The sequence below is a fragment of the Pseudomonas sp. NPDC098740 genome (assembly GCF_044760065.1).
Taxonomy (GTDB): domain Bacteria; phylum Pseudomonadota; class Gammaproteobacteria; order Pseudomonadales; family Pseudomonadaceae; genus Aquipseudomonas; species Aquipseudomonas rossensis.
The window spans coordinates 4,611-118,322 of the sequence record NZ_JBIWAM010000010.1 but is presented as its reverse complement, the minus strand read 5'-3'; the positions used below and the strand labels follow the sequence as shown (position 1 = coordinate 118,322).

Genomic DNA, 113,712 nt, shown 5'->3' with positions numbered 1-113,712 from the left:
TCGCATTTGGCGCAGACCACTTCGGTGCGGATCATGCCGTGGCTGACGTCACGGATCTCGACCATGGCGCTGTCACCAATCGGTGCATAAAAGCTCGGCCAGCCGCAGCCGGAGTCGAATTTGGTCTTGGAATCAAACAGCGGCTCGTTGCAGCAGATGCAGTGGTAAATGCCGTCGACCTTGCTGTCGTTGTATTTGCCGGAGAACGGCCGTTCGGTGCCTTTGAGGCGGCAAACGTTGTACTGCTCCGGATCGAGCATCGCCCGCCATTCTTCCAGGGTTTTTTCCAACTTTTCCATCATCACACCTCAGCAGTTGAAAAAGCCCGATCTGTACCTTTTCCACGGATCGGGCGGCACGTATGATTGCGCCTCGTCAAACGCCAGTCTGGCAGCCAGACCACGCGCATTCAAACGGATTTATGGGTGCTGCCTCTCAAGGCGCCAGGCCTGTGTGAATACGCAGGATTCCCAGCACGGTCGTTCATACGCCGCCTGGATCGTTCATTTTCAGGAACACATCGCCATGCAGGTCAGCAAATCGAACAAGCTCGCCAACGTCTGCTACGACATTCGCGGCCCAGTGCTCAAGCACGCCAAACGCCTGGAAGAGGAAGGCCATCGCATCCTCAAGCTGAACATCGGCAACCCGGCGCCTTTTGGTTTCGAAGCGCCGGATGAAATCCTTCAGGACGTCATCCGCAACCTGCCGACCGCCCAGGGTTACAGCGACTCCAAGGGCCTGTTCAGCGCCCGCAAGGCCGTGATGCAGTACTACCAGCAAAAGCAGGTAGAAGGCGTCGGCATTGAAGACATCTATTTGGGCAACGGCGTTTCCGAGCTGATCGTGATGTCGATGCAGGCCCTGCTCAACAACGGCGACGAAGTGCTGGTGCCGGCCCCGGACTACCCGCTGTGGACCGCCGCGGTGAGCCTGTCGGGCGGCAACCCGGTGCATTATCTGTGCGACGAGCAGGCCAACTGGTGGCCGGATCTGGCCGACATCAAGGCCAAGATCACTCCGAACACCAAAGCACTGGTGATCATCAACCCGAACAACCCGACCGGCGCGGTGTATTCGAAAGAAGTCCTGCTGGGCATGCTGGAACTGGCTCGTCAGCACAACCTGGTGGTTTTTTCCGACGAAATCTACGACAAGATTCTGTACGACGATGCCGTGCACATCTGCACGGCTTCCCTGGCGCCAGACCTGCTGTGCCTGACGTTCAACGGTCTGTCCAAGTCTTATCGCGTCGCGGGTTTCCGTTCCGGCTGGATCGCCATTTCAGGCCCTAAACACCACGCCCAGAGCTACATCGAAGGCATCGACATGCTGGCCAACATGCGCCTGTGTGCCAACGTGCCGAGCCAGCATGCGATCCAGACCGCGCTCGGTGGCTATCAGAGCATCAATGATCTGGTATTGCCCAACGGACGACTGTTGGAACAGCGCAATCGTACCTGGGAACTGCTCAACGACATTCCCGGCGTGAGCTGCGTCAAACCAATGGGCGCGCTGTATGCGTTCCCACGGATCGACCCGAAAGTCTGCCCGATCCATAACGACGAGAAATTCGTGCTCGACCTGCTGCTGTCGGAGAAGCTGCTGGTGGTGCAAGGCACCGCCTTCAACTGGCCATGGCCGGACCACTTCCGTGTGGTGACCCTGCCGCGCGTGGACGACCTGGACATGGCCATCGGACGTATCGGCAACTTCCTCAAGTCCTATCGCCAGTAACCTGCCTGTCACCGTGCGACGCTTGCGCAAGTCGCACGGTGATTGATTCAGCAACATTTTTTTGCGCCCTGCCGAACATCGCTTCTTCAATCGCTGACTGATGACTCGTTGAGTGCTCGCGTCTAACAACGGCGGGGCTTACGACGTTAATTGGCTGACAAACGCTTCCCGCATCGACGTCGGAAATGCCCTTCAAGCAGCTAGACTGTTGCCGTAGGACACAGTTTGAAATAGTCACCCGGTTGAATAGCCCGGGTCAGCACCTTATATACCCCGCAGTACGCTACATCTTTAGCATGAGGAGATTTCTACAACCATGATGCGCATCCTGCTGTTTTTGGCCACTAACCTGGCGGTCGTGCTGATTGCCAGCATCACCCTGAGCCTTTTCGGCTTCAACGGGTTCATGGCGGCCAACGGGGTTGATCTCAACCTCAATCAGCTGCTGATTTTCTGTGCGGTCTTTGGTTTCGCCGGTTCGCTGTTCTCGCTGTTCATCTCCAAGTGGATGGCGAAGATGAGCACCAGCACCCAAATCATCAGCCAGCCGCGCACACGTCACGAGCAATGGCTGCTGCAAACCGTCGAGCAATTGTCCCGGGAAGCCGGGATCAAGATGCCCGAAGTCGGTATTTTCCCGGCCTACGAGGCGAACGCCTTTGCCACCGGCTGGAACAAGAACGACGCGTTGGTCGCGGTCAGCCAAGGGCTGCTCGAGCGTTTCTCGCCAGATGAAGTGAAGGCCGTTCTGGCCCACGAAATCGGCCACGTAGCCAATGGCGACATGGTCACCCTGGCATTGGTCCAGGGCGTGGTGAACACCTTCGTGATGTTCTTCGCACGGATCATCGGCAACTTTGTCGACAAGGTGATCTTCAAGAACGAAGAAGGCCAGGGCATCGCCTACTACGTGGCAACCATCTTCGCCGAACTGGTTCTGGGCATTCTGGCCAGCGCCATCGTCATGTGGTTCTCGCGTAAACGCGAATTCCGTGCAGACGAAGCCGGTGCTCGCCTGGCCGGCACCGCCGCAATGATCGGCGCCCTGCAACGCCTGCGTGCGGAACAGGGGCTGCCGGTGCACATGCCGGACACCCTGACTGCTTTCGGCATCAACGGTGGCATCAAACAAGGGTTCGCCCGCATGTTCATGAGCCACCCGCCGCTGGAAGAGCGTATCGACGCACTGCGTCGTCGGGGCTGATAGCTCTGGGGTGATACAAAAAGGGGCGATCATCTGATCGCCCCTTTTTTGTGCCTTGCTGTTCCATCAACTCATCAAGCGATAAATCCGCTCTTCAAGCCGCGTAACACCGCTTTCCAGGAACTTCCAGCTTTCGCCCAGAACGTCCTGGTCCTCCAGAATCTTCAACTCCCACGAAACACCGAACAACCGTTGCACTTCGTCATCCAACACTGCAAAGGGCGGCCCCTCCATTTGCGCCTGGTCGTAATCCAGGGTAATCAGCAGCCCCAGCGAATCCTTCGGCACAATCCGCTTCAGATGCTCGGCGTATTGTTCCCGCATCTTCGGTGGCAAGGCGATCAACGCAGCGCGGTCGTACAGCGCGCTGCAATCAGCGACATCGCCGGCCGTCAACGCGAAGAAATCACCACACCAGATCTCGATCGAGCCCGCCCGATAGACAGTGAAGGGGCCTTGGTCGCTAACGTCCGGATCAAATTGATGCTCGTGGAAAAAGTCTTCCACCGCTTTTTCCGACAACTCGACGCCCAACACCTCATGACCGCATTTCGCCAGCCACAGCAGATCCAGGCTTTTCCCACATAGCGGCACCAGTACGCGCGCGCCCTCTTCCAGGCCCAGCTGCGGCCAGTACCGTTGCAGATATGGATTTACTTCCGGCAGGTGAAAGCCGATCTGATTCGACGTCCATCGCTTGTGCCAAAACTCCGGCTGCATAATTAATCCCGAAAATTCGATCAAAAGACCCTAAAACTTATATTAGATTTAGATCAATGATCTGACTGAAGATGATGCCATCTTACCCCTCAGGAGCTCATTCATGTTCCCCAGCCTGTACATATCCCATGGCTCGCCCATGTTGGCACTGGAACCGGGCGCCAGCGGGCCCGCCCTCGCTCGCCTGGTCGCAGAATTGCCGAAACCCAAAGCCATCGTAATTGTTTCTGCGCATTGGGAAAGCAATGAGTTGCTGGTCAGCGGCAATCCCCAGCCTGAAACCTGGCATGACTTTGGCGGATTTCCGCAGGCTTTGTTCGACGTGCAATACCCGGCGCCCGGCAATCCACAATTGGCCGCAGAGGTTGTCGAACTGCTGAAGAGCGATGGCCTGCCCGCACGCATCGACGCCGAACGGCCATTCGACCATGGTGTCTGGGTGCCCTTGTCATTGATGTATCCACAAGCCGACATCCCCGTGGTGCAAGTTTCGCTACCCACCCGCGGCGGCCCGGCCCTGCAGACCCGCGTCGGTCATGCCCTGGCCAGTCTGCGCGAACACGGCGTGCTGCTGATCGGTTCCGGGAGCATCACCCACAACCTGCGTGAACTGGACTGGCACGCAGGCTCGGAAAGCGTCGAACCCTGGGCCCAGGCATTTCGTGACTGGATGATCGAAAAACTCGCTGCCAACGACGAAACCGCGTTGCACGATTACCGTCAGCAAGCACCGAATGCCGTGCGCAACCATCCAAGTGATGAGCATTTGTTGCCTTTGTATTTTGCCCGCGGCGCCGGAGGACATTTCAGCGTGACCCACAAGGGATTCACCATGGGGGCCTTGGGCATGGACATTTACCGCTTCGGATAAGCTCGACCTGTGGCGGCCAGGCTCAGACCACATCAACCCCGACATGAATCGCGTCGTGCCGCCAAAACTCCAGATCACAATCAATCAACCGCTCATGCTGATCGTAATTGACCCGAGCGATGCGCAACCCCGGACTCCCCACCGACACCCGTAAAGCCGCCGCCGCATCCACCGACAACGCCGTCGGCACAATCTCGAAACGCACCCGCCCGTAGTGCAAATCGTAATGCCGCGCGTACAACTCGGTAATCGACTGATTCAAATCGAAATCCAGAATCCCCGGAAAAAACTGCGGATTCAAATAGTGCTCCACATACAACACCAGCCGCTCATCGATCCGCCGCGCCCGGCAAATCTGAATCACGCTCGACAACGCCGGCAACTGCAACCAGGCACAGACCGCCACCGACGCCGGCTGCAACCGCGCCGAAATCACCTCGGTGGACGGCACCCGCCCCTGTGCACTGACCATCGCGTGAAAGTGACTGCGCTGCATCAGGTTATAGGCCAGGCGCGGTGGCGACACGAACCAGCCACGGCGCTCCTCCCGATAAATCTGCCCCTGGGCTTCCAACTGCAACAACGCTTCACGCACGGTGATTCGCGTGGTACCGAACAACTCACTGAGTTTACGCTCGGCCGGCAGTTTGCTACCGGGCGCCAACAGGCCATGGTCAAGCTGTTCCTGCAGAACCTGCCCGATCGCTGTCACCGCTTTGGTTGTCTCGATGCGCATCAACGTTACCTATCTGGACTAGACCAGCACTGTTTCGGGGCGGAACCGCGAGTCAATCGGCTCCCTACAACTACCGGCAAGCCTAGGCACTGCTTATGACTGACAGATGACAAAGCCGCCGAACGGTTGATCCAGACACCTGCAATTTCATGGCCAAGTCCTTTCATATCAGCTCTTTAGCCATGGTCTACGCTTACCCGGAGCCTGAGCATTCCAGCGCTGAACATAGAGCTAGACCGGTCGTCGACATCAAAATGTCATCCAACCGGCCTAAATTGGCTCAGGTATTGCTGACCTAGACCAACACAACCGCAATCGCAGCGTTGAAAACGCCCAAAGGAGCTTCGGATGAAACAGCTTTTCCTGGCCTCACTGTTAGGCTCGACCATTGCCATGTGTACCGCCGCGATGGCGGCTGATAGCGATTTGAAAACCCTGGAAGCCGCGGCGAAAGCGGAAGGTGAGGTCAACAGCGTCGGCATGCCCGACAACTGGGCCAACTGGAAAGGCACCTGGGATGACCTGGCCAAGAACTACGGCCTGAAACACATCGACACCGACATGAGCTCGGCCCAGGAAATCGCCAAGTTCAAAGCTGAAAAAGACAACGCCACGGCTGACATCGGTGACGTCGGTGCAGCCTTTGGCCCGATCGCAGTTAAGCAAGATGTAGTGCAACCTTACAAACCCTCTACCTGGGATCAGATTCCAGATTGGGCCAAGGACAAGGACGGCAACTGGGCGCTGGCCTATACCGGCACCATCGCGTTTATCGTCAACAAGAAGCTGCTGCACGGTTCCGAAGCCCCGACCAAGTGGGCTGATCTGAAAACCGGTAAATACAAGGTTTCCATCGGTGACGTGAGCACCGCCGCCCAGGCCGCCAACGGTGTACTGGCCGCAGCACTGGCCAACGGTGGCGACGAAAAGAACCTGCAACCAGCGCTGTTGCTGTTCGCTGATATCGCCAAACAAGGACGCCTGTCCATGGCCAACCCGACCATCGCCACGATGGAAAAGGGTGAAATCGAAGTCGGCGTGGTCTGGGACTTCAACGGCCTGAGCTACAAGGCCAAGATGGCGAATCCGGATGATTACGTGGTGCTGATTCCATCCGATGGCTCGGTGATTTCCGGTTACACCACCATCATCAACAAATACGCGAAAAACCCGAACGCAGCCAAGCTGACCCGCGAATACATCTTCAGCGATGCCGGTCAGATCAACCTGGCGCGCGGCAACGCCCGTCCGATCCGCGCCGACCACGTCAAATTGCCGGATGACGTCAAGGCCCAACTGCTGCCTAACGAGCAGTACAAAAAGGTCACGCCGATCAAAGACGCGGATGCGTGGGAAAAGACTTCCAAGGCTTTGCCGCAGAAGTGGAACGAAGAAGTCATCGTCGAAATGAAGTGATGCGGTAGCCCGCCAATTGGAGGGCTAATGGAGATCCCTGTGGGAGCGAGCTTGCTCGCGATAGAGGTAGCGCAGTCAACATCTCTGTTGAAGGTCAGCCCGTCATCGCGAGCAAGCTCGCTCCCACAGTGGAGCGAGTAAATTGCGAATACCTGTTTTGCGGAGTTTTTGCCCCTATGAAGCACAACGTCATCCTTGTCGTGCTAGACGGCCTCAATTACGAGGTCGCCCGTCACGCCATGGGGCACCTGCAGGCTTACGTTGGCGCAGGACGCGCAGCGCTCTACAAACTGGAATGCGAATTGCCGGCGCTGTCCCGTCCGCTTTACGAGTGCATCCTGACCGGCGTCACGCCGATCGATAGCGGCATTGTTCACAACAATGTCTCGCGCCTGTCCAACCAGCGCAGCATCTATCACTACGCCAGCGATGCCGGCCTTGTAACCGCCGCCGCGGCCTATCACTGGGTCAGTGAGCTGTATAACCGTTCGCCGTTTATTGCCACGCGGGATCGTCACACCGACGACCCGGACCTGCCAATCCAGCACGGTCATTTCTACTGGAACGATCACTACCCGGACTCGCACCTGTTCGCCGACGCCGAAAACCTGCGCCTGCGTCATGCGCCGAACTTTTTACTGGTCCACCCCATGAATATCGACGACGCCGGGCACAAGCACGGTCTCGACACCCCGCAGTACCGCAACAGCGCCCGCTCGGCCGACATTATTCTGGCCGACTATCTGCACACCTGGCTCGACACCGGGTATCAGGTGCTGGTGACCGCCGACCATGGCATGAACAACGACCGCTCCCACAACGGCCTGCTGCCGGAAGAACGCGAAGTACCGCTGTTCGTCCTCGGCGACGCTTTCAGCTTCAATGCCAACGCCGCACCGAAACAGACTGAAATCTGCGGCACCGTCTGCGAACTGCTGGGTGTGGCCCACGACAAACCTGTGTGCCGGGAGCTGCTCAAGTGAACACCATGACGCGCGGAAAATGGCTCGCAGCCTTGTGCCTGGTGCCTTTCGCACTGTTCTTTATCGTGTTCCAGATCGCGCCGCTGTCCTGGGTGATGATCAATAGTCTGCAATCGGAAGAGTTCGGCTGGGGCATCGCCAACTTCACCAGGATCTTCAATTCGAAGTTCTATCTGCAGGCAATCCAGTTCAGCCTCGAAATCAGTTTCTGGTCCAGCGTGTTCGGGATCATCATCGCGGTGCTCGGCGCCTACTCCCTGCGCCGGGTCGACTCGAAGCTGCGCAACTTCGTCAACGCCTTCGCCAACATGACCAGCAACTTTGCCGGCGTGCCTTTGGCCTTCGCGTTCATCATTCTGCTGGGCTTCAATGGCAGCTTCACCATCATGCTCAAGCAGGCCGGAATCATTCAGGACTTCAACCTGTATTCGAAAACCGGGCTGATCATTCTCTACACCTACTTCCAGATCCCGCTCGGCGTGTTGCTGCTCTACCCGGCCTTTGATGCCCTGCGCGAAGACTGGCGTGAATCCGCCGCACTGCTCGGCGCCAATGGCTGGCAGTTCTGGCGGCACATCGGTTTGCCAGTGCTGACCCCGGCGCTGCTCGGGACGTTTGTGATCCTGCTGGCCAACGCCCTGGGCGCCTACGCCACGGTGTACGCCCTGACCACCGGCAACTTCAACGTGCTAACAATCCGCATCGCGGCGATGGTTTCCGGCGACATTTCCCTGGACCCGAACCTGGCCAGTGCCCTGGCTGTGGTGCTGGTGGCGCTGATGACCCTGGTGACCATCGTGCATCAGCTGTTGTTGAAGAGGAGCTACAATGTCTCGCGCTGAACTGGGCCCCGTCGGCATCTACCACCGGGTGGTGGTGTATTTGCTCTTTGCCATACTGTTGCTGCCATTGCTCGGGACGCTGATCTACTCGATCTCCAGCAGTTGGTCGGCGACCATTCTGCCCAGCGGCTTCACCGTTAAATGGTACGTGGAGCTGTGGAGCGATCCGCGGTTTCTCCATTCGTTCGGCCAATCGCTGCTGGTCTGCGTCGGCTCGCTGATTCTGTCGGTGGTGCTGATTCTGCCGTTGCTGTTTGTGGTGCATTACCACTTCCCGAAACTCGATGCGCTGATGAACATCCTGATCCTGCTGCCCTTCGCGGTGCCGCCGGTGGTGTCGTCGGTGGGTCTATTGCAGCTCTACGGTTCCGGGCCGTTCGCGATGGTCGGGACGCCGTGGATTCTGATCGGTTGCTACTTCACCGTGGCGCTACCGTTCATGTACCGGGCAATCACCAACAACTTGCAGGCGATCAACCTGCGCGACCTGATGGACTCCGCCCAGCTGCTCGGTGCCAGCACCTGGCAAGCGGCGTTCCTGGTGGTGCTGCCAAACTTGCGCAAAGGTTTGATGGTGGCGTTGCTGCTGTCGTTCTCGTTCCTGTTCGGTGAGTTCGTGTTCGCCAACATCCTCGTCGGGACCCGCTACGAAACCCTGCAGGTCTACCTCAACAACATGCGCAACAGCAGCGGCCACTTCACCAGTGCGCTGGTGATTTCCTATTTCTTCTTTGTGCTGGTTCTGACCTGGGCTGCCAATATTTTGAACAAGGACAAAAGCCAATGAGCTTCGTCAGCGTCCAACACCTACTGAAAAGCTACGCGGGCACCACGGTGTTCAGCGACATCAACTGTGAAATCCAGAAGGGTGAGTTCGTCACCCTCCTCGGCCCGTCCGGTTGCGGCAAATCCACACTGCTTCGCTGCATCGCCGGGCTGACCTCGGTGGATGGCGGCAAAATCCTGCTCGATGGCCAGGACCTCGTTCCGTTGAGCCCGCAGAAACGCGGGATCGGCATGGTGTTCCAGAGCTACGCGCTGTTTCCGAACATGACCGTCGAGCAGAACGTCGCCTTTGGTTTGCGCATGCAGAAGGTCAACGCCGACGAAAGCCACAAGCGTGTTGCCGAAGTACTGAAACTGGTGGAACTCAACGATTTCGCCGCGCGTTATCCGCATCAACTGTCCGGCGGACAATGCCAGCGAGTCGCCCTCGCCCGCTCGTTGGTGACCCGGCCACGTCTATTGTTGCTGGATGAACCGCTGTCGGCCCTCGATGCACGGATTCGCAAGCACTTGCGCGAACAGATCCGTCAGATCCAGCGTGAACTCGGCTTGACCACGATTTTCGTCACTCACGATCAGGAAGAAGCCCTGACCATGTCCGACCGGATTTTCTTGATGAATCAGGGAAAAATCGTACAGAGCGGCGACGCCCAGACCCTTTACACCGCACCCATCGATTTTTTTGCCGCAGGTTTCATCGGCAACTACAACCTGCTGGACGCCGACAGCGCCACAAAACTGCTGCAGCGACCGATTACCCACCGCATCGCGATTCGCCCGGAAGCAATCGAGCTGAGCCTGAACGGCGAACTCGACGCACAAATCCGCAGCCACAGCCTGTTGGGCAACGTGATTCGCTACCGGGTCGAAGCCCGGGGCGTGGAATTGGTGGTAGATGTGCTGAACCGCTCGGCGGCCGATCTGCATCCCGATGGTCAGCGTCTGGCGCTTTCCATCGATCCGACGGCCCTGTGTGAGGTAGCCTGATGACTTTGCTGATGTTGAAGAGAGAACTGCACTGATGGCCCTGGCAATTTTTGATTTGGACGAAACCCTGATCCACGGCGACTGCGCCACCCTCTGGAGCGAACAAATGGGTCGCTTGGGCTGGGTCGATCCCGAGTCGTTCATGCGTCAGAACAACGAACTGATGGACGCCTACAGCCACGGCAAACTACGGATGGAGGAGTACATGACCTTCAGTCTGGAGCCGATGATCGGGCGCACGCCGGAAGAGGTCGACCATTTGGTAGGGCCTTGGGTGGAAGACTTCATCGAGCCGATCATTTTCAGTGACGCCACCAAAGCCATTGCAGCCCATCGCAAGGCCGGCGACCGGATTTTGGTGATTTCGGCATCGGGCACGCACCTGGTGAGGCCGATTGCCGATCGCTTGGGCATCGACGAGATTCTCGGCATCGAGCTGGAAGTAACGCATGGGGTTTATAGCGGCAACACGGTGGGCACGCTGACCTACCGCGAAGGCAAGATCACGCGTTTGCTGGAGTGGCTGGATGCGGAAGAGGAAAACCTGGAAGGCGCGAGTTTCTACTCTGACTCACGTAATGATTTGCCGTTGCTGCTGAAAGTAGATTTCCCACACGTGGTAAACCCGGATCCGGTGTTGCTTGAACACGCAGAAAAAGCCGGCTGGCCGATCCATCTCTGGAAGTAACCGAAAATCAATGTGGGAGCGAGCCTGCTCGCGAAGAACGATAACGCGGTCTCACAGGTAGACCGCGTCGCCTGATTCGTCGGAACGCCGCCCGGAGCCGGCTCGCTCCCACAGGTTCGGTGTTCTCAGGTCAGGCTTTCGTCGATCACCAACACCAACTTCCCCGACACCTTATTAGTCGCCAACTCCGCAAACGCCGCTTCGGCGTCCTTGATCGGAAAGGTCTTGGCCAATTTCGGGCTTAAACGCCCTTCAGCAAACAACGGCCAGACATGCTGGCTCAGATCACTGAACAAATCCGCCTTGAACTGATCGTCGCGACTGCGCAAGGTCGAACCCAGTAATTGCACGCGCTTGGCCAGCACCTGCGCCAGATCCAGCTGCGCCTCACGTCCGCCCATCAGGCCGATCAGCACCCAACGGCCATCGAGCGCCATCAGTTTCAGATTCAGCGCGGCGTAGTTGCCGCCCACCGGGTCGAGAATCACATCGAACGGCCCCAGGTCACTCAAGCGGTCCAGATCCCCGTTGCGCACTACCCCGCCTTGCGCGCCCAGCGCTTCGCAGTAAGCCAAACGCTCGGCGGAACCGACGCTGACCCAGCACGGGTTACCAAACGCCTTGCACAGCTGAATGGCAGCTGAACCGATTCCACTTGCTCCGGCATGCAGGAGAACTTTCTCACCCGGCTTGAGCGCAGCCAATTGAAACAAATTCAGCCAAACGGTCGCATACACTTCCGGCAGCGCTGCTGCCTCAGCCAGAGACAAACCTTCGGGAACCGGCAACACATGCCGTCCGTCGACAACTACCTCCTCGGCCATCCCGCCCCCGGCCAGCAAGGCGCAGACCCGATCCCCAACCTGCCAGGACGAGCCCGGCCCCACCTCGCTGATCACCCCCGAACACTCAAGACCCAGTACCTGACTGGCTCCCGGCGGTGGCGGATAAAGACCCGCCTTCTGTAACAAATCGGCGCGATTGAGACCCGCAGCCGCCACTCGAATCCGAACTTGTCCTACATCGCATGTAGGACTGGGCTCTTCCACCCACGCCACTTGACCTTCAACGCCTTGCAATGCTTTCACAGTGCCTCCATAGTGAGTCTGGACTGAGCCCGTAGCTGTAGCGCCGGGCTTTCTTGCATTATGCGACCGGCCCTCGTGGTACCGGCGACTTCAAAGACGGCCTAATATGCGTGATCAATTGTCCCCGCGTCGAATCAGCATGAAGCATTTTTTCCCCAGCACCGCCCTAGCCCTATTCATTGGTATCGGTCTGTTGCCGATGTCGACCAATTCGTTTGCAGCCAATAGCTGGGACAAGCTTCAGCCTGATCGTGACGAAGTGATCGCCAGCCTGAACGTCGTCGAGTTGCTAAAGCGCCATCACTACAGCAAGCCGCCGCTCGATGACGCGCGCTCCGTGATCATCTATGACAGCTACCTCAAACTGCTGGACCCGTCGCGCAGCTACTTCATGGCCAGCGACATTGCCGAATTCGACAAGTGGAAAACCCAGTTTGACGACTTCCTCAAAAGCGGCGACCTGAATGCCGGGTTCACCATCTACAAGCGCTACCTGGACCGCGTCAAAGCGCGTCTGGACTTCGCCCTTGCCGAGTTGAACAAAGGCGTCGACAAGATCGACTTCACCGCCAAGGAAACCTTGCTGATCGATCGCAAGGACGCCCCTTGGCTCAAGTCCACCGCAGAACTCGACGACCTGTGGCGCAAACGCGTCAAGGACGAAGTGCTGCGGCAGAAGATCGCGGGCAAGGACTCCAAGCAGATTCAGGAAACCCTGACCAAGCGCTACAAGAATCAATTGGCGCGCCTGGACCAGACCCGTCCGGAAGATATCTTCCAGGCGTACATCAATACCTTCGCCATGTCCTACGACCCGCACACCAACTATCTGTCACCGGATAACGCGGAGAACTTCGACATCAACATGAGCCTGTCCCTCGAGGGCATTGGCGCCGTGTTGCAGAGCGACAACGACCAGGTGAAAGTCGTGCGTCTGGTGCCTGCCGGCCCGGCCGACAAGACCAAACAAGTCGCACCGGCCGACAAGATCATCGGCGTTGCCCAGGGCAACAAAGAAATGGTCGACGTGGTCGGCTGGCGCCTGGACGAAGTGGTCAAGTTGATCCGCGGGCCGAAAGGCACCGTGGTGCGCCTGGAAGTGATCCCGGCCAGCAATGCGCCTAACGACCAGACCAGCAAGATCGTCCCGATCACCCGCGAAGCGGTGAAGCTTGAAGACCAGGCGGTGAAGAAGTCGGTCCTCAACCTGAAACAGGACGGCAAGGACTACAAGCTCGGCGTCATCGAGATCCCGGCCTTCTACCTGGACTTCAAGGCTTTCCGTGCTGGCGATCCGGACTACAAGAGCACCACTCGCGACGTCAAGAAACTGCTGACCGAGTTGCAGAAAGACAAGGTCGACGGCGTAGTCATCGACCTTCGCAACAATGGCGGCGGTTCCCTGCAGGAAGCCACCGAGCTGACCAGTCTGTTCATCGACAAAGGTCCGACCGTTCTCGTGCGTAATGCCGATGGCCGGGTCGATGTGCTGGAAGATGAAAACCCGGGGGCCTTCTACAAAGGGCCGATGGCGTTGCTGGTCAACCGCTTGTCTGCCTCGGCTTCGGAAATTTTTGCCGGCGCCATGCAGGACTATCACCGCGCGTTGATCATCGGCGGCCAGACCTTCGGCAAAGGCACCGTGCAGACCATTCAGCCGCTGAACCATGGCGAACTGAAACTGACCCTGGCCAAGTTCTACCGGGTTTCCGGCCAGAGCACCCAGCATCAGGGCGTACTGCCGGACATCGATTACCCGTCGATCATCGACACCAAGGAAATCGGCGAAAGCGCACTGCCAGAAGCCATGCCGTGGGACACCATCCGTGCGGCCATCAAGCCTGCGGTCGACCCGTTCAAGCCTTACATCTCGCAGCTTAAATCCGAGCATGACGCACGCTCGGCCAAAGACGCCGAGTTTGTGTTTATCCGCGACAAGTTGGCCCTGGCCCAGAAGCTAATGGAAGAAAAAACCGTCAGCCTCAACGAAGTCGATCGTCGTAAGCAACACGCCGACATAGAAGCCAAGCAACTGGTCATGGAAAACATTCGTCGCAAGGCCAAGGGCGAAGAACCGCTCAAAGAGCTGAAGAAAGAAGACGAGGATGCTATTGCGGCCGAGCCGGACAAGACCAAACCGGAAGACGATGCCTACCTGAGCGAAACCGGGCGGATTCTGTTGGACTACCTGAAACTCAATACCACGGTAGCCAAGCACTAAGTTGTTACAAGCAAGATGATGGCAATTTAATGCTGACGCTCCCCGGAGCGTCATCATACAGTCATCATTCTGTCGTGAAATAAAGGACTGGGAGCCCCTCTTTATCCAAGAGAGTGCTCCCAGTCCTTTTTTATCGCCAGAGAAAGCCATGACCACCACAGAACAGCTGAGTGCCTTGAGTTCCATACTGGCTCAAAGCGGTTTGCACAGCTTGTTCCAGCCGATCATTTCCCTCTCTGAGCGACGTATTGTCGGTTACGAAGCCCTCAGTCGCGGCCCCTCCAACAGTCCGCTGCACTCCCCCCTCGCACTGTTCGCCGTCGCCCGTCAGGCCGGCCGCCTGAGCGAGCTGGAAATCGCTTGCCGTCAAAGCGCCTGCCGACGTTTCAACGAGCAGCAACTGCCCGGCAAACTGTTCCTCAACGTTTCCCCTGAATCCCTGCTCGAAGCCGCCCACCAACCCGGGCGCACCCTGCAACTGCTGCAGGATTTCGGCATATCGCCGAGTCAGGTGGTCATAGAACTGACTGAACAAACCCCGACCGACGATTTCGAGCTGCTGCAAACCGCGTTGCATCACTATCGAGCGATGGGATTTTCCATTGCTCTGGATGATCTGGGCGCAGGCTATTCGAGTTTGCGGCTGTGGTCTGAATTGCGTCCGGACTACGTGAAAATTGATCGACACTTCATCGACGGCATTCACCAGGACGCCCTCAAGCGCGAATTCGTCGGCTCGATCCTGCAAATCGCCAAGGCCTCGCGGGCACAAGTGATCGCAGAAGGTATCGAGCTGCCGGAAGAACTCGCGGTGCTGACCGAGATGGGCGTCGATCTGGTTCAGGGTTATCTGCTCTGCCGCCCCCAGGAACATCCACCTCGTGATGCCCGAGCCCTGATGCCCAAACGGGAAAGCACAGCGGTGGCGTTGAATGATGAAGTCAGCGACCTTAGCGCTTTGCTCAACGACCAACCGGCAGTGGGTCGCGATACACCGACCGCCACCGTCCTGGAAGCCTTTCGCCGCCAGGCCAACCTGAACTCCCTGGCGGTACTCGACGAGCAAGGTCAGCCCTGCGGCATCGTCCACCGGCATTCGCTCTCCGATGCACTGCTCAAGCCTTTTGCCACCGACCTGTTCGCCCGCAAGCCGATCAGCCGTTTAATGAGTGATGACTTCCTCGCCGTTGAGATGAGCCAGTCGCTGCAACAAGTGAGTCGCCTGATCACCAGCCGCGCGCGGCAGCGCATCGAAGAAGACTTCATCATCACCCTCAACGGCGGTTACCTGGGACTGGGCCGAGTGATCGACGTACTCAAACTGATTACCGAACTGAAGATCCAGCAAGCCCGTTACGCCAACCCGCTGACCCTGCTGCCGGGCAACGTGCCGATCCAGCAATGCCTGTCGCGACTGCTGCAACAGCAACGGGAGTCGGTGATCTGCTACGTCGACATCGACAGTTTCAAACCCTTCAACGACATCTACGGCTACGGCCGTGGGGACGAAGTCCTGCTGTGCCTGGCGCAATGCCTGAATGATCGCGTCGACCCTTCCCGCGACTTTGTCGGCCATATCGGCGGCGATGACTTCCTGCTGGTACTCGGCCCGGAAGACTGGCGCAAACGCTTGAACCAACTGCTGGACGACTTCCAGAGCCAATGCCGACGCTTTTATCGCAGCGAACACCTGGAAGCCGGCTGCTTCATCGCCCCAAACCGCCAGGGTGTGCGCCAGGAGTTTGAATTGCTGTCACTGTCGATCGGCGTGGTGCATTTACATCCACAGGCCTGTGGACAACTCGATGCAAGCCAGTTGGCGGAGATGGCATCGCAGGCCAAGCATCACGCGAAGAATGTGCCGGGGTATAGCGTGCATGTGATTGATAGTCTCGCGGTGCCTGGGAAAGAGGAGGCCTTGCTGGAAGGTCAACGCTGAGTTGTCTGACACCATCGCGAGCAAGCTCGCTCCCACATTGGATCTGCCTCGTTCACAAATCCCCTGTGGGAGCGAGCTTGCTCGCGATGGCGTCCGCTCATACAACACAGGTTTGGGTTATTGCCCATGACCACGAGCAGCCAACTCTTTCAGCTTGAGCTCAGCCAACGGATGCCCGGCCTTCGCAGCCATGCCCCACCAGCGCGCAGCTTCAACCGCATCCGGCGCCTTGCTCGGCGTCCCTGCCAGACTAATCACGCCCACCTGATACGCCGCTTTGCCATCCCCCGCCAACGCCGCCAGGCGCAACAATCGCACTCCTTCTTCGCGAGCGCCAAGGCCGACGCCGCGAAAGGTCAGGATGTGGCCATAGAAGCTCTGGGCGCCAACATCACCCAGGTTCGCCATGCGTGCGAACTGGCCTTCGAGCCAGCTCCAGCCACGCGGCTGACGCACAAACCACGACCAGTGAAACAGCCTACGCGCCAGCCAGTAACTGGCCTTCGCCTTGAGTCGTAGAAACACTCAGGCCTCTGCCGATTCGGGGTATTCGTACTCGAACACCCGCACCACTTCCGAGGCATGCCAGGATGCTGCGGCCACCCCATCGGACGGCCCGGAGAAACGCCCCAGACGTTCGACACATTCAAAGAATCCGGTGCGTGGCAGGCGACTGGCGCCCTGGCTGATCACCAGCGAACTGCGCAATGGCTGCTCGGCCTTGGCGTCCAGCGCGGCCAGATGTTCAAGGGCGGCGGTCAAGGTTTGCATGGCCGGTGTGGGCAGTTGCAAACGTTCAAGCAACGCCCGGTATGTCAGAAGATGACGCTGGCGGCGCGCCTGATCCAGTTCGCCCAGCAACCCGTCCCAATGTTGACGACTGATGCGTACGCTCACGATTCATCCCTCCACCCTGGCACCGTCAATTCCCAGGCCAGGCTGCGGCGAATCGCAGCATCGGGTAGACGCTCGCCACTTTCGATCAAGGCCAGATAAGACGGGCTGATGCCTACCGTGCGGGCCAACGCCTCGATGGCGATGCCCTTCCCTTCGCGCAAACTGCGTAGTTGATCCAGACCCGGAAGAATCTGGTCTGGTGTTGCTGCGTGACGCTCTGGGGCGACCCGCGGCGGTTGTTCATTGATGCCTGCTGCTTTTAGTAGAGCCTGATACTGAGCCCATGGCAGAACCGCATACTCGGGCTCTCCTTCGCGTGTAATTATCTGAATATCCATGACTACCCCGTAGGACAACAACACTTAGCGAGTCGGCACTTTTCCCTAGAAGTGTAATCCTAACAGCGGCCAAGGTCGCGGGGGTATCAATCTGTGGATGAGATTGAATCAGTTCAGTTTTTTTTCGGCCCCTGAAGTTGAAGTTGTTCCGGGGTATCGGGCAGGCGTTCGACCACCGCAAGCTTTTCCGGCAACTGACGCTTGCGCCAGGCGCGGAAGGCGTTGAGCTCATCGTCGAGAACTTTCATCAGCCAGGCCAGCACCGCGATGTCATCGAGCATGCCGAACACTGGAATGAAGTCCGGAATGGCATCCAGCGGACTGAGGAAGTACATCAGGCCTGCCACCACCGACATCAGCGCTTTGGGGCTGATGGCCCGATACTCACCGCGCCAGTAAGCCAGGCAGAGTGCCTGCAACAGGCGTAGATCATCCTTGAGCTTGCCCAGCCGGTTACCCTGGCTGGCACCTTTGCTGGCCACCGCGAAGAGCAAGGTCGGCAAACGTCCACGCGCGAGCAGGCGTCCGGCCAGAGGCAGGAAACGAGCGAAATTCCAAGGCGTTTTCATCATTCCTCCCACTGAAATGTTATCCACACAAATTGTGGATAACCTTGTGAACAGAGCTGCATTTCACGGCTGAAAGCCCCGTTTCATAAGGGCCTAACTCAGATCGGGCGTTTTTTACTCACATAAAAAAACCCAAGATTTCATTGACTTGGCGCTCTGGCGCGGCTAGCACGGGCGTCCTCAATGGCTATGACTCCAGCCTACAGCATCCGTTCGCTTTGTTTACCTTTGCTGAACGCCAGATGCAACAACGCCCCGCATAAGCGAGGCGTTGTTTTTAGAGCAGACGCTGATTACTTGGTAACGGCGTCTTGTTTTGCTGGATCCTTGATTGCCAGCAGTTCCAGATCGAATACCAGCACCGAGTTGGCTGGAATCGCCGGGCTTGGGCTTTGGGCGCCGTAAGCCAGTTCGCTAGGGATGTACAGTTTGTACTTCTCACCAACGTGCATCAGTTGCAGGCCTTCGACCCAACCCGGAATCACACCGCTGACCGGCAGATCGATCGGGCTGCCACGCTCGACGGAACTGTCGAAAACGGTGCCGTTGGTCAGGGTGCCGGTGTAGTGAACGGACACTACGTCGGTCGGCTTAGGCTGTGCGCCATCGGCTTTCTTGACCACCTCATACTGCAGGCCCGAAGCGGTGGTGGTTACACCGGCTTTCTTGGCGTTGTCTTCGAGGAATTTCTTGCCGGCAGCTGCCGACTCTTCGCTCATTTTGGCCATACGCTCTTCAGCACGCTTTTGCAGTGCTGCGAAGGCTTCGACCAGTTCGTCATCCTTCAGCTTCTGCTCTTTCTTGCCGACGGCATCTTCGATGCCTTGGGCTACGGCTTTGGAGTCCAGGTCATCCATGCCTTCCTGAGCCAGGCTCTTGCCCATGTTCAGGCCAATCCCGTAGGAAGCTTTTTGCGCCGGGGTTTTCAGCTCTACGCTGGTCTGCGAATCACAACCCGCAAGTACCAGGCTAACCAGGGCCACCGCCGCCGCCAACCGATGCTGTTTCATGCTATTTCCTTGTTCATGCGCCTAAAGGGCAATCGAATAAAGCCGCGAGCTTATCAGGCGGCCACGACCAATGGCTACCGGCATGAGAGCAGGAAACTTCTGATAAGTTCAGGTGTTTTAACGCATTTCGGGAATGGGCTGATGAAGCTTCTGTCATCTTGCGCCCACAGAAACCAATAGCAAAACCCCAGCATCTGGCGTAATGGCCACTTGCCGCACCTCAGGTACTGAGGCATAAGGGAGCTTCAAATCGACAAGGATGTTTATCTTGCGCCTCTTCTTTCGCTTGCTGGTTCTGTTCGCAGTCCTGCTGGGGCTGGGCCTCGCCGTGGTTCTGTACTACGTCGCCAACCCGAAACTGCCGGTCTGGCCCCCCGTGCAGCAAGTGCATTACCTGGAGCAATGGAGCGCCAGCGACCGCGAGATTTACTACTTCACGCCCCAGGGCACTCAGGTCAAGGGCTTGCGCTATGACTGGTTCAAGGCCCTCGAATTGCCGTTCTCGCAACAGCGATTCGCCGCTCCCGAATACCTCGCCCGCTTCGGTTTTCTGATCGACCCCAGCCAGAGACCCACGCCGAACAACCCCGGCAATCTGCCAGTGGGCTTTGCCCGCCATCAGAACCCTGGAAGCCAGGACGAGTTTCTGGACATCACCTGCGCTGCCTGCCACACCGGCGAACTGCGCTTTAACGGCCAGGCCGTGCGCATCGATGGCGGTTCGGCGCAGCACGTTCTGCCATCCAGCGTTCCTACGTTACACGGCGGCAGTTTCGGACAAGCGCTGGTAGCGAGTCTGACGTCGACTTACTACAACCCATGGAAATTCGAACGTTTCGCACGCAACGTATTGGGCCAGGACTACGAGGCCCGGCATCAACAACTGCGCAAAGACGTCAAAGTCTCTCTCGATATCTTCTTGAAGGTGGCCTGGAACGACACCCATCGCGGGCTCTATCCCACCGAAGAAGGCCCCGGCCGCACCGACGCTTTCGGGCGCATTGCCAACGCCAGTTTCGGCGATGCGATTTCCCCCGCCAACTACCGTGTAGCCAATGCTCCGGTCGACTATCCGCAACTGTGGGACATGTGGACCTTCGACTGGGTGCAGTGGAACGGTTCGGCGCAGCAACCGATGGCCCGCAACATCGGTGAGGCCTTGGGTGTGGGTGCGACGCTGAATTTCTTCGACGTTAACGGCCAACCGCTTAAAGGAGACGCACGTTATCCGTCCAGTGTCCGCTTGCGCGATCTGCACCTGATCGAACAAACCCTGCAGCGGCTCAAACCCCCAGCCTGGCCGGAGGAACTGCTGGGCGCCATCGACAAGACCCAGGCAGCAAAAGGTCGCGAATTATTCACCGAGAACTGCGCCGGCTGCCATGTACCTCGATCGGTCCAGAGCGACGGGCGCTGGGTGCAACATTTGAAAATGCTGCCCGTGGAGTTCATCGGCACAGACCCGGGCGCGGCCAATAACATCGCCGACCATCGCTTCGACCTCACAGCCTTGCAATGGGACCCGGCAGAGCTGGCGCAACTGGATGTTCAGTTGCAGCCGACGCCCACTGAATCGCTGGATTTGAGCAAGCTCTCATCGGCTAAAGGGTTGGCCTACGTCACCGCTTTCGTCGGAAACCGGGCCTTCCGTGAAGCAAACATTCCTACGGCCGAACGACCGGACATGGACGGCTTCGGCCTGCCGATTGGCGTGCGCGAATTGCGCGCCTACAAGGCTCGACCATTGGCGGGAGTCTGGGCCACCGCGCCATTTCTGCATAACGGTTCGGTGCCGAGCATTTATCAGCTGCTCTCGCCCCAGGATGAACGCACAACCACCTTCTACAAGGGCACGTTCGAGTACGACCCGAGTCACCTCGGCTATCGCACCGAGGCTTTCACCAATGGATTTTTGTTCGACACGCGCATCACCGGCAATCACAACAGCGGCCACGAATTCCGGGCAGGCAAGCGTGGCAACGGCGTCATCGGTCGCCTGCTGCAGCCAGAAGAGCGCTGGGCGCTGCTGGAGTATCTGAAAGTGCTGGGCGGCCCGCTGGAGGCACAATTGCCATGAGCAGACTCTGGATGCGTTTTGGCGCCTTTCTCGGCAAAACCCTGTTGTGGTCGTTGGGTCTTGGATTGCTCGGCTGGGCGCTGGCCACGGCCTGGTTCGCCTGGCAGCACAGCGGCCCGGTTTCGGCAGAAGAACTGATTCCTGATGGCGAATCAGCGATGACCCAAGACATCATCCAGACGGCCGTGCGCATCGTCGATCAGCACCGTGAAAGCACCCGCTACCTGCGCGACGCCCATGCCAAGGCCCATGGCTGCGTGAAGGCCGAGGTTCAGGTGCTGCCGGATCTGGCGGACGAACTGCGTCAGGGTGTGTTCAGCGAACCCGACAAAACCTGGCAAGCGACGATGCGGCTGTCCAACGGCAATGCCTACCCGCAATTCGACAGCATCCGCGACGCACGGGGCATGGCGATCAAGTTGCTCGATGTGCCCGGCAAACAACTGCTGAATGATCAGAAGAGTCGTGGCGAACAGGACTTCGTGATGTTCAGCCATCCGAATTTCTTCGTCAGCGATGTCGCCGAGTACCGTCAGAATGTAGCCGCACAGGCTGACGGCAAGAAGCTGATGGCGTTCTTTCCAGGTTGGGACCCACGGACCTGGCAGGTTCGCCATCTGTTTATCGCGCTGGCGACACTTTCACCCGCCCCGGAAAGCCCGGCCCAGACGACTTACTTTTCGGTTTCGCCCTACAAATTCGGCGAAGCCAATGCCAAGTTCCGCGTCATGCCCGATCCGGCAAGCTGCCCGACTTACACCCTGCCTGCGCAAAACCAGAAGTTGCCGAACTTCCTGCGCAATGCGCTGAACCAGCAACTGTCGACCGACCGGGTACCGGCCTGTTTCGTCCTGCAGATACAGCGCCAGGACCCGGCCAAGTACATGCCGATAGAAGACACGAGCATTGAGTGGCAGCAAAGCGATGCTCCTTTCGAGACCGTGGCGCGGATCAAAGTACCCGCCCAGGACTTCGATACGCCTACGCTGAACGTGCAATGCGATAACCAGTCGTTCAACCCGTGGTTTGGCCTTGAGGCTCATCGCCCCATTGGCGGCATCAACCGGTTGCGCAAAGCCGTGTATGAAGCGGTGAGCGATTACCGGCACAGCCGTAATGGTGAGTAATCACTGCATCGCCTCCGGATCGACGGCCACGACGGTATCGGGAACGCTAACCCTACCGGCCCGTGGCCAGACCTTACTCGTATAAAGGACACCCAAGACCCCGGCAGCCGCCACCCAATCGACGAACGCCCTCGGACTCCGGCTTGGCAAAACGTAATACCGCCCCATCGGGCGTGCACAGAAACAGGCGATGATGAGGCGCAACGGCAACCCGGCCAAGACCGACTCGCATGTCCGTGGGAGAGAAGAAGTTTTTATAAAGCTCGACGTCTGTGGAGGGCAGTCGGTTTACCGGGTCCGGATTCATCGAGTGGTAGAAACCGTGAACGCGGAATGTTTCCGGGAGCATTGGATTACCGTCGTGACCCTTTGGGAAGAGAGCCTCCCGATTGAACGTGGCGTAATCGCTTGCAACAGGGAGGGTGACGACAAAAACTTTCTGCGTTTTGTGCTTGAGAACGATGCCGACCTGCTGCTGTGTAGTCGATAACTTTTGCATTTTCGTATGAAGATACCGAGCAACTTCCCTGGCATCCTTGAGGATCGGCCCACAGACCGGCATCAGACCGATCGGCGGATTTTGCTCCAATATGTCCTTCCTCCAGCTGGCTTTCAGCTCGCCCCTTACCCTCCAAAGATTACCTGGTACCACCGTGACGACCTCACCGGCTGCCACAGCCAACAAAATCAGAATGCTGCCTGGCACTGCACCTTTTTCATACAAGCTCTCGAAGGATTGAAGTCTGCCATCGGGCTTTCTCCCAAGCTGGCGTGACAACTCCTGCTCGAACCCTGAGTCTTTTGAGGTGTAAGAGATCAGGCCGCCAATCACTTCCAGACACGTAACATCTGGAAAATTTTCGACGCCGGGTCATCACTTCGAAAAGGTCGGAAATCGAAAAGAACAGCTTTCGCTGGATCCACTGTACGTTGCTGTCCTCCAGACCTCTGACCTTGTCGGCATGGCGCGCTTCGAGGGTGTATCCGCCCGGAACCTCCAGCTCACCATTTGCACTCACGGTGCGAAATTGCATCGCACTTGACCACCCGTTTGCATTCGCACTGACCACCCATTTGCATTCCATTTGACCGGGCGTTTGCATTCGATCTGACCATCTAATTGCATTGGTTGTGACCAATGAAATCTATCCCTGCATCCTTCCTATATTGCTGACTCGCCAACCACATAAGCGGCTGGCGATCCCACCTTGCTGAATTGCGCCGGTTGAGCGCCCGATCGTACTGCCCCTGTGGGAGATATCGGTCGCCCTCGGCGAGCCCCGCGGGAGCCCAAAGCTTGTGGCAACCAGTCAGTGGGTTTCCAGGTTCATCAGACCACTACAACAGATGCCTTCCTTTGGCCGCGGCCTTTGTGGCGTCAATGACCAGAGTGGAGAAGCATCGTTCATTGGTGTGCCGCGGATAAGCGCTCAAGGTCGCTGGTATCAGGCAGGTCTCCGGCGATGGATTCAAGAATGTCGGTCACGGTTAACAGCCCGATCACCCCGTCACGCTCGTTGACCACGAAGGCGATGTGCGTGGACTCTTTGCGCAATTGCTCCAGTGCATTGAGAATCGTCAACCTCTCCGACAATCTGAGCGCAGGACGTACCAGTTCTTCAATCTGTGCCTGATTGCCTTCAAGCAATACGTTGAGCACATCCTTTTTCTGGACGAAGCCCAGTGCTTCGCTTACACGGCCGTTACGGGTGACGGGAAGCCTGGAATGAGGGGAGTTGATCAGTACGCCCTCAAGTTCGGTCCATGGACTGGTGAGTTTGATCTGATCAATCTCAGTGCCTGGGGTCATGATTGACCGAACGCTCCGTTCTGCAAGCCTGAGTACTCCGCTGATCATGACCCGCTCGCGTCGATCAAAAACAGGTTCCAGGCCATCGCTCCCGACCATATCAACGACTTCTTCACCCACCTCGTCCTGTTCCAGTTGTTTGCCTCCCAGCAAACGCAAAACAGCATGCGCCGTTCTGACTCGCATTGAGTGCTGGCCCTGCAAGGATTTCTTGCGACGTGCGCGGGCAATCTGGTTGAACAATTCGATGAGGATGGAGAAGCCAATGGCAGCGTAGAGATAGCCCTTTGGAATATGGAAGCCAAGACCCTCAGCCGTAAGACTGAAGCCAATCATCATCAAGAACCCCAGACATAGCATGATCACAGTGGGGTGTGAGTTGACGAAGTGGGTCAATGGCTTACTGGCGACAATCATGATACCGATGGAGAAGATAACAGCGATCATCATGATCGAGAGTTCATCAACCATCCCCACGGCGGTGATCACGGCATCCAGCGAGAAGACGGCGTCAAGCACCACAATCTGCAAGACGATCGGCCAGAACAGCGCATAGCTGACGTTGCCCGTACGTTGCGCTACATGCCCTTCGAGGCGCTCATGAAGCTCCATCGTCGCTTTGAACAGCAGGAACACACCGCCGAACAGCATGATCAGATCTCGGCCGGAGAACACATGATCAAATACCGTCACCAATGGCTTGGTCAGCGTTACCATCCACGAAATACCCGCAAGCAGGCCCAGCCGCATAAGAAGTGCAAGCGAAAGCCCGATGAGTCGTGCCCGGTCGCGTTGCTCGGGTGGCAATTTGTCGGCAAGAATTGCAATAAAAACAAGATTGTCTATTCCGAGGACTAGCTCCAACACGATCAGTGTCAGCAAACCAAGCCACGCGGTGGGGTCCGCAATCCATTCCATAGTTAGTTACTTGCTCTCAAGGGGGGGGGTAGATTTTTGTGAGTCGTTAACGATGTAGCACTAAGAGAAAATAGCCGCTAAACGAGCGTGTAGCTCCTTCGTTAGCTAAGCTCCGTCAGCGCTCTTCGAATTGTTCGAGTGCTCGAGCCAGGCTTGCATCTGATAGCTCCCCTAGATGGCTGCTCACTAATTTGCCGTCTGCACTGTAGAACAGGGTCGTTGGTAACGCCATCGAACCAACGATCTGGCCAAGTCGTCCGCCTCCGTCAAATAAAATGTTGTTCAGGCTTAGTTTTTGGCTGGAGAGAAACTTATTGACGATATCCGATCCTTCACCTTGGTTCACGAAGAGAAAGTTCACATCTGGACGCTGTTCCTGAGCTTTCTGCAGCACAGGCATTTCACGACGGCAGGGAGGGCACCAGGTGGCCCACAAGTTGATCACCAGTGGACGCCCTTGATAGTGCGTGAGTTGTACGGTCTCTCCAGTGGTCGTGCGCACAGGTATTTCCGGCAAACGCGTACCTTGCTCGTAAACGCTCAGCGATAGTGTCCCCAAGCCCCACAGGAGCATGCCGGCAACCACCGACGCAGCCAGTGGTCGACGCAGCGCTGCACTTCGCCAGCCCCAGATCAGAGCCCCAATCACCACCGCGATTGCACCCGGCAAGGCAAGGAAACCGCCGTCACGTACATCGATGATGCGCCAGAGGTCACTGCCATAGTGCTCTCGATAGACGAGAACGAAGCTCGCTCGGGCTATCAAAAGTCCCAGCATCAACAGCCAGAACAGCACCGAATCCAGGCGTTCCCCACCCTGTTTGGCCACTCGACGCCCAATCAGGGTGGCGACCAATAACGCGCTGATCAGCAACAGATGGCTCAGTGAAATTACAAAACTGCCAATATTGAATGTAAGCATCAACTACCTTCCTTAGCTTGGTTCCAACTCTGAAGAAACGCCTCGGCGTCAACCTGCCCAGTAATACGCTGACTACGACGCTCCTCTGCGTCCGGCCCGATCCATAAAAAGCTTGGAGGCCCCGGTACCTTATAGCGGCTCAACAACTCACGGCTATCAGCGTTGTCAGCGGTGACGTCCAGGCGCAGCAGGCGCACATCCTTCAATGCGTCCATTACCTGTGGTTGGCCAAACACTTCCTTTTCCATCACTCGGCAAGACACACACCAGTCGGCGTAGTAATCCAGCAGCACCCACTGCCCACTTGCCCTCGCCGAATCCAGCTCGTTTTGCAACTCAGTCGCAGACTTAATGGTGGAGAACGCATCATGTCCCGACGGTTGCGATGCAGCGCTGGTAGTGGTTGCTCTATATACCTTCAATGGTTGCCAGAGATCATCTGAGCCACCAGCAGCGCCGACGACAAGCAGACTACCCCAGACACCAAACACAACAGAAGCAATGCCGAACATGTGAGTCGTCCGGGCCGCTGGTTGGCGTTGATGCCAGACAGCATAAGCCAGGGCCAGCGACAACGTGCCCCACAGTCCGATCCAAATCGACTCATCCAATACTGGTCTCAGCATGTAGATCGCCGTTCCCAGAAACAGGAATCCGAAGGCGCCTTTTAGCAAGTTCATCCACGCCCCTGGTTTGGGCAGGAAGCGGTTGCCAACAGTGACGAGCAACAACAAGGGAAGACCAATGCCCAGGCCCATGGCGAACAGAATAAGACCACCGTGCAGTGCGTTACCGCTTTGCGCGATGTATAGCAGCGCGCCAGCGAGAGGGGCTGTCATGCACGGACCCACCAATAGTCCTGACAACGCGCCCAGGACTCCGGCGCCCACCAGGCTGCCACCATTTCGTTGGCGACTGGCATTTTCCAGGCGATCGCGCAGGAAGGCGGGCAACTGCAATTCGAAAAAACCAAACATCGGCAACGACAGCAGGATGAATACCGCAGCAAAACTACCCAGCACCCACGGTTGTTGCAGCAACGCCTGGAGGTTGGCGCCCAGCATGGCAGCAAGCACACCCATGGAGGCGTATACCAACGCCATGCAGAACACATAGCTACCAGCCAGGGCAAAACCGCGCCGCGGGCTCGCGCCACTGCCGACTACCAGTCCTGCAAGAATCGGCAGCATGGGAAGAGAGCAAGGGGCAAACGCCAGCAGCAAGCCCAGACCGAAGAAGATCAGCAGGCTCCAGCCAAGTGCTCGTTGCTGAAGACCACTGGCAAGTGCTTGATCGGGTGCTTCGGCAGGAGTGGTTGCCGACGGGCTACCGCCCAGGTCAACGACCACTGACTGCGGTGGATAGCACAAACCGGCATCGGCGCAGCCCTGCCAGCCCACCTTGATTTTACCGCTGGCCTCGGCTGGAAGCTTCAACTCCAGCCCCTGCCGATAGACTTGCTGGGTGCCGAAAAACTCATCGCTGTGAACTTCACCGTCAGGAAACGGCGGAGTATTTTCTTGGGCCAAACCATCGAATGTTAAACGTTGCTGATACAGGTAATACCCATCGGCGACTTGCCAGTAGAGTTGAGTTTCCCCTGAGGGAAGACGCTGAGAACTGAACGCAAATGCTTTTTCTGCGGGAAGAAACTCAGGTTTAACATCAAATAGACTGCCCCCTGCATGGGAGAATCCTGAAAACAACATCAACAACAGAGTAAACAAACGGCACATAAATAGGCTCTTTTTTGAGAACTGGCGAAGGGTAGCACAAGGTGATTAAGCTGAAATTAATAATAAAATTAGTATTAGTCTGTACCCGCACACTACGGCAGCACTTTATAAACTTGATGAGTGCCAACCGATGAAATCTATTTCAACTGTGACCACCAAGTATTACTTACTCGGCATGAGTCATTTTGCGACTTCCATCTGAAAAATAAGGACAGCGTCCGCCCCCCGCCTGCATTCCGACGTACTGCATCGGAATGAATAATCGGTTGTTACTTACTAACTTTGACGCGTTTGCGGATCAGCTTCATCACGGTCACGAAGAACACCGGAACAAACACGACCGCGAGCGTCGCGGTGATCATCCCTCCGATCACCCCGGTGCCAATAGCCTGCTGGCTCGCCGAGCTGGCACCGGTGGCTATTGCCAATGGCACCACGCCGAGGATAAATGCCAGAGAGGTCATGACAATAGGCCGCAGACGCAAGCGTGCGGCTTGCACCGTGGCGTCGATCAGGTCCTGGCCCTCGTCGTACAGGCGCTTGGCGAACTCGATGATCAGGATCGCATTTTTCGCCGACAGGCCGATGATGGTGACCAACCCAACCTTGAAGAACACGTCGTTGGGCATGTCGCGCAGGGTCACGGCCAGTACCGCGCCTAATACCCCCAACGGCACCACTAGCAATACCGAGGTTGGGATTGACCAACTCTCATACAACGCAGCCAGGCACAGGAACACAATCAACAGCGACAACCCCAATAGAAGTGGCGCCTGACTGCCCGACAAGCGCTCTTGCAACGACAACCCAGTCCACTCCTGACCCAACCCTGCCGGCCCTTGCGCCACCAGTCGTTCGATTTCAGCCATGGCTTCACCCGAGCTGTAACCAGGGGCCGGTTCACCGGAGATGCTGATGGCTGGATAGCCGTTGTAGCGCGTCAACTGTGTCGGACCCTGAGTCCATTTAGCCTGCACGAACGCTGCCAGCGGCACCATTTTGCCGGTATTGTTGCGCACATGCATTTGCAGCAAGTCACCCATCTGGCTGCGCTGATCGCCTACGGCCTGCACCACGACGCGTTGCATCCGTCCCTGGTTAGGGAAATCGTTGATGTAGGCCGATCCGACTGCAGTGGACAATACGCTGCCGATATCGGCAAACGAAACCCCCATGGCATTGGCTTGTCTGCGGTCAACGATCAGTTGCACTTGCGGCGCTTCGGCCAATGCACTTTCGCGCACGTTCATCAGGACCGGGCTTTTCTCTGCGGCCTCGAGCAACGCCATGCGTGCTTGCATCAAAGCTTTGTGGCCTAAACCGCCTCGGTCCTGCAAACGGAATTCAAAACCACTGGAGTTGCCCAGACCGTCCACTGGAGGAGGCAGTACGGAGTAAGCCACGGCGTCCTTGATTTGGCCAAAGGCGAGGCTGGCACGGTCGGCGATGGAGGCGGCAGAGTCGTCACTGCCGCGTTCTGACCAATCCTTGAGTGTGCTGAACGCCAACGCTGCATTCTGGCCGCTGCCGGAAAAACTGAAGCCCAGAATGATAGTGCTATCAGCAATCGCCGGTTCTGTGGCGTTGTGCGCCTCAATCTGTTCGACCACCTGTATCGTGCGATTTCTGCTCGCGCCAGGTGGCAGCTGGATGTCGGTGATGGTATAGCCCTGGTCCTCGACCGGCAGGAACGAGGTGGGCAGTCGATTGAAGCAGATCACCAGGCCGATCAGCAGCACACCATAGATCAGCAAATAACGACCACTACGTTTCAGCGCATAAACCACCCAGCCTTCATAACGTGTGGTCAATTGCTCAAAGCGTCTATTGAACCAGCCAAAGAAACCACCTTTAGCGTGGTGTTCGCCTTTGGGGATGGGTTTGAGCAAAGTGGCGCAGAGGGCTGGCGTCAGGGTCAGGGCGAGAAACGCGGAGAACAGAATGGAAGTGGCCATCGATAGCGAGAACTGCTGGTAGATCACTCCCACCGTGCCTGGCATGAATGCCATCGGGATAAATACCGCCACCAGCACCAGGGTAATGCCGACGATAGCCCCGGTAATCTGATGCATGGCCTTGCGTGTTGCCTCTATGGGCGACAGGCCTTCGTTGGCCATGATCCGCTCGACGTTCTCGACAACCACGATGGCATCGTCCACCAAAATGCCGATGGCCAGTACCATACCGAACATTGTCAGCACGTTGATCGAGAAACCCAGTGCCAACAAGGTGGCCAAAGTGCCCATCAGCGCCACCGGCACCACCAGGGTTGGAATCAGGGTATAGCGGATGTTTTGCAGGAACAGAAACATCACTGCGAACACCAGCACCATCGCTTCGACCAGGGTGTAAACCACTTTGGTGATCGATACTTTGACGAACGGAGACGTGTCGAATGGCAGCTGATATTCCACGCCGGACGGGAAGTAGCGCGACAGCTCATCCATTTTGGCCTTGATAAGGCCGGCGGTTTCCAAGGCGTTTGCCCCAGGTGCCAACTGTACGCTGATGGCCGTTGATGGCTTGCCATTGAGGCGGGTCGAAAACTGGTACTCCTGACTGCCAATTTCAACTCTCGCCACATCGCCGATGCGCACGGTGGAGCCGTCGGGACTGGCCTTGAGCACGATGTCGGCGAATTCTTCCGGGGTCGACAACTGGCCTTTCACCAGAATAGTCGCGGTGATTTCCTGGGTGGTGCGGGTCGGCAAATCGCCGATGGTGCCTGCCGAGACTTGGGCGTTCTGCTCGACAATGGCTGTATTGACGTCAGAGGGTGTGAGGTTGAATCCGATCAGCTTTTGCGGGTCGATCCAGATCCGCATCGCCCGTTCGGCACCATACAGTGAGGCCTTGCCCACGCCGTCCAGACGCTTGATCTCGTTCATCACGTTGCGCGCTAGGTAATCGCTGAGCGTCACGTTATCGAGCGAGCCATCATTGGAGGTCAGGGTGATCAACAGCAGGAAGCTGGTCGAGACTTTCTCCACCTGCAAGCCTTGTTGGATCACTGCTTGCGGCAGACGTGACTCAACCGCCTTGAGACGGTTCTGTACATCGACCTGAGCCATATCCGGATCGGTTCCGGGTTTGAAGGTGACGGTGATAGTGGCGCTGCCAAGACTGCTTTGCGATTCGAAATACAGCAGGTGACTGGTGCCGTTGAGTTCTTCCTCAATCAGGCTGACCACGCTTTCGTCGACGGTTTGCGCTGACGCACCTGGGTACGACGCCTGGATCTCGACTTTTGGCGGTGCGACGTTGGGGTATTGCGCCACGGGCAACTGCGGAATGGCCAACGCGCCGGCCAGCAGGATGAACAGGGCGACCACCCAGGCAAATACCGGGCGATCGATAAAGAACTGCGGCATAAAAAGCGTCCTGCTTACTGACCAGAAGCCTGGGCAAGTGGAATAGGGGTGTCGTCGATTTGCACTTTCTCGCCGGGTTTGGCGTGTTGCAGGCCTTCGGTGACGATGCGGTCGCCGGGCTTGAGGCCTGCGGTGACGATCCAGCGATCGTTTTGCACGGCGCTCAGTTCAACCGTTTGCTGGCCGACGCGCAGGTCCGCATCGAGCATCAGCACCTGAGCAACACCAGCGCTGTCACGTTGAATGGCCCGTTGTGGCACGCTGATTCCTTGCTGATTCACCGCTTGTTCCAGACGCACGCGCACGAAACTCCCCGGCAGTAAATCGAGGTCCGGGTTGGGAAATTCGCTGCGCAGGATGATCTGGCCGGTGCCCGGGTCGACGGTAATGTCGGTGAACAGCAGCTTGCCCGGCAGCGGATAGAGGCTACCGTCATCCTGAATCAATGTGGCTTTGGCCTGACCCTGACCCACTTCCTTTAACTGGCCGGAACGGAAGGCGCGGCGCAGGTCAATGAGTTCACGGGTCGATTGGGTGAGGTCGGCGTGAATCGGGTTCAGTTGCTGAATCAACGCCAGCGGTGTGGTTTCGCTCTGCCCGACCAGTGCCCCTTCCGTCACCAGCGCGCGACCGATGCGCCCGGAGATCGGCGCCGTGACCGTGGCGTAACCCAGATTGAGTTTCGCCCGTTCCACGGCGGCCTTGTTGGCGGCCACGTCGGCAGCGGTCTGTCGGACGCTGGCCCGGGCGTTGTCATAATCCTGGCCGCTGATGGCCTTGCCGTCGATCAACTGGGCGTAACGTAGTTCTTGCAAGCGCGCCTGGAGGGCATTGGCCTCTGCTTTGCGCAGGCCGGCCTGGGCAGTGTCCAGGTCGGCCTTAAACGGTGCCGGGTCGATGCGAAATAGCACGTCGCCTTTTTTTACGTCGCTGCCTTCGCGGAAAGTGCGCTCGAGCACCACGCCGGCGACACGGGCCCGCACTTCTGCGCTGCGCGGTGCTGCGATTCGCCCGCTGAGTTCGCTGCGGATCGATAATGCTTGGGTTTCGATGGTTTCAATGCGAACGGTTGCCAGTGATTCGGCTTCTTCTATAGGGGAAGGCTTGCCACAGGCTGCAAGTGCAAGTGAAACCGCAATCAGGCTGAGCTTTACTAACAAGTTCTTTGGCACGTAAACACCTCAATAATGCCCCCCGGCTCTACGGGCTATCACGCTGGCGCGTGATGAAGCTCTGTAACTGCTCGGATTGAGCAGTTTGCCTAAGCAACATCCATTCACCATGCACAGTAGATGCGGGGGCAGACGCCTTGAACACCTGACCTCACGAATGTTGCAGTACCCTGAATAACCTTTCAGACTCTGCGATCGCTGAACAATAGTTCACATAAGTGGCCGAGCGGCCGGGCGAAGTACCTGACATATGAAACGGCTTTCGAGGACACTCCAGTTTTCATAATTACAAAAATAGGAGTGATGATAGACTTCGTTAGACCACTACATACTGAGCGTCCAAGTTACCCCTCTGACTCTTCGCTCTTCATATTCTGCTCAGCAACAGGCTGTGTGTCCTCGCCCAGGCTTTTAGCCCGCTCTGCAATTCGTGCGTCTCGCATTTTTTCATATCGTTCTATAACACGATCACCTCCGCCCTCTGCTTGAGAGGCAATGGGCAGCATGAATAGGATGGCTAATGTAAAAACTCTAATAGCGGGCATGTATAAAACCTTAGTAAAAGTAGGCAGTGATATTACTGTTAGAAGAATATAGCGCATGCTGATTACTGCGTTTTTGCAGGCAATACTGTATGGATAAAATCCTTGCAGCGCCAACAGCCACTCTGTTGGCATCTTACAGGTCCCGCCTTAGTTATTGCCCATCAAAGAAGTCAACTAGCAGTGGTTTGACCAATGTTGGGCACTCCTCCATCAGCCAATGACCACAGCCAGGCAGCACATGCCCTTGTACGTTCGTGGCGTACTTATTCATCTGATCAATTTGAGTCTGACCAAGACTGCCTCGCCCGTCACCCGCCACTGCCAGTAGCGGCATAGTCAGTTTGCTTTGAGCCAACAGTTCTTTGTTCTGCAGCACAGATTGCGGAAGCGCGCGATAGTATTCGAATGCAGCATGCAGGGTGTGAGGCTTCGAATACGATTTAGCGTAAAGTCCAAGCAATTCATCAGTAAACACCTCCTGCTTCTCAGCATGTTTCTTGATGAAATGAGAGAAAAAGACCTTTTCCTTTCCCGAAATTAAAGTTTCGGGTAATGCTCCATCCGCTGAAAAGAAGCTAAAGTGCCAAGCTGTTGACTCACCTTGCGGGGTAAACGCCGGAAAGGTGTATATCAGTTCGTCCGGAATGACCGACTCAAGATAGGCGACCTTGGCAATATCTTTTTGATGCTGCACCAGCATCGGATAAGTTGCCCAAATACCAATATCATGAGCCACTAAATTAAATGGCGCATCTGGACTAAAGCGTTTGGCAAAAGCGTATATGTATGGAGACACCTCTTGCCCGGTATACGAGGTCTTGAGTGGTTCGGACAACCCTAGACCAGGAAGATCCACAGCGATGACTCTGTGTTTTTTTGCCAGTTCAGGCATGAGTTGATGCCACTCATACCATGATTGCCCGAAGCCGTGCACCATCAGCATTAAAGGCCCGCTGCCACCCGCAACATAGTGCATTTTCAGGCCGTTGACTTCTTCGAAGCCTCTTTCGAATCCTGCCGGAACAGGGAACTCTTCAGTCGCCAGCACGGTAAAAGAACACATCACACCGCAGGCTGCAATCACAATACCCGTTATAAATTTATTCATAAGTCCCACTTTTACGAAATACAAAAGAGACGGACTGTTTTCTCTCCATATCTCTGTTTATAAAAATCTAGCGGCTTTAGTCTTTTAGACAGTCAAGCTGCAAACCCACCATCAATGCTCAGGCTAGCGCCAGTAATAAATCCGGCTTCCGGCCCAGCAAGGTACGCAACGAAACTGGCAATTTCTTCATCTTTTCCGTATCGGCCTAGCGCCATTAACTGTTTCAGTTGGCTGGCTGCCTCACCGTCGGCAGGATTCATATCGGTATCGACCGGTCCAGGCTGCACGTTGTTGACAGTAATGCAACGTGGCCCCAAGTCTCGCGCCAGACCTTTGGTAAAACCAACGAGCGACGCTTTAGTCATTGCATACACGGCACCGCCGGCAACAGGAATTCGGTCGGCATTGATGCTGCCCATATTAATAATGCGGCCACCCGTACTCATGTGACGTATGGCTTCTTGACTGGCAATAACCACACCTCTTACGTTGACAGCCAATGCAAGGTCAATTTCCGCCAATGTCAGTTCTTCCAGTGATCCCCATGGGAGAATACCCGCATTGTTTACCAAGATATCCAGTCTGCCAAAATGCTCTACCGCTTGGCGCACAGCTTGCTGTAATGCTTCAGGATCAGCACTGTCAGCACGAATAGCGATAACATTGCCTCCTGCGATGGTAATCTCGTCTACTAGTGTTTTAGCTTCGTCTGGCGAGGAACGATAAGTGAATGCAACGGCTGCGCCTTCGCGAGCCAGACGTTTAACAATGGCAGCCCCGATACCTCGGGAACCACCTTGTACAAATGCAACTTTTCCTTGAAAATTTTTCGTGATATTCATTTATGCTAAATCTCAGTAGGGTTTTACAAGATAAGCTTACGCGTAGCAGCTTTTAATAATTAAGCATGCAGAAGTTCAGCGCTACTCAACGATGTTTAAAGTACATTTCCATCCAGTTGAATTAGTCTATGCTATTCACAGGATACGATTAAGTCCCTAAAATTCAATTCTCTAGGTCCTGCGCGGAATCAATTGGCATGGTTAAGAACCAATTTGTTGAGATTCGGAATTTCGTCACAGTTGCCCAGACAGGCAGCTTCACCTCGGCCGCCCAGGCTTTGGGAATGACCGGCTCGGCTTTGAGCAAAAGCATCATGCGACTGGAGACACGCTTGGGAACCAAGCTGTTGCACAGGACTACCAGGCGAGTGAGCTTGACCAATGATGGTGATTCCTACCTCACCGATTGCCAGAACGCCATGGCCATCCTCGACGAGGCTGAAAATCGATTGGGCAGTGAGCAGCAGTTACCTGCCGGTCGTGTACGCATTGAATTGCCCACAGCATTTGGACGCAGGTATATCCTGCCCACCCTGATAGAACTGTCGACACGGTACGAACAGCTAGAGCTATCAGTCACCTTCAGCGATCAGACCGTTGATTTGATGGGCAATGGAATTGATTTGGCGGTGCGTGTGGGACCACTCGATAACAATGTTGATCTGGTCGCTCGCCGATTAGGCGAGCAGCGCCGAGTTATCTGCGGCTCGCCATCTTATCTCGCGCGCCGCGGTGCGCCACTGGTAGCTAAGGACCTCTCACAACACGACTGTGTCATAGGATGGCCTTTAGGCCAACGGACTAGCTGGTTACTCAAAAACGGGGAGGGAATGACTGAAGCTTATGAAATCCCCGTTCGTCATGAGATAGGGGATTGCGAAGCAATTTTAGCTGCAACTCTGGCGGGTTGCGGTTTGGCTCAGGTACCTACATGGTTGGTGGAGGAGCACCTACGATCAGGCGCGCTTGTTTCTGTGCTCGCCGATCAAGCAGGAGACGATATGCCCATTCACGCTATTTGGATCAAAACCCCCTACATTCAGCCGAAGATGCGCGTGATCATTGAAGAGTTACTCCTTTTGGCGCAGACACCAGGCAGTAGATTTCGAGCAGACCAGCACAAAAAATGCAGCCGTTAAATTGACAGTCTGCCCATTGATACTTAGTTGTACTGCGTCTATAAGACTTCTGGCCATTTCTTTTGTTAATCAGACAATGTTCTTCTTTGCTGCGGCGACTCCCCAATGGAAATTAAGGATTAAACTATGTCATTCGTAAAGAGCCTTGAAGGGAAAGTTGCAATTGTACAAGGCGGCTCTCGTGGCATTGGCGCTGCCATTGTCAGGCGCCTGGCCCGTGAAGGTGCAGCGGTTGCCTTTACATATGCCTCATCTGCAGCTCGAGCTGATGCACTGGTCGCGGAAGTTACGGCAAGCGGCGGCAAATCCCTTGCCATTTGTGCTGATAGCGCTGATGTCGCTGCGCTGCAGCAGGCGGTGCGCCAGGCAGCAGAGCATTTCGGCAAGCTGGATATCTTGGTAAACAACGCTGGTGTGCTGAGTTGGGCACCCACCGAGGAGTTTCCACTGGATGAGTTGGACCGAACCTTTGCAATCAATATTCGCGGCGTCTTTGTCGCTTCCCAGGAAGCGGCGCGCCATATGAATGATGGTGGTCGCATCATCAATATCGGTAGCACCAACGCAGAGCGGGTTCCTGTCGCCGGCGGAGCGGTGTACGCCATGAGCAAGTCGGCGCTTGTTGGGTTAGTCAAGGGCATGGCTCGCGATCTAGGCCCACGTCGTATTACGGTCAACAATGTTCAACCTGGTCCTATCGACACCGAAATGAACCCAGCTGATGGCGAATTTGCCGATCAGCTGAAAGCACTGATGGCGCTTGATCGATATGGTAAAGATGATGAAATCGCGGCCTTTGTTGCTTACCTTGCAGGGCCGGAAGCCGGGTATATTACCGGAGCAAGTTTGACCATTGACGGTGGCTTTTCGGCTTGAGCCGGGCCTACTTCTGAGCGGCCAACGCCCTGTTGCGCTATAGCAAGATTTTCCTCAAGAGGATTAGAACCTTCTGGATGGTCTGAATTAGACCCGAATTTCCCAAGCAGATAACCCGGCCGCTTCAAAGACGACCTGTCGAACAGGCGGCTGGGTTTATATGCTCTAGGCGCTATCCTGTCTAAGGGCATTTCCCGCATCACCTCTCCTACATTCGTCAGTAAATGTCAACGAACCATCCAAAGGTTCGACAGAGCGGACAGCGTCACCAACTGCGCAGTATTCATTGCCTTCAAGGCACAATCGACTGGGAGTCGCTGGTCATGGGCGCAGTCAATACGATGCCAACCCCGAGTTCTTCGATTGCGTCCAGGTGCGTTACGATGAGTTCGAGATCCTCCAAGAGGCAGGGCTTTGGCTTTTTTCGTTGCAGCCTAGCTTCGTAAACGGCTCATACTCAAGAGCTGACTACCTGACCGACCGTTTTTAAAGCTGATTCTGGCTATAAGAACAACTCCACCGGTGGGAAATGCTCGGATCTCCCTTCAAGAATACAGTCCCATCCCCAGGTCCTGAGAGCCGAATCACGATTGAAATCTTTGACAAGTTCGGCCGGTATATCGTCAAGATCAGGTCTCAACTCAAACTGAGGCGTCATTGCATATTCAACGTCCATACCCATGTGCCCGTGAATTAGTCTTTGCATTATTTTGACCCGCTGGGAACATCCCAACCATTTCCCTCTTCTCTTCTCATTCTGATAGACCATTAAATTTAAATAGGCTGACGCGTGAACATAGTCGCTGCCGGTCATCCAAACTCTCCGATGTGGCATGACGCCAAGCGATAAGATGTGTTCAACGACCCAGTCCAAGAGCGGAAGTGCGACTTTGCGAGCCTGAAGTTCAATTCCAATCATCAAAAGTACGTTGTGTAGCGTGTGCGCTACTTTAACCGCTGTGAGGTTACGCTTCTGTTCGGTCACTTCAAGTACCAAACAAATCAGGCAGGCCAGACAATCGAGGCTGGCGCGTCGTTCAAGCTTGTCCAGCAACCGTTGTGTAATAGCTTCACGATTCGAGTAAGCAGATAATCCCGAAAACCCTGAAGAAAATATCACCGCCTGTACATCGACGCTGAGTTTCCTCATATAGCGGTCGGTATCGATATGCTTCTGATCCGTAGGCAGCATAATTTCCCAAAGTGGATGTTCGAGTTCACGTGTCGAACCCGGTGCAAGCAACTCAACCCGTTTTAGGGTTTTTGACTTGGGAGTGTTTATGTTTTTCTGGTACCGAGACCACTTGCTTCGATAATGACGGATCGTACTGTTGCTGTTTTTCTGAAATGACTCTGCCTCGAAGTGACGCTCCAGTGCGTACGCAGAAGTGAGATTTGTACGTTGCTTTAGTCCTTCATACCAAGCGCACTCGAAGCTATCTCGATGTGTTCATGCATGACGCAGCTTGTCCTGTGTACTGCGCCGCTTATTGAGCATTCAAATATCCGCGGTGCCCAGTACTACGCCACGCAAGGAGAGGAGCCGGTATGAAACCCGTTTTGAACACTACCCAAGGCCTGCTGACGCTTGGATTGACCGGTATGGCAACAGCGTATTAGCGCCAACTCGAGGAGCCCACGCTTCTCAAACAGCCTTTCGATATGAGGCTCGGTTTGATGATGGAAGCAGAGACATGTCAACGCGAGACCAGAAAGGTCGAACGACTGCTTAAGGCGGCCAAGTTTCGCGAGTCGGAAGCCACCCCGGAGAATATCGAGTTCAAAGCCACGCGTGGCCTCGATCGCAGTACAGTCATGACTGTTAGGTGAATGCGAGTGATTGAGACGGCGACAGAACATCATCATCACCGGCGCGACCGGTACTGGGAAGACCTGGCTAGCATGTGCCTTTGGAAACCAGGCCTGTCGGCTCGGGTCACACACGGTTTATCGCACGGCAACGAAGCTGTTCGAAGAGATATCGTTGTCGTACGCGGACCACACATTCAACTTAAGGGCGAGTCGATGCGAAAGGTCAAAAGTCGTAAGCGGAGTTCCTCCTGATATCGGTGTCGGCTAGCTAGGAGGCATGACAGGGAGTGGCTGAGTGGTCAGAGGCAATGCACTGGTCAAGTCGAATGCAAACGCTTGATCAGAGTAACCGTCCGAACTACACCGCCTTGCATCTCAGACCTTAATCTCCTTTAACCACTGATTGACGCGCTCCCATTCAAAAACCGTTGGATCGAAGGTACTGCCATGCCACTCCAACATGTCTTCATGCTCGGGGTGGCTGGGGTCTGCCATCGCTTCAAGGAAGTCGGCATAACCCGGCCCACCACCCACGTCTTCCGGCGGGCAAGCATTGGCACCGCCGACACAATACGGCACCTGAGGACAGGCGATACCGGGCAGCACTTTTTCGACTTTGATCCGGTGATCCCAGCCCTCGCCAAAGTCATAGAGGTAGCGAAACGTCTTTTTCCCGTACAACGCTTTGATCAGGGTCTTTCGGGCCTCCGGGTTCACGGGTGGGCCCCACCCATCGGGGTCGGGAATGCCGTAATTCTCACCGGCAATTTCAAACTCATGCATATGCCCTCCCTCCCAGGGGAGCCTACAGAATTCGGAGAAAATCGTACGCTAAGGTTTTCCAACCTGCCGTAGCGGCCTGAATTTCCTGTCTTTCAGGTTGCTGGCTTTGCCGCCAGACGTGGCTTGTTCATTTTGGGTGTGGGCCTGATAAAGCATAGCGACTTGCCTCTTCCATCAAGTCATCGCACATAGGATTCGCCTTGAGAACGTGCGCAGCTGGGTCGATTATCGACAAGCCAAGCGACGTCTCTTCTGTGGCGGATGTCCAAACTTCTCCCATAGGCCCGACAATTTGGCTTTCACCTCTGAATGTCGCCTCTGCGCCTGCATACATTTCCACACCGGTACGATTTGCACAGATTAGCGGAGTGGCGTTTTCCATTGCGCGAATGCGCGCAAGCTGGGTTGTCCAAGGTCCACCATAGTTGGCTGGACAACACAATAACTGCGCACCTTGGCGCACCAACAGGCGAGCGGCTTCTGGCATCCAAAGGTCAAAACAAGTAAGAACGCCAAAACGGCAGATTCCGTCATCGAAACACGCTAATGAATCGCCTGGGGTGAAGAGGGGCTTTTCTATGCGTGACAGGTGGCACTTGCGTTGTTTTCCCAGCCAGCGCCCTCGCGATACGACAATCGCCGTGTTGTAGATGTAATCGCCGTCACGCTCAGCGATGCCAGCAATTAGCGTTGCATTCTTGTCTGCCGATAGTTGCAGTAAGAACTGCGCCGTTGGCCCATCGAGCGCCGATTCAGCATGAAGAAACAATGCCTCACGCGAGTCGTGAAAATAACCGATGGTACAAAGCTCGGGCATGACTAAGAGATCAAATCGCGCCAAGTCTACAATATCGCGAATCTTCCTAAAATTTGCTGCTGGATCGCCAAATGAAACGGGATACTGCAAAAAAGCGGTCAGCATGAAGTTGTCCAACCATTATGGAGGTTTTCTGGGCCCGGGCTTATCTTCCCTTGGGCGGCGTCAAGTTGAACTATACCCTTGCGGGATGTCAGGCAGGCCACCCGCGCCGCGTCAGAGTAGGGCCGCTTTTTGCATTTCCTGACGCCTCGGCGTCAACCTCTATGGCCTCAACCTGACAGGCCGCACGCTTAGCGTACGATTTTGTCCGTTTTCTCTATCGCCCCCTCCCAGCCCATCACGGTCTGGATCACCGTGTGCAATTTGCCCAAGGTGATGTTTTCCAGCACCGCTACGCGACGCCAGATGGCGGGTTTGATCCACTTCAATTCAATGTGCAAGATCAGCACACGGTCAGTGGCAGGGCTGGGTAAACGAGCGATTTTGGACATTGATCAAGCAGCCTCGCGGTCTTCGAATGAGGTAAGAGAAACATTCCAGGGCAGCAGTTCGTCAATCCGATTGATCGGGTGCTCGGCAATGCGTTCCAGTACATGTGTCATATAGGCTTGCGGGTTCAGGTCGTTGAGTTTGGCCGAACCCACCAGGCTGTAAATCGCAGCCGCTCGTTCTCCGCCGGCATCGGAACCGGCAAACAGGTAGTTTTTGCGGCCCAGCGCGACGGCGCGCAGCGCCCGTTCGGCGGCGTTGTTGTCGATTTCGATTCGGCCGTCATCGCAGTAGCGCGTTAAAAGCCTGCCACCGGTTGAGGGCATAGAGGATTGCACCGCCCAATGTCGATTTTTTCGACAGTTGAGCCAGCGTTTGGTTAAGCCACGTGTGCAGGTGCTCCAGCAGTGGAATTGCCCGACTTTGCCGAACCGATTTTCTATGATCTGGCGGCTATCCGCGGATCTCGCTTTCGATGGCATACAGGGCCGCAATCCGTTGCAGCACCTAGTCAGCAAGTGGGTGAAGCCTGGTCTTTGTAGACATCGTAAAACTTGCGGCGGGCGTGAGCCCAGCAGGCGGCTTCCTGAATGGTGCCTGTCGCATACAGCTGAGCAAAACCGGCGTAGCCGTCAGCCTGCAAGATCCCGCTGAAGCCCTTGAGATGAGCACGGGGATGTTGCCCCTTGCGATCCGGCGAGTAGGCAAACCATACAGCCGCCGGCGTCGTGTAACCGGCAGGTCGGTCGTCCCGCACGTATGTCCATAGGCGAGCCGTTTTGGTTTTGCCGTTGCCCGGCGCAAGTACACCAATCGGCGTGTCGTTGGCATGGACTTTATGGCCGCTCATGACATGACGCTCAAGGGCGTTGATCAGCGGCCTGAGCAATTGATTGCTCTGGCCGACCCAGTCGGCCAGAGTTGAGCGCTCCAGATCCACGCCCTCACGGGCGTAGATCTCGGATTGTCGATACAGTGGCAAATGGTCAACAAACTTGGAGACCAGCACGTGGGCCAGTAGCCCAGGGCCTGCAAGGCCTCGGGCTATCGGGCGATTCGGCGCCGGTACCTGAGCGATGTGCTCGCAGCAGCGGCAAACCCACTTGGGGCGAACATGGCGGATCACGTTGAAGCGCGCAGGGACATACTCCAGCACCTCAGACACATCCTCCCCCAAATGGCGAAGTTTCCCACCGCAACCAGAACATTGTGATTCGGGCTGATGGACGTGAATTTCGCGAGGCAGGTGTTCAGGTAATGGCTTGCGCCGAGAGACAGGGCGAGGTGGCGGTTCGGTTGGCGGTGTCAGTTCAGTCTGGCTGACTTGCAACTCTTCAAGACTCAGTTGCAGTTGATCGATCATCGCGTCCAGTTGCTCGGAGCTGCGACCGAACTGCGTACGTCGCAGCTTGGCGATCATCATTTCCAAGCGCTTAATCTCTGCCCGCTGGGCAGAGACCAGAGCCTTCAAGGCTTGAAGATCGTTAGGCAGGGTGTCGGTCGCGAGCGTCATGACCGAATGTTACTTGGGATTTTTTCAGCGTGGCAAGTCAGACCGCGAGGACGGGTGCTGTACGAATTGGCCTGCGCCAATCAATGCCTTCCAACAGCATCGACAACTGCGCAGCCGTCAGCGTCACGCTGCCGCTGGTTGCTTGCGGCCAGACGAAGCGCCCTTGCTCCAACCGTTTGCAAAACAGGCACAACCCGTCGCCATCCCACCACAGCAATTTGATCCGGTCACCGCGCCGTCCGCGAAAGGCGAAAATCTGACCGGAGAACGGATCGGCTTCAAGCTGAGTCTGCACCAGTACAGCTAAACCGTCGAAGCCACGGCGCATGTCCGTGACACCAGCGGCGATCCAGATACGTTTCCCAGCGGGAGGAGCAATCATCGCAGCAACTGCTGCACGATGAGTTGCAGGGTTTGCGGGTCAGGCGTGCCAGTGATGCGCTTGGCTTTTCCCGCCTCAACAATGATCACGGAATGACACTCTGGCGGTGACTGAATGACTTGCGGTAAATCTATTGGCGCCTCGATCACCTGGACAGGCAAAAGCGTTGCACTCTGACTGGCCGGGCCGAAGAAGCCCTCTTGATATTGCTGCCGCCAGCGAAAGACCAGGTTGGCATTGACGTCATGTTCGCGAGCGATCAACGACACGGAGGCGCCAGACTGGAACGTGGCTTCGACAACTTTGCGTTTGAACTCTGGCGGGAAGTTGGGGCGGCACCGGGTCGATGGGCTGGGGCAATGATATCCAAGATAGTGTCAACTAAAAAATGATGGACACTATTTTTGCTGATTTTGGAGGCTCTCAGGAGTGGGTACTGGCCGGACGGTTACTGATCAGATGCTATGCAACCGATTGTTTTAACTAGCTTAACTGTGCTTATTTGAGGCTGCTCGCCAGAATTGACACCCTGAGTTTGGACCTTATAGTGCGTTACCGCCCTCCTGGATACCGTCCGGAGGCGACATCTACCAGCACCGAGTATCGGTAGTGGAGGACGGAACAACACCTTCAGGAGGGGTGGATTTCATGATTACAGTCTCTCGGTAGGCGATGAACTTACTCCATGACGGTATTTGTCATGGAAAACGCTGCCCATTGTCCGAAAGCTGCGTGCCTGGCAGGCACTACATAGTTATATCCACGGCACGCAGTGAAGGACTTCACCAAACCCCAGACAGCAAAAAGCCCGCATTAAGCGGGCTTTCTGTGGTGACCTGGCGTTCAGCGTTCCAGGTGACCGAATATGGCGCAGCGGACGGGACTCGAACCCGCGACCCCCGGCGTGACAGGCCGGTATTCTAACCGACTGAACTACCGCTGCGCGTAACATTGAAAGTAGTGGTGGGTGATGACGGGATCGAACCGCCGACATTCTGCTTGTAAGGCAGACGCTCTCCCAGCTGAGCTAATCACCCTTTACCTTCGTTGCGGGGCGCATTGTGCCACAGATTTTCATAAAGTGTTGATTTAATTGAATAATTTTTCAAAAAATCTGAAAACCTATAAAACGACGCGACCTGCAGGAACAACTTACAAACTTTGGACAGAAAAAAACCCGCGTTAAGCGGGCTTTTCCATGGTGACCTGGCGTTCAGCGTTCCAGATAACCGAATATGGCGCAGCGGACGGGACTCGAACCCGCGACCCCCGGCGTGACAGGCCGGTATTCTAACCGACTGAACTACCGCTGCGCGTAACACTGGAAGCGAATGGTGGGTGATGACGGGATCGAACCGCCGACATTCTGCTTGTAAGGCAGACGCTCTCCCAGCTGAGCTAATCACCCTTCACTTTCGGTGTGGCGCGCATTCTACGGAGCGACCACATCTCTGGCAAGCACTTTTTTAATTAATTTTTTCAGGCCTTCCAAAGGCTTAGAGAAGGGTTGGCCTATGGCGCCGCGAAGAGAATAATGCCCCCCTTTGTATAAAGGAGAGACTCGCCCCATGTGGTTCAAAAACCTGCTTATCTATCGCCTGACCCAAGATCTGCCTTTTGATGCCGAGGCGTTGGAAACTGCACTGGCCACCAAACTGGCGCGTTCATGTGCAAGCCAGGAGTTGACCACCTACGGTTTCGTCGCGCCATTCGGCAAGGGCGAAGATGCTCCGCTGGTGCACATCAGCGGCGACTTCCTGCTGATCGCCGCGCGTAAAGAAGAGCGCATTCTGCCGGGCAGCGTCGTGCGTGACGCGGTGAAGGAAAAGGTCGAAGAGATCGAAGCCGAACAAATGCGCAAGGTCTACAAAAAGGAACGCGATCAGATCAAGGATGAAATCATCCAGGCCTTCCTGCCGCGCGCCTTTATTCGTCGTTCGTCGACTTTCGCTGCCATCGCGCCTAAACAGGGCCTGATCCTGGTCAACTCCGCCAGCCCGAAACGTGCCGAAGACCTGTTGTCCACCCTGCGTGAAGTCATCGGCACGCTACCGGTACGCCCGCTGACCGTGAAGATGTCCCCTACCGCGACCATGACTGAATGGGTCACCACCCAGAAAGCTGCGGACGATTTCTTCGTGCTGGACGAGTGCGAGCTGCGTGATACCCACGAAGACGGCGGCATCGTGCGTTGCAAGCGCCAGGACCTGACCAGCGAAGAAATCCAGTTGCACCTGAGCACCGGCAAAGTGGTCACTCAGCTGTCGCTGGCCTGGCAAGACAAGCTGTCTTTCGTGCTTGACGACAAGATGGTGGTCAAGCGCCTGAAGTTCGAAGACCTGCTGCAAGACCAGGCGGAACAGGACGGTGGCGAAGAAGCCCTCGGCCAACTGGACGCCAGCTTCACCCTGATGATGCTGACCTTCGGCGACTTCCTGCCGGCGCTGGTTGAAGCGCTGGGCGGTGAAGAGACTCCGCAGGGGATCTAAAGCCTTGTGATCTCTACTGTGGGAGAGCTTGCTCGCGATAGCGGACTGTCAGTCAACATCTTCGTTGAATGTAAGTCCCACATCGCGAGCAAGCTCGCTCCCACATTGGTTTTTGGGGTGCTACTTAATAATAAGGATCAGGCCATACGTGCACTCGCTGCATTGAGTCGCCTTGTCGGCAACACCTTCGCTTACGGGGTACTGATTTTCGCCGTCGTGGATCGGGAAACAGCGGCCCAGCAGGCTGTCGACTGATCCGAAAACTTGATCCCTGGGTTAATGATGGGCACTCTATTGTGCAACGCGAGGACGACCTCGCGGCTCGATCGAGTCATTAATCTGGGGACGACCCCGTCAATCGATGGAGGTCTCTCATGTCCTGGATCATTCTGTTTTTCGCCGGCCTGTTCGAAGTTGGCTGGGCTGTCGGCCTGAAATACACCGATGGCTTCAGCCGCCCTCTCCCCACCGCATTGACCGTTGCCGCCATGGCCATCAGCCTTGGCTTGCTGGGCCTTGCCATGAAGGAATTGCCGCTGGGCACGGCCTACGCGATCTGGACGGGTGTCGGTGCGGTCGGGACGGTAATTGCCGGGATCATTCTGTTTGGTGAATCCATGGCGCTGTTCAGACTCGCCAGTGTGGCGCTGATCATTTCCGGGCTGGTCGGACTGAAGATCAGCGCCTGACTGTTTGCAGCCATTACGAAAAAGCCCGCCCCCCTTTCGATACAGACAGGGGAGCGGGCTTTTTCAATGGTTTGTATCAACGGATCAACTTTCGGCCAGCGCCCTGCGTTCACGCGCGACCGGGGCCTTTTCCGCATGCTCAAGCTGCATGCAGCGCTCCAGGAACAGGAACATGTAGTCGTAGCTCTTGCAGACGGCCTGACGCAATTCCACTTGCAGGGATTTACTTGGGTTCATACCCGCCAGCGTGCAGATGATTTCCAGGGCTTCCCACGGATGGGCATCGTCGTACTGGGCATGCATCTTCAACCACTTCATGGCCCGCTTGCGATCTTCCTCGGGGAATGATGCCGCGTAGACGCCACTGGAACAGACCAGCGCCGACCACTCCCCGGTCGCACCTTCAATGGCGTAGTTGGTGGCGGCAATGGCAACGATCAGCGAATCCGACGAACTGGTGTGCCAGCACCAGTGGCTCAAGGCGTGAAGCTCAGGGGCAACCTGTTGCGCTTGCAGATCTTCCAGGCTGACACCGTGAGCACGGCTCCAGTGCACCCAGTAATCGGCATGGTTCAATTCGACGCGTATGTTACGCATCAGCCAGCGACGCGCCATGTCTTCACCTGGATGGCGGGCAAAGCGAGTCTTGGTCAGGTTCTGTGCCATATATAACGCGAACTGTTCGACTACCGGCCAGCCACCAATCAGGTACTGGCGCATGGTCTTTGCACTGAGTTTGTTATCACGCAGACGCTGATACAGTTCGTGTTCGACAACCCGGCGTTTGCTCTCGCTGCAATCCTGGATCAGGCGTTGAGCCCACGCGGGATAACTTGCAGCTTCCATGAGTGGTCCGGTTCGGTTGAATGTGTCGATCACTGTCGAGCTCCTTTTGATTGTGATTATAAGGATCAGCAAGAGATTTCAACGGAACGTGCCAGGCGCCTTGAACAACAAAGGCTGAGGCCTGGCTGGACGACTTTGTAAACTGTCGCAGGTAAACAAATGCGGGCGTTCAATAACATACCCTTGAGCGTAATCCACCCCGATCTCCAGCAATGCCTGCTCGATCTGGGGTGTTTCAACAAACTCGGCAATCGTACGCTTACCCATAACATGACCGATGTGGTTGATCACTTCGACCATGGCGCGGTTAATCGGGTCGTCCAGCATATCCTTTACGAAACTCCCGTCGATCTTCAAGAAGTCTACAGGTAAATGTTTCAAGTATGCGAATGAGGACATTCCGGCGCAAAAGTCATCCAGTGAAAAGTGGCAACCTAAACCTTTGAGTTCATTAATAAATCTGATTGCACTTCCGAGATTGGAAATAGCACTGGTTTCAGTGATTTCAAAACAAATCATTTCAGGCGGTATGGAGTAAGTAACAAACTGTTCACGCAGGAAGTGCAGAAACGCCTCATCTCCGATAGTTGTGCCTGACAGATTAATCGCACACATGGCCAATGGTCCTTTGTGCTGCTCGGCTATGCATTGGGCAATAATTTTGAAAACGTTCTGTACAACCCAGCGATCAAGGGACGTCATCAGACCATAACGCTCAGCAGCCGGAATAAAACTGTCGGGCAAAATCATGCGTCCGGCTTCGTCATGCAGGCGCAACAGAATTTCGATATGTCCATCGCCCTTCTCGATATGACCAAGGGGCGCGATTTCCTGGGCGTACAGACAGAAGCGGTCTTCTTCCAGCGCCATGTGCAAACGCTGTACCCAAGCCATCTCGCCGAAGCGCAGGGACAGTTCCGAATCGTCGGCGTGATAGACCTGAACCCGATTGCGGCCCTTTTCCTTGGCCATGTAGCAGGCCATGTCGGCAGCGCGCAGCGAGGCTTCGAGAGTGGTCGGATTCTGAGCGATGTGAACCAGCCCGATGCTCACAGTAGTCACGAATGGTCGGCCTTTCCAGACGAAGTGCAGGTTCTGCACGGTCTGACGCAGGCCTTCGGCGATTTTCTCGGCGGCTTCCGGGGCGCAGTTCTCCAGCAGGATGCCAAACTCGTCGCCACCCAGGCGGGCCAGGGTATCGCCTTCGCGCAAACCGGATTGCAGCAACGCACAGATATGCCGAAGCAGCTCGTCACCCGCCGCGTGGCCGCAGGTATCGTTGACCAGTTTGAACTGATCCAGATCGAGGAACATCAAGGCATGGCGCCCCGACTGCCGCGCCAGGATGTGCAGCGCCTGCTCCAGGCGATATTCGAACTCTCGGCGGTTGGCGAGCCCAGTCAAGGCGTCATGGGTCGCCTGCCAGGACAGATTGGCAATGTACTGTCGCTCCTGGGTCATGTCGTGCAGCACCAGCACCGTGCCGCTGACCTTGCCGGCGTTGCGGATCGGCGCACCGACCAGGGTGACCGAAACCGTGCTGCCATCCAGGCGCTGGATCAGTTTTGAGTGTTCGCTGCCACCGCTCAGCTGTCCGCTCAAAATGTGCTCGATCAACGTGAAGCCATCGGCCTGAGCGTTCTCGTCCAGCAGATTGAACAGCGCCGCCAGCGGCAAACCCGTCGCCTGCTCGGCCTTCCAGTGAGTCAACGCCTCGGCGGCCGGGTTCATGTAGGCGATTGCGCCTTCGACATTCGTGGTGATCACGCCATCGCCAATCGATTGCAGGGTGATCTGCGCCCGATCCTTCTCCAACTGCAGGGCCTCGGCGAACGCATTGCGGTGCTTGAGCAGTTTGTGGGTGCGCATCAAGGCCAGCGCAATCAAGCCCAGGGCGGTGGCGAGGTTGGTCACCAGCAGCAGCCGCAGGATCACCCGTGAACCTTCGCCCAAGGCATCGCTGAAGGCTTTCGCCGCCGGTGTCACACCATCGTTGATGGCGAATATCTGGTCTTTCCAGCGCTTGATGTCAACCTCGGCGGCCTGATTGACAGGAATGTGCTGATGCATTTCCTTCGCAACGTCATCGAGTTGCACCAGGTACGCGTCGCCCACCGTCCAAAGGTCGATAGCTTTTTCGAGGTAACTGAAATGCCGGAAATTGAGGTAAAGCCAGATCACACTGGAGACGTCATCCGGGTGGTTACCTCCCTTGAGGATCGCCACCCGTGCCGCTTCGATATCAGGTGGCCGATGATCCAGCGCCACACGCAACTCGTGGCCCCCCTGCGGTACGGCAATGGCGTACTGATATTTGAGGAAAATCGTCTCGTCGCGGCTGTCGGCGTAGAGATTGAGGTAATAGATGGCGTCTTTTTGGCCTTTGGACCACAGGCTTTCACCGGCAACGTAGCCGCGAACCGCCGACAGAACATACAGGCTGACACCGCCCAGCAAGGCTTGAAACAACACGACGGCAATAAATGGCCAGACGATGCCCAACAACCGTGGCGTTCCGAGAGTCCGCGCTTGATTCATGAGGTCCCTTGTTTTGGCACTGCCAGATCATCATCCAACGTGATCGCTACAGCTAGACTAGGGTGCGTTCTTGATCCCGGCAAGCGAGTAGCCGCTCCCGCTGTGGGGAAGTGTCTATAAGTCGCTGTTTTTTTGGAGCGCAGCAGACAAACAAAGGAAGGCGCATCTACTCACTTCAAAACGGGCATCGTCGGAAAAAGAGGCTGTGCGCATTGGCTAGTGCTGCTGCAAATGCCCATAAAGCTTGGCGTACAACCCCCCATCAGCAATCAATTGCTGATGGTCGCCATCCTCGGCAATTTGTCCGCCATCAAACACCAGCACCCGATCAGCCTGCTTCACCGCGGACAACCGGTGCGCAATGATCAGCGTGGTGCGGTTACTCAAGAACCGCGCCAACGCCTGGTGCAGGTTGTATTCGGTGGCGGCATCCAGTGCCGAGGTGGCTTCGTCGAGGATCACCACCTTGGGCTCGGCCAGGACCATCCGCGCAATCGCCAGGCGTTGACGCTGCCCGCCGGATAACCGCACGCCGGAACGTCCGACGATGCTGTCCAGGCCGTTGGGCAACTCACTCACCGTGTGGTGCAACTGAGCAATCTCCAAAGCCTGCCAGCAGGCTTCGTCGCTGCGTTCGCGGCCCATGGTCAGGTTGGCGCGGATGGTGTCGTTGAACAGCGCCGGATGTTGCAGGACCACGGCGACATTTTCCCGCACGGTTTCCAGGCCGATCTCTTGCTGGGTCGAGCCGCCGAAGCGGATCGTCCCGGCGAGCGGCGTGTACAGGCCCAGCAGCAACTGCACCAAGGTACTTTTGCCACCACCGCTGGCGCCGACAATCGCGACCTTTTCGCCGGGGGCGATCGACAGGTTCATCTGGTTCAACACCAGCTCGTCGCCGTAACCGAAACTCAATCCCTGGACTTCGATGCCCACGGTTTCGCGACCGTTGAACGGGTCCACACCGCCCGGGTACTCAGGCTCATCGGCCCGGGCCAGCAACTCGTTGATCCGCGACAGCGCGCCGCCGGCCGCGTAATAGGCGTACTGCAGATTCAGCAGCTGTTCCACCGGACCGATCATGAACCACAGATAGCTGAACACCGCGAGCATCTGGCCGATGGACAGGTCGGAAAACAGCACGGTGAGCATCGCCGCCGCACGGAAAATATCGATGCCGAACTGGAACAGCAAGCCGCTGGCACGGTTCGAGGCATCGGTTTTCCACTGCGAGTTCACCGCGTAATCGCGCACTTCCCGGGCGCGCCGACCCAGGCGCCCAAGGAAAAAGCCCTGACGGTTGCCGGCCCGCACTTCCTGAATCGAGTCGAGGGTTTCGGTCAGCGCCTGGGTAAAGCGCGAGGTGCTGTCGTTCTCGAGTTTCTTCAGGTGCTTGACCCGTTTGCCCAACTGCACCGTGGCATAGATCACCAACGGGTTGAACAGCAGGATCAGCAACGCCAGTTTCCAGTGCATCCACATCAGGATGGAGGCGGTGCCGACCAGGGTCAGCATGGCCACAAGGAAACGACTGAGGGTTTCGCCAACGAATTTGTCCAGCGTGTCCAGGTCGGTCACCAGGTGGGTGGTGACCGTGCCGCTGCCCAGGCTTTCGTACTCACCCAGCGAGATGCGCTTAAGCCGTTCGATCAGCCGCACGCGAATGCGGTACACGATGTCCTTGGCCAGCGCCGCGAACAACTTCGCCTGCACCACGTTGAACAGCAATGCAGCGCAACGCAGTCCCAGCGTCACCAGCAGCATCAGGCCGATGTAGCCCGCCGCTTTCTGCCAGCCTTGCGGCAACGCGTGGTTCATGATTTTCAACGCGGAATCGCCATGACCCAGCAGCACTTCGTCCACCAGCAACGGCAGGAGCAAGGGAATTGGCACGCTACACAGGGTTGCCAACACTGCCACACCGTTGGCGATCCACAGGGATTTCTTGTGATGCAGCGCCAGGCGACGGATTTCTGCCCAGCTCAGACGGTCGACACGTGAAGGAGCTGGCGCGTCGTCGGGCAGATCATGCACAGGCAGCGCGCTCCAGCCAGCGGCCGAGCAACGGAGACAATACGCTGAGCGGCTGATAGCCATTGGTCAACAGCGCCAATTGACCATTACGCTCAGCCAGCAAGGTAGGGAAACCGGCAATGCCCAGGTCCTGCACCCAGGTGAAATCGGCCGCCGTCGCGGCGTGCTGATCGGCACGGTCGAACGCGGCGGCGAACTCGATGCGCGGCAGACCGGCCTGCTCCGCCAGCTCCACCAGAACACTGGCGTGAGTGACGTCGCGCCCTTCGGCGTAAAACGCGTGCTGAATCAGCCCGAGCAGTTTCCACGCGCAATCCGGCGCCAGGCTGCGCGCAGTGACTAGCGCCCGACAGGCAGGTTCGGTGTCGTAGACAAAGCCATCAGGCAACGCCCCTTCGATTTTGAACGGCTGGCCGGTGGCCTGGGTGACCGCCTGCCAATGTTCAAGAATGTAGCGCCGGGTGGTCGGCTCCAGCGCGGAGCCGCTGCCGGTACGCAAACCGCCCACCACTAGGTGCACGTCCACCCCTGCTGCTTGCGCCTGCTCGACCAGCGCGTTGGCCACCGGCGCGAAGCCCCAGCACCAGGAACACATCGGGTCCATCAAATAGAGCAGGCGTTGCGCAGACATGGTTCAAGCCTCGGAAGGAGTTTGCTTGTAGTTGTAGCCGATCGGGTGAGGCAGGTTAAGAGCCTTGGCCAGTTCGATCTGCTTTTGCCGGTCGATGGCACTGCGACGGGTCTTCTCGCTCAGCTTATCCCAGCAATGCGGGCAACTGATGCCGGCCACGTAGTGCTCGGATGTGCGGTCTTCGACGCTGATCGGTGTACGACAGGCATGACATTGATCGTAGTCGCCTTCGCTGAGGTCGTGACGAACGGTCACGCGGTTATCGAACACGAAGCAGTCGCCCTGCCATTTGGTTTCTTCCTGCGGCACCTCTTCGAGGTACTTCAGAATGCCGCCCTTGAGGTGATAGACCTCGTCGAAGCCTTGGCTGAGCATATAGCTCGACGCCTTTTCACAACGAATGCCGCCGGTGCAGAACATCGCGACTTTCTTGTGCACGGCAGGGTCGAAATGGGCTTTGATGTAGTCGGGGAATTCGCGAAAACTGGTGGTCTTCGGGTCGATGGCGCCTTCGAAGGTGCCGATCGAGACTTCGTAGTCGTTGCGAGTGTCGATCAACAACACTTCCGGATCGCTGATCAACGCGTTCCAGTTCTCTGGATCGACGTAGGTGCCGACCTTCTTGTTCGGGTCCACGCCTTCGACGCCGAGGGTAACGATTTCTTTCTTGAGTTTGACTTTGGTGCGATAGAACGGCTGGTCGTCGCAGTACGACTCTTTGTGGTCGATGTCGTCCATACGCGGGTCGTTCTTGAGCCAGGCCATCAGCCCGTCAATGCCTTCGCGGCTGCCGGACACGGTGCCGTTGATGCCTTCTTCGGCGATCAACAGCGTGCCTTTGATGCCGTTGTCGACCATCGCTTGCAGCAGTGGCTCGCGCAGGGTGACGTAATCTTCCAGGGTGACGAACTTATACAGTGCCGCCACGACAATCTGTTGTGTCATGGGTGATTCTCCAGGTGGCTACCCTCGTAAGGGGTGAACCGGATGCGAAAAAAAAACGCGCCGGGTGAGCGGCGCGTTGCGGATTCTAGCAAAAAACCGATGCTTAATGCTTGCTGCCGCCAGCACAGGTCGGCGAGGCCGGAGCCGCGTCGATCTGTGCCCATTCCTCTGGCGTGTAGGTATGCAGCGCCAACGCATGGAACTCGCCCATCAGCTCGCCGAGCGTGCCGTAGACTTTCTGGTGACGCTTGACGCGGTTGAGCCCTTCGAACTGCTGGCTGACCACCACGGCCTTGAAGTGGGTCTGCAACCCACGGCTGTGCATGTGGCTTTCATCCAGCACTTGCAGATGCTGCGGCTGCAACAGGCCCAGCGTCGATTCGATGCGTTGTTGCATGGTCATACCGAACTCCGCTTAAGGCTTTTTCTTGGCTGGAGCAGCGGCGCCTTTAGGCTCCAGCTCGGCCGTCATGTCAGCCAGCAGTTTGTTGACCACAGGCACGGCGCTTTCCAGCTTGGCTTGAGTCATCTGGGCCGATTGCTGAGTCAGCTGCGGCATTTTTTCCAGGACTTTCTTGCCCAGTGGCGATTTGTAGAACGCGACCAGGTCTTTCAGCTCGGATTCGCTGAAGTTGGTGGTGTAGAGCTTGACCATGTCCGGCTTCAGCTTGTTCCAGCCAATGGCTTGGTCCAGAGCGGCGTTGGCTTTGGCCTGGTACGTTTCCAGCAGGGCTTTTTTCGACTCGGGAGCTTTGGTCTGTTCAAAGCGCTGAGCGAACATTTGCTGCACTTGCATGTACACCGGAGTGCCCAATTTGTCAGCGTGCGCCAGGGTCAGGAAAGCCTCGGCACTGGCGTTGTGGCTGGCGGTATCGGCAAAAACAGGGCCGCTGGCGCAAACCAGTGCAACCGCGGTACAGATGGCACGAAGACGAGTCATCGAGTTTCCTTTTCTAGCAGGCGAGGTAAAACCCCAAGGGCGTCCATTCTGCGCCTAAAAAAGTGTGTCACTCAACCCCAAGCCTTATCGGGCCTGATTTAGAGGGGTTGAACGGTCAAATTCCAGACTGATGGAACCACGGTTGGCGATCACGGCCTAAACTGCGCTATCAGACCTACAGGAGTGTGCATGATGAGCCGTATCGAAACCGACAGCCTTGGCCAGGTGGAAGTCCCGGATGAAGCCTACTGGGGCGCTCAGACGCAACGCTCGCTGATTAACTTCGCGATCGGCAACGAACGCATGCCGCTGGCGGTGCTGCATGCCCTGGCGCTGATCAAGAAAGCCGCGGCGCGGGTCAATGACCGCAACGGTGACCTGCCCGCCGACATCGCCCGGCTGATCGAACAGGCCGCCGACGAAGTGCTCGACGGCAGCCACGACGACCAGTTCCCGCTGGTGGTCTGGCAGACCGGCAGCGGCACCCAGAGCAACATGAACGTCAACGAAGTGATCGCCGGTCGGGCCAACGAACTGGCCGGTAATGCTCGCGGCGGCAAGTCGCCGGTTCACCCTAACGATCACGTCAACCGCTCCCAGAGCTCCAACGACTGCTTCCCGACCGCCATGCACATCGCCGCCGCCCAGGCGGTGCAACAGCAGTTGCTGCCGGCGATCAGCGAATTGTCGGGCGGATTGGCCGAGCTGTCCGCGCGGCATATGAAACTGGTCAAGACCGGCCGCACCCACATGATGGACGCGACGCCGATCACCTTCGGTCAGGAACTGTCGGCGTTCATCGCGCAACTGGATTACGCCGAGCGGGCGATCCGCAGCGCGCTGCCAGCCGTCTGTGAACTGGCCCAGGGCGGCACCGCGGTCGGCACCGGGCTGAACTCGCCCCACGGTTTTGGCGAAGCCATCGCTGCCGAGCTGGCCGCCCTCTCCGGCCTGCCGTTCGTCACCGCACCCAACAAATTCGCCGCCCTGGCTGGCCATGAGCCGCTGACCACGCTGTCCGGCGCGCTGAAAACCCTCGCCGTGACCCTGATGAAAATCGCCAACGACCTGCGCCTGCTGGGCTCCGGGCCGCGAGCAGGCTTCGCCGAAGTCAAACTGCCGGCCAACGAACCGGGCAGCTCGATCATGCCGGGCAAGGTCAATCCGACTCAGTGCGAAGCGCTATCGATGCTGGCTTGTCAGGTATTGGGCAACGACGTCGCCATCGGGTTTGCCGCGAGCCAGGGGCACCTGCAACTGAACGTGTTCAAACCGGTGATCATCCACAACCTACTGCAATCGATCCGCCTGCTCGGCGATGGCTGCAGCAACTTCCAGCAGCATTGCATCGCCGGCCTGGAACCGGATGCAGAGAAAATGGCTGAGCATCTGGAGCGTGGGTTGATGTTGGTGACAGCGCTGAATCCGCACATTGGTTATGACAAATCGGCGGAAATCGCCAAAAAGGCTTACGCAGAAGGGCTGACGTTACGAGAAGCGGCGTTGCAGCTAGGTTACCTGACGGATGAAGAGTTTGATGCGTGGGTAAGGCCTGAGAATATGCTTGAGGCCGGTGCCAAGGGTTAAGATTTTCGGCGCCTGACACTCCGTCATCGCGGGCAAGCCACGCTCCCACAGGTTATGTGTTGATCCCGGATATTGTGATCGACACAAAACCTGTGGGAGCGTGGCTTGCCCGCGAAGAACGATGACGCGGTTTAACCTGCGCCCATCCGAACCCGCCGTGCCTTGAGCCCGGCAATCAGCGAAGGCCCCAACGCCACCAGCGCCGACCCCAGCACCACCAGCACCGCCCCGCCATAACCCAGACCATTGATTGTCTCGGCGTGCACATAGTCCGGCCATAACCACGCCGCCACGGCCACCGCAGCGAACGTCACCAACGGCGTAATCGCCAACGTCGCACTGACCCGCGACGCCTCCCAATGGGCCAGAGCCTCAGCAAACGCGCCATAGGCGATCAGGGTGTTCATGCAGCACGCCAGCAGCAGCCAGCCTTGCAGCGGACTCAGTTGCAGCGCTTCCAGCGGATGCACCCACGGCGTCAACAACAGCGCGCAGAACAGGTAGATCACCATCATCACCTGCAGCGAATTCCACACCGTGAGCAATTGCTTCTGGCCCAAGGCGTAGAACGTCCAGACCGTGGACGCCAACAACACCAACAGCACGCCGGCGGTGTAATCGGTCAGCGAGGTCAGCAACTCGGCCAGCCGCTGATTGAAAAACAGGGCAAAGCCGATCAACAGCACCAGCAGGCCAATCCCCTGCCCCACGCTGAACCGTTCCTTGAACACAAACAGACTGGCGATCAGCAACATGATCGGGCCCATCTGCACCACCAGTTGCGCGGTGCCGGGGCTAAGCAGGTTCAGGCCCATCAGGTACAGCACGTAGTTACCCACCAGGCCGAGCACCGCCATCAACACCAACCAGCCTCCGCGCGGCCCCAGCACCTTGCGGCTCGGCAGGCGTTTGGTGGCCGCCAGATAAATGAACAGGCACCCGCCGGATACGATCAGGCGAAACCAGGTCACCGTCACCGGGTCCATCACCAGCAGCACTTGCTTGAGTTTGATCGGCAGGATTCCCCACAGCAGCGCGGTCACCAAGGCCAGGAACAGACCGTAAACCCAGCGACCCGATGAAATGTGCATGGCGAACCCCGAAACCAAGTGGCGAGAACGGTCATTCTAGGCTTAGACCTGTTCGGCACACAGGAACAGTTGGGCGTTGACCGCGAATGAAACTGTGCAGGTCGCACCATTAAATTGGCGCTATGCCGTCGATCGGTTGGCCAGGCGTTGCAAGTGGTTCATGCATAAGCTCATGGGATTCGCCAACAGGAACATTCCTCAGGAGATCGCCATGTACGGCAAGCGCGCCCAGGACAATGCCCCCGCCACGCACTTTCGCTGCGACCGGGTGTGTCGTGTGAATGGGGATTTGTATTTCAGCACCCGGGAAAACACCCTTGAGGGGCCGTTTGAAAATCCGGAGAAGTTGGCGCGGGAGGTACAGGCTTACATCGAGCGGATGCTGCTTTTGCGGATGAGCCTGTAGGCCGCGGTGCTTCCATTCGCGAGCAGGCTCGCTCCCACATTAGATCTATGACATCAGATCCCTGTGGGAGCGAGCTTGCTCGCGAAAGCGGTTAATCAGCCAACACAAATCGCCCAGACTTAACGCACCGCTTCAAACAACCCGGTCGCACCCATCCCGCCACCCACACACATGGTGACGATGCCGTAACGCACGTTGCGGCGCTGCAATTCACGCACGAGATGCCCGACCTGACGCGAACCGGTCATGCCGAACGGATGGCCGATGGAAATCGAACCGCCGTTGACGTTGTACTTGTCGTTATCGATCTCCAGCCGATTGCGGCTGTACAGGCATTGCGAGGCGAACGCTTCGTTGAGTTCCCACAGATCAATGTCGGCAATCTGCAAACCCTTGGCCTTGAGCAACTTCGGCACTGAAAACACCGGACCGATACCCATTTCATCCGGCTCGCAACCGGCCACGGTGAAACCACGGAAGAACGCCTTGGGCTTCAACCCCAGTTCCAGTGCCTTTTCCAGGCTCATTACCAGCGTCATCGACGCGCCATCGGACAGCTGCGAAGAATTGCCCGCCGTCACCGAACCATCTTCGGCAAACACCGGTTTCAACCCCGCCAGGCTTTCCAGGGTGGTACCCGGGCGGTTGCAGTCATCGTGATCGACGATGCCGTCAAGGATCTGCACCTGACCGGTGGCCTTGTCTTCAACGCGATACTTCACCGCCATCGGCACGATTTCATCGTCAAACAACCCGGCGGCCTGAGCCTGAGCGGTACGTTGCTGACTTTGCAGTGCGTACAGATCCTGTTCTTCGCGGCTGACGTTGTAACGACGAGCGACGATTTCGGCCGTCTGGCCCATCGGAAAATAGATACCGGGCACCTGCTCTTTGAGCAGCGGATTGATCAGGTTGTCGGTGTTGATGCTTTTCATGGTCAGACTGATGGACTCGACGCCACCGGCGACGATGATGTCGCTGCAACCCGAGGCGATCTGGTTGGCCGCGATGGCGATCGCCTGCAAGCCCGACGAGCAAAAACGGTTGAGGGTCATGCCGGCAGTGCCGGTGCCCAGGCGCGACAGCACAGCGATGTTGCGACCGATGTTGAAGCCCTGGCCACCTTCGTTGGAACCGGCACCGACGATGCAGTCCTCGACGCTGGCCGGATCGATGCCCGAGCGCGCCAGCAGTGCATTGACGCAATGGGCCGCCATGTCGTCCGGGCGGGTCTGGTTAAACTTGCCGCGAAAGGATTTGGCCAGGCCGGTCCGCACGCTGTCGACGATCACCACTTCACGCATGGCATACCTCATTGTTGTTGTCGGTTGAGAGTGGACCGAGCATAAGTCCACTGCATTACCGACCGCGACAATCATTCACCCCGCGTATGCGTAACCATCGCTCACTTCTTGTGCTGCTTCACTTTCCTGTTGTGTTTGTCGGACTTTTCGAAAGCCTGTTCCAGCGCCAGATTGATGGTGCGCAGGACTTTGACCCGCGCCCAGCGCTTGTCATTGGCTTCCACCAGCGTCCAGGCCGATATCTCCGTGCTGGTGCGATCAACCATGTCACCGACCGCCGCCCGGTAGGCGTCCCATTTATCACGATTGCGCCAGTCATCTTCGGTGATCTTGAAACGCTTGAAGGGGATCTGTTCGCGTTCCTGGAAACGCTCCAGCTGGGTCTCCTTGTCGATGGCCAGCCAAAACTTGACCACGATCACCCCGGCATCGGCGATCTGCTCTTCGAAATCGTTGATTTCACCGTAGGCGCGTAACCAGTCCGCCGGGCTGCAAAAGCCTTCGATGCGCTCCACCAGCACCCGGCCATACCAGGACCGGTCGAACACGGTAAATTTTCCCCGCGCCGGAATATGTCGCCAGAAACGCCAAAGATACGGATGCGCCCGTTCCTCCTCGGTGGGCGCGGCGATCGGCACGATGCTGTATAGACGTGGGTCCAGCGCTGCGGCAACCCGCCGGATCGCCCCGCCCTTGCCCGCTGCGTCGTTGCCTTCGAACACCGCCACCAGAGCGTGCCGGCGCATGCGTTTGTCGCGCATCAGTCCGGAAAACCGAGCCTGCTCGGTGATCAACTGCTCTTCGTAATCGTCCTTGTCCAGGCGCAGGGTCATGTCGAGGCTATCGAGCAGGTTCAACTGATCGACGCTGCTGCCCAAGGGTGCGGCGCTGACCTTGACGGGGTGAATCCTGGGCCGATTCAGAGCGCTTTGCAGGCCTTCGAGCAAAATCTTGCCCACCGCCAGGCTTCGGTAGCGTGCATCCATGCCTTCGATCACATGCCATGGCGCGTAGTCGCGGCTGGTGCGGCGCAGCACACGTTCGCCGTACTTCACGAACTTGTCGTAGGTCTGGGATTGTTGCCAGTCCAGCGGGCTGATGCGCCAGCTGTGCAGCGGGTCGTCCGTCAAGGACTTGAGCCGTGCTTTCATTTGTTTCTTGGAGAGGTGGAACCAGAACTTGAAGATCAGCGCGCCTTCGTCGCACAACATCTTTTCCAGTCGCTCCGCCGCGTTGATGCCTTGATCGAGCCTAGGATCCTTGAACAAGCCATGAACCCGGCCTTGCAGCATCTGGCTGTACCAGTTGCCGAAGAAAATCCCCATGCGGCCCTTCGCCGGGAGCATCCGCCAGTAGCGCCAGGCCGGTGGCCGCGCCAGCTCTTCGTCGGTCTGCTGGTCGAAGGTGCGGACCTCGATCGAGCGCGGGTCCATCCATTCATTGAGCAACTTGACCGTCTCGCCCTTGCCCGCCCCTTCGATGCCGTTGATCAGAATGATCACCGGAAAACGGCTCTGCTGCCGAAGTTCGAACTGCGCTTCGAGCAGGGCTTCACGCAGGGCCGGCACTTCGGCCTCATAGGTTTCTTTGTCGATGGCGTGACCGATTTCGGCGGATTCGAACATGGATGGCTCCCTTTCCAGATTGAGCAAGACTAACGGAAGTTCAAGGTTTGCGGTGATGCAAAAATGGCCAAAAGATCGCAGCCTGCGGCAGCTCCTACGCGGGATTGGCGTACACCCGTAGGAGCTGCCGCAGGCTGCGATCTTTTGCGGTCACCACCATTTTGTACAAGCACGCCATCCTGAGGCTTGCCATGGATCAAGCACCGTCCCGGCGATCGGCTAGAATGGCCGCCTTGCCGTTGCCGAGCCTGCCATGAAACCTGTATTGCCCCACGCCCAGCTCGACTGGGACGACCAAGGGCTCCCGCGTTCGCGGGTGTTCGATGATGTGTATTTTTCCGATCTGTCGGGGCTGGACGAAACCCGCTACGTGTTCCTCGAACAGAACGCTTTGCGTGAACGCTTTGCCGCGTTGCCGGCCGGCGGTCGACTGGTGATTGGCGAAACCGGTTTCGGCACCGGGCTGAATTTCCTTTGCGCCTGGCAGTTGTTCGAGCAGCACGCGGTGGCCGGGGCGCGGCTGCATTTTGTCAGTGTCGAAAAGTACCCGCTGAGCCTGCCCGATCTGCAGCGTGCCTTGGCCTTGTGGCCGGAGCTCAAGCGGTTTGCCGATCAACTGCTGACGCAATACATCGCAATCCACCCAGGCTTCCAGCGCCTGGTGCTGGACAACGGCCGCGTGACCCTGACCCTGCTGATCGGCGATGCGCTGGAGCAATTGCCGCAACTGGACGCGCAGATTGACGCCTGGTTTCTCGACGGTTTTGCCCCGGCGAAAAACCCTGACATGTGGACCGCCGAGCTGTTCGCCGAACTGGCACGTCTGGCGGCCCCCGGCTCGACCATCAGCACTTTCACCAGCACCGGTTGGGTGCGCCGCCTGCTGAACGCGGCAGGTTTCAAGATGAAACGCACGCCCGGCATCGGCCACAAATGGGAGATTTTGCGGGGCGTGTTCCTCGGCTGGCCTGAGGAAGCCCCGGTGCCCACCCTGGCTAAACCGTGGTTTGCACGTCCGACGCCACTGACCGGCGAACGTCGTGCCATGGTGATCGGCGCCGGCCTGGCCGGTTGCGCCACGGCCGCCAGTCTCGCGGCGCGGGGTTGGCAAGTCAGTCTGCTGGAGCGTCACGATGCGCTGGCGCAAGAAGCCTCGGGCAATCCACAGGGCGTGCTGTACCTCAAGCTTTCGGCCCATGGCACCGCGTTGTCGCAGTTGATTGTCAGTGGTTTCGGTCACACCCGACGCTTGCTTGAACATCTGCAACGGGGCGTCGACTGGGACGATTGCGGGGTCTTGCAACTGGCCTTCAACGCCAAGGAAGCGGAGCGTCAGGCGCAATTGGCCGCAGCCTTTCCGCCAGACCTGGTGCACTTGCTCGATCAACCGCAAGCCCAGATTCAGGCCGGGATCGCCCTGGATCACGGCGGATTATTCTTTCCGGAAGGCGGCTGGGTTCATCCGCCGGCGTTGTGCCATTGGCAGGCATCTTCGGCGAACATCCTGTGGCTGCCCCATCGCGATGTACTGGAACTGCGCAAGGTTGATGATCAGTGGCAGGCCTGGGACGGTGATGATTTGCTGGCCAGTGCCCCCGTGGTGATCCTGGCCGGCGCCGCCGAGATCAAGCGTTTTCCACACAGCGCCGAGCTGCCCCTCAAACGCATTCGTGGCCAGATCACCCGACTGGCGCAAACACCTGAAAGCCAGAGCCTGGCCACCGTCGTCTGCGCCGAAGGCTATGTGGCGCCGGCTCGACTGGGCGAACACACCCTCGGCGCCAGCTTCGACTTCAAGAGCGATGACCTGACCCCGACCCTCGCCGAACACCTCGGCAACCTCGCCTTGCTCGAGGAAATCTCCCCCGACCTGGCCATGCGACTGCATGCTCAGGAACTGGACCCGCTGCAGCTTGAAGGACGCGCCGCGTTCCGCTGCACCAGTCCGGACTACCTGCCGATCGTTGGCCCGTTGGCCGAGCAAGCAGCGTTCGCCGACGCCTACGCCGTACTGAGCAAGGACGCCCGACAAGTGCCGGACATTCCCTGCCCCTGGCTTGAGGGTTTTTACGTCAACAGCGGCCACGGTTCTCGCGGCCTGATCACCGCGCCACTGTCGGGTGAGCTGCTTGCAGCATGGATCGAAAACGAACCGCTGCCCCTGCCCAGAACGGTCGCCGAGGCCTGCCATCCCAACCGTTTCGCCGTGCGCCAGTTGATCCGCGGAAAAGTCTGACGGCGCGCCTTATAACTTATCGGTCTAAAACTCCGGGGATTCAGCCGGGTCAGTTTCTGAGTACCTGCCGTTTTTGGCGCGGTATCGATTGACCCTCCCCAACGGAAAAACCGGTAAGGAATTTATGTGCGGATTAGCTGGCGAGTTACGTTTTGATCATCAACCTGCAGACCTTGCAGCCATTGAGCGAATCACCCATCACCTAGCCCCTCGCGGCCCTGACGCATGGGGCTTTCATGCCCAAGGGCCGATTGCCCTGGGCCATCGTCGCCTGAAAATCATGGACCTGTCGGACGGCTCGGCGCAGCCGATGGTTGACAACCAGCTGGGCTTATCCCTGGCCTTCAACGGCGCGATCTACAACTTCCCTGAACTGCGCACTGAGCTTGAAAGCCTCGGTTATGCCTTCTATTCCGGTGGTGACACCGAAGTGCTGCTCAAGGGTTATCACGCCTGGGGCGAAGCGCTGTTACCCAAGCTCAACGGCATGTTCGCCTTCGCCATTTGGGAGCGCGACGCTAAACGCCTGTTCATCGCCCGCGACCGTCTCGGCGTGAAGCCGCTGTACCTGTCGCGCACCGGCCAGCGCCTGCGCTTTGCCTCGGCACTGCCGGCGTTGCTCAAGGGCGGCGACATCAACCCGATCCTCGATCCGGTGGCGCTCAATCATTATCTGAATTTCCACGCCGTGGTCCCGGCGCCGCGCACCTTGCTGGCCGGCATCGAAAAACTGCCACCGGCGACCTGGATGCGCATCGAAGCGGATGGCACCACCGAACAGAAAACCTGGTGGACCCTGCCCTACGGCCCACACGCCGACGAGATGAATCTGACACTCGAAGACTGGCGCGACCGTGTACTCGACAGCACCCGTGACGCGGTGGCGATCCGTCAACGGGCGGCGGTCGACGTCGGTGTTCTGCTTTCGGGCGGTGTCGATTCGAGCATGCTGGTCGGTCTGTTGCGTGAAGTCGGTGTTGAAAACCTGTCGACCTTCTCCATCGGTTTCCAGGATGCCGGCGGCGAGCGCGGCGACGAGTTCCAGTATTCGGACCTGATCGCCAAGCACTACGGCACGCAGCATCACCAACTGCGCATTGACGAAAAAGAGATCATCGAGCAATTGCCCGCAGCGTTCCGCGCCATGAGCGAACCGATGGTCAGCCATGACTGCATTGCTTTCTATCTGCTGTCCCGTGAAGTGGCCAAGCATTGCAAAGTGGTGCAAAGCGGCCAGGGTGCAGACGAACTGTTCGCCGGTTATCACTGGTACCCACAAGTCGACGGCGCTGAAGATCCGTACGCAGCCTATCGCGATGCGTTTTTCGACCGCAGCTACGACGACTACGCCGCCACCGTGCAGCCGAAATGGCTGACAGCGAATGACGCCGCTGGCGACTTCGTGAAGGAACATTTCGCACAGCCCGGTGCCGATGCAGCGGTGGACAAAGCCCTGCGTCTGGACAGCACGATCATGCTCGTGGACGACCCGGTCAAACGCGTCGACAACATGACCATGGCCTGGGGTCTGGAAGCGCGCACACCATTTCTCGACTATCGCCTGGTGGAACTGTCGGCGCGCGTGCCGGGCAAATTCAAACTGCCGGATGGCGGCAAGCAAGTCTTGAAAGAAGCGGCGCGGCTGGTGATTCCGAGTGAAGTGATCGATCGCAAGAAAGGTTACTTCCCGGTACCGGGCCTGAAGCATTTGCAGGGCGATACGCTGAACTGGGTGCGCGAACTGCTGCTCGATCCGAGTCAGGATCGCGGCCTGTTCAAACCGGAGATGCTCGACCGCCTGCTGACCGATCCGCAAGGTCAATTGACCCCGTTGCGCGGTTCCAAACTGTGGCAATTGGCGGCCCTGAACCTGTGGCTCAGTGAACAAGGAATCTGATCGATGAAACCCCACGCCACGGCCTACAGCCAACGCTTGTTGCGCGGTCAGACGCCCTCTTACGAACGCTTGCAGGCCCGCCTGGCCGAAGACGGCAGTGAATTGGGCGCCGCACCGATCGCCGTGCATTGCGGTTGGGGCCGGTTGCTGATCGGCCATACCTTCCCGGATGCGGCGAGCCTGGCCCAAGAGTTGCTCAACGAGCACACCGGTGAACGCGACATCGCCCTGTACGTGGCTGCCCCCCAGCAAGTACTGGGGCTGGAGCCGGCCCAGTTGTTTCTCGATCCGTCCGACACCCTGCGCCTGTGGTTCAGTGATTACCGTCAGTCGACTCGGGTGTTTCGCGGCTTTCGCATCCGCAGGGCCCAGGGCGACGCGGACTGGCAGGCGATCAATCAGCTGTATCAGTTGCGCGGCATGCTGCCGATCGACGCGAGTCTGCTGACCCCGCGTCATCAGGGTGGGCCCGTCTATTGGCTGGCCGAAGATGAGGACAGCGGCGCGATCATCGGCAGCGTCATGGGCCTCAACCATCACAAGGCGTTCAACGATCCGGAAAATGGCAGCAGCCTGTGGTGCCTGGCGGTCGATCCGCAATGTTCACGACCGGGTGTCGGTGAAGTGTTGGTGCGGCATTTGATCGAGCACTTCATGAGCCGTGGGCTGAGTTACCTGGACCTGTCAGTGCTGCACGACAACCGGCAGGCGAAAAGTCTTTACGCCAAGCTGGGGTTTCGCAACCTGTCGACCTTCGCGATCAAGCGCAAAAACTGCATCAATCAGCCGTTGTTTCTGGGCCCGGGTCCCGAAGCCGAATTCAATCCTTATGCACGGATCATCGTCGAGGAAGCTCACCGTCGCGGCATCGAAGTGCAAGTCGATGACGCCGATGCCGGCCTGTTCACCTTGATCCACGGCGGTCGCCGCGTACGTTGCCGTGAATCACTCAGCGATCTGACAAGCGCCATCAGCATGACGTTGTGCCAGGACAAAAGCCTGACGCACAAAGTGCTCAAGGCCGCCGGCCTGAACCTGCCATCGCAGCAACTGGCCGGCAACGCCGATGACAATCTGGCGTTTCTCGACGAGCACGAACGGGGGGTGGTCAAACCGCTGGATGGCGAACAAGGCCATGGCGTCGCGGTGGATTTACGGACCATCGAAGAGGTCCAGCAAGCCATCGAATCCGCCCGCCAGTTCGACAGTCGAGTGCTGCTGGAGAGCTTCCACGAAGGCCTCGACTTGCGGATTCTGGTGATCGGTTTTGAGGTGGTCGCCGCGGCCATTCGCCGACCGGCAGAAGTGGTGGGCGATGGTCAGCATTCCATCGGTGCGCTGATCGAAGCGCAGAGCCGGCGTCGTCAGGCGGCCACCAGCGGTGAAAGCAAAATCCCGCTGGATCATGAGACCGAGCGCACCTTGCACGCGGCGGGTTTTGACTACAGCAGCATTCTGCCGGCGGGCGAGCATCTGTTCGTACGGCGTACGGCGAACCTTCATACCGGCGGGGTTCTTGAGGATGTGACGGCGATCCTGCATCCGACGTTGGTGGATGCGGCGGTGCGTGCGGCGCGGGCGCTGGATATTCCGATGGTCGGACTCGACCTGATAGTGCCCGCCGCCGATCAACCGGAATACGTATTTATCGAAGCCAATGAGCGTGCCGGGTTGGCCAACCATGAGCCGCAGCCGACGGCCGAGCGGTTTGTGGATTTGTTGTTTCCGCATAGTCAGCCGGCGGCCTGACATTGATGTGTTGCCTGTCTGGGCCCCATCGCGAGCAAGCTCGCTCCCACATTTGACCGCACTCCACTGTGGGAGCGGGCTTGCTCGCGAAGGCGGCCTGACAGGCACCACAGATTCTTTCCCTTCATCGAAACCATCGATGGCCTCAACTCATCAGGAGTTTCCATGACCAGCAAAATTCCCGAACCGGACCTGAACTACCTGCAAAAAGTCCTGCTGGAAATGCTCGCCATTCCCAGCCCGACCGGGTTCACCGACACCATCGTGCGTTATGTCGCCGAACGGCTTGAAGAGCTGGGCATTCCCTTTGAGATGACCCGCCGCGGCACTATCCGCGCCACCCTCAAGGGCAAGAAGAACAGTCCCGACCGCGCGGTCTCCGCTCACCTCGACACCATCGGCGCGGCGGTTCGCGCGATCAAGGACAACGGCCGTCTGACCCTGGCGCCTGTCGGCTGCTGGTCCAGCCGTTTTGCCGAGGGCAGCCGAGTCAGCCTGTTTACCGACAACGGCGTGATCCGTGGCAGCGTGCTGCCGCTGATGGCTTCCGGGCATGCGTTCAATACCGCCGTGGATGAAATGCCGATCAGTTGGGATCACATCGAGCTGCGCCTGGACGCCTATTGCGCTACGCGTGCCGATTGCGACTCGCTGGGCATCAGCGTCGGTGATTTTGTCGCCTTCGACCCTTTACCGGAATTCACCGAAAGCGGCCACATCAGCGCCCGTCATCTCGACGACAAGGCCGGCGTTGCCGCATTGCTGGCGGCGCTGAAAGCGATCGTCGACAGCGGCGAAGAGCTGATGATCGACTGTCATCCGCTGTTCACCATTACCGAGGAAACCGGCAGTGGCGCCGCGGCGGCGTTACCGTGGGACGTCAGCGAATTCGTCGGCATCGACATTGCCCCGGTCGCGCCGGGTCAGCATTCCAGCGAACACGCGGTGAGCGTGGCAATGCAGGATTCCGGCGGACCTTACGACTATCACCTGTCGCGGCATCTGCTGCGCCTGGCCAGTGACAACGAGTTGCCTGTGCGTCGCGACCTGTTCCGCTACTACTTCAGTGATGCCCATTCGGCGGTCACTGCCGGGCATGACATTCGCACCGCCCTGCTCGCCTTCGGCTGCGACGCCACTCACGGCTACGAACGCACTCACATCGATAGCCTCGCCGCCCTCAGCCGCCTGCTCGGCGCCTATATTCTGAGTCCGCCGGTGTTTGCCAGCGATGCACAACCTGCCAAGGGGTCGCTGGACCGGTTCAGTCATCAGATCGAACATGACACACAGATGGAAAGCGATACGCGGGTGCCGTCGGTGGATAGTCTGGTGGGGCAGCGGTCGGATAACTAAAGCGAACGCAAAACCGTAGGAGCTGCCGCAGGCTGCGATCTTTTGATCTTCTGGCGTCAGTTGCATCGCTGAAAATCAAAAGATCAAACGATCAAAAGATCAAAAGATCAAAAGATCGCAGCCTGCGGCAGCTCCTACTGGTCCTGTGCGTTCAACCGCCGTAGCATCGCGCCATTGTTTAGCCGAGGTGCCTATGCTGATCCCCCACGACCAACTTGAAGTCGACACCCTCACCCGCCTGATCGAGGATTTCGTAACCCGTGACGGTACGGACAACGGTGATGACACACCGCTGGAAACTCGTGTTCTGCGGGTTCGCCAGGCATTGACCAAGGGCCAGGCGCTGATTGTCTTCGATCCGGACAGTGAGCAATGCCAGTTGATGCTCAAGCATGATGTGCCCAAGCACCTGTTCGACTGAGGTCTTCAGCGCCCTTTGTTTTTTGCCCGTTTGGCCTGGATGCGGTCGTAGACCTCCGCCCGGTGCACGCTGACGTTCTGCGGCGCTTCGACACCGAAGCGCACAGTGTTGCCGTTGACCGCGACAATGCGCACGGAAATGTCGTCACCGATGGAAATCAATTCGCCCACAACGCGACTGAGTACAAGCATGACATTCATCCTTCAGGGTTATCGGACCCTGAAGATGCCTCGCGTGCAGCAGCTCTTCAATGCGCTGACAGACAATCAGTCCCACCCTACAGCGCAGCACGAACGCTTCCTAAGGAAACGTCTGACAAATCCATTGATTGAAGGACCGATCCTTCAGGAAGCGGAGAATCGCGGGCCGAAAAGGATGACGCTGGCCCCGATCACACACAGCGCCACACCGATCCAGTCCGAGCCCAGCGGACGAATCCGCTCGACCACCGCCAGCCAGCCGATCGAGGCGATGATGTAGATACCACCGTAAGCGGCGTAGGCGCGACCGGCATAGGTCGCTTCGATGCGGGTCAGCAGCAGCGCAAACAAGGTCAGACTGAGCAGAGCCGGCACGACCCACCAGGCGCTTTTACCCTGGCGCAGCCACATCCAGAAGGCGAAACAGCCGGCGATTTCAAACAGCGCGGCGAGGAAAAACCACAGGTAATTGAGCATGCAAACGTCTCACGAGGATGACCGATGGCGGCCACCCTAACGACGGTGTTGTGCACAGGGCAAGCTCAACCTGCGGTTTGTTTGGCCTTGGCGCGCATTTTGTCGGCCATGACGGTCATTTCGCCGTAAAGCAGTTGTGGGTTCTTCTGCTTGAGCGCCCAGGCCATGCGGCCCTGTTCGTGAGGCAGGATCATGAATTCGCCGGCGGCAACGTGTTGATAAATGTAGTCAGCAATGTCGGCCGCGGTGATCGGCGAGCTTTCCAGCAACTTGCCGACCTGGGCTTTCATCGCCGGCGTCGGGCCACGGAAGGAGTCCAGCAGGTTGGTCTGGAAGAACGACGGGCAGACGACATGCACGCCCACTTCCTGCTGCGCCAGTTCGATCAGCAGGCTTTCGGACAACGCCACCACGCCAGCCTTGGCCACGTTGTAGTTGCTCATGGCCGGGCCTTGCATCAGGGCGGCCATCGACGCGATGTTGATGATCTTGCCTTTGCTTTTTTCCAGCAGCGGCAGGAAGGCCTTGCAGCCCTTGACCACGCCCATCAGGTTGATCGCGATCTGCCAGTCCCAGTCTTCCAGGGACAGTTCACTGAAGAACCCGCCCGAGGCAACGCCGGCGTTGTTGACGATGACATCGATGCCACCGAGTTTCTCGTCGCAGGCTTGGGCGAAAGCGGTCAGCTGGCTGTAATCGCGCACGTCGCAACGCTGGATAAAACCGTCGCCGCCGGCGTCGCGAACCAATTTCAGGGTTTCCTGCAGGCCGGGTTCGCTGACATCCGACAAGGCCAGCTGCCAGCCTTCACGCGCCCAGCGCAGCGCGATTTCGCGACCTAAGCCCGAGCCCGCGCCAGTGATCATCATGCGATTTTGCATAGCAAACAGCCTTGTTGTTCCGGGGAAGATGCGTCGAGTGTAGCGAAGGACAATGCCCGACCCACGCTCCATCAGATTGCTGAATGGCCCGAGCAAACCGTGGCAGCGCCTGAACCAACTAGACTCATTAAAAACGAAATAAGCCTTTCTTCGAAAAACATTAAAAAAACTTGGAATTTTCTTTCATGAGCGACAGTCGGATTTTGTAAGCAGCCTGGTTTTATAGCATCCCGGCTGACAGTTAAACGCCAGGTATTCCAGAACACTTCCAACAAGGAAATAGACATGGGCACAATTCTTATCGTAATCCTGATCCTCTTGCTGATTGGTGGTTTACCAGTGTTCCCGCACTCCAGAAGTTGGGGTTATGGCCCGTCGGGTATCATCGGCGTCGTGTTGGTGGTGCTGTTGATCCTGCTATTGCTCGGCAAGATATAAAGGTTTAACCGGCAAAAAAAAGAGGCCCTTTTCAAGGGCCTCTTTTTTTATTGCATCAAGACTTAGTCCGGCTTGCCGTCAACCACACCGGCGGTATTGTCGATCAGGCTCTTGGTCGCCGTTTGCAGGAACGCTTCGAGCTTGAGCTTCAGCTCAGCGGTACGCGGTGCATTCGGAACGATCTCGGCGTGTGGTGTCGCGCCCAGTTCGTACTGGTACATCTTCGGCGCCATTTCCTTTTCCTTCGGCAGCACCAGAATCTGATCAGCCGTGATGATGGCGGTGGTCTGCTCGCTACCCGACGGCTTGATCACGCCAAAACCAGTGTCGCCTTCAGGCAGGTTGAGCAAATCGCGGCCCCAGCACTGATGACGCACTTCGCCACCAATACGGCCCATGATGGTCGGCACGATGTCGATCTGCGTGCCCACGGTATGGTCTCGCTCGCCGAACTTTTCCTGGATGCCCGGTGCGATCATCAGCATCGGCACGTTGAATCGGCCCAGGTCCATTTCTGTGATCTGACGCTCGTTGCCAAAACCGTGGTCGCCGACGATCACAAACAGGGTTTCCTTGAAATACGGCTCCTTGCGGGCCTTTTCAAAGAACTGGCCCAGCGCCCAGTCCGCATAGCGCATGGCGGTCAAATGCTCGTTCAGGCTACCGCGATCGGTCACGCGCTCAACCGGCAATGGGGTCGGCAAGGCGTAAGGAGTGTGGTTGGACAGGGTTTGCAGCAGCGCATAGAACGGCTTGCCGTTTTCCCGAGCCTTGAGCTCTACCAGACCACGGTCGAACATGTCCTGGTCGGACACGCCCCAGGTCGGATCGGAAAACACCGGGTTCACGAAGTCGTTCCGACCAATGAAGTTGGTCATGCCCTGGTTGCTGAAGAAACCCGACTGGTTATCCCAGGCGAAGTCGCCGTTGTAGACGTACACGTCGTCATAGTCACGGGCACTGAGCAATTGCGGCAGGCCGGACAACTTGTGGCTGCCTTCCGGCGTCTGCATCAGGTATTCGAAACCTGGCAGGTTCGGGAAGCACGCCATGGTGGCGAACATACCCTGGTGGGTATGGGTGCCGTTGGAGAAGAAGCGGTCGAACATCAGGCCTTCCTTCGACAGTTTGTCGAGGTACGGCGTGATGTTGCCCGGTGCGCCCAAGGCGCCCACCGAGTGACCGGCCATGCTTTCCATCAGGATCACGACGACGTTCTTGATCGGCAGGGTCTTGTCGGCCGGCGGCGTGTAATCGCGACGTACGGCTGCGGTTTCGGTGTCCACCAGTTTGTCGTCCGCCATCACCAGCATGTCACGCACGATTTTCTGCGCTTCAGGCTGTGGCAGAGTGGCCTTCCAGATGTTGTCGCGATCTTCTGACATCCGGTTTTTGGCCGCTTCGACCAGCGACAGGGTGCCATTGAGGCCCAACTGGTTGGCGAAGTTCGAGTCGGTGGTGTAGACGTCACCCCAACGCATCGGCGGGCCTTGACGCAGCGTGCCACGAGCAGCGACCACGCAGACCAGCAAGCAAACCACGAACACCGCGATGCGCGAATACCACGGGGCGATCTGGCGGGTGCCAATGCTGCCGCCGCTGAACGGGCCGCGAGGACGGGTAGCGCGGTCGGCGCCCTTGAACGCCAGGGTCAGGATCAAGGTGCCCACGGCCCAGGCCAGCAGGTAGCGAACCACCGGGAAACCGTACCAGAGCATGCTCATCACGGTTTTCGGGTCTTCTTTCACATACTGGAAGACCAGGCCGTTGAGGCGCTGGTGAAACTCGCGGTAGAAGTCCATCTCCATCAGGCCGAGGAACAGCGCGATGCTTGTCGCAATGGTCAGCCAGAAACGGAAGAATGCGCGGGCGGCCATGGCGCGTGCACTGAACAGCGCCAGCAGCAATGGAATGCTGAGGTAGACCACCAGGCGCAGGTCGAAACGCAGACCGTTGGCGAACGCTTCGAGAAAGGTCGAGGCCGGGGTGTCGAGGATCATCTCGCGGTTGTAAACCAGCAGCGCAACGCGCAGCAGGCTGAACATGACCATCATGACCAGGGCACACAGCAGCGTGTAGGCCAGATGCGATTTGACGGTCGGTTGCAGCAGGCGACTAGAAGCTCGCTGCTGATTCAGGGCGTCCGGGATTGCCATGTCGTTTTAGGACCCATTGGAAGTTTAAGTTTCAAAAATACAGCTGCGCCTTGCCCTCTGTTGGCCAGTTCTCGGCCCCGGGGCTTGCGGGGTGCGCAAATGTTGCACGATCAACCGCCGCATTGCCATTGATTACTGCCCGGATGTTGGCGCGGGCGAATTGTCTTGGAGGCTTTGTGAAAATTTCGTGCAACGCGATATCCGGAAACAAAATAGTGGGTTCGGTCTGGGCACTTTGATTGGGTGTATATCCGTTGCTGCGGTGATGGCGACTTATGGTTTCGCTTTTACAGCGAGTCACTTGGAAATACGGAATGCCGCCCAACCCCAAGTAACCAAGGGCTCCTGCCCCGCCATTCGGTGCCTCGCTTAGGCTCGGCATGCCGTAACGAAGGCATTGCTCCGGGGGCCCGCCGCCATCGGCCCTCCATGGCCGGGGGCGGCTACCGCGGCATCCTTGCCGCGGTGCCCCCTGCGCAACGCCTGCGTTCGGCCTCTGGGAAAAGGGCAGTAGATCAAAATCAAAAGCCACAGCCACAGCCACAGCCACAGCAAGATCAAAAGATCGCAGCCTCGTTTCACTCGACAGCTCCTACCGGGGGGGGTGTACGCACGCTCCTCACCACTCAACAGGCCGAGCGTTAGCTCGCCTGCAGCTTTTGATCTTGATGCACCGCCCCCACGAGAGGCCGAGTGGAGGTTCTGCGCAGTGGGCAACCCGGCATGGACGCCGGGTTAGCCGCCCCCGGCCATGGATGGCCGATGGCGGCGTGCCCACGGAGCAGGACCGGAGCGAGGGCATGCCGAGCCTAGGCGAGGCACCGAACGAAAGGGGCAAGAGCCCTTGGTTACTTGGGGCTCTTCCAAGTGACTCGCTGTAAAAGCGAAACCGCCAGCAGCCGTAACCGCAAAAACGGATATACACCCCGACTTTGGCAAAAGAGCAGCGCGCTTACTTCTCAGCACGTGCCTTCAGGGCTTTCAACGTATTAAACGGAGCATCCACCACAAACTTGTTAGCAACCATCGACGGAATGCTACCGCCCGGCTCGGTATGCACCTGATAGGTCACTTCAATCTGATCGCCCTTGGGCACGAACTTCCAGAAACCGTCGACCTTGGTCACCCGCACAAAGCCTTTTTCTTCAGGAATGTACTTCGGCACACCTTCAAGTTTGCGAGTCAGACTGCCATCGGCGCCTTCGGTGGTGGTGACATGCAACACCGAATCACGCGCGGTAACCGGCCAAGGCGTATTGAACTGGGTGTAGGTCCAGCTCTGATCACCTTCGTGCTTAAGCAATTTTTGGGTCTTGCACTCGTGAATCCAGGCGCAGGCCCCCGGCACGTCTTCCTGCAATGCGCGCAGTTTGGCCACGGTGGTCTTCATCAGCGTGACACCACGGTAGGCCTTGTAATCGGAGCCGGCCACCTCGCTCAAGGAGATCTTGATGCCGTCCTGTTCCTTGGCGACTTTCCAGTCTTCGGCCTGAGCAGCCGTGGTGGCGAGCATTACCGTCAAACCACACAGCACAGCCATACGTTGCAGCGAACCCATAGTCTTATTCCTTATTGTTGAAGATCCGTTCGTTGAACACATCACGCCGCCGTCATTTGCTCCCACCAACCCAGCAATTTGATCGCTTCGTCACTGCTGCTTCCGCAGACTTCGATGTCGGCTTCGAACGCCGAACACACTGCAGGACGTTCCGGCTTGCCGAAAATGCCGCACAGGTTATCGACAGAGAGTTGTACACAACGTTCTCCGGCGGGCTTGCCATTGGGCATGCCGGGAATCGGTGAACTGATGGAAGGGGCAATGCAACAGGCGCCACATCCTTCACGGCATTTCATGACGACGAGCTCCTCGCGACGGGCGATGTGTTAAAGGACGTGGCACAGAGTAACCGCTAAAACGCTTGTTTAAAATTACCTGGACCCGGGTTTTTCGCTCAAACGAGCGTGACTGACCAGTCTAAGAAATTATCGTTTGAACTCGAATTCCAGGGCTGCGCCTTCGACTTCATGACGCTCTTCGTTGCGCAGTTGCAACTGCATTTCGTTGCTGATCAGCCTCCCGTTGAGCTGAAACGGACCAGCCTTGTCACCAAACATTTGCGGCAATAGTGCATCGTGCCGTGGCAACGGTACCGTACCGATCGGTTTCAGCTCCTCGGCCATGTCTTGGGGCAGGCTCAAATCCAGGTCGGCCGAAGGAAGCTTGGTTTTCGCGATCTCACTGGCGGGTTTGGATTTGGATGCAATCGGCGGTCGCTTTTTCACCTTGGCCGCTTTCTTTTTGACCGGCGCGGCTTTCTTGACCGGTGCTGGTTTTTTCGAAGTGGCGCTGGCTGCCGGTTTTTCTTGAACGGAAGCCGCTAATACACCTTCGGCCTGGAAGGTCATCAGCAGGCAGATCGATAGCCAGACGGCGGGAAAAATCGGCTTCATGGACCCAACGATACAAACGGCAGGAGCCATATGCTCGCCTGTTGCACGCGACATGACAAGCTCGGGCAGGAATATCCTGCCCGCCCCCTCAAAAGCCGCCGACCATCTCCTGACAGAGCTGGGTGGCGAGCATGCCCAGGGTCATCAATGCACGTTCGGCTTCACGGTTCCAGGGTGTGCCGCAGTTCAGCCGAATGCAGTGGTTGAACTGCTCGGTGTTACTGAAAATCAGCCCCGGCGCGATGCTGATGCCCTGTTGCAACGCACGAACGTGCAGCTCCTGCGTGTTAACCCGCCCCGGCAGGCTGACCCACAGAATGAAGCCGCCGGTCGGCCGGGTCATCTGCGTGCCTTCCGGGAAGTATTGCTGCACCGCCAGCTGGAAAGCGCTGAGGTTCTTGCGGTACTCCTGACGGATGTAGCGCAAATGCCGGTCGTAACCACCGTTCTCCAGGTACGCCGCAATGCCCATCTGCGTGACGCTGCAGGCCGAATGGGTGCTGAAGGTCTGCAAACGCTGGATTTCCTGCTGGTACTTGCCGGCAATCATCCAGCCGATCCGCACGCCCGGCGACAGGGTTTTGGAGAAGCTTGAGCAATAGATCACCCGATCCAGCCGATCGTAGGCTTTGAGTGATTTGGTACGACCCTGCTCGAACATCAGTTCGCCGTAGATATCGTCTTCGACAATCTGGATATCGAAATCCGAGGCCAGGCGCAGTAGTTGCTTCTGCCGCTCTTCGGGCATGGTGCCGCCCAATGGATTGCTCAGACGAGTGGTCAGCACCAGCGCCTTGATCGACCATTGGTTGGCCGCCAGCTGCAAAGCTTCAAGGCTCATACCGGTGGCCGGATCGCTCGGAATCTCGATGACCTTGAGGCCCAGCAGGTCGGCCAGTTGCAGCAAACCGTAGTAGGTCGGCGACTCGGCGGCGATCAGGTCGCCCGGGCGGGTCAGCACTCGCAGCGACATCTGCAACGCATCAACGCAGCCGTGGGTGATCACCACTTCCGACGGATCAACCACCACGCCGGCATCGCGCATGCGGATCGCCACTTGTCGGCGCAACGGTTCGAAACCCGGGCTGAACATGTAGCTGAACGCCCGCGGGCTATGGAAACGGGTGACTTTGGCCAGTTGCTGATGCAGCGCCCGCACCGGCAGATAATCAACGCTCGGTACGGCTGCACCCAAGGGAAACACACCCTCGCGGCGGGATTCGACCAGAACTTGTTGGATGATGCTGCTGCGAGTGACCAGACCTGGACGCTCGACCCGGGCGATGTCCGGTGTCGGCGCGGTCAGGGCCGGGGTCTGGTGCACGTAATAACCGGACTGTGGCCGGGCGCGGATCAGCCCCTGATCCTCGAGGTTGGCGTAAGCCTGCAACACCGTCGCATGGCTGACGTTGAGCTGCGAGCTCATCTTGCGCACCGAAGGCACGCGCTCCCCCGGTTGATAGACGCCACGGCGGATGTCTTCGGCCAGTTGTTGAGCAATACGTTGGTAGAGCAAGAGATTGGTCATGACGCAGCACTCGATTTCACGGGCATTTTATTCTTGTGTGAAACAATACCGGAACAGTTTAGAAGTGTACTGGGACAGTTGCCACAATAGTCGACCGTACAGTGCAGTGTCAGCAAAAACTGTACTGTTTTGTGCGTTGATTAGCAGGCGTAAAAAAACCCGGCACTGACGGGCAGGCCGGGTTGTAGGAGCTTTCGAGTGAAACGAGGCTGCGATCTTTCCAGGCCCACTTGAGTATCAAGAGCAAGATCAAAAGATCGCAGGCTCCGCCAGCTCCTACCGGGCAGCGCCGAGCTGGCCTTTTTCGTCAGAGAACACAATTTCTACCCGACGGTTCTGTGCACGTCCCCGTTCGGAGGCGTTCACGTCGACCGGATATTCATCACCGTAGCCTTCGACCTGAATACGTTTATCGTCGATGCCCAAATCCATCAGCACGTCCGCCACCGATTGCGCACGGTCACGGGACAGCTTGAGGTTTTCCTGCTTGCCGCCGGTACTGTCGGCGTAGCCTTCGATGCGCACCACGCGCTTGGGGTTGAGCTGCAGGAACTGCACGATCTTCAACACCACGCGGTTCGCCGAGTTTTTCAACTCCGCTTCGCCCGTGTCGAACAGCACGTCGCCCAAGGTCATCACCAGGCCGCGGTCGGTCTGGGTGGTCGCCAACGCGACAATCTGTTCTTCGAGCCACTTGCCCTGCTGCTGCACGCTGAGCAGTTTGGATTCGCGCAGGGCCAGCTGCAGGCGCTGACGCTCCAGTTCGAGCTTCGCCGCACGTTCTTCGTTGAGCACCTGATTGGTGTGTTCGCGCGCGATTTCGCTATAGCGCTCACTCAGGTAAGCGTAATGCAGCACGTCCGATCCACTGCCCCAATAGCTGGACAGACGATCGGCACGGGCCAGCGACTCACCGGCGCGAATCACGTCCTTGGGCGCGATTCGCAGCACGTTGGAATCTTCCTTGACCTTCTGGAAGTCAGTACTGGCCTGCTGCAACGCGGCCTCGCTGTGCTGACCGGCACAACCATAGAGGCTGGCGCAGCCTGCCAGGATCAAACCGCCCAGGGCTTTGGTCTTGAGGCTCATTGGGCATCTCCCAGTTGCTTGCGCAGGCGAGTGATGCGGGTATTGAGCACGTTCAACTGCTCCTCGCTCTTGAGGGTCAGAACCCGGGCTTCGGCCAGACGCGCGTCCAGCTCGGCCTGCTCGGCCCGCATGCGCGCGTTCTTGAAGGATTGGTCGTTCATGCTGCCCTTGGCGCGGTTGAACTTGTCTTCGGCCAGTTTCATTTCCGGCACGTCGGCGGCGGTGGCGCCTACTGCCTTGGCCTGTTCGAGTGCCTGTTCGGTCAGGCGCATTTGTTCATTCGGCGCCGGATCGGCTGCACAACCCGCCAGAGCCAGAACGGCCAGGGCAGCGAAAAGAGGTCGAATACTCACTAAAAATCCCTACTGTTTTGGGGTACTGACAGGTTGTTGCTGCGGTTGTGAGAGCTGCGCCTTCCAGCGCTCGATATTGCGTTGCAGCACGGCTTCCGTCAGTCCGGACGCGGGCAATTCTGTCATCTTTTTGGCCAGCTGTCCGCGCAACCACGGATCGTTGCAGGCGGAGTTGTGGGAAACCGCGAGGAACAGACCGGGTTTGTCGATCGGTTGTGGACGGGCGATCAGGTCGTTGGCCAGGTTAAGTGTCTGCGCAGCCGCCATGCCCGAGTAGCGTCCGGCAAGGACAAATCCCACCTCGCCCAGCAGCAATTTCTGAAAGGCCTGGGTCAGGTTAGGCGTACGGGCGAGGGTCAATTGCTGCTCGGCGAACACGCCAAATGCCGGGGTCATACGAGACTTTTCCGACAACGCGCCGGGATGTCCATGAAGGTCCTGCGCTTCGTTGTAGACCAGCGTCGAGTCTTTGCGGGTCCAGACCAGGTAATCGTTTTCCAGTAACGGCGGATGAATGTAATCCAGGGATTCCAGTTCACTGACCGTCAATGACGCATCCGCCAGCATGTCCATTCGCCCACTGCGCACTTCGTCCAGGGCCTGAGAGCGTTTGCCGGCGTAAAGCAGTTCGACCTTGATCCCCATCTCCCCCGCCACTTGCTGCAACAGGTCAGCACTGGCGCCGATCAGGTGCTTGGGGTTCTGCGGGTCTTGCCACAGGTACGGCGGCGCGTCCGGGCTGCCGGTCACCACCAGGCGTTCGCACTTGCCCGCGGCGACTGACAGCGCCGGCAACACCGTCAGCCCCATTAGCAAAGACCAGCCGTAAACGCGGCGCAGATCCATGGCGACACTCTCCCACTCAAATCCGGAACAAAAAAAAGCCCGACCAAAAGGTCGGGCTCTTTATAAGTCAGGCCGCTGGATTAGACCAGCTTCTCGAACTCAGGGATGGCTTCGAACAAGTCCGCCACCAGGCCGTAATCGGCCACCTGGAAGATCGGCGCTTCTTCGTCCTTGTTGATCGCAACGATCACTTTGGAGTCTTTCATGCCGGCCAGGTGCTGGATCGCGCCGGAGATACCGACGGCGATGTACAGCTGTGGAGCAACGATCTTGCCGGTCTGACCGACCTGCATGTCGTTGGGTACGAAACCTGCGTCGACCGCGGCGCGGGAAGCACCGACGGCAGCGCCCAGCTTGTCAGCCAGGGCGTACAGGTGTTTGAAGTTGTCGCCGTTCTGCATGCCGCGACCGCCGGAAACGACGATCTTGGCAGCGGTCAGTTCCGGACGATCGGACTTGGCCAGTTCTTCACCGACGAAGCTGGAAATACCAGCATCGTGAGCAGCCGCAACGGCTTCAACAGCCGCCGAACCACCTTCAGCCGCCACCGGGTCGAAACCGGTAGCACGCACGGTGATCACTTTGACCGCAGCGTTCGATTGAACGGTTGCGATGGCGTTACCGGCGTAGATCGGGCGCTTGAAAGTGTCGGCGCTTTCGACCGAGATGATCTCGGAGATCTGGTCAACGTCCAGCTGAGCGGCAACGCGCGGCAGAATGTTTTTGCCGTTGGAAGTGGCAGCAGCCAGGATGTGGCTGTAGCCCTTGCCCAACTCGGCCACCAGAGGAGCAACGTTTTCCGGCAGTTGGTGAGTGTAGGCGGCGTTATCGGCCACCAGCACTTTAGCCACGCCAGCGATTTTGGCAGCAGCTTCAGCCACGGCGCCAGCGCCCTGACCTGCAACCAGAACGTGGATGTCACCACCGATTTTAACGGCGGCAGCCACGGTGTTCAACGTGGCCGGGGCCAGCACTTTGTTGTCGTGTTCAGCGATTACCAAGATAGTCATGATTAGATTACCTTCGCTTCGTTTTTCAGTTTCTCGACCAGTTCAGCCACCGACTTGACCTTGATACCCGCGCTGCGTGCAGCCGGCGCTTCGACTTTCACGGTCTTGTTGGTGGAGGCGGTGGAAACGCCCAAAGCGTCCGGAGTCAGCACTTCGAGAGGCTTCTTCTTGGCTTTCATGATGTTTGGCAGGGACGCGTAGCGCGGCTCGTTCAAACGCAGGTCGGTGGTGACGATGGCCGGCAGTTTCAGGGAAACTGTCTGCGCGCCGCCGTCGACTTCGCGAGTCACGGCAACGGTGTCGCCGCTGATTTCGACTTTGGACGCGAACGTACCCTGACCGTAGCCGCTCAATGCCGCGAGCATCTGGCCAGTCTGGTTGTTGTCGCTGTCGATGGCTTGTTTGCCAAGGATCACCAGCTGAGGCTGTTCCTTGTCGACAACAGCCTTGAGCAGCTTGGCAACGGCCAGCGAAGTCAGGTCTTCAGCGGATTCGACGAGGATGGCGCGGTCGGCACCCAGAGCCAGCGCGGTGCGCAGTTGCTCTTGAGCGGTGGACGGGCCGATGGAGACGACGACGATTTCAGTCGCAACACCTTTCTCTTTCAGGCGTACGGCTTCTTCCACTGCGATTTCGCAGAACGGGTTCATCGACATCTTGACGTTGGCGAGGTCGACGCCGGAATTGTCCGCCTTGACGCGAACCTTGACGTTGTAATCCACAACGCGTTTGACAGCTACAAGAACCTTCATGGATTCCTCGTTACTCTCCGGTGAAAAGAAAGTCGCCTAGGCGAACCTGGCGGTTTGATGCTCATCGGCGCAAGGGCACCTCTAAAAACGCTGGCCGGTGTAAAGGTGAACCCTGCTCACGAGGTGAATGACCGTTCGTCAGTGGTGACTGACGAGTCATTCATTATCGCGGCGTGTAAACTGCGCGCCAGAACCTGCGCTACGCATCACCTTGTACTGCCATCGCCCTGTCTTTAGAGGTGCTCTTGAAACCAACAGTCAGCCTACGGCGAGCGCAAAACCGACCGTATCTTGACCGGAACGCCTATTCCGGTCAATACGGCAAAATGGCCAGTCATAAGCCGCGTGACTTTGATTTCTCTGGCTTTGAGCCGATTCAAACAAACGTTTGTATTGGACGCTAGGAGTGGTGTAGATATAATGCGCCACCTTAGAGAGAAAGGTGGCTCATCGATTGTCCTCTTCCTGCATTGCGCAGGGATTCATGGATGCGACACCAAACCTCCAATTAGAAAAAAAACTGTTGAGCCTTGAGTAGGAGATAACCTGTGGAACGCGAATACATGGAATTCGACGTGGTCATCGTCGGTGCCGGCCCCGCTGGTCTTTCCGCCGCCTGCCGCTTGAAGCAGAAGGCCTCTGAAGCCGGTAAGGAAATCAGCGTCTGCGTGGTCGAAAAAGGCTCCGAAGTCGGTGCTCACATCCTGTCCGGTGCCGTGTTCGAACCACGCGCCCTGAACGAATTGTTCCCGGACTGGAAAGAACTCGGCGCACCGCTGAATACGCCGGTCACCCGCGATGACATCTTCGTTCTCAAGAACGCTGACAGCGCGCAGAAGATTCCTGACCTCTTTGTGCCCAAGACCATGCACAACGAAGGCAACTACATCATCTCCCTGGGTAACCTGTGCCGCTGGCTGGCCCAACAGGCCGAGAACCTGGGCGTGGAAATCTACCCCGGGTTCGCCGCTCAGGAAGCGCTGTTCGACGAGAACGGCGTGGTTCGCGGGATCATCACCGGCGATCTGGGCGTTGACCGCGAAGGTCATCCGAAAGAAGGCCTGTACACCCTAGGCATGGAACTGCGTGGCAAGTACACGCTGTTCGCCGAAGGTTGCCGCGGCCACATCGGCAAGCAACTGATCAAGCGCTTCAACCTCGACAGCGATGCCGACGCCCAGCACTACGGCATCGGCCTGAAAGAAATCTGGGAAATCGACCCGGCCAAGCATCAACCAGGCCTGGTGGTCCACACCGCCGGTTGGCCGCTGGATATCATGGGCACCGAGAACACCGGTGGCTCGTTCCTCTATCACCTGGAAAACAACCAGGTCGTAGTCGGTCTGATAGTCGACCTGTCTTACAGCAACACTTACCTGTCGCCGTTCGACGAGTTTCAGCGCCTCAAGCATCATCCGGTACTCAAGCAGTACCTGGAAGGCGGCAAGCGCATCAGCTACGGCGCTCGCGCCATCAGCAAAGGCGGCCTGAACTCGCTGCCGAAAATGGTCTTCAAGGGCGGCGCGCTGATCGGTTGCGACCTCGGCACCCTGAACTTCGCCAAGATCAAAGGCAGCCACACCGCGATGAAGTCCGGCATGCTCGCCGCTGAATCCGTAGCCGAAGCGCTGTTCGCTGAAAAGGACGGCACCGAAGAGCTGACCACTTACGTCGACGCGTTCAAGAAGAGCTGGCTCTACGACGAACTGTTCGCCAGCCGCAACTTCGGCCCGGCGATCCACAAGTTCGGCGCCATCGTCGGCGGCGGTTTCAACTGGCTCGACCAGAACATCTTCGGCGGCAAACTGCCGTTCACCTTGCACGACACCAAGCCGGATTACGCTTGCCTCAAGCTTGCGGCCGACTGCAAGAAGATCGACTACCCGAAACCGGACGGCAAGATCAGCTTCGACAAGCTCAGCTCAGTGTTCATCTCGGGTACCAACCATGAAGAAGAGCAGCCGTGCCACCTGAAGCTGACCGATCCGAGCATCCCGATCGCCAAGAACCTGCCGCTCTACGATGAGCCTGCCCAGCGTTACTGCCCGGCCGGCGTGTACGAAGTGGTGACCATGGAAGACGGTGAGAAGCGCTTCCAGATCAACGCCCAGAACTGCGTTCACTGCAAGACCTGCGACATCAAGGACCCTGCACAGAACATCACCTGGGTGGCGCCGGAAGGCTCTGGCGGCCCGACTTACCCGAACATGTAAGTCGAATGCCTGAACATCAAGGCTCCCGAACGGGGCCTTTTTGTTGTCTGTGATTCAAGCCACACCACAAACCAATGTGGGAGCGAGCTTGGTCCGGGCGGCGTTCCGACGATGGCGGCTTACTATTCAACATTGATGTCGACTGATACACCGCAATCGCGAGCAAGCTCGCTCCCACAGGGGGATCAGCGGTGTGTCAGGCAGCGCGCTCATCCCCCGGATTACGCTCAAAGTAGCGCTTGTACTCGCGACTGAACTGCGACGTACTCTGATACCCGACCCGATGCGCCACCTGCGCCACGCCCAATCCCTCGCCCAGCAACAACTGCTGGGCCTTGAGCAAGCGCAAACGCTTCAAATACTGCACTGGCGACAACAACGTGCTGCGTTTGAAATGCTCATGAAAGGTCGACGCACTCATGTTCGCGCAACTGGCCAGGGTTTCGACGTTCAGCGGCTCGGTGTAATGCGCATGCAGATGGCTGAGCGACGCCGCGATCCGGGCGAATTGCCCCTGTTGCTCGACCAGCGCCCGCAGCACATCGGCTTGCGGCCCGCGCAAGGCGACGAACAACAACTCGCGCAATCGCGCCTGCCCCATAACCTGGCATTCCAGCGGATCGTGCAGGCAACGCAGCAGCCGTTCAACACAACCACGCATCGCATCGTCGAGCACCGCCGAGGTCATGGACTCTGGCGTTTGCGCCGCAATACTACGCCCCGGCGCCAGCCCCATGGCCAAGACCAACTCACCAAGCAACACCCGGTCAATGGCGATGGAAACGCCCAGCATCGGGCCATCGGGGGCTGAAAACGTCTCGCATTCGAACGGCACCGGCAATGCCTGAATCAAATAATTCCCGGCGCCGTACTCCAGCGTACGCGGCCCCAGATACGCCAACTTGCTGCCCTGGGCGATGATGACCAGACTCGGCTCGTAAATCTGCGGGCCGCGAGCCACATCACAACTGGCCCGCAAAACCTGCACTCCCGGCAACGCCGTGGGAGCGAAACCATCGCGATTAGTCAAAGGCTGAATCAGCGAAACCAGCGTGGCATTGGCATCGAGATGACGGGTCAACAACATGAGGGCTCTTCACAAAAAAGTCGCGAAAATAGGGATGAAAGCATCATCGCAGGTCTGATGGCCAATGCGACCCATTGGAGGCTGATGCCGGAGGATTAGGCATGACACCCGGAGGAATCGCCATGGCCGGTGGCCGGTGCGGCGCCCAGAATGCGTCACCTCACCCGTCACAGCTTTTGCGAGGTTCATCATGTACACCGCCATCGGATACGCCGCCCAATCGGCTACCACTCCCCTCGCCCCCGTGAAATTCGAGCGCCGCAGCCCACGTGCTGACGACGTTGCGATCGATATTCTCTACTGCGGCGTCTGCCATTCCGACATCCATCAGGCACGCAACGAGTGGGGCATTGCCGTTTACCCCCTGATGCCCGGCCACGAGATCGTAGGCAAAGTTACCGCCATCGGTGCGAATGTCACCAAGCACAAAGTCGGCGATCTGGTCGGCGTCGGCTGCATGGTTGATTCGTGCCGCAGCTGCGAAGCCTGCCAGGCGAACCTCGAGCAATACTGCCTCGAAGGTCCGACCATGACCTATGCCACCCCGGACCGCATCGATGGCAGCAACACCATGGGCGGCTATTCCGACAGCATCGTGGTCAGCGAGCACTTCGTGGTGCGCATCCCCGAGAAACTCGACCCGGCCAGCGCCGCGCCGATTCTCTGTGCCGGCATCACCACCTATTCGCCGCTCAAGCACTACGGCGTGAAGGCGGGCGACAAGGTCGGGATTCTCGGCATGGGCGGCCTCGGCCACATGGGCATCAAGTTCGCCAAGGCGATGGGCGCGGAAGTGACGCTGTTCACCCGCTCGGCAAGCAAGGCTGAAGAAGGTCGTCGCCAAGGTGCGGACCACGTGATCGTGTCCACCGATGCCGAACAGATGAAGGCCGCCGCAGGACATTTCGACTTCCTGCTGGACACCATTCCGGTGCAGCACGACCTCAATCCCTACCTCGATACGTTGCGTTTCGACGGCGTGCACATTCTGGTGGGCTTGATCGAACCGGTCGATCCACCGGTCCACGCCGGCAAACTGGTGATGAGCCGTCGCGTATTGGCCGGCTCGCTGATCGGCGGCATCGCCGAAACCCAGGAAGTGCTGGATTTCTGCGCCGAGCACAACATTACCTGCGACATTGAAATGCTCGACATCCGCCAGATCAACGAGGCTTACTCCCGCATGATCGCGGGTGACGTGAAGTACCGCTTCGTCATCGATATGGCGACTCTGAAAGTCTAATCAGACTTTCGCGCCAAGCTCCGCCGAAAGCCGAGCCGTGACCCCTTTGATCAGGGGAATCAGCTCGGCCATTTTCTCCAGCGGCATATACGGCACGGTGCTGGCGATGCTGATGCCGGCAACGATGCGCTTGCTGGCATCACGGATCGGCGCCGCCACACAGCGGATCGACGGTTCGTTATCTTCCAGATCGAACGCATAACCGCCCGCCACATACTCGACCATGCGCTGCTGAAACTGCTCCCAGGACTGCTCCGGGTGCTGCGGCCAGAACTGATTTTTCCCACCCGCCGGCAAGCTGACTTCGTACAGCCGCTGCCATTCTTCCTGCGTGTCATCGAGCATCAACGCCTTGCCGATCCCGGTACGCGCCAACGGCATGCGATGACCCACCCGCGAACGCATTTCCGGGCCATTGCGCCCCGGATTCTTGTGCAGGTACAGCACCTCGTCGCCTTCACGAATCGCCAGGTGAATGGTGTCACCCGTCAACGCCGACAACTCATCCAGATACGGCCCGGCCAATGTGACCAGCGGCAATTCTTCACGCGCCTGGAAGCCCAGCTCGATCAACTTCGGCCCCAACAGATAACCGACTTGCGGCAACACACGCAGATAACGCTCGTCCACCAGGCAACTGGCCAGACGATGCGTTGTGCTGCGTGTCGTGCCGATCAGCCGGGCGATCTCCTTGAGATCGCGGGCACCACTGGCCACGGCCTGAACCACACCCAATCCACGAAGCAGTGTCTGGGTGCCGGTCGGTGCGGCGTCCTTGGCGATTTTGGGGGCGTCTTCCTGCATATCCAGCCTTTACCGTTGAGCGAGTGAACGGGCGGCATTATGGTCGCCCGAATGCCGCAACTACAACTTGATACGCTCGACTTTGCCGACCAGCAATATGTAGGAAAGCGCACCAATCAACGCCAGAACCGAGATATAGGTGATCGCGGGAGCGAACGAATCACCGGTGGCGAGGAAACCGATGACGATCGGCGTGGTAATCGCCGACAGGTTGCCGATGAAGTTGAACACCCCACCGGTCAACCCGAGCAATCGCGCCGGGGCCAACGTTGACACCAGCGACCAGGTGATCGACGCCAACCCGTTACCGAAGAACGCCAACGCGAGGAAGGCAATCACCAGCGGTGTCGACTCAACGAAGTTGGCGCCGATGATCGAAGTGGAAATCAGCAGGCCGCCAATGATCGGCAACTTGCGGGCGAAACCCACGGTGTAGCCGCGGCGGATCAACCAGTCGGAGAAGAACCCCGAACAGAGCACACCGACGAAGGCGGCAAGAAACGGCAGCGACGCCAACAGGCCGGACTTGATGAAGTCCATACCGCGATATTTCACCAGGTAGGTCGGGAACCACGTCAGAAAAAACCACAACGTCGAGTTGAGGCAGAACTGGCCGAGGTAGATACCCCATAACTTACGTTTGGTCAGAACGATGCCGAGGTCGATCCAGCTGAATTTGGCTTTGACTTTGGCTTGTTCAGCCTGGATATCCACCAGCCCGCCACCTTCGCGGATCAGCTCGATTTCGGCGTCATTGGCGCCTTTGAAATCCCGTGGTTCGCGATACACCGCGTACCAGATGACCGCCCAGAGAATACCCACCGCACCGGTGCTGACAAACACCATGTGCCAACCATATTGATGCTGCAGCCAGGCCAATACCGGCGTCAGGAACGCAAGACCGACGAATTGCCCGGAGGTATAGAAACCAATGGCCGTGGCGCGTTCGCGCTCGGGGAACCAGGTAGTGACCACACGACTGTTGATCGGGTACGCCGGGGCTTCCAGCGCACCGACTGCCATGCGCAATACGAACAGTGCAATGAAGCTGGCGGCGAAGCCGAGCATCACCGTGGCGATCGACCATAGCAGCAGCGCGACGCTGTAAAGAATCCGCGGTGGAACCCGATCCACCAGCCAGCCGCCGGGGATTTGCATGGCAGCGTAGGTCCAGCCGAATGCCGAGAAAATCAGCCCGACGTGGATCGGGTCGATGCCCAGTTCGCTGGTGAGTGCCGGGGCGGCGATGGACAGGTTGCTGCGGTCCAGGTAGTTGATCACCACGGTGATAAACAGCAGCACCATGATGAAAAAACGCTTGCGACTGGGCGTCACCAACGACGCCTGCCCGGTGAGGGTTTGCGGTTGCATGGGGAATGCCTCTTCTTATGTTTATTGAGGTCGATGTAAAGGCTTGCACTGAACCCTTGTGGGAGCGAGCTTGCTCGCGATTGCGGTCGTTCATTCAACATTGATGTCGACTGACACACCGCTATCGCGAGCAAGCTCGCTCCCACAGTTGAACTGTGTTGGGTCAGAGAGAACTCACCACTCAGCAAAACTGCCATCGGCATGGCGCCAGATCGGGTTGCGCCAGCGGTGGCCGACGGCCGCGCGTTCGATCACGTATTCCTCGTTGATCTCGATCCCCAGGCCCGGGCCATTCGGGATCTTCACGAAGCCTTTGTCGTAGTCGAACACCCGCGGATCCTTGACGTAATCCAGCAGATCATTGCTCTCGTTGTAGTGGATGCCCAGGCTCTGTTCCTGGATGAACGCGTTGTAGCAAACCGCGTCCAGTTGCAAACACGCCGCCAACGCAATCGGCCCCAGTGGGCAATGCAGCGCCAGCGCCACGTCGTAGGCTTCGGCCATGTTGGCGATCTTGCGGGTTTCGGTGATGCCGCCGGCGTGAGACGCATCCGGCTGAATGATGTCGACATAACCTTCGCTGAGCACACGCTTGAAATCCCAGCGTGAGAACAGCCGCTCACCGAGGGCGATCGGGGTGCTGGTCAGCGGCGCCAATTCTTTCAGCGCTTCGTAGTTTTCGCTGAGTACCGGCTCTTCGATGAACATCAGCTTGTACGGATCAAGCTCCTTCATCAGCACCTTGGCCATGGGCTTGTGCACCCGGCCATGGAAGTCCACGCCGATGCCGACGTTCGGCCCCACCGCATCGCGCACGGCCGCGACGTTGGCCAGGGCCAGGTCGACTTTCTCGAAGGAGTCGAGGAATTGCAGCTCTTCAGTGCCATTCATTTTCACCGCAGTGAAACCACGTTCGACGGCCTCTTTCGCGGCCCGAGCGGTGTCCGCCGGGCGGTCGCCGCCGATCCACGAATAAACGCGAATCTTGTCCCGCACCTGACCACCGAGCAGGTCGCTAACCGACACACCCAGGGCTTTACCCTTGATGTCCCACAACGCCTGGTCGATACCGGCCAACGCGCTCATGTGGATCGCGCCACCCCGGTAGAAACCGCCGCGGTACAGCACGGTCCAGATGTCTTCGATGTTGCGTGGGTCTTTGCCGATCAGGTAGTCGGACAATTCTTCAACGGCAGCGGCAACCGTGTGCGCGCGACCTTCGACCACGGGCTCGCCCCAGCCGGTCACGCCCTCGTCGGTTTCGACCTTGAGGAAGCACCAGCGCGGCGGAACGATGAAGGTGGTCAGTTTGGTGATTTTCATCTCGTGCTCTCTTTTTATAAATGCAGCTCTTATAGATGTAGCGCGCTCGGCGCCAAAAAGTCTTAACGCAGAGCGTTCCATGCAGCGACATATGCCTTGGCGTTTACTGCCACTTCCTCTGGTGTCATGCCCGGCTTGAACAACCCCGAACCGAGGCCGAAACCTTTGACGCCAGCGTCGATAAACACCTGCATGTTGTCCGGCGTGATCCCGCCGACCGGCGCCAGAATCGTTCCCGCAGGCAGCACCGCGAGCCAGGCTTTGACGACTGCCGGGCCCATCTGCTCAGCCGGGAACATCTTCAGTACGTCCGCCCCTTCGGCCAGTGCGGCGAAGGCTTCAGTCGGCGTCGCCACACCCGGCGACAGGAACAACCCCGCCGCTTTCGCTGCGCGCAACACCTTGGCATCGCTGTGCGGCATGACGATCACCTGACCGCCTGCCGCTTTCACTTGCTCGACCTGCTCCGGCGTCAGCACCGTGCCCGCGCCGATCAGGCAATCGGCAGGCAAGGTACTGCGCAGGATGCGGATACTTTCGTACGGCTCAAGGGAATTGAGCGGCACCTCGATGACGCGAAATCCAGCGGCGTAAAGGACTTCGCCGATGGCGGCCGCTTCTTGCGGGCGCAGGCCACGCAGGATCGCGATCAGACCGTTTTGCGCCAATGCTTGCTTGAGCATGTCAGACCTCCAGTCAGGTTTAACGGGATGGATTGGGTGTGATCAGTCCGGCGGCAACCGCCAACTGCCACAAGCCGCGTTCGGTGGCCTGTTCGGCCAGGGTCACCCGGGCAAATCCGCAGGCGTCGAGCGCCCGGCTGTAGCGGGCACAGAGTTGGCCATTACCGATGAGGATGATCGAAGGCAGATGAACGCTGTTGCGTCGGCGTCGCTGAACACTCGCCAACGCTGACAGTTCATGGCCGATCAACAGACCGGACAAGTAATCCGGTTGAGCGGTGGCGCTGAGTTCGCCCGTCAACCCGAGGCTGCGGGCACTGAACACTGTCGACAACGGCCCGATCTCGCCATCCGCCGACAGGGCAACCTGCACACCACGATCAAAGGCTTGGCCATCGAAGGACGCGCCCTTTTGCTGAGTGCGCCCGAGAATGCTGTGCTCGCTGAGCACGGCGAAGACTTCGCCGGTCATGAAGGTATCGAACTGCACGATGCAGCCGTCGGCCACCTCCACCCACTTCGAATGACTGCCCGGCAGGCCGATCAACAGATCACCACCCGCCTCGGCCGGTAGATTCTGCAGCACACCAAGCACCTGGGTTTCTTCGCCGCGCATCACGTTTGGCAAACGAGACCGCTGAATCACGCCCGGCACGATGTGCACATCGACACCGCGAAGACTGCGAACCGTTTGTAGGGAGATTCCGAGATTGGCGACGTTCGCCGGCGTATCGCGGTAAGCCGCTTCACGCCAGCCTTGTGCACTGCCGACCATGCCGCAAGCAATCACCGGCAAATCGGGCTGCGCGTCGAGCCAGTCACCGCAGGCCTCATCGAAGGCCAGTTCAAAACCGTCGGCACATTCCTGACCCGCGATCATTCGCGGCGTCCTGGGCAGCTGCATGATCCCCGACGACAGCGAACGCTGTTCGAGCACCTGGCCACCCGCGGCGAGTTTGTAAGCACGTAATGAGGTTGTCCCCCAATCGAGCGCGATCAATTGCGCCAGCATCGCTTCACCTGTTTTGTTTATAGGCAGTGAGTGAGCTGGACTATAGGCCTTCCGGAGCACAAATCTCAATATGTAATTTCGAATCCCATATTTTGGGATATTTCTTTCTAGCCTCTCCTTCAGGTTTGGATGGACCACTGACTTTGCGACCATCCTCCGCGCCGTTTTGCATTCAGTACTTAGCGATCTCTCGTAACAAATCTTTCGTAGGAACCTGCATCTCTTCCGAAAAATAGGTTTTGTAAGAATAGGCATTGATTCTAACTTTGCAGGTAATTGACGCCTGCTCGGCCAATAGCGAACTAAGAGCTTCGCTTTTCATCACAGCATCGTTTGTCGAACTCTTGACTTCACTAAATATTAAATCAGCCTTAAACACCTGTTCACCACCCTGCTGAACAGTTTCAATAAACCCCTCCCCGTATTGGTGGATGCGGTGAGCCACTGAAAAATCAGTATCACCGTCCAAGGAGCAAATTAATGTCTGACTTATCTTTGATTTAAACAAATTCACCACATCTACATTTGACGTAAAGCCAACTTGATATATACGTTTGTCTTGATAGCGCTCGACGCTGACGTACTCCAATTTAGCAATGAGCTTACCATGATTCATTGCGCATGAAGCGCACAGCATGAACATTAAACACAGGAGCAATCTAGGCACATTTTTTTCCTTTGAAGTGTTCAACTATCGACTCCATTAAAATATCCCTGGCCGACTTACCGCATTCAAGCACGGCGATGTAAATCGCCCACGCGTCGGCATGATTAACATCAACACGACCGTTCATATTTGGACCGGATGCCATATTCCACTGCTCACCAAAATCGGCCACAAGGTCGGAAAAATTCCAATCCTTGGCATCTGCTCTCACGTTGACCCAGTACTCTGCCTTTGGTTTGGGTTCTTGCTGATAGATACTCGAGATCCCATAGACAATTTTTCCTTCACCCACAGGATCAAGCGTGACTAAAACCGGAATTCTATACCCTCGATTACTTAACACTGCTGATAGGTGAGCACCATTCCATCCACCCAGGCTGTGACCCACTATATATATACAGGCGTTGTTAGATCCGGCGTCTTGGCCAGAACATTGGCCTGAAGCCCTTCATCAGTTAAAAATCGTTATAACTAAGATGATGCGCCTCATAGGTATCAGCAAGGCCTTCAATTTCCATATTTTTAATGAAGATTTTGCGAGCTTCCACGACGTTATTATTGGGCCCCGTCAGATAGTAACTTTCCTTGTCACCGGCCCCACCGACAAAAAATACAACGATGTTCTTGGGGGTAACTGACGCTTGTTTAACAGTACCATCCGTTTTACACGTCAAGTCATGAGTCACCACCAGCTTCTGACATCCCTTCAATGCAGGATTTTCGGCTCCCATTTCCTGCTACTCCACGAACAATTTAATGGTTTCGGGGACATGCGAACTTACCATATGGGTAAAGCCCGCTTCATTCGTGATGCCATGCTCCACACGTCCGTCTCCGCGTTGAATGCGGGTTTTCCACTCAAGTCAAAGCTCCTTGCTTCTGAGCCACAGCAGACATGCAGCGCCAGCCAGCCCTGATGTTCCTGGATAAACGAGTTCGGATCGAACGTGCGAAGGGGTACGACGCGGTACTCTTCAAGACCGCGACTGCGCGTCATCAACTCGGCGTCCAGACGCGAAACGAAGGCCCGAATCGCCTTACCACCCGTGTGGTTGAGGGTGCAAAGAATATCCACCGATTGGCGATGGAGGTCGTCAGTCGAGCCAAGTTTTTTGACCAGACCATACAAACGCATATTCGCCCGGTCCGCTCATCGCCCGTCACTCATTGATGCGGCGAAGGCTCCACGGGCGTGGAGATAAAGTGCCAAAGGCATTGCAGGTGTCGTCCGTGAGCGCGCAAAAGGCGCACAGAAAGCCGGACTAGAGCGGTGGCGACAACTGATTCAGCAGCCCATTGCCATCAGTGATCACCGCCCCTCGGCAAACTCCCGCAACACTGCCCCATCCATCCGATACCGCACCCACTCTTCCTGCGGCTGCGCACCCAACGACTTGTAGAACTCGATCGCCGGTTTGTTCCAGTCCAGCACGCTCCACTCAAAGCGACCGCAATCATTGGCGCAGGCGATTTTCGCCAGATGACGCAGCAAGGTTTTGCCTGCGCCGCCGCCACGTTGTTCGGGGGTGATGTAGAGGTCTTCGAGGTACAGGCAGTTGCTGCCGAGCCACGTGGAATAACTGAAGAAGAACACCGCAAAGCCGATTGGCGAGCCATCGCGCAGGCAGATCAGCCCGTGGGCGGTGGCGCCTTCGCTGAACAGGCTGCGCTCGATGTCGGCGACGCTGGCGATGACTTGGTGGCGGGCACGTTCGTAGTCGGCCAGTTCAGTGATGAACCCGAGGATTTGCGGTGCATCGCTCGGGGTCGCCGGGCGGATCTCGATCGTCATGGACGTGCCTTCGTCAAAAGTTGAAAACGCCATACTAAGTCGGCGCGCGGCGCTCGTCACACTGGAAATTCAAAGCTGATCCATGGAGCATGTCGCTACAAAAGACGTTTTCACTTAACAGGATGTTTATGAACACTGATGCTTTCGCGCCACTGCAACTCCTCGCTGTGCAACTGCTGCCCCACGCGCTGGAGCCGTCGGAAGATGGCGCTCACGATCTGTCGCACTTGCAGCGGGTCTGGCACAACGTGCGTACGCTTCACGCTGAAGAAGGTGGCGATCTTGAGGTGCTGCTCGCAGCGGTGCTTTTGCATGATTGCGTGGCGGTAGAAAAGAACTCACCGCTGCGTTCTCAGGCGTCGCGACTGGCCGCCGAGAAGGCATCAAAAGTGTTGGCGGACATGGTCTGGCCAGACGCAAAAGTCAGCGCTGTTGCCCACGCCATCGAAGCGCACAGTTTTTCCGCCAACATCGCGCCGACCACGCTCGAAGCGAAAATCATGCAGGACGCCGACCGCCTCGACTCTCTTGGCATGCTCGGTGTGGCGCGCACCTTTTACATCGCCGGGCGTATGGGTAGCGCGTTGTACGACCCGCAAGACCCTGAGGCGAAGGCACGGGAATACGATGACAAACGTTTTTGCCTCGACCATTTCCAGACCAAACTGCTGCACCTGGCGGATGGATTCCAGACAACCACCGGCCAGCGTCTGGCACAGACTCGCCACGAACGGTTGAAGGGTTTCATGGAGCTGTTCAAAGAAGAAATAGGCGTCTGCTAAACGTATTACTCCGGCCAACACTAACCCTGAAATCAATAACCTCAGACCTAACATCGACGCCTTGCGTGATAGATAGATGAAGCTCTCTTCTATCGGGTCAAGGAACCGCGTCATGTCTAGCGCAACACCCCCAGTCTCCAGCAGGTTGTTCGGCCTGTTTTGCCTGGCCAGCTTTTTGCTGTCGCTGTCCTACGGCTCCACATTTTTGTTGTCGCTTTTGATCGGTTCACGCGGTGGCAACGAACACGACGCCGGCAGTGTGATTTCGGCGGCGATGCTGAGCACGTTTGCGGCGGTGATTGTCTCCGGGCACTTGTCTGATTTACTCGGTGCGACACGGTCGATTGCGCTGTTCGGCGTCTTGCTGGTGGCCGCCAGCCTGGGCTTCGCCCTGACACCAGGTTTCGGCAATCTGCTGTTGTTTTTCGGACTCTTGCTGGGGCTGGGTTGGGGCGTGTTCTACACCCTCGGGCCGATCATCGTGGCGAGTCTGGTAACGCCTGCCCAACGGGCAAAATACTTTGCGCTGTTGTCGGGCAGCATGATGACCGGGATCGGCAGCGGTCCCTTGTTAGGCCGAGCTGCCAGTGCCCTCGGGTATCCGATCACAGCGGCGTTTTACCTCGCGGCGCTGGCCAGCCTGATCGGTGTATTGCTGTTCTGGAGGTTGGGTTTGCAGCTGAAAAAAGCGCCCGCCCACTCGGCAGCGGTGTCACGAATTTCATGGCGGGCAGCGGCGCAAGTGCTGTCGTCCAAAGCGGTGTTCCCGATCATCATGGTTGGCCTCGGTGGTTGCGTGTTCGGCGGTCTGTCGAGTTTTCAAACCAGCTACGCGGCGACGCGTTCACTCGACTATTCACTGTTCTTTCTCGGCTTCATGAGCGCAGCGATCAGCAGCCGAATGCTGATCGCCGGTTTCGTGGTCAAGCGCGATCCATTCTGGGCGGCCTGCCTGCTGTCGGGCTTGATGATGGGCTCGATCCTGTTGTTCGGGTTTGTCGTCGACGACGGGTTCAGCTACGTGCTGGCGGCAGTGATGCTCGGGGTCGGTTACGGGCTGACCTATTCAGTGATCAATGGCCTGGCGGCCAACGAGGCGCCGAACGGCACCACCGCGCAATCCTTGCTGCTGTTCAGCCTGTCCTACTTTATCGGCGTGTTTGGTTTTCCGTTACTGGCCGGGAAAATCATCGTCGAACAGGGGATGGCGACGCTGTTGCTCACGGTATTGGCGGTTGCTGTACTGAATTGGCTGATCAGCGTCGGCCGGCTGGTCTGGCGCCGAGCCGTTACCAGCAAAACGTTGCAGCAGGCCTAGACCGTTCGTCGTTCATCAGGCACCAATCCAAATCGGGGGCGGACCAACGTCAAGTAAGGACTCTAATTAAATGGACCTATCCACATCCATGAAGAGGTAACCATGAACGCCGATAAAAACCTTGAGAAAGAAGTCCTGACCCGTCTGCTGCATGCCCATCCAAGCGGCTTGGGCAGAGAGGTCCTGGACAATTACCGGGGGGAGAGAGTCGTGGCCAGCACCCTCGCCACGCTGCAGGATCGTGGATTGATCCAGCATGGTCATGTGATCTGCAACGAGGCCGGTGAGCACTCGTTGAACTTGCCGATCAAACTCAGTGCCGCAGGCGTTGAGGCGGCGCGCAAGCTGGACGTTTAGAAAGACGAATCAGGTCGCAGTCGTGCGCGGCTGCGACCGGGTAAGGTCAGGATTGATGGTGAATCTTATGGCCCCATCGCCGGAACGCCGCCCGGAGCAAGCTCGCTCCCACAGGGGATTTGTGTCGTTCACAGATTCAGTGTGGGGGCGAGCTTGCTCGCGATAGCGGCCGATCAGGCACCGAAAGTCTTGCTGACTAACGCATCCACCTCAGCAGTCCCCGGCGAAGTCGCCGGCCCCCATCGAGTCACCGCCAACGCCGCCGCCGCATTAGCCCGCCGCGCCGCGTCAACCGGTACCAACCCTTGCGCCAACCCGGCCACAAACACCCCTGCATGGGCATCCCCCGCGCCGTTGCTGTCCACCGCCTCAACCTTGAAACCCGGCACATGCTGGCGGTTTCCACGCTGGCTGATCCAGCACCCTTGCGGGCCGTCACGAACCACCATCAACACGTCGGCCGGCAGATGATCGGCCAACCGGTTCAACGCCTCGGCAATGTCCGGCGCACCGGTAAATTTCAACGCCTCGACACTGTTGCTGGTCCACAGATCGATGCGCGTCAGCAAGGCTTGCATCAACGGCTCATCCGGCGAATCCACCAGCGGGCCCGGATCGAACACCACGTTGATCCCTCTTGGCAAATCCAGCACCCAATTCACCAGCGCCTGTGCTTTGCCGCCATGCAGCAGGCTGTAGCCGCTGACGTAGACATAGTCTCCCGCCTCGGCCGGCACGCTGGCCAAATCCTCGGCCGTCAGCTCACCTTCGGCACCGATATAGGAAATGAAACTGCGCTCGGCCGAGGCTTCGGTTAACGCGACGCACAATCCCGTATCCCGTTCGGCGCGGTGAGTGATGCCGATCCGAATGCCTTCAGCCTTCATCGCCTCACGGGCAAGATCACCGAAACGGCCGGTGCCGTGGCGGCCGAGGTAAACCACCGGCAAACCATTGCGCTGGGCGGCAGCCATCACATTGAAGCCACCGCCAGCCTCGAAACTGGCGGATTGCGCCAGCACATCGCCGCCCGAATTCGGCAGTTTATTCACGGCCATGACCAGGTCGATCATGACCTGGCCGGTGTGCAGCAATCTAGGCATGAGCGCTCTCGGTCAACGCGGCGCGGCGATCCTTGGCGCCACCGAGTACAAAATAAATGCCACCCGCCACCAGGAACGTCACGATCCAGCCGAGGCCGTTATGGCCCAGCCAGGAGTCGGACAGGAAGCCGCGGAACCACACGGTTTGTTCGGTCGTACCGATGGTGGTGAAGCTGAAGCCCAACACGATCGCCACCGCCCACGCACCAAAGGCGCGCCACTCGATACCGCCGCTGTACCAGTAAGCGCTACTCGGGCTGACGTCCAGCAGGTCTTTGGGACTGTAGTAATGACGATGAATCAGGTCGACGACGAAGATCCCGACCCACGCGGTGATCGGCACGGCCAGCAGCGAAATGAAGGTAATGAACGGGCCGTAGAAACTGTCGGCGATCAGCATGAAATAGATCGAACCGGCGAAGATCGCGACGATATCCACCACCACCGCGTAGACGCGTTTGACCTTCAAACCGAGTGTCAGCGTGGTCAATCCGGCGGAATACACCGACAGGTTGTTCGACAGCAGCAACCCGCCGAACGCGGTAATCAGGTACGGCACGGCCATCCAGGTCGGCAGCATGTCGCGGATCGCGATGATCGGGTCGGTGGCGGAGGCCAGGTCATTGTTGCCCACCGACAGCAGGCCGCCGAGGGTGATCAGCAGCACCAGCGGAATCCCCGCACCGAAGGCCGCTGATGCCACCAGGCGCACGGCTTTGACGCTGCGGTGCTGATAGCGCGACATGTCGGCACCGGCGTTGGCCCAACCGATCCCGGTGCCGGCGGCCATGGTGCCGACGCCGATGATCATTGCACTCAGCGGTGCAGGCGTGGCATTGAACACCGCGCTCCAGTCGATGGTGGCGCAGAGGAAACCGCCGACCAGAATATTCAGCGCGCCGAACACGTAGGTTGCCCACTTCTGGATGACCAGCAAGGTGGCGTGACCGAGACCCGACACCGACAGGGTCAGCAGCACGAAAATCGCAATGAAGATCAACGTCAGCACGGGTGCGCTTTTGGCTTCCGCCGGCGAGCCGAACAGGATCGAGCACAGCGACAACAACACGAACGCGGCGGTGGTGGTGTTGACGGTTTCCCAGCCCAGACGCGACATCAGCGAGACCAGGGTCGGACCGATGTTGCCGCGTACACCGAAAATCGCTCGCGACAACGTCAGGCTCGGAGCGCGACCACGGCGACCGGCAATGGAGATGATCCCGACCACCGCGAAGGAGCCGGCAGCACCCAGGATCGCGACGATGATCGCCTGCCAGATCGCCAAGCCGCGAAAGGCTACAAGGGTCGCGCCCAGCGGCAGGCCGAGGATGGAGATGTTGGCAGCAAACCAGACCCAGAACAGTTGCAGCGGATGACCGTTGCACTCCGCTTCCGGCACGGGCTCGATGCCTCGGGTTTCCAGTTGCCCGGCGCTTTGCCCGGCGTTTGATGAACTCATGTGATGCTCCTGTTGCCTTTGTTGTGGTTGTGGGCAATTGCGGAAGTCGACATAACATCCCGGCGGTCCTGGCCGTGTTTGTGCGATCCATTGCGGTGGAAAATTCAAGTAGGCGGCGCGCCTATCGCGAGCAAGCTCGCTCCCACAGGTACGGCGTGTACCTGAAGATTTGCACTATCCCTTGTGGGAGCGAGCTTGCTCGCGATGGCGTCAGTGCTGTCAACGCAAGGCGAGGAGCCCTTGCACCAACGGTTCCAACTCCAGCGAATTAACGGTTTTGACCTTGTCGATCATCGCCTCCGGCCAACTCTCAAGGCCCAGGCAGGCCCCGAGCATGGCGCCGAGAATCGCCGCGATGGTGTCGGTGTCGCCGCCAAGGCTCGCGGCCATGCACAGCGCTTCGAACGCGTTCATTTCACCAATGGCCACTTGCTGGGCCAGGGCAAACGAGACCACCACCGATTCCTGCGAAGCCACCGACGTGCCGATCACGTCGTACATCAAATCCGCCAGCAATGCCTTGTCGCTGTCGACACTGATGGTCCGCGCCCAGCTGATGCGCGAGGCGATGCGTCCGCCAGCCACCCAGTAACCGTGGCTTTCAGCTTGTTGAGCGATTTGCTGGCCGAGGTTCAACGCCTCGCCCAGGTCCATGCCGTTGATACCGGCCGAGACCACCGCCGCCACCGCCGCCGCGCTGGAAATGCCCAGCGTGGTGTTGTGGGTGACCTGGCAAGCCTGCACGACAGCGTTGATGAATCGCTCAGGGTTGGCGACATCCGCCGCAATCCCCACTGGCGTGATGCGCATCGCCGCGCCATTGGTGGTGCCATAGCGCCCCGCTTCTTCCGGCGAGTGGCCGGCGAGGATCATTTCGATGGCACGTTTGGTCGAAGGGCCAAGCAGGTCTTGCGAGCCCTTGGCCTGCATCGCGGCTTCCCATTCGATCAACCGTTGGGCGAGCACCGACGGTTCGATCCGGCCCTCGCCTTCAACCAGCAATTGGCCGACCAGAATCGCCTGTTCGGTGTCATCGGTGATCGAGCCTTTGAGCATGTTGGCTGCGATCGGTTGATCGGGGCCTGCGTCTTCCAGGTCAGTGATTTCGCCGAAGCGCGCCTTGATCTCGGCACGGCTCAGGGATTGAGTCGGCATGCCCAGCGCATCGCCCAGGGCCAGTCCGTAGAACGCGCCCAATGCATGATTGAGCGCGGTCATTTTGTCTCTCCAAATTGCAGGTGCAGGCGAAAATGCACCGGGTCGAGCAAGCTTTCGACCTGCTCCATGAATCGGTTTTGCCGGTCGTAGGTGGTGCGCAAGGCCTTGAGGAAAACCGTGCCTTCCGGACGGCCGAGCAATTCGGCGTCTTCGGCGTTCAACGGTTCGGCGCCGATCCATTGATCGCCGCACTCGCCGATATAGCCGTAAGCGGCCAGGGTGATGGTCAGGGAGTTGTCGATAAGGCCGACCCGCGGCAGGCTTTCCAGGCCTCCGGTGGCGGGCATCAATGAGCGTTCAAGGGAGACCAGCTTGCCTTCGTTGGAACGGCGGCGACGGTCGAGGGTGATGAATTGGTCGGTGCCGAAACGCGGCAGCAGGTCAGGACGGGTGACCGCCTCCAGCCGCAGCACTTCGGTATTGATCAGTGCCCCGCTATCGGCCAGAGCCTGGGCCCAGCCGCTGCGTTGATCGAGCACCACACCGTCAAAGGTGACGATGGAGCCCACCCCGCTTTGCGTCGCGATGTAGTTGCGCCGTTTCAACTCAGCCAAGGCTTCGCGCAGCGTGCCGCGGCTGACTTTGAATTCTTGAGCCAATTGATGCTCGCCCGGCAAAAGAAAGCCGTCCTCCATGAGGCCGCTTTCGATGCGTCGGATGAGTTCATCGACCACCCGTTGTTTCTTGTCAAATCGTACCTGTCTAATCATGTACAACGTGATACCCGAAACGGGTTATAGCGAGCAAGGAATATTTAAGGGAGGTGACAGAAGGGAGCGGGACCAAAAGATCCCCTGTGGGAACGAGCCTGCTCGCGAAAGCGCCGACACAGCCAACATCTATGTATCAGACACACTGCTTTCGCGAGCAGGCTCGCTCCCACAGATAATGGGTGTCAGCGTTGTTTGAGGCGGTCGCTTCCTGGTTACCGCCGATGGCCATGGTGTTGCGCCCGTAGGTGGTGTAATTCAGCAGCCAGCCGAAAAACAGGAAGCAGACGATGGTGATCAGGATCGGCACTGGCACACCCAACAACTGGCAATTACCGAAGACGAAGAACTGTTCTTGCGACACGCCCACCGCTTTGCCGTTGGCGAAGATGTAAGCCAGGCCGCGAACGATCTGCATGGTCGCCAGCGTGGTAATCAACGCATTGACCCGCAGCTTGGCGATCACGATGCCGTTGATCAAGCCGACGATCAGCCCCATGAACAGCGCCGCCACCACACCGAGAAACACACTGTCGGTGTCGCGCATCACCACCGCTGCGACCACGCCGGCGCAGGCAATCACCGAACCCACCGACAAATCGAAATGCCCGGACGCCAGGCAGTACAACATGCTGCAAGCGGCAATCCCCGTCGTCGAAATCGCCAGGCCCAGGCCGCGCATGTTCGGCGTCCAGGCGAGCGATTTGAACGAACCCGCTTTGTGACCTACGGTTAGCCGCGACAGATCAAGCAGTCAAATAGCATCTGCGCAACTAAAGTCCGCTATCGACAGGTATAAGCATGAACATGGATGCGTCTACGCAATACCCGATTGTTTTGGTCCACGGTCTTTTTGGCTTCGATAAAATTGCCGGTTATCCCTACTTCTTCGAGATCAAGGAAGCTCTGGAACACGCTGGGGCCAAGGTGTTTGCCGTTAACATTCCAGCCGTTAACGGAAACGAGGAGCGCGGTAAAAAACTGCTCGAACACGTCAACCGTATTTTGCAGGAAACGGGAGCCGCCAAGGTCAACCTGATCGGCCACAGCCAAGGTCCATTGGCTGCTCGTTACGTAGCGGCGTTACACCCCGAAAAGGTCGCATCAGTCACTTCTGTCAGCTGCCCCAATCATGGCTCCGAGATTGCCGACCAATTGCATAAGGCGCTGACGCCTGGTGAATTGCCCGAAGCGCTCGTTTTAGCTCTGTTCAAAGCAGTTGGCACCTTCATTTCGTTGATCAGCGGCCATCCGGAAAACCCTCAGGACGCTCAAGCGGCTTTCGAATCCCTGACCAGCGCAGGATTGGCCGCTTTCAATCTCAAGTACCCGCAAGGGATACCGAAACATTGGGGTGGGGAAGGCAACGAAATTGAAAACGGCGTGTATTACTACTCTTGGAGCGGGATCGTACAAAACTTTCAAAGCCTGCAACCCCTCGATCCGTCCCACTTGAACTGTATCGTGCTGTCGAAGCTATTTTACAAAGAGAAAAACGCCAACGACGGGCTGGTCGGTCAATACAGTTCGCACCTGGGGAAAGTAATTCGCTCGGATTACCCGATGGACCATTTTGACGCAGTCAATCAGATTGCAGGGATCGACAGCTGGAATGTGAACCCGCTCAAGCTCTACCTTGACCATGCCGCTCGGCTCAAGAGCAAGGGTTTGTAAGCCCAATGACAGCGGCCCGCTTAATAGCGGGCCGTTTTCCAGAACACAGCAACTCAGCGAGTTAAGGCTCAAGCCCGATGGGGAAGAACTCGCCACCACTCCACACGCCCAACCAGCGCTGCCCGTCGATTTCACGGGTCACGGCCAATTCCACCAGTTGGTAAAACACGTTGCGGTGGATCAAGGCTTCTAGGTTGGTGCGCACATGCACGTAGGGCGCAGGTTCCTGCGTGACCGGGTCGATCACCACGCGCATGGGGTGTTCGGTGCCGGCCTCGGCGGTCTCGTCAACATTGGTGGTGAAGCGCAAGATCTGGGTTTCACCTTCGCCTTCGACATCCACGGCAATCGCCACGAAGGGCGCATCGTCGACCTTGATGCCAACCTTCTCGACCGGGGTAATGAGGAAGTAATCGTCACCATCGCGACGAATGATGGTAGAGAACAGCTTGACCATCGGTTTGCGCCCGATCGGCGTGCCCAGGTAATACCAGGTGCCATCACGGGCGATACGCATGTCGATGTCACCGCAGAAGTCGGGGTTCCACAGGTGGACCGGCGGCAAGCCTTTGGTTTTGGGGATTTGCCCCAACAGATCGTTGGCTTTTTGCGGGCCACTCATGGCGTTCTCCTTTTGAATTACTGGTCGCTGAGTCCCAGCAGGCTGCGCGCGTATTGTTCAAGCGGCGGGCCCATCAGGTCTTCTGGCTTTTTGTCGTGGAACGTCAGTAAACCGCCACGACTCTTGATCCGTGCAGTATCAATCAAATACTGGGTGCTGGTCTCGATCAACATGATTTGAATCACGCCACCGTCGATACCGAGGCGATCCAGGGCTTCCTGATCGAGCCACTCGTCCGAGTTGCCGATACGGTCGTCAGACTTGGCGAACCGGGTATAGAGCAGGTAATGGGCACCGGCGGCACGGGCTTCGCCCATGGCTTGATCAAGACCTTCCGGGGTACGGGCGCGACGGACCATGGGGAAGTATTCGACAAAGCCATCGAAGGCGACTTCGGCTATCACGTTAGGTCGTGGGTAGACAGTACTGCCTGGCGGCACAAAGGCGCCCTGGGCAATATAGACGAATGAGTCCGGTTGAATGCGCAGGTTATTCACACGGCGGCTGTCGCTATGGTCGAGCAACCCCGCGTCGCTCATGTGGTAGCGAGTCCCTTCAGCCAGATCGCTGACATTCATGCAGCCACCAAGCGCCAAAACGGCCAGCAGCAAAACCAGGCTACGCATCCTACCCTCCAGAGGCCGGTGACGGAAAACCGGCGAATGGCCATGGGATGCAGCTTCCGCGCCATCTCGGGAGAGGCATGGCTCTTGTAGCAGCTGCCGAAGGCTGCGTTCGGTTCGGGCCGCGTTCGGACGAAGCAGTCGCGAGATCAGGCGATGCGGTGTTCCAGACATATTTTGCTTACAGGATTTACGACTGCTGCGCAGCCGAACGCAGCCTTCGGCAGCTGCTACAGGGATCGTGTTTAGCCGCCGATGATTTTCATCACGGTCGCGCCACCAGAAAATGCCACTTCCTGCTTATCACCCAAGGCTTTCACCAAGAGCCTCTGCAAGGCGGGCAAAGCTTGATGACGGGGCTTGTCCAGCAGGTCGCCGACATAGTGGCGGTTGCTCGACGACAGGCAGCCATGCAGCCAGCCCGTGGAGGACAGACGCAGCCGCGAACAGGTGCGGCAGAATGGAACGCTTTCGTTGGCGATAACGCCGAAGTAGCCCTGCCCCGGAATTTCGTAACGCACGGCGGTGGCATCTACCGGCGCATCGGCCTGAAGGTATTCGTAGCGCTCACCGATCAGGCTGAGCAACTGCTGGAGGCTGACAAACTGTTGCAGGAAAGCATTGGAGTCGCTGGCCAGGTGGCCCATGCGCATCAACTCGATGAAACGAAGCTCATAGCCGCGCTCCAGACAGTAATCGAGTAGCGGCATCACCTGATCGAGGTTCTGCCCACGCAGCGGCACCATATTGACCTTGATCTTCAGGCCGGCGGCGCTGGCCTGATCCATACCGTCAAGCACTGTCGCCAGATCGCCGCCACGGGCAATGCTGCGAAAAGCGCTGGCATCCAGGGTATCGAGGGAAACGTTAATGCGACGAATGCCGGCGCCCACTAGCAGTGGCAGTTTCTTCGCCAGCAGCTGACCATTGGTGGTCAGGCTGATGTCCGCCAGGCCCATCTGCCCGACAGCGGTCATGAAAGTTTCGAGTTTGGGGCTGACCAGCGGCTCGCCGCCGGTGATGCGCAAACGCTCAATGCCCGCTGCTTCAATCAGATAGGCCACGCCACGCGCCATGGCCTCGGCCGACAATTCATCCTGCGCAGCCACCAACCGCTTGCCGTTGGGCACGCAGTAGGTACAAGCGTAATTGCAGGCTGAAGTCAGGCTGATTCGCAAATTGCGAAAACGCCTGCCTTGACGGTCAACGATCATGGATTACTCCGGCGGAAGAATATTCGGACCGCTAAAACTTGACTCACAAATCAAGTTTTAGCAAGTCCTATGCCTGAGTATATTCCTGCGGTACTGCACCACGTAGCGAAATCATGGCGCAATAAGGCAACTGAATGGTTCAGCTGCTCGGGGTGTCGGTATCGCGCTTGCGCTTGTTGCCCATGCGCACGCCGATGTCCATCAGGAACTGGAAGAAGCCTTCCTGATCTTCCAGCACATTGCTCCAGAACGGCGAGTGATACAGCGCCACGGCGCCGTGCACCAGCGCCCAGGATGCGCAGTAATGGAAGTAAGGCGGCACGTCTTCAAGTTTGCCTTCGCTGATCCGGCCTTTGATCAGCTGGGTCAGGCGTTCGAAGTTCGAGGCGCGAATCTTGTGCAGCTCCTCGACCATCTCCGGCACCTGATTGCCCTTGACCACCTTTTCTTCCAGGCGATCGAACAACCGATAGCGTTGAGGGTCGCGCATGCGGAATTCGAAGTAGGCCCGGGACAGGGCTTCCTTGTCCTTGTCGACATCGGCCGAATGCAACAGCTCGTTCAAATCGCGCTCGTAATCGAGCATCAGGCGCAGATAGATCTCAGCCTTGGATTTGAAGTGCTTGTAGATCGTGCCTTTGCCGATACCGACGGCATCAGCAATCATCTCGACGGTGACACTGTCTTCACCTTGATCGAGGAACAGCTTGAGCGCGGTATCGAGAATTTCTTGCTCGCGGCGACGAAACTCACGGACCTTACGAGGTTCTTTATGCATAAGAAAAGGTCTGTAGGGGTCAAAATTCGAAGCCGCGTATTATGCCTAACTTGCGCAAAAATGCACGGATCATCCGACCATATATGTGTTTCTTGATGAATTCCGGCAGCCTCGCAGATTAATGAGAACTCAACCGAAGCGCCCGTATTCCAAATTTGTTTAAAAACCGGCGCCGGTAAACTGGACTCGGCGCAATACTGATCAATACTTCAACTGTCGGCGGGACATCTCCCCCAAGTGTTGCGCCGATATAGGTACCAACGGACCGCGTGCCTTTGTTTTACTCCTAATGGTCTTAACCCGGATTCACCCCCCAGAACCCGGGTTTTTTTTGCCTGCGATTTAACCTTTCACATGCGCCAGCGGAAACAGCCGCTTGAAATTTTCGGTGGTTTGCTCGGCAAACCGCTCGTAGGGCTCACCTCGCAACATTGCCAGAAATTCCGCTACGTCGCGCACGTACTGCGGCAGGTTTGGCTTGCCGCGATGAGGGATCGGCGCTAGGTAAGGCGAGTCGGTTTCCACCAGCAATCGGTCAGCCGGCACTTTACTGGCCACATCACGCAGAGCGTCGGCATTGCGGAAAGTGACAATCCCGGACAAGGAAATGTAATACCCCATGTCCAGCGCCGCTTTGGCCATGTCCCAGTCTTCGGTGAAACAATGCAGCACGCCAGCCTGGGGCAGCGCCGCTTCACGCAGGAGGTTCAACGTATCGGCGCGGGCACCACGGGTGTGGATGATCACCGGTTTGCCCGCCTGCTGCGCCGCTTGCAGATGCAGGCGAAACGACTCCTGCTGCAACTCCGCTGCTTCCGGCTCGTAGTGGTAATCCAGACCGGTTTCACCGATCGCCACCACACGCGGGTGGTTGAGCTCGCGCAACAGCCAATCCAGTGCTGGTGCGGCGCCCGGTTGCACGTCAAGCGGATGCACGCCAACCGAACAGTCGACGTCGTCGTAACGTTCGGCCAGGGCTTTGACGTCGGCGGCGTTCTCGACGCTGACGCCGATACACAGAAAGTGCCCTACCCCGCGCAGACGGGCCGCATCAAGTGCAGCATCCAGGGAGCCGTCGTGGGCGGCGAGGTCGAGGCGATCAAGGTGGCAATGGGAATCTACGAGCATAAAAGGGCTGCAACTTACATCGTATGAGTGGGACGGTCGGACTTCAGGGCTCCGGCCAGATGGGTTTCGATTCGACTGCGCGCGGTATTGTCGCCATCGTTGAATTGTACGCCGACCCCGGCGGCCCGGTTGCCCTGCGCACCTTTGGGGGTGATCCAGGTGACCTTGCCGGCGACCGGAATCTTCTCCGGCTCGTCCATCAGGTTCAACAGCATGAATACCTCATCGCCCAACTTGTAACTCTTGTTGGTCGGGATAAACAGGCCACCGTTCTTGATGAACGGCATGTAGGCCGCGTAAAGCACGGACTTGTCCTTGATCGTCAGGGACAAAATGCCGTTGCGCGGTCCCGGATTGACAAGTTCATTCATGCTGACCTCCGTTGCTGATGACCAGAGTCTAGGCGCAGACGATCACTTCTGGGTAGGCAAACCCACCCATTGCACCAACAGCGCCTCCAGCAACAACACCCGATTGAGGTTGGCTTTGCTCATCACTTTCTGGCGCTGGGCGAGGATCCAGTCCTGAATGTTGAGGACTTTGTCCTGGCCGGCTTTCTGCGCCAGATACTGAATCACCTTGCGCATGTCCGTCAGTCCCAGACCTTCTTCGTCCTGAGTCAGCTGATAGCGCAGGATCAGGCTCGACCAGTCGCAGAACCAGTCGAACAACAGTAACAGCGGAATCGCATTCCAGCCTTCGGCCAGTTGCGTTGGCGACTGTTGCTGCTTGAGCAACTTCTTCACGCCATCGACCACCAGCGCCCGCTGCTCGCGCACGCCCTGGGCCTGCAAGTTGACGGCGGCCAGTGGCGAACCGGCAGCCAAGGTCAACAACTCGATACGCTCTTCTTCCGAGCAGTCCGGCAAAGCTTTCGCCAGCCATGCAAGACTCATGGCTTCGCTCGGCAATGGACAAGCCTGCTGCACGCAGCGGCTCTTGATGGTCGGCAACAGACGACTGGTCTGGTGGCTGACCAACAACAAAACGGTATCGCCGGAAGGTTCTTCAAGGCTTTTGAGCAAAGCGTTGGCGGCGTTGATGTTCATCGACTCGACCGGCTCGATCAGCACCACTTTGCGGCCGCCCATCTGCGCGGTCTGAACCACGAAGCTGACCAGATCACGGACCTGATCGACCTTGATCGCCTTATCGGCTTCTTCCGGTTCAAGAATGTAGTTGTCGGGGTGACTGCCGGCCTTGAGCAACAGACAGGATTTGCATTCGCCGCAAGCATCGTGGGCGGCGCTCGGACGCTGGCACAGCAAACTGGCCATCAAGCGCTCGGCCAGCGCGCGCTTGCCGATCCCGGCCGGGCCATGCAACAGATAGGCGTGAGCATGTTGCTTGCGACCTGCCAAATGCTGCCAGAGACTGTCCTGCCACGGATAGGCTTCAGCCACGGGTCAACTCCAGCAGACGCGGCAGCAAGGCGTCCAGTGCCTGCTGAACCTGCGCCAACGACTGGGCGGCATCGACCAGGACATAACGCGCAGGATCCGCTTCAGCACGCTTGAGGAAAGCACCGCGCACCGCATCAAAAAAGGTTCGACCTTCGAGTTCGAAGCGATCCAGACGACCACGAGCGCTGGCGCGGGCCAGGCCCACTTCCACCGGCAGATCGAAAATCAACGTCAGGTCCGGGCGCAGATCGCCCTGGACGAAGGCTTCCAGAGTCGCGATGCGCTCCAGCGACAGGCCGCGACCGCCACCCTGATAGGCGTAGGTCGAATCGGTAAAGCGATCACACAGGACCACCGCACCGCGGGCCAGTGCCGGGCGAATCACCTCGGCCAGATGCTGGGCTCGCGCGGCGAACACCAACAGCAACTCGGTGTCGGGGTTCATGACTTCGTCAACCGGTGCCAGCAGCACTTCGCGGATCCGCTCGGCCAACGGCGTGCCGCCTGGTTCGCGAGTCAGCACGACCTCGATACCAGCGGCGCGCAGGCGCTCGGCCAGGTATTCGCGATTGGTGCTCTTGCCGGCCCCTTCCGGGCCTTCCAGGGTAATAAACAAGCCAGTCACAGGCAGTCCTTAGTCAGAGTCATTGCGGGCTTTGCGGCGCGGTTGCATCCGGTTCGGGCGCGGGTGCGGCTGCGGGTTCTTGAGCGGGTTCTTGCACCGGCTCCGGTGATGGCGACGGGTCAGGCGCTTGCGGCTCTGGTGGCGCCGCCTGAGCAGGCACTTGCGGCGGCACTTGCGGCAAAGCCTCGGGGACTGTGTCGGGCGAAGCAGCCGGAATCGGTGCCTGCTCATCCGTCGCCTCTGGCGCCGTGGTCGGCGCGGGGCTGGAGCGGTAGTCGGCACGGCGCCTGATCTGGAACTCACGTACAGCGTTATTGTGCGCGTCCAGATCATCGGAGAACACGTGGCTGCCATCACCACGAGCAACGAAATAGAGGCTATTGCCAGCCACCGGATTCAGCGCTGCATGAATCGCTTCGCGGCCAACCATGGCGATCGGGGTCGGCGGCAGTCCCGAAATCATGTAGGTGTTGTATGGCGTCGCTTCCTTGAGATGGGCGCGAGTCAATTTGCCGTTGTAACGATCACCGAGGCCGTAGATCACGGTCGGATCAGTCTGCAACAACATGCCCATTTCCATGCGCCGTACAAACACGCCAGCGATCTGCCCGCGCTCCTGCGGCACGCCGGTTTCCTTCTCCACCAGCGAGGCCATGATCAGCGCCTGATAGGGTTCGGTGTACGGCACATCAGCGGCGCGCTGGCTCCACTCCTTGGCAAGGACTTCGTCGAGGCGGTCGTAGGCTTTTTTCAGCAGCTCGACATCGGTCATGCCGCGCACGAAGCGATAGGTGTCAGGGAAGAATCGCCCTTCCGGAAAAATCCCGGTGTGGCCGAGTTTGTCCATCACCTCGCTATCACTCAAACCGTCGAGGGTCTTTTCGAGTTTTTCATCCTTGGCCAGAGCAGCGCGGACCTGATGGAAATTCCAGCCCTCGACCAGGGTCAGGCTGTACTGAACCATTTCCCCGCGTTTCCACAGGTCAATCAGCCCTTCGACGGTCATGCCAGGCTGCATGCGGTACTCGCCCTTGTGCAACGGTTGTTTGGCGAGATTGAAGCGCCAATACACCCGCAGCCAGAAAGCATCCTTGATGACGCCATCGGTTTCGAGTCGATAGAAGGTGCGGGTCGGTGTCGTGCCTTTTGGCACTTCCAGCAGCTCTTCCTGAGTGATGTTCAGCGGCTGTTCCAGCGCCGAATGGATTTTCCAGGCGGAAGCGCCCAGACACAGCCCTGCCAGAACCAATCCGGTTTCCAGCAGCAGCAAGAATTTACGTCTCACGTATCAAACATCCAGTAGCGCGCGGGCAATGGTTTGGAGTTTACGGGTGAGCGGACCAACCGGCCAGCTCAGTGCGGCATAGGCGCGCACCGGCCAAACGCCATACACGCTGTTGCAGACAAATACTTCATCAGCCCATTGCAGCTGATCGAGGGTGATGTCGATGATTTGCGTGGGAATCCCCAATGACTCGGCTTGAAACAATAATTCGGCACGCATCACGCCGGCAACGCCACAGCGCTTCAAATCAGCCGTGATCAGTACGCCATCGCGAATCAGGAACAAATTGCTGAACACGCCTTCAATGACGCGCCCGGCCTGATCGAGCATCAAGCCTTCGGCATGATCGGTGTCTTGCCATTCGGAGCGGGCGATGACCTGCTCAAGACGGTTCAGGTGTTTGAGACCGGCGAGCAGAGGCTGCCTGGAAAGTCGCGTCGCACAGGGGAACAGGCGAACGCCCTGCTCCGCATTGGCAGCAGGATAAACGGCAGGAGGGTTGCCCAGCATGATGCGGCGCGCCTGAGCCGAAGGATCGGGCGCATAACCGCGCGCGCTTTCGCCACGCGTGACGATGAGTTTGAGCACACCTTCGCCCAACACTTGGGCATAGGTCAGTAACTCTGTGCAGACAGCCGCATGATCGAGATTAATTGCCAACCGCTGGCAACCTTTGACCAAACGCAGCAGATGCCGATCCAGCAACACCGGAGCGCCGTTGCGCACGGCAATGGTCTCGAACAGACCATCACCGTAAGCCAGGCCGCGATCCTTCAGCGACAAAGCGTCAGCCGGCTGACCGTCGACCCAGCTGTCCATCAGTCAGCGAACCGGCGGAACACCAGCGAGCCGTTGGTACCGCCAAACCCGAAGGAGTTGGAAAGCACCACATCGATATCCATATTGCGCGCGGTATGCGGTACGAAATCGAGGTCGCAACCTTCGTCCGGCTCATCAAGGTTGATGGTCGGCGGCGCTACCTGACTGTTGATCGCCAGCACACTGAAGATCGCCTCGACCGCGCCCGCCGCACCCAGCAGGTGACCGGTCATGGACTTGGTCGAACTGACCGCCAGCTTGTAAGCGTGATCGCCGAATACCGACTTGATCGCACAGGCTTCGGCAAGGTCGCCGGCCGACGTCGAGGTGCCGTGGGCGTTGACGTACTGAACCTGATCGCCATTGATCTTGGCATCGCGCAAGGCATTGGTGATGCAACGTGCAGCACCTGCACCATCCGCCGGTGGCGAAGTCATGTGGTAGGCATCGCCACTGGTGCCAAAGCCGATCAGCTCGGCATAGATCGTCGCACCACGGGCCTTGGCGTGTTCCAGCTCTTCCAGAACCAGAGCGCCGGCACCGTCGGACAGTACGAAGCCATCACGGCCCTTGTCCCATGGACGGCTGGCGCGGGTCGGTTCGTCGTTACGGGTCGACAGTGCTCGGGAGGCACCGAAGCCGCCCATGCCCAGACCGCAAGCTGCCATTTCAGCGCCGCCGGCAATCATCACGTCGGCTTCGTCGTACATGATGTTGCGTGCCGCCATGCCGATGCAGTGCGTACCGGTGGTACACGCGGTGGCGATGGCGTAGTTAGGTCCCTGTGCGCCCAGATGGATGGACAGGAAACCGGAAATCATATTGATGATCGAGCCAGGCACGAAAAACGGAGAAATCCGTCGTGGGCCGGAATCATGCAGCGTGCGGCTGGTTTCTTCGATATTGGTCAGTCCGCCAATACCCGAACCCATGGCCACGCCGATGCGCTCGCGGTTGGCGTCGGTAACTTCCAGACCGGCGTTACGAACTGCCTGAAAACCTGCGGCCAGACCGTATTGAATGAACAGGTCGAGCTTGCGAGCTTCCTTGACCGACAGGTATTCCTCGACATTGAAGCCCTTTACCGAGCCGCCAAAACGGGTGGAATAGGCAGAAAGGTCGGTGTGTTCGATCAGACCAATGCCACTGCGGCCAGCCAGAATGCCCTGCCAACTGCTCGGCACATCCGTGCCCAGTGGCGACAACATACACATACCTCTGACTACGACGCGTCTACGCGACACAGCACTCTCCTTTTTCAAATGACGACTTTGCATCGGGCCTAAAGAAAAAACCGCACGCCGTGATGGCAGTGCGGTTTTTCCATGACAGCAAGCAACGATTACAAGCTATTAAGCCTGGTGGTTAGTAACGTAATCGATTGCGGCTTGTACAGTAGTGATCTTCTCAGCTTCTTCGTCAGGGATTTCGGTCTCGAATTCCTCTTCCAGAGCCATCACCAGCTCAACGGTGTCAAGGGAGTCGGCACCCAGGTCTTCAACGAAGGAAGCAGTGTTGACCACTTCTTCTTCTTTAACGCCCAGTTGCTCAGCAACGATTTTCTTGACGCGCTCTTCGATGGTGCTCATACCTTGTTTTCACTCCTAATGGACAAATTCAGGCAGCTGGCCAGTGGGTAAGTGTATAGAAAGACTTTTCAGTTTTTCAACTGAAAGCTTCACTCCTCAAACCCGACGACCCTCTGCCTATAAATAGATTGCAGCTTTATAACGGATTTTAGACAGCTCGTATGACATTTTTTTGAAGCAACCCGTCACATTTAACTCATGTACATCCCGCCGTTCACCGGGATTGTAGCCCCAGTAACGTAAGCCGCACCGTCGGATGCAAGAAAAGCGACCACAGACGCGATCTCTTGAGCTTGCCCCAGACGGCCCAGCGGAATCTGCGTCTGCAAGGCTTCACGCTGTGCCTCGGGCAGTTCGCGGGTCATATCGGTGTCGATGAACCCAGGGGCCACCGAGTTTACCGTAATCGAACGCGAACCGACTTCACGCGCCAGCGAACGGCTGAAACCTTCCAGACCGGCCTTGGCGGCTGCGTAGTTTACTTGGCCTGCGTTGCCCATGGCACCCACAACCGAGCCAATACTGATAATTCGTCCCCAACGGGCTTTGGTCATACCGCGCAAAACGCCCTTGGACAGGCGGAACAGACTGTTCAGGTTGGTATCGACGACGTCATGCCATTCGTCATTTTTCATGCGCATCATCAGATTATCGCGGGTGATACCGGCATTGTTGACCAGGATCGCCGGCGCACCGAACTGCTCCTGGATGCTCGCCAGCACTGCCGCAACAGATTCGTCGCTGGTGACATTGAGTTCCAGGCCAGTGCCTTGAATCCCGTTTTCCTTCAGGGTTGCCGCAATGCGTTCGGCACCCGAGGCAGACGTCGCGGTACCGATAACGATGGCGCCCTGACGGCCCAGTTCCAGGGCGATAGCCTGGCCGATACCGCGGCTTGCGCCAGTGACCAGTGCAACTTTACCTTGCAGACTCATGCAGGCTTCTCCTGATTCAGGCCAACGCTGCGCGGGCGGCAGCGAAGGCGTCGGGGGTATTGAGGTTGGATGTCGACACGCCTTCGGCGCAACGCTTGTTCAAGCCCGCCAGCACTTTACCTGGGCCGCATTCGACCAACTGGGTAGCACCTTTGGCGGCCAGCGCCTGAACCGATTCGACCCAGCGTACAGGCTTGTAAAGCTGCTCAAGCAGGTCGCGCTTGAGGGTCTCCAGATCGGCCGGCACATTGGCGCTGACGTTCTGAACCACTGGAATCTGCGGCGCCTGCCAATCGATCGCTGCGATCGACTCGGCGAAACGCTCGGCCGCCGGACGCATCAGCTCGCAATGGGACGGCACGCTGACCGGCAATGGCATGGCGCGCTTGGCACCACGGGCCTTGCAGCCTTCGATGGCGCGCTCGACCGCTGCCTTGGCACCGGCGATGACCACTTGGCCAGGGGAGTTGAAGTTGACCGCACTGACCACTTCGCCTTGTGCCGCTTCGGCACAGGCTGCCAGCACATCAGCATCGTCCAGACCGAGAATGGCGGCCATGCCACCTTGTCCGGCCGGAACGGCTTCCTGCATCAACTGACCACGGCGCTCTACCAACTTGACGGCGTCGCCCAGGCTCAGGCTGCCCGCAGCGACCAGAGCGCTGTATTCGCCCAGGCTGTGACCGGCAACATAAGCCGGACGCGCACCGCCTTCAGCCAGCCACAGACGCCACAAGGCAATCGAGGCGGTCAGAATGGCCGGCTGGGTTTTATCGGTTTGATTGAGTTGCTCTTCCGGCCCTTGCTGGGTCAGTGCCCACAGGTCGTAACCCAGAGCATCGGAAGCTTCTTTGAATGTTTCGAGGACAACCGGATGTTGCGCGCCCAACTCGGCCAGCATGCCGAGGGACTGCGAACCCTGTCCCGGAAAGACGAATGCGAGGGAAGCAGACATGTAACAAGCCCCTAATGATCTTGTCGTCGGAGAATTGACGTCCCGCTTGGGGGACGCAAGAAACTGACAGTTGGATGGCAAATTGAACTGAGCGGTCACATTTAAGCATTGTCCGACGAAAACGCCTAAAGCAACAAATCCTCCAGGCGACCATGAATACGTTCCGGCAGGTTTTCCTGAATCTCGATCAAGGCGCGCTGAATCGCACTCTGGAAGCCCTGAACCCCCGCCGAACCATGGCTTTTCACCACAATCCCCTGCAACCCGAGGAAGCTTGCGCCGTTATGCCGAGCAGGCGCCAGATCGGCTTGCAAGCGCTTCATCAGCGGCAGCGCCAGAGCACCGACCACTTTAGACGCGAGGTTTTTCTTGAACAAGGCTTCGATGCGCCCGGCAATCATGGTCGCCAGGCCTTCGCTGGATTTGAGCAGGATATTGCCGACAAAACCGTCACATACCACCACATCCGCCTCACCACGGTACACACCGTCACCTTCGACAAAACCGATGTAATTGATGCCACGAGCACTCTGCAACAAGGTGGCCGCCAGCTTTACCTGCTGATTGCCCTTGATGTCTTCAGTACCGATGTTCAGCAGCGCCACGCGCGGACGAACGATGCCCAGGGTTTCCGCCGCCACCGACCCCATCACAGCGAACTGCAACAGATGCTCGGCGCTGCAATCGACATTGGCGCCCAGGTCGAGCAACTGGCAATAACCCTTCTGCGTCGGAATCGCCGCCACCATCGCCGGACGATCAATGCCCGGCAAGGTCTTGAGCACAAACCGCGACAACGCCATCAGCGCACCGGTATTGCCAGCACTGACGCAGGCCTGGACCTTGCCATCGCGCAGCAACTCCAGCGCCACGCGCATCGACGAGTCGGGCTTGCCGCGCAGGGCCTGCGCAGGTTTTTCGTCCATGGCGATGACTTCAGACGCCGGCGCGATCGACAGACGCGAGCGATCCACAGCCGACTGGCCAGAGAGCAATTCTTCAAGAAGGGAGGGTTGACCGACGAGGGTCAGGTGTAGCGAGGGCGTAGCAGACAGACAAGCAAGACTGGCCTGAACAATGCTGCGGGGACCGAAGTCCCCGCCCATTGCGTCAATCGCGATGACTTGAGCAGACAAGTGATTACTCGTCAGCGCCCTTGTCGATCACTTTACGGCCACGGTATACGCCTTCTGGCGATACGTGGTGACGCAGGTGAATTTCACCGGTGGTTTTTTCTACAGACAGAGTGCTTGCCGTCAGGGCGTCGTGCGAACGACGCATGTCACGGGCAGAGCGGGATTTTTTGTTCTGCTGAACAGCCATAATTGATTAACTCCTAAACGTTTGGGTCACGCTTTAACTGCGCCAATACACTGAACGGGTTGGACCGCGTTAACTCGTCCTCGCTCGGTTCGGGCTCATCGATACCCGCCGGCTGCTGGCATTCTTCCGGATGATGAGCAGGCACAATGGTCAAGGCG

109 protein-coding genes, 4 tRNA genes and 6 pseudogenes (1 of these 119 cut by a window edge) are annotated in these 113,712 nt (G+C 57.9%); 33 read left to right on the top strand and 86 right to left on the bottom strand.

Going from position 1 to position 113,712, the window contains the following annotated elements:
* On the bottom strand, positions 1–299 hold the 5' portion of the coding sequence (gene msrB, locus ACIQU2_RS14935; RefSeq protein ID WP_403141993.1) for a peptide-methionine (R)-S-oxide reductase MsrB. Its footprint begins 97 nt before the window's first position; only the first 299 of its 396 coding nucleotides appear in the window; the start codon lies at positions 297–299; the stop codon falls past the left edge of the window.
* Positions 300–525: 226 nt separating this feature from the next.
* Between msrB and ACIQU2_RS14930 the strand changes: the two genes are divergently transcribed.
* Positions 526–1,737 carry a pyridoxal phosphate-dependent aminotransferase gene (locus ACIQU2_RS14930; protein ID WP_046056560.1) on the top strand — a complete coding sequence of 404 codons (1,212 nt, stop codon included), beginning with the start codon at positions 526–528 and terminating at the stop codon, positions 1,735–1,737.
* Positions 1,738–2,053: 316 nt separating this feature from the next.
* Positions 2,054–2,941 (top strand): protease HtpX, encoded by an 888-nt coding sequence (gene htpX, locus ACIQU2_RS14925; protein WP_008145865.1) that lies wholly within the window; start codon positions 2,054–2,056, stop codon positions 2,939–2,941.
* A 66-nt stretch (positions 2,942–3,007) separates the two neighbouring features.
* On the opposite strand, the gene ACIQU2_RS14920 is transcribed toward htpX, so the two are convergent.
* Complete coding sequence (locus tag ACIQU2_RS14920) at positions 3,008–3,661, bottom strand: thiopurine S-methyltransferase (protein ID WP_283181146.1); 654 nt, start codon at positions 3,659–3,661, stop codon at positions 3,008–3,010.
* A gap of 103 nt (positions 3,662–3,764) precedes the next feature.
* Between ACIQU2_RS14920 and ACIQU2_RS14915 the strand changes: the two genes are divergently transcribed.
* Positions 3,765–4,532, top strand: coding sequence for a DODA-type extradiol aromatic ring-opening family dioxygenase (locus ACIQU2_RS14915; RefSeq protein WP_403141988.1), 768 nt, complete (start codon positions 3,765–3,767; stop codon positions 4,530–4,532).
* 22 nt (positions 4,533–4,554) lie between these two features.
* On the opposite strand, the gene ACIQU2_RS14910 is transcribed toward ACIQU2_RS14915, so the two are convergent.
* Positions 4,555–5,268: a UTRA domain-containing protein gene (locus ACIQU2_RS14910; RefSeq protein ID WP_347803755.1), complete on the bottom strand. Its 714-nt coding sequence runs from the start codon at positions 5,266–5,268 to the stop codon at positions 4,555–4,557.
* Positions 5,269–5,616: 348 nt separating this feature from the next.
* Here ACIQU2_RS14910 and ACIQU2_RS14905 point away from each other — a divergent pair, with 348 nt between their 5' ends.
* The 6 genes from ACIQU2_RS14905 to ACIQU2_RS14880 all read left to right on the top strand — a co-directional run bounded on the left by ACIQU2_RS14905 (position 5,617) and on the right by ACIQU2_RS14880 (position 10,970).
* The gene (locus tag ACIQU2_RS14905; RefSeq protein WP_347803756.1) at positions 5,617–6,684 is read left to right on the top strand and encodes an ABC transporter substrate-binding protein; all 1,068 of its coding nucleotides are present in this window, start codon (positions 5,617–5,619) and stop codon (positions 6,682–6,684) included.
* Between the two features lie 176 nt (positions 6,685–6,860).
* Positions 6,861–7,667 carry an alkaline phosphatase family protein gene (locus ACIQU2_RS14900; RefSeq protein ID WP_403141984.1) on the top strand — a complete coding sequence of 269 codons (807 nt, stop codon included), beginning with the start codon at positions 6,861–6,863 and terminating at the stop codon, positions 7,665–7,667.
* Positions 7,668–7,672: 5 nt separating this feature from the next.
* Positions 7,673–8,509 (top strand): ABC transporter permease subunit, encoded by an 837-nt coding sequence (locus ACIQU2_RS14895; RefSeq protein WP_347803790.1) that lies wholly within the window; start codon positions 7,673–7,675, stop codon positions 8,507–8,509.
* On the top strand, positions 8,496–9,296 hold the full coding sequence (locus ACIQU2_RS14890) for an ABC transporter permease (protein ID WP_347803758.1): 801 nt from the start codon (positions 8,496–8,498) through the stop codon (positions 9,294–9,296). The genes ACIQU2_RS14895 and ACIQU2_RS14890 overlap by 14 nt, the downstream gene beginning before the upstream one ends.
* On the top strand, positions 9,293–10,282 hold the full coding sequence (locus ACIQU2_RS14885; protein WP_347803759.1) for an ABC transporter ATP-binding protein: 990 nt from the start codon (positions 9,293–9,295) through the stop codon (positions 10,280–10,282). The genes ACIQU2_RS14890 and ACIQU2_RS14885 overlap by 4 nt, the downstream gene beginning before the upstream one ends.
* A 34-nt stretch (positions 10,283–10,316) precedes the next feature.
* Positions 10,317–10,970 carry an HAD family phosphatase gene (locus ACIQU2_RS14880; RefSeq protein WP_046056551.1) on the top strand — a complete coding sequence of 218 codons (654 nt, stop codon included), beginning with the start codon at positions 10,317–10,319 and terminating at the stop codon, positions 10,968–10,970.
* Between the two features lie 125 nt (positions 10,971–11,095).
* Here the strand turns inward: ACIQU2_RS14880 and ACIQU2_RS14875 are convergent, their stop codons facing one another.
* A complete protein-coding gene (locus tag ACIQU2_RS14875) occupies positions 11,096–12,058 on the bottom strand; it encodes a zinc-binding dehydrogenase (protein WP_403141978.1) in 963 nt (320 codons plus the stop codon).
* 139 nt (positions 12,059–12,197) lie between these two features.
* Here ACIQU2_RS14875 and ACIQU2_RS14870 point away from each other — a divergent pair, with 139 nt between their 5' ends.
* Both ACIQU2_RS14870 and ACIQU2_RS14865 read left to right on the top strand, forming a co-directional pair.
* Positions 12,198–14,279, top strand: a complete 2,082-nt coding sequence (locus tag ACIQU2_RS14870; protein ID WP_347803761.1) for a carboxy terminal-processing peptidase — start codon at positions 12,198–12,200, stop codon at positions 14,277–14,279.
* 148 nt (positions 14,280–14,427) lie between these two features.
* A complete protein-coding gene (locus ACIQU2_RS14865) occupies positions 14,428–16,218 on the top strand; it encodes a bifunctional diguanylate cyclase/phosphodiesterase (RefSeq protein WP_403141973.1) in 1,791 nt (596 codons plus the stop codon).
* 117 nt (positions 16,219–16,335) lie between these two features.
* Here ACIQU2_RS14865 and ACIQU2_RS14860 read toward each other — a convergent pair whose 3' ends face one another.
* The 5 genes from ACIQU2_RS14860 to ACIQU2_RS14840 form a co-directional block, all read right to left on the bottom strand.
* Positions 16,336–16,743, bottom strand: coding sequence for a sel1 repeat family protein (locus ACIQU2_RS14860; protein ID WP_403141971.1), 408 nt, complete (start codon positions 16,741–16,743; stop codon positions 16,336–16,338).
* Positions 16,744–17,115: a hypothetical protein gene (locus ACIQU2_RS14855; RefSeq protein ID WP_003223109.1), complete on the bottom strand. Its 372-nt coding sequence runs from the start codon at positions 17,113–17,115 to the stop codon at positions 16,744–16,746. It abuts the gene before it with no gap.
* On the bottom strand, positions 17,112–17,453 hold the full coding sequence (locus tag ACIQU2_RS14850) for a helix-turn-helix domain-containing protein (protein WP_123369006.1): 342 nt from the start codon (positions 17,451–17,453) through the stop codon (positions 17,112–17,114). Before ACIQU2_RS14850 ends, ACIQU2_RS14855 begins: the two co-directional genes overlap by 4 nt.
* Positions 17,454–17,566: 113 nt before the next feature.
* Positions 17,567–18,022, bottom strand: a complete 456-nt coding sequence (locus ACIQU2_RS14845) for a YkvA family protein (protein WP_347803764.1) — start codon at positions 18,020–18,022, stop codon at positions 17,567–17,569.
* A gap of 293 nt (positions 18,023–18,315) precedes the next feature.
* Positions 18,316–19,032: an FKBP-type peptidyl-prolyl cis-trans isomerase gene (locus tag ACIQU2_RS14840; protein WP_347803765.1), complete on the bottom strand. Its 717-nt coding sequence runs from the start codon at positions 19,030–19,032 to the stop codon at positions 18,316–18,318.
* A gap of 268 nt (positions 19,033–19,300) precedes the next feature.
* On the opposite strand from ACIQU2_RS14840, the gene ACIQU2_RS14835 reads away from it, so the two are divergent.
* Together ACIQU2_RS14835 and ACIQU2_RS14830 are read left to right on the top strand one after the other, a co-directional pair.
* Positions 19,301–21,109 (top strand): di-heme-cytochrome C peroxidase, encoded by a 1,809-nt coding sequence (locus tag ACIQU2_RS14835; RefSeq protein WP_403141964.1) that lies wholly within the window; start codon positions 19,301–19,303, stop codon positions 21,107–21,109.
* The gene (locus tag ACIQU2_RS14830) at positions 21,106–22,236 is read left to right on the top strand and encodes a catalase family protein (RefSeq protein ID WP_403141961.1); all 1,131 of its coding nucleotides are present in this window, start codon (positions 21,106–21,108) and stop codon (positions 22,234–22,236) included. The genes ACIQU2_RS14835 and ACIQU2_RS14830 overlap by 4 nt, the downstream gene beginning before the upstream one ends.
* 73 nt (positions 22,237–22,309) lie before the next feature.
* Here the strand turns inward: ACIQU2_RS14830 and ACIQU2_RS14825 are convergent, their stop codons facing one another.
* The 9 genes and pseudogenes from ACIQU2_RS14825 to ACIQU2_RS14785 all read right to left on the bottom strand — a co-directional run bounded on the left by ACIQU2_RS14825 (position 22,310) and on the right by ACIQU2_RS14785 (position 34,660).
* Positions 22,310–23,068: a hypothetical protein gene (locus ACIQU2_RS14825; RefSeq protein ID WP_403141958.1), complete on the bottom strand. Its 759-nt coding sequence runs from the start codon at positions 23,066–23,068 to the stop codon at positions 22,310–22,312.
* Positions 23,069–23,665: 597 nt separating this feature from the next.
* Positions 23,666–24,964: pseudogene (locus ACIQU2_RS14820) on the bottom strand (CBS domain-containing protein); the annotation flags it as partial.
* A 115-nt stretch (positions 24,965–25,079) separates the two neighbouring features.
* A complete protein-coding gene (locus ACIQU2_RS14815; protein ID WP_403141956.1) occupies positions 25,080–25,886 on the bottom strand; it encodes a prolipoprotein diacylglyceryl transferase family protein in 807 nt (268 codons plus the stop codon).
* Complete coding sequence (gene dsbD, locus ACIQU2_RS14810) at positions 25,886–27,622, bottom strand: protein-disulfide reductase DsbD (protein WP_403141953.1); 1,737 nt, start codon at positions 27,620–27,622, stop codon at positions 25,886–25,888. The genes ACIQU2_RS14815 and dsbD overlap by 1 nt, the downstream gene beginning before the upstream one ends.
* A gap of 269 nt (positions 27,623–27,891) precedes the next feature.
* Positions 27,892–30,993 (bottom strand): multidrug efflux RND transporter permease subunit, encoded by a 3,102-nt coding sequence (locus tag ACIQU2_RS14805; RefSeq protein ID WP_403141950.1) that lies wholly within the window; start codon positions 30,991–30,993, stop codon positions 27,892–27,894.
* 14 nt (positions 30,994–31,007) lie between these two features.
* A complete protein-coding gene (locus ACIQU2_RS14800) occupies positions 31,008–32,165 on the bottom strand; it encodes an efflux RND transporter periplasmic adaptor subunit (RefSeq protein ID WP_403141947.1) in 1,158 nt (385 codons plus the stop codon).
* Between the two features lie 344 nt (positions 32,166–32,509).
* Complete coding sequence (locus tag ACIQU2_RS14795; protein ID WP_403141944.1) at positions 32,510–32,842, bottom strand: co-regulatory protein PtrA N-terminal domain-containing protein; 333 nt, start codon at positions 32,840–32,842, stop codon at positions 32,510–32,512.
* Between the two features lie 19 nt (positions 32,843–32,861).
* The gene (locus tag ACIQU2_RS14790) at positions 32,862–33,818 is read right to left on the bottom strand and encodes an alpha/beta fold hydrolase (RefSeq protein WP_403141941.1); all 957 of its coding nucleotides are present in this window, start codon (positions 33,816–33,818) and stop codon (positions 32,862–32,864) included.
* A gap of 92 nt (positions 33,819–33,910) precedes the next feature.
* Complete coding sequence (locus ACIQU2_RS14785; RefSeq protein ID WP_403141932.1) at positions 33,911–34,660, bottom strand: 3-oxoacyl-ACP reductase family protein; 750 nt, start codon at positions 34,658–34,660, stop codon at positions 33,911–33,913.
* Between the two features lie 197 nt (positions 34,661–34,857).
* Here ACIQU2_RS14785 and ACIQU2_RS14780 point away from each other — a divergent pair, with 197 nt between their 5' ends.
* Together ACIQU2_RS14780 and ACIQU2_RS14775 are read left to right on the top strand one after the other, a co-directional pair.
* The gene (locus tag ACIQU2_RS14780) at positions 34,858–35,799 is read left to right on the top strand and encodes a LysR family transcriptional regulator (RefSeq protein WP_403141929.1); all 942 of its coding nucleotides are present in this window, start codon (positions 34,858–34,860) and stop codon (positions 35,797–35,799) included.
* 126 nt (positions 35,800–35,925) lie between these two features.
* Positions 35,926–36,675: a 3-oxoacyl-ACP reductase family protein gene (locus ACIQU2_RS14775; RefSeq protein ID WP_403141926.1), complete on the top strand. Its 750-nt coding sequence runs from the start codon at positions 35,926–35,928 to the stop codon at positions 36,673–36,675.
* Positions 36,676–37,177: 502 nt separating this feature from the next.
* On the opposite strand, the gene ACIQU2_RS14770 is transcribed toward ACIQU2_RS14775, so the two are convergent.
* Positions 37,178–37,918 (bottom strand): hypothetical protein, encoded by a 741-nt coding sequence (locus ACIQU2_RS14770; RefSeq protein WP_403141924.1) that lies wholly within the window; start codon positions 37,916–37,918, stop codon positions 37,178–37,180.
* Between the two features lie 419 nt (positions 37,919–38,337).
* Between ACIQU2_RS14770 and ACIQU2_RS14765 the strand changes: the two genes are divergently transcribed.
* On the top strand, positions 38,338–38,505 hold the full coding sequence (locus tag ACIQU2_RS14765) for an ATP-binding protein (RefSeq protein ID WP_403141922.1): 168 nt from the start codon (positions 38,338–38,340) through the stop codon (positions 38,503–38,505).
* 10 nt (positions 38,506–38,515) lie between these two features.
* On the top strand, positions 38,516–38,755 hold the full coding sequence (locus ACIQU2_RS14760; RefSeq protein WP_403141919.1) for an ATP-binding protein: 240 nt from the start codon (positions 38,516–38,518) through the stop codon (positions 38,753–38,755).
* A 107-nt stretch (positions 38,756–38,862) separates the two neighbouring features.
* Here ACIQU2_RS14760 and ACIQU2_RS14755 read toward each other — a convergent pair whose 3' ends face one another.
* The 10 genes and pseudogenes from ACIQU2_RS14755 to ACIQU2_RS14710 form a co-directional block, all read right to left on the bottom strand.
* Positions 38,863–39,312: a plasmid pRiA4b ORF-3 family protein gene (locus ACIQU2_RS14755; RefSeq protein WP_403142162.1), complete on the bottom strand. Its 450-nt coding sequence runs from the start codon at positions 39,310–39,312 to the stop codon at positions 38,863–38,865.
* An 85-nt stretch (positions 39,313–39,397) separates the two neighbouring features.
* A complete protein-coding gene (locus ACIQU2_RS14750) occupies positions 39,398–40,192 on the bottom strand; it encodes a nitrilase-related carbon-nitrogen hydrolase (RefSeq protein WP_403141915.1) in 795 nt (264 codons plus the stop codon).
* Positions 40,193–40,380: 188 nt separating this feature from the next.
* Positions 40,381–40,581, bottom strand: a complete 201-nt coding sequence (locus tag ACIQU2_RS14745) for a hypothetical protein (protein WP_403141913.1) — start codon at positions 40,579–40,581, stop codon at positions 40,381–40,383.
* A 3-nt stretch (positions 40,582–40,584) separates the two neighbouring features.
* Positions 40,585–42,092: pseudogene (gene tnpC, locus ACIQU2_RS14740) on the bottom strand (IS66 family transposase).
* A 37-nt stretch (positions 42,093–42,129) separates the two neighbouring features.
* Positions 42,130–42,474 (bottom strand): IS66 family insertion sequence element accessory protein TnpB, encoded by a 345-nt coding sequence (gene tnpB, locus ACIQU2_RS14735; RefSeq protein ID WP_403141910.1) that lies wholly within the window; start codon positions 42,472–42,474, stop codon positions 42,130–42,132.
* Positions 42,471–42,797 (bottom strand): annotated as a pseudogene (tnpA, locus tag ACIQU2_RS14730) (IS66-like element accessory protein TnpA); the annotation flags it as partial. The pseudogene tnpA and the gene tnpB, both read right to left, overlap by 4 nt.
* Positions 42,798–43,340: 543 nt before the next feature.
* Positions 43,341–43,417, bottom strand: a tRNA-Asp gene (locus ACIQU2_RS14725).
* Positions 43,418–43,435: 18 nt separating this feature from the next.
* A tRNA-Val gene (locus tag ACIQU2_RS14720) sits at positions 43,436–43,511 on the bottom strand.
* A 199-nt stretch (positions 43,512–43,710) separates the two neighbouring features.
* A tRNA-Asp gene (locus tag ACIQU2_RS14715) sits at positions 43,711–43,787 on the bottom strand.
* Positions 43,788–43,806: 19 nt separating this feature from the next.
* Positions 43,807–43,882: transfer RNA gene (locus ACIQU2_RS14710), tRNA-Val, on the bottom strand.
* Positions 43,883–44,042: 160 nt separating this feature from the next.
* On the opposite strand from ACIQU2_RS14710, the gene rdgC reads away from it, so the two are divergent.
* On the top strand, positions 44,043–44,963 hold the full coding sequence (gene rdgC, locus ACIQU2_RS14705; RefSeq protein WP_046049133.1) for a recombination-associated protein RdgC: 921 nt from the start codon (positions 44,043–44,045) through the stop codon (positions 44,961–44,963).
* A 374-nt stretch (positions 44,964–45,337) separates the two neighbouring features.
* Positions 45,338–45,652: a quaternary ammonium compound efflux SMR transporter SugE gene (sugE, locus tag ACIQU2_RS14700; RefSeq protein WP_008151200.1), complete on the top strand. Its 315-nt coding sequence runs from the start codon at positions 45,338–45,340 to the stop codon at positions 45,650–45,652.
* Between the two features lie 84 nt (positions 45,653–45,736).
* Here sugE and ACIQU2_RS14695 read toward each other — a convergent pair whose 3' ends face one another.
* From ACIQU2_RS14695 to ACIQU2_RS14665, 7 genes are all read right to left on the bottom strand, one after another.
* Positions 45,737–46,498 (bottom strand): TenA family transcriptional regulator, encoded by a 762-nt coding sequence (locus ACIQU2_RS14695; RefSeq protein ID WP_403141903.1) that lies wholly within the window; start codon positions 46,496–46,498, stop codon positions 45,737–45,739.
* Positions 46,499–46,576: 78 nt separating this feature from the next.
* On the bottom strand, positions 46,577–49,036 hold the full coding sequence (locus tag ACIQU2_RS14690) for an EAL domain-containing protein (RefSeq protein ID WP_403141902.1): 2,460 nt from the start codon (positions 49,034–49,036) through the stop codon (positions 46,577–46,579).
* 216 nt (positions 49,037–49,252) lie between these two features.
* Entirely contained in the window at positions 49,253–51,070 is a 1,818-nt protein-coding gene (locus ACIQU2_RS14685) for an ABC transporter ATP-binding protein (RefSeq protein WP_403141900.1), read from the bottom strand.
* Entirely contained in the window at positions 51,063–51,665 is a 603-nt protein-coding gene (locus ACIQU2_RS14680; protein ID WP_403142159.1) for a DsbA family protein, read from the bottom strand. The genes ACIQU2_RS14685 and ACIQU2_RS14680 overlap by 8 nt, the downstream gene beginning before the upstream one ends.
* Before the next feature lie 39 nt (positions 51,666–51,704).
* The gene (locus ACIQU2_RS14675; RefSeq protein WP_403141898.1) at positions 51,705–52,646 is read right to left on the bottom strand and encodes a rhodanese-related sulfurtransferase; all 942 of its coding nucleotides are present in this window, start codon (positions 52,644–52,646) and stop codon (positions 51,705–51,707) included.
* 103 nt (positions 52,647–52,749) lie between these two features.
* Positions 52,750–53,049, bottom strand: coding sequence for a BolA family transcriptional regulator (locus tag ACIQU2_RS14670; protein ID WP_008151216.1), 300 nt, complete (start codon positions 53,047–53,049; stop codon positions 52,750–52,752).
* A 12-nt stretch (positions 53,050–53,061) separates the two neighbouring features.
* Complete coding sequence (locus tag ACIQU2_RS14665) at positions 53,062–53,586, bottom strand: DUF2059 domain-containing protein (RefSeq protein WP_109633752.1); 525 nt, start codon at positions 53,584–53,586, stop codon at positions 53,062–53,064.
* A gap of 192 nt (positions 53,587–53,778) precedes the next feature.
* On the opposite strand from ACIQU2_RS14665, the gene ACIQU2_RS14660 reads away from it, so the two are divergent.
* Positions 53,779–55,173, top strand: coding sequence for a class II fumarate hydratase (locus ACIQU2_RS14660; RefSeq protein ID WP_403141894.1), 1,395 nt, complete (start codon positions 53,779–53,781; stop codon positions 55,171–55,173).
* A gap of 131 nt (positions 55,174–55,304) precedes the next feature.
* Here ACIQU2_RS14660 and ACIQU2_RS14655 read toward each other — a convergent pair whose 3' ends face one another.
* Positions 55,305–56,264: a DMT family transporter gene (locus ACIQU2_RS14655; RefSeq protein ID WP_403141891.1), complete on the bottom strand. Its 960-nt coding sequence runs from the start codon at positions 56,262–56,264 to the stop codon at positions 55,305–55,307.
* Positions 56,265–56,475: 211 nt separating this feature from the next.
* Here ACIQU2_RS14655 and ACIQU2_RS14650 point away from each other — a divergent pair, with 211 nt between their 5' ends.
* Positions 56,476–56,670 carry a DUF6316 family protein gene (locus ACIQU2_RS14650; protein WP_033055288.1) on the top strand — a complete coding sequence of 65 codons (195 nt, stop codon included), beginning with the start codon at positions 56,476–56,478 and terminating at the stop codon, positions 56,668–56,670.
* 119 nt (positions 56,671–56,789) lie between these two features.
* Here the strand turns inward: ACIQU2_RS14650 and ACIQU2_RS14645 are convergent, their stop codons facing one another.
* Positions 56,790–57,974 carry a thiolase family protein gene (locus ACIQU2_RS14645; RefSeq protein ID WP_403141888.1) on the bottom strand — a complete coding sequence of 395 codons (1,185 nt, stop codon included), beginning with the start codon at positions 57,972–57,974 and terminating at the stop codon, positions 56,790–56,792.
* Positions 57,975–58,075: 101 nt separating this feature from the next.
* Entirely contained in the window at positions 58,076–59,599 is a 1,524-nt protein-coding gene (gene pap, locus ACIQU2_RS14640; protein WP_403141885.1) for a polyphosphate:AMP phosphotransferase, read from the bottom strand.
* A gap of 253 nt (positions 59,600–59,852) precedes the next feature.
* Here pap and mnmC point away from each other — a divergent pair, with 253 nt between their 5' ends.
* From mnmC to ACIQU2_RS14615, 5 genes are all read left to right on the top strand, one after another.
* Positions 59,853–61,835 carry a bifunctional tRNA (5-methylaminomethyl-2-thiouridine)(34)-methyltransferase MnmD/FAD-dependent 5-carboxymethylaminomethyl-2-thiouridine(34) oxidoreductase MnmC gene (mnmC, locus tag ACIQU2_RS14635; protein ID WP_403141883.1) on the top strand — a complete coding sequence of 661 codons (1,983 nt, stop codon included), beginning with the start codon at positions 59,853–59,855 and terminating at the stop codon, positions 61,833–61,835.
* A gap of 124 nt (positions 61,836–61,959) precedes the next feature.
* Positions 61,960–63,732, top strand: coding sequence for an N-acetylglutaminylglutamine amidotransferase (locus ACIQU2_RS14630; protein ID WP_403141881.1), 1,773 nt, complete (start codon positions 61,960–61,962; stop codon positions 63,730–63,732).
* Between the two features lie 3 nt (positions 63,733–63,735).
* Positions 63,736–65,481, top strand: a complete 1,746-nt coding sequence (gene ngg, locus ACIQU2_RS14625) for an N-acetylglutaminylglutamine synthetase (RefSeq protein ID WP_403141878.1) — start codon at positions 63,736–63,738, stop codon at positions 65,479–65,481.
* Between the two features lie 165 nt (positions 65,482–65,646).
* Complete coding sequence (locus ACIQU2_RS14620) at positions 65,647–66,837, top strand: osmoprotectant NAGGN system M42 family peptidase (protein WP_403141875.1); 1,191 nt, start codon at positions 65,647–65,649, stop codon at positions 66,835–66,837.
* A 193-nt stretch (positions 66,838–67,030) separates the two neighbouring features.
* Positions 67,031–67,258 (top strand): YheU family protein, encoded by a 228-nt coding sequence (locus tag ACIQU2_RS14615; RefSeq protein ID WP_025212539.1) that lies wholly within the window; start codon positions 67,031–67,033, stop codon positions 67,256–67,258.
* A 5-nt stretch (positions 67,259–67,263) separates the two neighbouring features.
* Here the strand turns inward: ACIQU2_RS14615 and csrA are convergent, their stop codons facing one another.
* The 4 genes from csrA to ACIQU2_RS14595 form a co-directional block, all read right to left on the bottom strand.
* Positions 67,264–67,449, bottom strand: a complete 186-nt coding sequence (gene csrA / locus ACIQU2_RS14610) for a carbon storage regulator CsrA (protein WP_282481278.1) — start codon at positions 67,447–67,449, stop codon at positions 67,264–67,266.
* 153 nt (positions 67,450–67,602) lie between these two features.
* Positions 67,603–67,935, bottom strand: a complete 333-nt coding sequence (locus tag ACIQU2_RS14605; protein WP_282380829.1) for a YnfA family protein — start codon at positions 67,933–67,935, stop codon at positions 67,603–67,605.
* A gap of 65 nt (positions 67,936–68,000) precedes the next feature.
* Positions 68,001–68,816 (bottom strand): SDR family oxidoreductase, encoded by an 816-nt coding sequence (locus tag ACIQU2_RS14600; protein WP_403141868.1) that lies wholly within the window; start codon positions 68,814–68,816, stop codon positions 68,001–68,003.
* Between the two features lie 71 nt (positions 68,817–68,887).
* The gene (locus tag ACIQU2_RS14595) at positions 68,888–69,103 is read right to left on the bottom strand and encodes a hypothetical protein (RefSeq protein WP_347803788.1); all 216 of its coding nucleotides are present in this window, start codon (positions 69,101–69,103) and stop codon (positions 68,888–68,890) included.
* Between ACIQU2_RS14595 and ACIQU2_RS14590 the strand changes: the two genes are divergently transcribed.
* Positions 69,096–69,254 (top strand): DUF3309 family protein, encoded by a 159-nt coding sequence (locus ACIQU2_RS14590; protein ID WP_172901242.1) that lies wholly within the window; start codon positions 69,096–69,098, stop codon positions 69,252–69,254. The two genes, ACIQU2_RS14595 and ACIQU2_RS14590, sit on opposite strands and share 8 nt — an antisense overlap.
* 62 nt (positions 69,255–69,316) lie before the next feature.
* On the opposite strand, the gene ACIQU2_RS14585 is transcribed toward ACIQU2_RS14590, so the two are convergent.
* The 10 genes from ACIQU2_RS14585 to ACIQU2_RS14540 form a co-directional block, all read right to left on the bottom strand.
* Positions 69,317–71,410, bottom strand: a complete 2,094-nt coding sequence (locus tag ACIQU2_RS14585; protein WP_403141865.1) for an LTA synthase family protein — start codon at positions 71,408–71,410, stop codon at positions 69,317–69,319.
* A gap of 952 nt (positions 71,411–72,362) precedes the next feature.
* Entirely contained in the window at positions 72,363–72,968 is a 606-nt protein-coding gene (locus ACIQU2_RS14580) for an START domain-containing protein (protein ID WP_403141862.1), read from the bottom strand.
* A gap of 41 nt (positions 72,969–73,009) precedes the next feature.
* Positions 73,010–73,264, bottom strand: a complete 255-nt coding sequence (locus ACIQU2_RS14575; RefSeq protein ID WP_056745406.1) for a YkgJ family cysteine cluster protein — start codon at positions 73,262–73,264, stop codon at positions 73,010–73,012.
* Positions 73,265–73,393: 129 nt separating this feature from the next.
* Positions 73,394–73,861: a translation initiation factor 2 gene (locus ACIQU2_RS14570; protein WP_347805087.1), complete on the bottom strand. Its 468-nt coding sequence runs from the start codon at positions 73,859–73,861 to the stop codon at positions 73,394–73,396.
* 88 nt (positions 73,862–73,949) lie between these two features.
* Entirely contained in the window at positions 73,950–75,389 is a 1,440-nt protein-coding gene (locus tag ACIQU2_RS14565; protein WP_008146981.1) for a PLP-dependent aminotransferase family protein, read from the bottom strand.
* A 276-nt stretch (positions 75,390–75,665) separates the two neighbouring features.
* On the bottom strand, positions 75,666–76,478 hold the full coding sequence (locus ACIQU2_RS14560) for an OmpA family protein (protein ID WP_123364827.1): 813 nt from the start codon (positions 76,476–76,478) through the stop codon (positions 75,666–75,668).
* Positions 76,475–76,831 carry a DUF4398 domain-containing protein gene (locus ACIQU2_RS14555; RefSeq protein ID WP_008147008.1) on the bottom strand — a complete coding sequence of 119 codons (357 nt, stop codon included), beginning with the start codon at positions 76,829–76,831 and terminating at the stop codon, positions 76,475–76,477. The genes ACIQU2_RS14560 and ACIQU2_RS14555 overlap by 4 nt, the downstream gene beginning before the upstream one ends.
* 9 nt (positions 76,832–76,840) lie before the next feature.
* Positions 76,841–77,677 carry a substrate-binding periplasmic protein gene (locus tag ACIQU2_RS14550; RefSeq protein WP_403141854.1) on the bottom strand — a complete coding sequence of 279 codons (837 nt, stop codon included), beginning with the start codon at positions 77,675–77,677 and terminating at the stop codon, positions 76,841–76,843.
* A gap of 80 nt (positions 77,678–77,757) precedes the next feature.
* Positions 77,758–78,687 (bottom strand): electron transfer flavoprotein subunit alpha/FixB family protein, encoded by a 930-nt coding sequence (locus ACIQU2_RS14545; protein WP_123364825.1) that lies wholly within the window; start codon positions 78,685–78,687, stop codon positions 77,758–77,760.
* A 2-nt stretch (positions 78,688–78,689) separates the two neighbouring features.
* A complete protein-coding gene (locus ACIQU2_RS14540; protein ID WP_056745417.1) occupies positions 78,690–79,439 on the bottom strand; it encodes an electron transfer flavoprotein subunit beta/FixA family protein in 750 nt (249 codons plus the stop codon).
* Between the two features lie 548 nt (positions 79,440–79,987).
* Here ACIQU2_RS14540 and ACIQU2_RS14535 point away from each other — a divergent pair.
* Positions 79,988–81,652: an electron transfer flavoprotein-ubiquinone oxidoreductase gene (locus ACIQU2_RS14535; protein ID WP_403141835.1), complete on the top strand. Its 1,665-nt coding sequence runs from the start codon at positions 79,988–79,990 to the stop codon at positions 81,650–81,652.
* A 196-nt stretch (positions 81,653–81,848) separates the two neighbouring features.
* Here the strand turns inward: ACIQU2_RS14535 and ACIQU2_RS14530 are convergent, their stop codons facing one another.
* A complete protein-coding gene (locus ACIQU2_RS14530) occupies positions 81,849–82,739 on the bottom strand; it encodes an AraC family transcriptional regulator N-terminal domain-containing protein (RefSeq protein ID WP_403141832.1) in 891 nt (296 codons plus the stop codon).
* A gap of 190 nt (positions 82,740–82,929) precedes the next feature.
* Between ACIQU2_RS14530 and ACIQU2_RS14525 the strand changes: the two genes are divergently transcribed.
* Positions 82,930–83,982, top strand: a complete 1,053-nt coding sequence (locus ACIQU2_RS14525) for an NAD(P)-dependent alcohol dehydrogenase (RefSeq protein WP_347805093.1) — start codon at positions 82,930–82,932, stop codon at positions 83,980–83,982.
* Here the strand turns inward: ACIQU2_RS14525 and ACIQU2_RS14520 are convergent, their stop codons facing one another.
* The 10 genes and pseudogenes from ACIQU2_RS14520 to ACIQU2_RS14475 all read right to left on the bottom strand — a co-directional run bounded on the left by ACIQU2_RS14520 (position 83,983) and on the right by ACIQU2_RS14475 (position 91,634).
* Complete coding sequence (locus ACIQU2_RS14520; protein WP_403141827.1) at positions 83,983–84,786, bottom strand: IclR family transcriptional regulator; 804 nt, start codon at positions 84,784–84,786, stop codon at positions 83,983–83,985. It abuts the gene before it with no gap.
* 60 nt (positions 84,787–84,846) lie between these two features.
* Entirely contained in the window at positions 84,847–86,157 is a 1,311-nt protein-coding gene (locus tag ACIQU2_RS14515; RefSeq protein WP_123364820.1) for an MFS transporter, read from the bottom strand.
* Positions 86,158–86,331: 174 nt separating this feature from the next.
* Complete coding sequence (gene dgoD, locus ACIQU2_RS14510) at positions 86,332–87,480, bottom strand: galactonate dehydratase (RefSeq protein WP_008152275.1); 1,149 nt, start codon at positions 87,478–87,480, stop codon at positions 86,332–86,334.
* Positions 87,481–87,542: 62 nt separating this feature from the next.
* Positions 87,543–88,163, bottom strand: a complete 621-nt coding sequence (locus ACIQU2_RS14505; RefSeq protein WP_403141821.1) for a 2-dehydro-3-deoxy-6-phosphogalactonate aldolase — start codon at positions 88,161–88,163, stop codon at positions 87,543–87,545.
* 19 nt (positions 88,164–88,182) lie between these two features.
* On the bottom strand, positions 88,183–89,175 hold the full coding sequence (locus ACIQU2_RS14500; protein WP_403141818.1) for a 2-dehydro-3-deoxygalactonokinase: 993 nt from the start codon (positions 89,173–89,175) through the stop codon (positions 88,183–88,185).
* Between the two features lie 172 nt (positions 89,176–89,347).
* Complete coding sequence (locus ACIQU2_RS14495) at positions 89,348–89,866, bottom strand: hypothetical protein (RefSeq protein WP_403141816.1); 519 nt, start codon at positions 89,864–89,866, stop codon at positions 89,348–89,350.
* Positions 89,835–90,230, bottom strand: a complete 396-nt coding sequence (locus ACIQU2_RS14490) for a hypothetical protein (protein ID WP_403141813.1) — start codon at positions 90,228–90,230, stop codon at positions 89,835–89,837. Before ACIQU2_RS14490 ends, ACIQU2_RS14495 begins: the two co-directional genes overlap by 32 nt.
* A gap of 67 nt (positions 90,231–90,297) precedes the next feature.
* On the bottom strand, positions 90,298–90,573 hold the full coding sequence (locus tag ACIQU2_RS14485; RefSeq protein ID WP_403141810.1) for a hypothetical protein: 276 nt from the start codon (positions 90,571–90,573) through the stop codon (positions 90,298–90,300).
* Between the two features lie 152 nt (positions 90,574–90,725).
* Positions 90,726–90,977 (bottom strand): annotated as a pseudogene (locus ACIQU2_RS14480) (hypothetical protein); the annotation flags it as partial.
* A gap of 174 nt (positions 90,978–91,151) precedes the next feature.
* Positions 91,152–91,634, bottom strand: a complete 483-nt coding sequence (locus ACIQU2_RS14475) for a GNAT family N-acetyltransferase (protein ID WP_347805101.1) — start codon at positions 91,632–91,634, stop codon at positions 91,152–91,154.
* A 128-nt stretch (positions 91,635–91,762) separates the two neighbouring features.
* Here ACIQU2_RS14475 and ACIQU2_RS14470 point away from each other — a divergent pair, with 128 nt between their 5' ends.
* From ACIQU2_RS14470 to ACIQU2_RS14460, 3 genes are all read left to right on the top strand, one after another.
* Positions 91,763–92,416, top strand: coding sequence for an HD domain-containing protein (locus ACIQU2_RS14470; RefSeq protein WP_403141807.1), 654 nt, complete (start codon positions 91,763–91,765; stop codon positions 92,414–92,416).
* Between the two features lie 112 nt (positions 92,417–92,528).
* Positions 92,529–93,734, top strand: coding sequence for an MFS transporter (locus tag ACIQU2_RS14465; protein ID WP_403141804.1), 1,206 nt, complete (start codon positions 92,529–92,531; stop codon positions 93,732–93,734).
* A gap of 102 nt (positions 93,735–93,836) precedes the next feature.
* Positions 93,837–94,091, top strand: a complete 255-nt coding sequence (locus tag ACIQU2_RS14460) for a hypothetical protein (protein WP_347805104.1) — start codon at positions 93,837–93,839, stop codon at positions 94,089–94,091.
* A 173-nt stretch (positions 94,092–94,264) separates the two neighbouring features.
* On the opposite strand, the gene ACIQU2_RS14455 is transcribed toward ACIQU2_RS14460, so the two are convergent.
* From ACIQU2_RS14455 to ACIQU2_RS14435, 5 genes and pseudogenes are all read right to left on the bottom strand, one after another.
* The gene (locus tag ACIQU2_RS14455; protein WP_347806236.1) at positions 94,265–95,194 is read right to left on the bottom strand and encodes a PfkB family carbohydrate kinase; all 930 of its coding nucleotides are present in this window, start codon (positions 95,192–95,194) and stop codon (positions 94,265–94,267) included.
* Positions 95,187–96,653 (bottom strand): purine-cytosine permease family protein, encoded by a 1,467-nt coding sequence (locus ACIQU2_RS14450; RefSeq protein ID WP_403141798.1) that lies wholly within the window; start codon positions 96,651–96,653, stop codon positions 95,187–95,189. Before ACIQU2_RS14450 ends, ACIQU2_RS14455 begins: the two co-directional genes overlap by 8 nt.
* Before the next feature lie 219 nt (positions 96,654–96,872).
* Entirely contained in the window at positions 96,873–97,871 is a 999-nt protein-coding gene (locus tag ACIQU2_RS14445) for an ADP-ribosylglycohydrolase family protein (protein ID WP_403141794.1), read from the bottom strand.
* A complete protein-coding gene (locus tag ACIQU2_RS14440; RefSeq protein ID WP_347806239.1) occupies positions 97,868–98,581 on the bottom strand; it encodes a GntR family transcriptional regulator in 714 nt (237 codons plus the stop codon). The genes ACIQU2_RS14445 and ACIQU2_RS14440 overlap by 4 nt, the downstream gene beginning before the upstream one ends.
* 205 nt (positions 98,582–98,786) lie before the next feature.
* Positions 98,787–99,266 (bottom strand): annotated as a pseudogene (locus ACIQU2_RS14435) (L-arabinose ABC transporter permease AraH); the annotation flags it as partial.
* Between the two features lie 116 nt (positions 99,267–99,382).
* On the opposite strand from ACIQU2_RS14435, the gene ACIQU2_RS14430 reads away from it, so the two are divergent.
* On the top strand, positions 99,383–100,255 hold the full coding sequence (locus ACIQU2_RS14430; protein WP_403141789.1) for an esterase/lipase family protein: 873 nt from the start codon (positions 99,383–99,385) through the stop codon (positions 100,253–100,255).
* 61 nt (positions 100,256–100,316) lie between these two features.
* Here the strand turns inward: ACIQU2_RS14430 and ACIQU2_RS14425 are convergent, their stop codons facing one another.
* The 17 genes and pseudogenes from ACIQU2_RS14425 to ACIQU2_RS14345 form a co-directional block, all read right to left on the bottom strand.
* Positions 100,317–100,877, bottom strand: a complete 561-nt coding sequence (locus tag ACIQU2_RS14425; RefSeq protein ID WP_403141787.1) for a DUF1285 domain-containing protein — start codon at positions 100,875–100,877, stop codon at positions 100,317–100,319.
* Positions 100,878–100,894: 17 nt separating this feature from the next.
* A complete protein-coding gene (locus tag ACIQU2_RS14420) occupies positions 100,895–101,503 on the bottom strand; it encodes a DUF4823 domain-containing protein (protein ID WP_347806242.1) in 609 nt (202 codons plus the stop codon).
* Positions 101,504–101,745: 242 nt separating this feature from the next.
* Positions 101,746–102,714, bottom strand: coding sequence for a radical SAM protein (locus tag ACIQU2_RS14415; RefSeq protein ID WP_347804137.1), 969 nt, complete (start codon positions 102,712–102,714; stop codon positions 101,746–101,748).
* Between the two features lie 139 nt (positions 102,715–102,853).
* The gene (locus ACIQU2_RS14410; RefSeq protein ID WP_095132065.1) at positions 102,854–103,492 is read right to left on the bottom strand and encodes a TetR/AcrR family transcriptional regulator; all 639 of its coding nucleotides are present in this window, start codon (positions 103,490–103,492) and stop codon (positions 102,854–102,856) included.
* Positions 103,493–103,834: 342 nt separating this feature from the next.
* Entirely contained in the window at positions 103,835–104,620 is a 786-nt protein-coding gene (locus ACIQU2_RS14405) for a TatD family hydrolase (RefSeq protein ID WP_403141780.1), read from the bottom strand.
* A gap of 14 nt (positions 104,621–104,634) precedes the next feature.
* Positions 104,635–104,991, bottom strand: coding sequence for a PilZ domain-containing protein (locus tag ACIQU2_RS14400; protein WP_033056958.1), 357 nt, complete (start codon positions 104,989–104,991; stop codon positions 104,635–104,637).
* Positions 104,992–105,033: 42 nt separating this feature from the next.
* On the bottom strand, positions 105,034–106,023 hold the full coding sequence (locus ACIQU2_RS14395; RefSeq protein WP_347804135.1) for a DNA polymerase III subunit delta': 990 nt from the start codon (positions 106,021–106,023) through the stop codon (positions 105,034–105,036).
* Positions 106,016–106,648 (bottom strand): dTMP kinase, encoded by a 633-nt coding sequence (gene tmk, locus ACIQU2_RS14390; RefSeq protein WP_403141767.1) that lies wholly within the window; start codon positions 106,646–106,648, stop codon positions 106,016–106,018. The genes ACIQU2_RS14395 and tmk overlap by 8 nt, the downstream gene beginning before the upstream one ends.
* A 19-nt stretch (positions 106,649–106,667) precedes the next feature.
* Positions 106,668–107,933 (bottom strand): endolytic transglycosylase MltG, encoded by a 1,266-nt coding sequence (gene mltG, locus ACIQU2_RS14385; protein WP_403141764.1) that lies wholly within the window; start codon positions 107,931–107,933, stop codon positions 106,668–106,670.
* A gap of 3 nt (positions 107,934–107,936) precedes the next feature.
* Complete coding sequence (gene pabC, locus ACIQU2_RS14380; RefSeq protein WP_347804132.1) at positions 107,937–108,752, bottom strand: aminodeoxychorismate lyase; 816 nt, start codon at positions 108,750–108,752, stop codon at positions 107,937–107,939.
* Positions 108,752–109,996, bottom strand: a complete 1,245-nt coding sequence (fabF, locus tag ACIQU2_RS14375) for a beta-ketoacyl-ACP synthase II (RefSeq protein WP_403141760.1) — start codon at positions 109,994–109,996, stop codon at positions 108,752–108,754. Before fabF ends, pabC begins: the two co-directional genes overlap by 1 nt.
* A 108-nt stretch (positions 109,997–110,104) precedes the next feature.
* A complete protein-coding gene (acpP, locus tag ACIQU2_RS14370) occupies positions 110,105–110,341 on the bottom strand; it encodes an acyl carrier protein (protein ID WP_003442511.1) in 237 nt (78 codons plus the stop codon).
* Positions 110,342–110,532: 191 nt separating this feature from the next.
* Positions 110,533–111,276, bottom strand: a complete 744-nt coding sequence (fabG, locus tag ACIQU2_RS14365; protein WP_283181253.1) for a 3-oxoacyl-ACP reductase FabG — start codon at positions 111,274–111,276, stop codon at positions 110,533–110,535.
* A 16-nt stretch (positions 111,277–111,292) separates the two neighbouring features.
* Complete coding sequence (gene fabD / locus ACIQU2_RS14360) at positions 111,293–112,231, bottom strand: ACP S-malonyltransferase (RefSeq protein WP_129437452.1); 939 nt, start codon at positions 112,229–112,231, stop codon at positions 111,293–111,295.
* Between the two features lie 125 nt (positions 112,232–112,356).
* Positions 112,357–113,367: a phosphate acyltransferase PlsX gene (gene plsX, locus ACIQU2_RS14355; RefSeq protein WP_347804129.1), complete on the bottom strand. Its 1,011-nt coding sequence runs from the start codon at positions 113,365–113,367 to the stop codon at positions 112,357–112,359.
* A 4-nt stretch (positions 113,368–113,371) separates the two neighbouring features.
* Positions 113,372–113,554 carry a 50S ribosomal protein L32 gene (rpmF, locus tag ACIQU2_RS14350; RefSeq protein WP_008152339.1) on the bottom strand — a complete coding sequence of 61 codons (183 nt, stop codon included), beginning with the start codon at positions 113,552–113,554 and terminating at the stop codon, positions 113,372–113,374.
* Between the two features lie 13 nt (positions 113,555–113,567).
* Positions 113,568–113,712: pseudogene (locus ACIQU2_RS14345) on the bottom strand (metal-binding protein); the annotation flags it as partial.

Coding starts and splice junctions, on each gene's coding strand:
- ACIQU2_RS14930 (WP_046056560.1), top strand. CDS start 526: ATGCAGGTCAGCAAATCGAACAAGCTCGCCAACGTCTGCTACGACATT.
- htpX (WP_008145865.1), top strand. CDS start 2,054: ATGATGCGCATCCTGCTGTTTTTGGCCACTAACCTGGCGGTCGTGCTG.
- ACIQU2_RS14920 (WP_283181146.1), bottom strand. CDS start 3,661: ATGCAGCCGGAGTTTTGGCACAAGCGATGGACGTCGAATCAGATCGGC.
- ACIQU2_RS14915 (WP_403141988.1), top strand. CDS start 3,765: ATGTTCCCCAGCCTGTACATATCCCATGGCTCGCCCATGTTGGCACTG.
- ACIQU2_RS14910 (WP_347803755.1), bottom strand. CDS start 5,268: ATGCGCATCGAGACAACCAAAGCGGTGACAGCGATCGGGCAGGTTCTG.
- ACIQU2_RS14905 (WP_347803756.1), top strand. CDS start 5,617: ATGAAACAGCTTTTCCTGGCCTCACTGTTAGGCTCGACCATTGCCATG.
- ACIQU2_RS14900 (WP_403141984.1), top strand. CDS start 6,861: ATGAAGCACAACGTCATCCTTGTCGTGCTAGACGGCCTCAATTACGAG.
- ACIQU2_RS14895 (WP_347803790.1), top strand. CDS start 7,673: ATGACGCGCGGAAAATGGCTCGCAGCCTTGTGCCTGGTGCCTTTCGCA.
- ACIQU2_RS14890 (WP_347803758.1), top strand. CDS start 8,496: ATGTCTCGCGCTGAACTGGGCCCCGTCGGCATCTACCACCGGGTGGTG.
- ACIQU2_RS14885 (WP_347803759.1), top strand. CDS start 9,293: ATGAGCTTCGTCAGCGTCCAACACCTACTGAAAAGCTACGCGGGCACC.
- ACIQU2_RS14880 (WP_046056551.1), top strand. CDS start 10,317: ATGGCCCTGGCAATTTTTGATTTGGACGAAACCCTGATCCACGGCGAC.
- ACIQU2_RS14870 (WP_347803761.1), top strand. CDS start 12,198: ATGAAGCATTTTTTCCCCAGCACCGCCCTAGCCCTATTCATTGGTATC.
- ACIQU2_RS14865 (WP_403141973.1), top strand. CDS start 14,428: ATGACCACCACAGAACAGCTGAGTGCCTTGAGTTCCATACTGGCTCAA.
- ACIQU2_RS14850 (WP_123369006.1), bottom strand. CDS start 17,453: ATGGATATTCAGATAATTACACGCGAAGGAGAGCCCGAGTATGCGGTT.
- ACIQU2_RS14845 (WP_347803764.1), bottom strand. CDS start 18,022: ATGAAAACGCCTTGGAATTTCGCTCGTTTCCTGCCTCTGGCCGGACGC.
- ACIQU2_RS14840 (WP_347803765.1), bottom strand. CDS start 19,032: ATGAAACAGCATCGGTTGGCGGCGGCGGTGGCCCTGGTTAGCCTGGTA.
- ACIQU2_RS14830 (WP_403141961.1), top strand. CDS start 21,106: ATGAGCAGACTCTGGATGCGTTTTGGCGCCTTTCTCGGCAAAACCCTG.
- ACIQU2_RS14815 (WP_403141956.1), bottom strand. CDS start 25,886: ATGCTTACATTCAATATTGGCAGTTTTGTAATTTCACTGAGCCATCTG.
- dsbD (WP_403141953.1), bottom strand. CDS start 27,622: ATGTGCCGTTTGTTTACTCTGTTGTTGATGTTGTTTTCAGGATTCTCC.
- ACIQU2_RS14805 (WP_403141950.1), bottom strand. CDS start 30,993: ATGCCGCAGTTCTTTATCGATCGCCCGGTATTTGCCTGGGTGGTCGCC.
- ACIQU2_RS14795 (WP_403141944.1), bottom strand. CDS start 32,842: ATGCCAACAGAGTGGCTGTTGGCGCTGCAAGGATTTTATCCATACAGT.
- ACIQU2_RS14790 (WP_403141941.1), bottom strand. CDS start 33,818: ATGAATAAATTTATAACGGGTATTGTGATTGCAGCCTGCGGTGTGATG.
- ACIQU2_RS14785 (WP_403141932.1), bottom strand. CDS start 34,660: ATGAATATCACGAAAAATTTTCAAGGAAAAGTTGCATTTGTACAAGGT.
- ACIQU2_RS14780 (WP_403141929.1), top strand. CDS start 34,858: ATGGTTAAGAACCAATTTGTTGAGATTCGGAATTTCGTCACAGTTGCC.
- ACIQU2_RS14775 (WP_403141926.1), top strand. CDS start 35,926: ATGTCATTCGTAAAGAGCCTTGAAGGGAAAGTTGCAATTGTACAAGGC.
- ACIQU2_RS14765 (WP_403141922.1), top strand. CDS start 38,338: ATGAGGCTCGGTTTGATGATGGAAGCAGAGACATGTCAACGCGAGACC.
- ACIQU2_RS14750 (WP_403141915.1), bottom strand. CDS start 40,192: ATGCTGACCGCTTTTTTGCAGTATCCCGTTTCATTTGGCGATCCAGCA.
- ACIQU2_RS14745 (WP_403141913.1), bottom strand. CDS start 40,581: ATGTCCAAAATCGCTCGTTTACCCAGCCCTGCCACTGACCGTGTGCTG.
- tnpB (WP_403141910.1), bottom strand. CDS start 42,474: ATGATTGCTCCTCCCGCTGGGAAACGTATCTGGATCGCCGCTGGTGTC.
- rdgC (WP_046049133.1), top strand. CDS start 44,043: ATGTGGTTCAAAAACCTGCTTATCTATCGCCTGACCCAAGATCTGCCT.
- sugE (WP_008151200.1), top strand. CDS start 45,338: ATGTCCTGGATCATTCTGTTTTTCGCCGGCCTGTTCGAAGTTGGCTGG.
- ACIQU2_RS14695 (WP_403141903.1), bottom strand. CDS start 46,498: ATGGAAGCTGCAAGTTATCCCGCGTGGGCTCAACGCCTGATCCAGGAT.
- ACIQU2_RS14690 (WP_403141902.1), bottom strand. CDS start 49,036: ATGAATCAAGCGCGGACTCTCGGAACGCCACGGTTGTTGGGCATCGTC.
- ACIQU2_RS14680 (WP_403142159.1), bottom strand. CDS start 51,665: ATGTGTTCCTGGTGCTGGGGCTTCGCGCCGGTGGCCAACGCGCTGGTC.
- ACIQU2_RS14675 (WP_403141898.1), bottom strand. CDS start 52,646: ATGACACAACAGATTGTCGTGGCGGCACTGTATAAGTTCGTCACCCTG.
- ACIQU2_RS14670 (WP_008151216.1), bottom strand. CDS start 53,049: ATGACCATGCAACAACGCATCGAATCGACGCTGGGCCTGTTGCAGCCG.
- ACIQU2_RS14665 (WP_109633752.1), bottom strand. CDS start 53,586: ATGACTCGTCTTCGTGCCATCTGTACCGCGGTTGCACTGGTTTGCGCC.
- ACIQU2_RS14660 (WP_403141894.1), top strand. CDS start 53,779: ATGAGCCGTATCGAAACCGACAGCCTTGGCCAGGTGGAAGTCCCGGAT.
- ACIQU2_RS14655 (WP_403141891.1), bottom strand. CDS start 56,264: ATGCACATTTCATCGGGTCGCTGGGTTTACGGTCTGTTCCTGGCCTTG.
- ACIQU2_RS14650 (WP_033055288.1), top strand. CDS start 56,476: ATGTACGGCAAGCGCGCCCAGGACAATGCCCCCGCCACGCACTTTCGC.
- ACIQU2_RS14645 (WP_403141888.1), bottom strand. CDS start 57,974: ATGCGTGAAGTGGTGATCGTCGACAGCGTGCGGACCGGCCTGGCCAAA.
- pap (WP_403141885.1), bottom strand. CDS start 59,599: ATGTTCGAATCCGCCGAAATCGGTCACGCCATCGACAAAGAAACCTAT.
- mnmC (WP_403141883.1), top strand. CDS start 59,853: ATGAAACCTGTATTGCCCCACGCCCAGCTCGACTGGGACGACCAAGGG.
- ACIQU2_RS14630 (WP_403141881.1), top strand. CDS start 61,960: ATGTGCGGATTAGCTGGCGAGTTACGTTTTGATCATCAACCTGCAGAC.
- ngg (WP_403141878.1), top strand. CDS start 63,736: ATGAAACCCCACGCCACGGCCTACAGCCAACGCTTGTTGCGCGGTCAG.
- ACIQU2_RS14620 (WP_403141875.1), top strand. CDS start 65,647: ATGACCAGCAAAATTCCCGAACCGGACCTGAACTACCTGCAAAAAGTC.
- ACIQU2_RS14615 (WP_025212539.1), top strand. CDS start 67,031: ATGCTGATCCCCCACGACCAACTTGAAGTCGACACCCTCACCCGCCTG.
- csrA (WP_282481278.1), bottom strand. CDS start 67,449: ATGCTTGTACTCAGTCGCGTTGTGGGCGAATTGATTTCCATCGGTGAC.
- ACIQU2_RS14605 (WP_282380829.1), bottom strand. CDS start 67,935: ATGCTCAATTACCTGTGGTTTTTCCTCGCCGCGCTGTTTGAAATCGCC.
- ACIQU2_RS14600 (WP_403141868.1), bottom strand. CDS start 68,816: ATGCAAAATCGCATGATGATCACTGGCGCGGGCTCGGGCTTAGGTCGC.
- ACIQU2_RS14595 (WP_347803788.1), bottom strand. CDS start 69,103: ATGTCTATTTCCTTGTTGGAAGTGTTCTGGAATACCTGGCGTTTAACT.
- ACIQU2_RS14585 (WP_403141865.1), bottom strand. CDS start 71,410: ATGGCAATCCCGGACGCCCTGAATCAGCAGCGAGCTTCTAGTCGCCTG.
- ACIQU2_RS14580 (WP_403141862.1), bottom strand. CDS start 72,968: ATGGGTTCGCTGCAACGTATGGCTGTGCTGTGTGGTTTGACGGTAATG.
- ACIQU2_RS14575 (WP_056745406.1), bottom strand. CDS start 73,264: ATGAAATGCCGTGAAGGATGTGGCGCCTGTTGCATTGCCCCTTCCATC.
- ACIQU2_RS14570 (WP_347805087.1), bottom strand. CDS start 73,861: ATGAAGCCGATTTTTCCCGCCGTCTGGCTATCGATCTGCCTGCTGATG.
- ACIQU2_RS14565 (WP_008146981.1), bottom strand. CDS start 75,389: ATGACCAATCTCTTGCTCTACCAACGTATTGCTCAACAACTGGCCGAA.
- ACIQU2_RS14560 (WP_123364827.1), bottom strand. CDS start 76,478: ATGAGCCTCAAGACCAAAGCCCTGGGCGGTTTGATCCTGGCAGGCTGC.
- ACIQU2_RS14550 (WP_403141854.1), bottom strand. CDS start 77,677: ATGGATCTGCGCCGCGTTTACGGCTGGTCTTTGCTAATGGGGCTGACG.
- ACIQU2_RS14545 (WP_123364825.1), bottom strand. CDS start 78,687: ATGACTATCTTGGTAATCGCTGAACACGACAACAAAGTGCTGGCCCCG.
- ACIQU2_RS14540 (WP_056745417.1), bottom strand. CDS start 79,439: ATGAAGGTTCTTGTAGCTGTCAAACGCGTTGTGGATTACAACGTCAAG.
- ACIQU2_RS14530 (WP_403141832.1), bottom strand. CDS start 82,739: ATGTTGTTGACCCGTCATCTCGATGCCAATGCCACGCTGGTTTCGCTG.
- ACIQU2_RS14525 (WP_347805093.1), top strand. CDS start 82,930: ATGTACACCGCCATCGGATACGCCGCCCAATCGGCTACCACTCCCCTC.
- ACIQU2_RS14520 (WP_403141827.1), bottom strand. CDS start 84,786: ATGCAGGAAGACGCCCCCAAAATCGCCAAGGACGCCGCACCGACCGGC.
- ACIQU2_RS14515 (WP_123364820.1), bottom strand. CDS start 86,157: ATGCAACCGCAAACCCTCACCGGGCAGGCGTCGTTGGTGACGCCCAGT.
- dgoD (WP_008152275.1), bottom strand. CDS start 87,480: ATGAAAATCACCAAACTGACCACCTTCATCGTTCCGCCGCGCTGGTGC.
- ACIQU2_RS14505 (WP_403141821.1), bottom strand. CDS start 88,163: ATGCTCAAGCAAGCATTGGCGCAAAACGGTCTGATCGCGATCCTGCGT.
- ACIQU2_RS14500 (WP_403141818.1), bottom strand. CDS start 89,175: ATGCTGGCGCAATTGATCGCGCTCGATTGGGGGACAACCTCATTACGT.
- ACIQU2_RS14485 (WP_403141810.1), bottom strand. CDS start 90,573: ATGGGAGCCGAAAATCCTGCATTGAAGGGATGTCAGAAGCTGGTGGTG.
- ACIQU2_RS14475 (WP_347805101.1), bottom strand. CDS start 91,634: ATGACGATCGAGATCCGCCCGGCGACCCCGAGCGATGCACCGCAAATC.
- ACIQU2_RS14470 (WP_403141807.1), top strand. CDS start 91,763: ATGAACACTGATGCTTTCGCGCCACTGCAACTCCTCGCTGTGCAACTG.
- ACIQU2_RS14465 (WP_403141804.1), top strand. CDS start 92,529: ATGTCTAGCGCAACACCCCCAGTCTCCAGCAGGTTGTTCGGCCTGTTT.
- ACIQU2_RS14460 (WP_347805104.1), top strand. CDS start 93,837: ATGAACGCCGATAAAAACCTTGAGAAAGAAGTCCTGACCCGTCTGCTG.
- ACIQU2_RS14455 (WP_347806236.1), bottom strand. CDS start 95,194: ATGCCTAGATTGCTGCACACCGGCCAGGTCATGATCGACCTGGTCATG.
- ACIQU2_RS14450 (WP_403141798.1), bottom strand. CDS start 96,653: ATGAGTTCATCAAACGCCGGGCAAAGCGCCGGGCAACTGGAAACCCGA.
- ACIQU2_RS14445 (WP_403141794.1), bottom strand. CDS start 97,871: ATGACCGCGCTCAATCATGCATTGGGCGCGTTCTACGGACTGGCCCTG.
- ACIQU2_RS14440 (WP_347806239.1), bottom strand. CDS start 98,581: ATGATTAGACAGGTACGATTTGACAAGAAACAACGGGTGGTCGATGAA.
- ACIQU2_RS14430 (WP_403141789.1), top strand. CDS start 99,383: ATGAACATGGATGCGTCTACGCAATACCCGATTGTTTTGGTCCACGGT.
- ACIQU2_RS14425 (WP_403141787.1), bottom strand. CDS start 100,877: ATGAGTGGCCCGCAAAAAGCCAACGATCTGTTGGGGCAAATCCCCAAA.
- ACIQU2_RS14420 (WP_347806242.1), bottom strand. CDS start 101,503: ATGCGTAGCCTGGTTTTGCTGCTGGCCGTTTTGGCGCTTGGTGGCTGC.
- ACIQU2_RS14415 (WP_347804137.1), bottom strand. CDS start 102,714: ATGATCGTTGACCGTCAAGGCAGGCGTTTTCGCAATTTGCGAATCAGC.
- ACIQU2_RS14410 (WP_095132065.1), bottom strand. CDS start 103,492: ATGCATAAAGAACCTCGTAAGGTCCGTGAGTTTCGTCGCCGCGAGCAA.
- ACIQU2_RS14405 (WP_403141780.1), bottom strand. CDS start 104,620: ATGCTCGTAGATTCCCATTGCCACCTTGATCGCCTCGACCTCGCCGCC.
- ACIQU2_RS14400 (WP_033056958.1), bottom strand. CDS start 104,991: ATGAATGAACTTGTCAATCCGGGACCGCGCAACGGCATTTTGTCCCTG.
- pabC (WP_347804132.1), bottom strand. CDS start 108,752: ATGGACAGCTGGGTCGACGGTCAGCCGGCTGACGCTTTGTCGCTGAAG.
- acpP (WP_003442511.1), bottom strand. CDS start 110,341: ATGAGCACCATCGAAGAGCGCGTCAAGAAAATCGTTGCTGAGCAACTG.
- fabG (WP_283181253.1), bottom strand. CDS start 111,276: ATGAGTCTGCAAGGTAAAGTTGCACTGGTCACTGGCGCAAGCCGCGGT.
- fabD (WP_129437452.1), bottom strand. CDS start 112,231: ATGTCTGCTTCCCTCGCATTCGTCTTTCCGGGACAGGGTTCGCAGTCC.
- rpmF (WP_008152339.1), bottom strand. CDS start 113,554: ATGGCTGTTCAGCAGAACAAAAAATCCCGCTCTGCCCGTGACATGCGT.